Consider the following 107223-nt stretch of genomic DNA (forward strand, 5'->3'; position numbering starts at 1 on the left):
CGGATCAACGGTGTACCAGTTGTCACGCCAGTGGCACGGCTGGAAAGCCGCATCCGGAAGGGATAAACGCTGAAAGCATCTAAGCGTGAAGCCCACCCCGAGATGAGACTTCTCATCAGAAATGAGTAAGACTCCTTATAGACTATGAGGTTGATAGGCCGCAAGTGGAAGCGCAGCGATGTGCGGAGCGATGCGGTACTAATAAGTCGAGGTCTTAACTTAAGATTTCACAACGCGACCGAAGCCAAGAGCTTCAGTGATACTTCTATATAGTTTTGAAGGAACAACCTTCAGATATGGTGGCAATAGCTGTGAGGATACACCCGTTCCCATGCCGAACACGGAAGTTAAGCTCACAAACGCCGAAAGTACTTGGCTGGAAGCGGCCTGGGAGGATAGGAAGCTGCCAAATAAAAGAGACACCTGAAACGGTGTCTTTTTTATTTGGCCATCTTGTTGAGTCCCAGGCCAGGTGGCAATACTCATTAAAAAAGTTAAAGGATTCCGAGGGAAAAAGCGAAGGCCTGGTGAGGCGCGAAGACAAAGTATTGTCTTCGCGAGCCGCAAACCCTAAAGGAAAGAAATCCGGAGGATTTCCATAAGAATATTGCGGCTGGCAGTTGAATTGCTGAATAAAGAAACTCATCACAGAGATGTGATGAGTTTTTTTTTATTAAATCCCGGCCCGCCATTCATAGAAAATTCTTCGAATTTCCTCTTATATAGACTTGCGGGCAGCGACGACAATCCCTTGTCGTCGCTCCTACCAGGCCGCTAGGAGTTACATTGAGATGAATGGGTTAGGTTAGTCATATTTATGAGCCAAGTACTTTCTATGTACGGGAGTACATCAGCTGGCATGGATATAGGTGTCGCAAGAATGCCTATGACGACACTTTAGAAAAGGCCGGGCTACCATTTATAGGAAATCCATTCGGATTTCGATCCAGTTGAATGGTAGCCAGCAACGACAAGATGTTGTCGTTGCTCCCATGCCAACACGGAAGTTAAGCTTGTAAACAAATACATAGCGATCTTAACGCATCTTCTGCGTCACTGGAGTAAAATCCAAATCCAGGCGTAGTCATCTACAGCCTGAATCCGGATTTTCCTTCGGTCCTTGAATCTGCATTAACCTCGTATGTATTTGCATCTCTGTTCTTACGTCATAGAATTATGTTGGGCTGGCAGTTAAGTTGCTAACCATAATTTATTCTCCAGACTACGGGTTTCCAGAGATGTTAGATCGCTGATGAGCTTAACTTCAACCGTGTGTTGTTTATTTAAACGTTAAACGTCCTTGTCGATAAATTCTGTACATGATAATGTGTAATTTATTGTTGTTATTGATAATACATCAAATTAAATTTATAATAATTACATAATGATGAATTGCATTACTTTTTGCAATTTACCAGACAAATAGGATAAAGCAAGAATTAATTTAATTATGAGCTTGTTAACGTAGAATAAAACAAATGATGAAGGTAATTTAAATGGCCAAAAAAACAAAAGCAAACATTGGATTTGAAAAACAGATTTGGGATGCGGCTTGTGTTCTTTGGGGACATATTCCAGCTGCAGAATATAGAAAGGTAATTATTGGATTAATCTTCCTTCGATATATTTCGGCTGCTTTTGAAGCTAGGTACAAAGAACTGGTGAATGAAAAGGAAGGGTTTGAAAACGATCCTGATGCTTATACGGAATATAATATTTTCTTTGTCCCAAAGGAAGCTCGGTGGGAAACTATTTCCGCTGCAGCCCATACACCGGAGATTGGAAAAGTGATTGATGATGCCATGCGGGCTATCGAAAGCAACAATCACAAACTGAAAAATGTGTTGCCCAAAAATTATGCGTCCCCCGATTTAGATAAGAAAGTTCTGGGAGAGGTAGTGGATATTTTTACTAACGATATTGATATGTCAGATGCAGAAGCCAGTGAAGATTTACTGGGGCGTACATATGAATACTGCATTGCAAAATTTGCAGAAGAAGAAGGTGTTGGTGGAGGTGAATTCTATACCCCTTCCAGTATTGTAAAGACCCTTGTGTCTATTCTGAAACCTTTTGCCAATTCCCGCGTTTATGATCCTTGCTGTGGAAGTGGCGGAATGTTTGTGCAGAGTGAAAAGTTTATCGAAGCACACAGCCATATGCGGGGAGCTATTTCTGTCTATGGTCAGGAAGCTAACCCAGACACATGGAAGATGGCTCAAATGAATATGGCTATTAGAGGAATTGATGCTAATTTAGGTGCTTATAATGCAGATACTTTTACTAATGACCTCCATCCAACGCTGAAAGCAGACTATATTCTGGCCAATCCGCCATTTAACTATCATCCCTGGGGGCAGGAACAATTAAAGGAAGATAAACGGTGGCAATATGGGCTCCCCCCAAAAGGTAATGCAAACTATGCCTGGATTCAGCATATGATTTCACATTTAGCACCCAATGGCAAAATTGGGCTAGTACTGGCAAACGGGGCGCTCTCTACCCAAAGCAAAGGAGAAGGGGAAATCCGTAAAAATATCATCAATGCTGATTTAATTGAGGGAATCATTGCCATGCCTACTCAACTTTTCTATAGTGTGACCATTCCGGTTACTCTGTGGTTCATTACAAAAAACAAAAAGCAAAAGGGCAAGACATTGTTCATTGATGCCCGAAAAATGGGACATATGGTCGACCGCAAACACCGGGATTTTACCGATGAAGATATCCAAAAACTGGCTGCTACATTCTCTGCTTTCCAGAATGGGACACTTGAGGATGTGAAAGGTTTCTGTGCTGTTGCAACGACAGAGGATATTGCAAAGCAGGATTATATCCTGACTCCTGGTCGCTATGTGGGGATTGAAGAAAAGGCAGATGATGGAGAACCTTTCGATGATAAAATGAAACGGCTTACCAGTGAACTTTCAGAGATGTTTAAGAAATCCCATGAACTGGAAGAAGAAATCAGAAGGAAACTGGAGGCAATTGGATATGAAATTTAAACTTTCAGATATTTGTTCTTATCGGAAAGAAAAGATTGCAGTTTCAGAATTATCTAGGAAAAACTATATTTCTACGGAAAATATGCTTCCAGACAAAAATGGAATAACTGTTGCTACAGCACTTCCTAAAACAGTTCAAACTCAAAAATATAAAAAAGGAGATATTTTAGTATCCAATATCAGGCCATATTTCAAAAAAATATGGTTTGCCAAGGGGAATGGTGGATGTTCTAATGATGTGCTTGTCTTTAGTGCCAAAAATGGTATAGATTCACACTTTCTCTATTATCTTCTTGCCGATGATTCGTTTTTTGAGTACTCAATGGCAACAGCTAAAGGGACGAAAATGCCCAGAGGAGATAAAAAGGCATTGATGAAATATGAAGTGCCTGATTTTGATTTAAATGAACAGCATAAGATTGTTGGTGTGTTATCAGCTATTGATGGCAAAATTCAGCTAAATAATCAGATAAACAAGAATTTAGAGCAGCAAGCTCAGGCTATTTTCCAAGAAAGATTTCAGCATCACGATAAACTGCCTGAAAGATGGAAAACGATGACACTTGCCGATGTCTCAATCATGAGTGCAGGTGGCGATAAGCCAAACACAATCTCCTCCCAGAAAACAAGCGAATATCAATATCCTATCTATTCCAATGGCATTAGCAATGATGGGCTTTATGGTTACTCGTCAGACTATAAATTTGATACTGAAAGTGTAACTGTTTCCGCAAGAGGAACTATTGGCTTTGTATGTCTTCGACACATTCCATATACGCCAATTGTACGTCTTGTGACATTGATTCCTCATACAAACCTCGTATCTGCAAAGTACCTGTATCTATGGCTTAAAAGCATACCGATTCATGGGACGGGTACTACGCAACAACAACTAACTGTTCCTGATTTTCGAAAGACAGAAATAATAGTTCCATCAGAATCGGAAATGCGTAGTTTTACAGATACTGTAACGCCCTTTTATCAACAAATATGGGCCAATCAAGACGAGAGTACCAAACTTGCTGATATTAGAGATTCTCTACTGCCAAAGCTTATGTCCGGCGAGATTGACGTCTCTGATATCGACCTTTAAGCCACATATAAATTCTTGTTTATGTTATAACTCCTACCAACGGCGGGAGTAACAATCTACAGAACTGCCGTTGAAGTCGTTCTCTGGAATAATTATGGAAGGAGAATTGACACAATGAAAGATATTATCAAGCAAGAAGTTGTGAAACGGTTGTTGCCACTTTTTAATAATGCACAGATAAAGGCGTTGGACCGTACTCTGGAAATTGTTCTTGGAAAATATATGGAGAGCAAGCCTGATAATGATGAAATTAGCAGTAAGGAGCTGTTGCATAAGTTTCTGGAAGCAAAGAGAATCGAAGGTTGTTCCGAGAAAACGCTGGTCTACTATCAGAATACGATAAATAGGATGTTTTCGAATATCGGTAAGGATGTGATGCACATTATGACCGAAGATTTAAGATCGTATTTGACGGATTACCAAAGGCATAATAATCTCAGCCGGGTAACTATTGATAATGTGCGCCGAATTCTTTCCAGCTTTTTCTCATGGCTTGAGGATGAGGAATACCTCATAAAAAGCCCAATTCGTAGAATTCATAAAATCAAGACAGTTGTCAGCATCAAGGACACGTATTCTGATGAAGAATTGGAAAGGATGCGCGACAGCTGCCGGGAAAAACGGGACCTTGCTTTGATTGATATACTTGCATCGACAGGGATGCGTGTTGGAGAATTGGTCTTGTTGAATCGGACAGATATAGATTTTAATGGTCGGGAGTGCAAGGTGTTTGGTAAAGGCAACAAAGAAAGGATAGTCTATTTTGATGCCCGGACAAAGATTCATTTACAGGAGTATCTTGAAAACCGAACTGATGATAACGAGGCACTTTTTGTTAGTTTGAAGGCGCCATATTCCCGTCTGACAATCAGCGGAGTGGAATCAAGGGTTAGAAAAATTGGTAAACGGCTGCATATCGATAAGGTACACCCTCACAAGTTCCGGAGAACCCTTGCTACAAAGGCAATTGATAAAGGTATGCCGATTGAGCAGTTACAGCAACTTCTGGGGCATAAACGGATTGATACAACGCTACAATATGCGATGGTGAAACAGAGTAATGTGAAGTTGGCTCATAAAAAATTTATAGGATAGAAGGTTATAATATTGGGAAAATGGAAGATATGTGAATTAGGAAATCTTATTAAATTTCAGAGAGGGCATGATTTGCCTAAAAGCAAAATGGTGGCTGGAAAATATCCAGTAGTTGGATCTAATGGAATTATAGGTTGGCATAATGAATATACAACGGAAGCTCCATCTATCACTGTAGGCAGAAGTGGGAATGTAGGTAATCCTTTTATTTATTATGGTAGATCTTGGTCACATAACACTACTTTATATATCAAAGAATACAAAAATACAGATCCAGTATTTATTTATTATTTTCTGAAGACCCTAAATTTAAGCAATTATGCTGGTGGTAGTGCTGTTCCTACATTAAATCGTAACCATATTCATACTTTAAAAGTTTCAGTGCCAGAAACAATTGAAGAACAACATAATATTGGAATGTTCCTTAAACTATTTGATGATAAAATTCAGCAAAATATACGCATAAACAAGAATTTATATGCGGATTAGAAGTCGATGCTAGAGACATCGATCTCGCCGGACATGAGTTTCGGAAGTAAAGCATCGCGAATACCAGAAAGTCTTCTGTTTTCTGCTTCAAGCATAGCTTGCTGTTCAAAAAGCGGTTTACAGAATTCGCTAAACATACGCAGAGTTTCATTATCAGGGATTACGGCAGGAACAGATTTCATGCCTGAGCCAGAAATCTCCTTGAATGTAGATCCTGAAGCCATCCCCTCAATGGTTGGCAAGGCTTGCTTAAGGAAGAAATACATAAAAGCAGTACCGACATTAGTATTGGGAATGACTGATTTGAAACCCTGATTAGTCGTTACGACGTTTGATGCAATGGCTATGTATCCAATTGGTGCTCTTGAGCTGAACAGCACAGTTCCTTCCGGCATTTTCGTCGCACTGCTATTTGAAAAGCCAATGTCAGAAATATCATTCTCACCATGCGAGATGAACTTTGACTTATCAACAGATAGATCCTTTGGTGTAATCCACGGAATTCCATGCTCAGAATAGTATTCTGGATGTTTCTTGGAGGGAGTTCCTCCACCAACCACAGTACCGAGATCAGAAAGAGTTCCCTGCGGCCAAGCGGGATCGGCATTTGCAATAAATCGGTCAAGGAAATAGGCCTGCGCTTGGTCCTCTAAATTCTTGTTTATCTTCCGTAAAACAATAAATTCCAATATATAAAGGAGTTGAAATATATGTCAGATTCCTACAAGGAAGCGGACTATGAAAATACTATTATAGAACTGTTTCAAAATATGGGATACCAATATGTATATGGACCAGATGTGGAGCGGAATTATAAGGACCCTTTTTATGAAATAGATTTGGAGGATTCTATACGCCGAATTAATCCCCGTATGCCGGCAAGTGCCATTCATGAAGCACTTTTCAAACTGAAAAACTTTGAGAATGCTCATCTGGTGCAGAAAAATGCCCTCTTTATGAGCTATATCCAGAATGGGATAGAAGTTCGGTACTTACAGAATGGTGAAGAACGTTCTGGTTTGGTCTATCTGGTAGATTATAAAAATCCTGACAACAACTCCTTTGTTATTGCAAACCAATGGACCTTTATTGAAAACAGTGAAAAACGGCCGGATGTATTGCTGTTTTTAAACGGGATGCCCATTGTGCTAATGGAATTAAAATCCCCATCTCGGGAAGAAACGGACGCATCGGAAGCTTATCGACAGATTCGGAATTACATGCATGAAATTCCTTCTATGTTTATTTATAACTGTATCTGTGTCATGAGCGATCATCTGACTTCAAAGGCTGGGACGATTACATCCGGAGAAGACCGGTTCATGGAATGGAAAACCAAAGATGGCAGTTATGAAAATACCCAGTATGCCCAGTTTGACACGTTCTTTGAAGGAATTTTTGATAAGAAGAGATTACTCGATATTATTAAGAACTTTATCTGTTTCTCCAATGAAGGGGTAAAACAATTTAAAATTCTGGTGGGATACCATCAGTATTTTGCTGTTCGTAAAGCCATTGAGTCAACGAAAAAAGGGGTGGCTACCGATGGTAAAGGGGGCGTTTTCTGGCATACTCAAGGCAGCGGTAAATCCCTTTCCATGGTATTTTATGCGCACTTACTGCAGGAAGCTCTGAATTCGCCTACCATCGTTGTGATTACGGATAGAAATGACTTGGATGATCAACTATATGGACAATTTGTAAAATGTAAAGAGTTCCTCAGGCAGAACCCGATCCATGCAGAAAGTCGAAAAAATTTAAGGGAATTACTGGAAGGTAGAAAAGCTAATGGTATTATTTTCACGACCATGCAAAAGTTTGAGGAATCTAATGAACCTCTCTCAGAACGGCATAATATCATTGTTATGGCAGATGAGGCGCATCGGAGTCAGTATGGTCTGAAAGAGAAAATTAATTCCAAAACAGGTGAAATTAAAATAGGCTCCGCCAGAGTTATACGTAATAGCCTGCCCCATGCAACTTATATTGGGTTTACGGGGACACCTATTGCGTTAAAAGATCGGAATACACGGGAAGTTTTTGGGGATTATATTGATATTTATGATATGACCCAGGCAGTAGAAGATGGAGCAACAAGGCCTGTTTATTATGAAAGCCGGGTTATCAAATTAAAGCTGGACAAGAAAACTCTTGCTTTGATTGATAAAGAATATGACCTGATGGCTTCCAATGCCGATCCGTTTGTTATTGAACAGAGTAAAAAAGAATTAGGGCAAATGGAAGCTATCCTGGGGAATGACAAAACTATTGATTCTCTGGTTAAAGATATTCTGGATCATTACGAACATAATCGAGAACATTTATTAACCGGAAAAGCTATGATTGTAGCCTATTCCCGGCCTATTGCCATGAAGATCTATCATAGGATTCTGGAATTACGTCCTGATTGGAATGAAAAAGTGAAAGTTGTTATGACAGGCTCCAACAAAGATCCGGAAGAATGGGCTAAAATTATCGGGAATAAATATCATAAAGACGAATTGGCGAAAGAATTCAAAGACAATGACAGCCCATTTAAAATTGCTATTGTAGTTGATATGTGGCTCACTGGCTTTGACGTTCCATCTCTGGCAACTATGTATATTTATAAACCCATGAGAGGATACAATTTAATGCAGGCTATCGCCCGGGTAAATCGGGTGTTCCGGGATAAAGAGGGCGGCCTTATTGTTGATTATGTAGGGATTGCTTCAGCTTTGAAAGAAGCCATGAACGATTATACCGCCAGGGATAAAAAGAACTATGGGAATATGGATATTGCCAAGGCTGCATATCCTAAATTCCAGGAAAAATTGTCTATTTGCCAGGATCTTTTCTACGGTTATGATTACTCTGATTTTCTGCATGGAAGTAATCTGGAACGCTCCAAAGCCATTAGCGGTGCGGTGAACTTTATTGTTGGTGTTAGTAAAAAAGATGAGAGAGAAAACTTCCTGAAAGAAGCCCTTTTGCTGAAGCAGTCGTTATCTCTGTGTTCTTCTCTTGCAACAGAAGATGAACGGATTGAAGCGGCTTTCTTTGAATCTGTACGCGTATTGGTTGGGCGATTGATGAACCAAGGTAGAGGAAAGAAAATTTCACTGCCTGAAATGAATGCTCGGATTAATGAGCTTTTGAAAGCCAGTATTAAGAGTGAAGGGGTACTGAATCTTTTCCAGGGAGCAGGGGAAGACTTTTCGTTGTTCGATCCAAAATTTCTGGCCGAAATTGCCAAGATGAAAGAAAAAAACCTGGCGGTAGAACTACTGAAGAAACTTATTGCCGATCAGGTAAGCGTTTATAGAAGAACTAATGTGGTTAGGTCAAAAAAATTCAGTGAGATGATGCAGCAGGCGATGAATCGGTATTTGAATGGCATGTTGACCAATGAGCAGGTAATTGAAGAACTGTTGCAAATGGCCAAACAAATTCAAACCGCACGAAAAGAAGGGGAAAAACTCGGATTAACATCAGATGAATCAGCCTTTTATGATGCTTTGACAAAACCAAGAGCGATTAAAGATTTTTATCAAAACAATGAACTGATTGCTATGACAAAAGAGTTAACAGATGCATTACGTAGAAATCGCACGGTTGATTGGCAGAAAAGAGACAGTGCCAGAGCCAAAATGCGTATGATGATTAAGAGACTCCTAAAAAAGCATAAGTACCCACCGGAAGGAATGGGGGATGCTGTACAGACAGTTATGACTCAGTGCGAGTTATGGGCAGATAACAATGATATGGAAGATAGATCTTCTAATGCTTCTTATTGGAGAAAAGCTTATGCAGATGAATACTGTGAGGTAAACAAAGCAGCAGAACCCGGTATTGAATATAATACATAAAGAGTAGAGATAAAAAATGAGTAAAGGCTGAATACAGCAAAAATTAAATAAGGGAAGGTAAATGATGAGAATTTTGGATATATTGATGGTCATATTGATACTAATAAGCATGTATTTTTGGACTTTCAAAAAATTGCCGTCGAAGGACTGATATCAGGGATTATACTGGGCTTTTATTTTGGCTGGCGATTAAATAATGGAAACCATCATTAAAATCATGATAGTGACTGAGAAGTAGCTCTACATGGTATATAGGGATAGTTTTTTACTACATATATAGGCGTTCAGGAAAGAAGCACAAAGAAAAGCTGAAAGCCTATGCATGCAATCCCTCAGGATAGGTGGTAAGGTTATGGATAAGAATAATCAGGCGGTTCAGATAGCTTTGGATAATATGTATGGCAAAGTGCGCCCTTTTGGGTATTTATTCTATGGAGATGAGCAGAAGGGACTTACCTGCCAGCCGGTACCACAGTTTGCCGGGATTCATACGCTGGAAGAATTGTTTGCCGTACTGGAACAATGCTGGGACCAGGAGACGGCATATCCTTCCTGTCAGGAAGAATGGGTTCCGGAGGATCCGTCTTTTGGGCAGTGTGCGATTACCGCTATGCTGGTGCATGATATGTTTGGTGGCACTATTCATAAGATTCGTGGAGATGGTGGAGGAACACACTATTTTAACCGGCTGAACGGAAAGTATGTGGATTTAACGAGGGAACAGTTTGATCTCTATAATTTGCCGGTGGCCTATGAACCAAACCAGGAGATACCGAGAGAGTTCTGTGGCAGAAACAAAAATACGTTGATGCGTTATCATCGGTTGCAGTGGAATATCATGCTGTATCTGGGGACGGCTATTTTGCAAAAATGAAATATTGAGAGGGAAAGCCTGTATCTTTTGATGAGTCTGGCAGATAGGCTTATCTTTATATTTCAGCTTTTCTGTCCCCAGAATAGGATATTTCCTAAAAGTTTAATTTTACTAATTTTGTAATAAAGTGTGGTATAAAGAGTTATTTATTTTACCATATTGCTATTAATTCGCCTACACCGTATAATAAGAAGTGAATTATAAACGTAAATTTATTTTTACGTATATACTATTATAGGTTTATATGATTATATTGTGTATTTCTTATGAATACAGAAGGGGTTTAACATGGCATTAACAGATACCAAAGAAATGTTCAGAAAAGCATATGAAGGTCATTATGCGATTGGGGCATTTAATGTAAATAACATGGAAATCATTCAGGGGATTATGGAAGCAGCTCATGAAGAACAGTCTGCGGTTATTCTTCAGGCTTCCGAAGGTGCCAGAAAGTATGCAGGCTCTCCATACATTGTTGATTTGGTAAAGACAGCGGTACGTCAGTATCCTGAAATTCCGGTAGCTCTCCATCTGGATCATGGTTCCTGCTTTGAAGTGTGCAAGGACTGTATTGATGGTGGATTTACTTCTGTCATGTTTGATGGCTCCAAGCACCCATTTGAAGAAAATGTGCGCATTACTAAACAGGTTGTTGAATATGCACATGCCCATGGGGTAGTGGTAGAAGCGGAACTGGGACGTCTTGCCGGTGTAGAAGATATGGTCAGCGTAGATGCCAAGGATGCTATTTTTACGGATCCGGAAGAAGCGGCTGAATTTGTAGCGCTTACCGGTTGCGATTCTCTGGCTATCGCTATTGGTACCAGCCATGGTGCATATAAGTACAGCGGGGAACCTTATCTGGATTATGAACGTCTGGAAAAGGTAGGTAAGCTGCTTCCGAATTATCCAATTGTTCTCCATGGTGCATCCACGGTTATTCCGGAATATGTAGCTAAGTGCAATGAATTTGGTGGCAAGGTACTGGGAGCTAAAGGGGTTCCGGAAGATATGCTCCGCAAGGCAGCAACCATGGCCGTATGCAAGATTAATATCGATACAGATATCCGCCTGGCCATGACTGCAGCTATCAGAGAAAGTCTGGTTAAGCATCCGGAAAATTTTGACCCGCGTTCTTACCTCAAGGCTGGACGTCAGGCAGTAAAGGATATGGTAAGCCATAAGATTCAGGCAGTAGTAGGTTCTTCTCACTCTATTTAATGGGGAAGGGGAAAATCTCAGCTATGGCAATACAAAACGGTAGAAGCAAAATGTGCTTCTACCGTTTTTCGATGGGAGACAGGGAGTTGGCCATTCAGACTTCCTCAAAGTACAGAATATGTGGATTATCCCTGAGCTGGCTTTTAAATCTAATTTTCTGGCTGCGTCTGGGAAGCTGCATGCTGACTACGGCTACGATGAGCTGCTGACCAGACTGGTCTTTGCTGAAATCGAAATCATATAATTTTACATGCAGCTCTTTAAGGAATCTAAGGAAATAACGGACATCCTCATTGGTTTTAAATTCAATGTACAGATTCAGGCTGCGGGAGTTCCTTCTGAATTTTTTATCCAATGGCCCGAGAACACGATAGACAAAGAGAATAAGGATGAATGCAGGAATTACGCATTCAATGAATCCGAAACCGACTGCCAGTCCCACACCTGCACTGGCCCAGAGCCCGGCAGCGGTAGTAAGTCCCACTACTCGGCTTCTCATGGTGACGATAATTGTACCAACCCCCAGAAAACCGATGCCGCTGATTACCTGAGCGCCCATACGGGTGATATCGATATTGGAGCCGGGAAACTGATAAAAAGCAAATTCATTGACAATGATGGCCAGTGCGGCGCCCATGCAGACCAGGGCATGGGTCTTAACCCCTGCCTCCTTATTTTTTGCTTCCCTGTCAAGGCCTATGATTGTGCCTGCCAGCGTGGCAATAATGAGACGAGCGATAACGGAGGGGATGCTCCATAAATGGAAAAACGTTATGATTGCTGTCATGTGCATACCTCCTGTTCTATGAACTGCCATGATGTATTGTAAAAACATTGTAAAATATATAATGATATGGTAGCAAAACGGAACAGGGGATGCAATGGATGAAAGTTCGCTCCTGGAGAGGATTCTTAGTGTATAATGAGTGAGGCTGTATATAGGATGGCCAGGTTATGCAAATTTTATTGCATGGTTTGGAAAAATACTGATTCGTATAGCTTCTTATATGGTAAAATAAAGAATGTCACATTGTGCATATGCACAGGAAATGAGTTAGAAAAATTTCAGACACCTGGTCTGAAATATAAGGTATATTAGGAGAAGGCAAAGGGAATGAAGTCATTTTCCAGATCGGCAAATCATATAGGCATTGATATGGGTTCTTCACAGACCCGTATTTTTTCAGAGAATCGCTTGCTTTTGGATGAACGAACTGTTGTTGCAGTAGATAGCAAGACGAATGAGATGGTCGGGTTCGGTACAGATGCGATTATCCGTTATCATAGCAATCCACAGCGGATACGGCTGGAATGGCCAATCAGAAATGGAGCTATGGTGGATTATTATTACACCAAGGGAATTCTGACCTATTTTCTGAAAAAGGTTTTAAAGCAGGCACTGGCACGTCCGGAAATCGTTCTGTCCATTTCCAGCGGACTTAGTTCTGTAGCCAGACATGCGCTGATTGATGCGGTTATGCATGCCGGGGCACAGAAGGCATTCCTGCTTCCTGTAGCGGCTGCGGCTGCGTTGGGACAGGGAATCCGCCTGGATACCCCGGATGTGGTTCTGTCCATGAATATCGGGCAGGATGTGACTGACTGCGGTATGTTTTCCTGCGGCGGTGTGATCGCGCAGGAACAGGTGGTCTTTGGCGGACGTACGATTAATGAAGGAATTCAGGCCTACATGCGGGAGAGCCTGCAGATTATCATCGGAATGGATGAGGCTGAATCCATTAAGCAGGACATGGTCTCTGTGGTGGAAGATGGACTGGATATGACATTCGCGGTGCATGGCCGGCGTGTAGTGGATGGAGTCTCTGTGGTTATGCAGATGACTTCCTCCCGAATGTATCCGATAATTCAGATGTATCTGGAACCGGTGGCTGAACTGGCAGAACGCATTATCCGTCAGGCATCTCCGGATATGGCGGAAGACCTGCTTAAGCATGGATTGCTGTTAACCGGGGGTACGGCCAGACTTTCCGGACTGGATAAATGGCTTGCCAACCGTCTGGGTATTCCGGTAAGAGTACCGGAACATGCGGAAATTTCCGCAGTTATGGGATGTAGTCGTACACTGGATGAATATAAAAAGATTCCGGACCTTATTGAGAGTGGCGAGAAATATTACGGGAGGAATTAGCCTTGTTCTTTTTTGGAAAACGTAAAATTATTACTGCCGTTTGCTTTTTTGTATTTATGGCTGTATGTGGCTGGTTCTGGAGAAACAGAGAGACAGTAAGTTTTGTTTCTCAGCCGCTGTCTACAGCAGAGGCTCCTTTCCAATATGGAACCAGTCAGATATCCTTACTGGCCCGGTACGGCGGGGCAACGATTGGGCAGATTATTAATCACTGGAAAGAAGTGGATACCCTTCGCCATGAAAATGCCAATCTTAAGGCTGAACAGGCAGCGTACAGTGAAATTCTGGCAGAAAATATCCGTCTGAAGGGAATGCTTAATTTTAAACAGACCTATACCCAGTACAGCATGCTGGGCGCTAAGGTCATTGCCAAGGATTATAACAGCTGGACAAATACCATTACCATCGACAGAGGATCCAGTGATGGTGTAAATAAATATATGCCTGTTATTGTGCCACAGGGGGTAGTTGGTTTTGTAAGCTCAGTCAGCCGGTACACGTCTCAGGTACAGCTTCTGGTGGATCCGCGTACGGCCATTGGGGGGATTGTACAGAGACCGGAATCCCGTGTAGCCTCTATTCTCAAGGGCGATGGGAACAATTCCGATTTCCTTGTGTTCGGAAACATTCCTAAGGAAGCGGACGTTATTAAGGGAGACACCATTGTAACCTCCGGATATGGCGGAGTATATCCTAAGGGATTGCTTATTGGGACGGTAAGCCAGGTCTCTGCCGATGGTTCTGGGGTATCTCTGGCAGCTTTGGTCAAGCCGGCAGTTGATTTTACAAAGGTTGAAGAAGTATTTATTATTACCAATTCTGTTCAAAAGGTAAATCCAGGCGATATCAATAACCAGATTCCAATCAAGGAACCGGCTATGAATCCGAATGAACAGCAGGCATCGGATGGAGATACACCGGTTGTACCGGCTAAAGGGGAATAGACATGAGCAGTTTTAGTATGATAGTTACAGGTTTTCTGCTGTTTCTGATTCAGTGGTCTGTATTTCCTTTTCTGTTCAGCGCGCAGTGGCAACCTGATTTATGGCTTACTGTCATGGTCATGAGCACACTTATTTATGACAAGAAGACCGTTTTTATCTGGGCGGTGGCAGGAGGAATTATTCAGGATCTTACATCAGGAAGTTCTGTGGGATTCCATCTGTTTAGCTACCTTGTGATAGCGTCACTGTTTTACTGGGGAGGCAGAAGGCGTTTTAACAGGCATTGGTATGTTTCCTGCATTGCTGTGATGGCAGGGACGCTTCTTGGTCAGATAATTTTTGCTATCGTGGCAGCGATTTCTGGCGAATGGGTATCTGTTCCAGCATATATTGCTTTTAAATGTGCGCCCCTGATGCTGGTGAATGGGCTAGCGGCCATATGCCTGCATCGTATACTCTGGAGCATTAGAATTGAGGGGGATCCGCAGTGGTAAATAAAGATAAGATTCCTGCATTTCTGGAAAGGTTTAAAAAGAAAAAGGAAGAATCCCGGTATACTAATATTATGTATGCCATAGTCTGCGTTCTCTGTGTACTGGGAGCCCGCCTGTTCTGGATGCAGATTATAGAAGGCTCTTATTACAAGAGTGAAGCGGATGGAAACCGCATACGCCATCTTCCGGTACAGGCAGCCCGAGGGGTAATGTTTGACCGCAATGGGCAGATTATGGCGGGATCCCGCAGCGCATACAGTGTGGTTCTGCCTGATGATTTCAAGAAAAATAAGATAAGTGACGCAGAACTGAACCGGCTCTCACAGCTGATTCAGATGCCTGTGGCGGACATAAAGCAGAAAATTGAAGATAACAAGAAGGCCTTTGGCGGCCTGGTTATTGCCAATGATGTAGGTATTGATGTAGCCACACAGATTGAAGAACGCAGGGATGATTATCCGAATTTCATTATCGAAGTCCGTCCGCTCCGTGTATATCCGCTTAATGATGCAGGCGGTCAGATTCTCGGTTATGTCGGAGAAGCAGGGCCAAATGATAAGGATGCAGAAGGTAATCCATATCAGCTGGGTACTATTATCGGCCGTGCCGGTCTGGAGGCGGAATTCAATCCGTACCTGGAAGGGAAGAATGGGAACAAGCTGGTGGAAGTTGATGCTTCCGGGCGTCCAGTAAAGACATTTGACGGGATACCGGTTTCCCAGGGGCATAATATCCGGCTCACTCTGGATAGCCGTATTCAGCGTGCGGCAGAAGATGCTATCAAAGAACAGATGGCTAAACTGGGAAGTACCAGCTCCTTTGCAACCGGCGCTTCGGCTGTAGCCATGGATCCACAGACTGGTGCTATTCTGGCCATGGTCAGCTGGCCGAGTTATGACTCCAATCATTTTAGTCAGGGAATTACTGCGGCGGAATGGAAAGACCTGATTAATAATCCGAATCATCCAATGCAGAACCGTACGATTTCCTCTGTATATCCACCAGGATCTACGTTTAAGGTTATTACGGCTTCGGCAGCACTGGAATCCCATGTCACTACGCCGGGCGAGAGAATATTTGATAGCGGCAAGCACTGGCTGATTCCTAAGAGAAACGCTCAGGGGGAAGCTTTTGGCTGGATTAACTTCTATGATGCTATGGCTAAGTCCGATAATGTATATTTCTATGAAATGGGACGTCGTCTGGGTATTGATCGTCTGTCCGCCATGGCCCGTGCCTACGGTATTGGCCGAAAGACAGGAATTGATCTGCCAGGGGAAGCGGCAGGCAACATGGCCAGCGCAGAATACAAGAAGAAGGTTTTCCATGAATCCTGGTATCTGGGCGAAACATTTGATGCGGCTATTGGTCAGAGCTATACTCTGGTCACTCCGTTGCAGATGGCTGTGGTATATTCGGCTATTGCCAATGGAGGGTATCTGTACCGTCCTTACATGGTGAGCCGTATTGATAACTTTGATGGTACCCCGCTTAAGATTTATTCACCTCAGGTAGTGGGGACCGTACCGGTTTCCAAGACAAATCTGGAAATCATCCGCCGGTCACTACGCGGAGTTATGCAGCCTGGCGGTACAGGTGGATTCATGTTCTCGAATTATCCAATTCCGATTGCCGGTAAGTCAGGGACAGCGCAGACACATGGCGTGGATAATGGCTGGTTCATTGCCTTTGCTCCATATGACAAACCGCAGATTGTTGTGGTAGTTATGTTTGAACACAGTGGTTTCGGTTCTCAGTCAGCAGCTCCTGTAGTTAAAAAGATGATGGATGCTTATTTCCGCGTGGGAAGCTATCAGAATGCAACGGCTGACACCTCAGCTACGCTTGACACGGATACATCCGGAAAGGAAGGAGGACAGATATGAGTCGTTTAACGGCCATTATGTCCGGTAAGGGTGGGGTTGGTAAAACAACACTGACGGCAGCCCTGGGTATTACACTGGCTCGGATGGGGAAGAAGGTTCTTCTTCTGGATGGTGACCTGGGATTGTGTAATCTGGATCTGATACTCGGTGTCAGCGACAGAGTTCGCTTCAATATGTATGATATGGCACTGGGAAAATGTTTCTCTGATGAAGTGATTGTACCCGTAGAGACCAACCTGGACTTTATGGCCGGTTCGTCTGAATATACATGGGATACGGTATTTGAGGGAGCTGTTGATACGGTTCTCGAAGATATGGATGGTCAGTATGATTACATCCTCCTGGACTGTCCGGCCGGGTTAGGCCGTGGGATTACGTATGCAGAGACGCATGCCAATGACGCCATTATTGTTCAGGTGCCTACCCGTTCCAGTGAACGGGATGCACACCGTCTGAAAAAGGAACTGTCAGGGAAAATACCTATATGGATTATAGGAAATGAATTCGTTTGGAATGATGAACAGTTTCTTAGCCCGTCCGATTTTGTAAGGTCTGTTGATGTACGGGATCTTCTTGGCATTGTGCCCCGTACAGTAAAGGCCGGGACATTATCCAATCAGGGAAAGTTTGGCACGAATTCGGATTGGGGAATTTTTGGAGAGGCCATGCGTATTGTGGCTAAAAATTATGTGCATTTCCGTTTTTATCCACAGTCTACATGGAATAAGCTTATTCAGCAGGCTAGAACAGAAGGAATTCCGGCTGATAGTAGTGTTAACAAAAAGAAACAGCAGGAAAAAGAGAGTCTTCTGGCGAGGATGGTATATAAATGGGGAAGAAGAAGGTGGTAACTGATGCATGAATTTCTGAAATTTGTTAAGAGGCTGGACTGGACACTTCTCCTGGCTATTCTGGCTATCAGCATTCTGAGTCTGATGATTATTGCCAGTGCCACCCATGCCAATAATGGACAGTATTCTTTTGTTATCAAGCAGAGTGTATTCCTGCTGGTAGGACTCTGTGCGGCTGGTGTACTGACTTATTTTGATTTTCATCTGCTTGATAAATATGCAAAAATCATTTATGTGGTCAACCTGGTGTTATTGGTCATTGTAAAGTTTGCTGGTACCAGTGCACTGGGGGCACAGCGCTGGATTCAGATTGGGCCGTTTACTTTGCAGCCGTCTGAATTTGCCAAGTTGTTTATGATCATATGTCTGGCCCGTCTGCTTTCTCAGCACCCGGAAGGTTTCCATACCTGGAAGAGTCTTCTTCCGGTTATAGCGCTTATGGGCCCTCCATTTGTGCTGGTGCTTATTCAGCCGGATCTGGGGACCAGTCTGGTATTTGCGGCTATTACATTTGGTATGCTGTACGTCAGCGGATTTTCCATGAAGATTGTAAAGCAGATTATGGCTGTATTTGTTGTTTCACTGCCGGCCATATGGTTCTTTCTTCTTCATGACTATCAGAAAATGCGAATCCGCGTACTGTTTGATCCTAATGTAGATCCCTATGGTTCGGGCTACCATGTCATTCAGTCGAAGATTGCCATTGGCAGCGGTGGATTTTTTGGAAAAGGTCTGTTTGCCGGCACGCAGAGTCAGCTGAACTTCCTTCCGGAAAATCACACGGACTTTATCTTTTCCGTAGTAGGAGAAGAACTCGGATTTGTAGGGGCCATGTTCCTTTTGTTCCTGTTCTTCATTGTGCTGTATCGTACATTGCTGATTGCCAGAAATACCACTGACCGGTTTGGCTCCCTTATGGCTGTAGGGATTATGTCCATGTGGCTGTTCCAGGTACTTATCAATGCAGGCATGACGCTGGGGATTATGCCGGTAACTGGTATTCCATTCCCATTTATGAGTTATGGCGGCAGTGCACTGGTTATGAATTTTATGTGTGTAGGCCTTCTTATGAATATATTTATGAGAAGACAGAAACTTCTTTTTGAATAGTCGGTAATATAATCATTGCAGGGTGAAAGTGGATGCAGGAAATATATATTTCCGCATCCATCTTTTTAAAAGTACAAAAGGAGCAGAAGGAAATGAAGCAGATTTTACTGGAATGTCTTCCTGATGAAACTGCCATGGCGGTTCTGAATGATGGAGTCCTTACGGAGTTTGAAGTAGAGCGTCCGCATGAAACCAGTCTGGTAGGGCGTATATATGCAGGAACCGTGAAAAATTCTGTTCCTTCGCTGAAGGGGCTTTTTATTGACATAGGGGAAAAGAAGAATGCGTTTCTGCGTTTGAATAACTGGCCTCAGCACAGAAAAAAGCCGACGGTAGGCATGTCGGTTCTGGTACAGGTGATAAAAGACAGCACCGATACCAAGGGACCTCTGGTCAGCGGGGAAGTGAGTCTGCCTGGGCGATATGCCGTACTGGTAGCCGATACGGATTATATCGGAGTGTCCAGAAAGATTGAGGAGGAAGCAGAGCGCATGCGGCTGAAGCAGCTGGGGGAAGCATGCTGTCCTGAAGGATGCGGGCTCATCATACGTACAGCCGCCAGAGAGGGAAATGAGGAGGCCGTAAAGAGAGAGTTTATGCATCTGGCATCTACTTGGAAAATTATTGAGAGACGTCTCAGAATAGAAAAGGCGCCGGTACTGCTGTACCGTGGAAGCGACCTGGTGGTTCGCTGCCTCAGGGATTATGCAGATATGGAGACTGAAATCATTGTGGACGATGCAGAGACGGAAAAACGTCTCCTGTCAGTGAACCAGTCAGAACAGGTCGTAAAATCGGAAAATATACATCTCTATGAAGGAGCTGTGCCGATTATGAAACGCTATGGAGCGGCCGATTCCATTCAGCAGCTCTTTGAACGGCAGGTGAATCTTCCATCCGGCGGCTCTATTGTGATTGACTATACGGAAGCGCTGACAGCGATAGATGTCAATTCCGGATCTTTTCATGCCAAAGGCATGCCCCATGGGGAGGTGGCTTATCTCATCAATAAGGAAGCGGTTCCTGAGATTGCCCGGCAGATCCGTATACGGGGAATCGGGGGAATTATTATGATTGACTTTATTGATATGGATCATGACTGGCAGAAGGAAAACATAGTTAAGAGGCTCAGAGAAGCTGTTTCATCCGATAAAGTAAAAACCGTGGTATGCGGAATGACTTCTCTTGGACTTGTGGAAATGACACGTAAGCGTACAGCCTACCGGTTGGAGCATGTGTATTATGACACCTGTCCCTGCTGCAAGGGCAGCGGGCTGTCTGTATCTGCTGAGTCCGTAGTCATCCGGATTCACCGGGAGCTTAAGATGAGAAGGAAAATGGGGAATTTTCAGTCATCCCTGAGGATTGAATGTCATCCGGCTGTGGCACGCCGGCTTCAGACGGAGGAAGAACAGCACCGGCTCCATACCTGTTTCCATGTAAAACCGATTATCAAAGCCAGAGAAGATATGGCTATCGAAGTATTCAGTATTCTGTCAGAATAAGTATATAGATATTGTTGTAGCGGAAAGGCTGACCTGAAAAGGGCAGCCTTTTCTTATTGTGATTTGCCATAAAATAACTAAAAATAGTTATATTGGAAATAAAAAGTAATAAAAAATGGTAATAAACGACTATTGTTATGAATGTCATGTTTACTTATAATGTAAGCATAAGAACTAAGAAAGTGGCCGAGCGAAGGCCATAACCCCGGGATTAACGGGAGGATGGAGGGACATATGAGAAAAGTAACAGTAGCCGCTACTCAGATGGCTGTAACCTGGAATAGAGAGGAATCTATAAAAAATGCAGATAAACTGGTTCGTCAGGCAGCGGCTAAGGGAGCTCAGGTTATTCTGATTCAGGAATTATTCGAAACTCCGTATTTTTGTCAGACGCAGGATTTTAAGTATCTGGATCTGGCTACTTACCCTGATGAAAATCCGGCGATCCGCCATTTCCGCTCCGTGGCCAGAGAGCTGCATGTAGTGCTTCCCATCAGTTTCTTCGAACGGCATGGAAATACGCAGTTCAATTCCGTGGCAATGATTGATGCAGATGGAGAAGTGCTGGGAATCTATCGCAAGACACATATTCCGGATGGACTTCCTTATGCAGAAAAGTTTTATTTCACCCCGGGAGATACTGGATTCAAAGTGTGGAATACGGCGTATGGCAAGATTGGTGTAGGTATCTGCTGGGATCAGTGGTTCCCGGAAGCGGCTCGTGCTATGGCCCTTATGGGGGCAGAAATGCTTCTTTATCCTACGGCCATTGGAAACGAACCATATCTGGAAAAGGATTCCCGCAAACACTGGTGCAACGTAATGAGGGGGCATGCCGCTGCTAATATGATGCCGGTCATCGCTTCCAACCGCATTGGCAGAGAAGTACCTGAAGGAAACCCGGATAGCCAGGGCATGGTTTTCTATGGAACATCCTTTATTGCGGATCAGCACGGGGAGCTGATGGTACAGGCAGATGACCATAGCGAATGTGTGCTTACTGCAACATTTGATCTGGATGAGCTGGCTGATGAACGACGACAGTGGGGGATTTTCCGTGACCGAAGACCGGAAATGTATAAGATTATCACAACCCATGGCGTGAATCGCTGAGTAGTACCCCACCTGATTTTTCAGGCAGGGAAAAGGAGGGGCAATCGATGTCTCAGATTATTAAAGGCTCAACACCTGCAGAAGATGGATTTTATATGCCTGCGGAATTTTCTCCTCAGGATGAAGTGTTTATGGTATGGCCGGAACGGACGGATAACTGGAGAAATGGTGCAAAACCTGCTCAGGCAGCCTATGCAAGGGTAGCAAAGGCTATTTCGGAATTTACACCGGTAACCATGATGGTGAGCACAAAGCAATTTGCTCATGCGCGGGAAATTCTGCCACCGGAAATCCGGGTAGTGGAAGTATCAACCGATGATGCCTGGTGCCGTGATACCGGTCCTACCTTTGTAATAGACGGAAAGGGACACAGAAGGGCAATTGACTGGACATTTAATGCCTGGGGCGGCTTGGTAGATGGCCTGTACTTCCCGTGGAATCAGGATGATATGGTGGCCGGCAAAGTCTGCGAGATGACCCGTACGGACCGGTATAGAACGGATGATTTCGTTCTGGAAGGCGGTTCCATTCACGTGGATGGAGAAGGCACAGTGCTGACTACGGAAATGTGTCTTTTGAGCCCCGGCAGAAATCCGGACATGACCAGAGAAGAAATCGAGGAAAAGCTTTGCGAATACCTGAATTGTGAAAAGGTTATCTGGTTAAAAGATGGTATTGATCCGTATGAAACCAATGGGCATATTGATGATGTGGCCTGCTTTATTGCCCCCGGAGAAGTGGCATGTATCTGGACAGATGATTCGTCTCATCCGTTCTATAAGGAAGCGCAGGCGGCTTATCAGGCTCTGTCGCAGGCTGTGGATGCCAAAGGCAGAAAACTGAAGGTGCATAAACTGACACTTACGGCCAAGCCGGTTTTGCTGGAAGGTGCTGATACCATTGACCGGGTACCCGGAACCGCACCGCGCCAGGATGGGGATTTGTGTATTGCCTCTTATATGAATTTCCTGATTACCAACTCTGGTGTCATCGTTCCTCAGTATGAGGATGAAAATGACCAGCTGGCACTTGACCAGATTCAGGCCATGTTCCCGCATCATAAGGTGGTTGGGGTGGACACCCGTGAAATTGTCTATGGCGGCGGTAACATCCACTGCATTACCCAGCAAATGCCATCGGATGAAAAATGAATTTTCATACTGCTGAAAACCTGCACAGGGCGTGCAGGTTCTTTGGCGTATCAAAGTTTTGGACACATCGGTGATATTTTAATTATGAGAGAGGTGACTCTATGCTGACCAACAGCGACTGGATGATAATCAATGCCATTACCTATAAGATTCAGTCTATTGAAAATTTTGATGATATGCGGATGGAAGTAATGAGACAGCTGGGACATCTGATTCCCTATGACAGCAGTTCTTTTTATCTCAGTTGTCCTGGACGGCCGGAGCAGCTTATGCGTCCACTGGGAATTAATTATCCTCGGGATGATATGGAAAGCTACATACAGAAATTCTGTCATATCGACTATTCTGAGGGGCTTATGATGACCGGAAAGAATATAGCCTACAGAGAAAGCGATATTATTGAAGAGGCTGTTCGAGTAAATTCAGAGTATTATCGAGCAGTATACGTTCCTCATGGCTGGCATTATTCTATTCATCTTAATCTGTGCTATAAAGAAGAATTTCTGGGAATCCTGTCTTTTTTTCGCCAAAAGGGAAAGGAAAATTTCTCTTATGATCATGTGCAGGTTCTGGATATGATTAAAGATCATCTGGCCTATCGTATGGACAGAGAACGGGTACGAAAGCCTTCTATTGAGCATGTGCCTGGTTATACCACGCTGAGCAAGAGGGAGCGGGAAATTGTTCATGCATTGCTTACCAGAAAGACACCGGAAGAACTGGCAGATGATCTGTCCATATCTATTAACACGCTGAATAAGCATATAAGCCATATATACCATAAACTGGGGATACGGGGGCGCATGCAGTTGTTCGATTATGCAGAATGAAAATATGAAAAGTTAACATACAATACCCGCATCATAATCAGCAATTCTGGAATGGATTATGAAATATGAGTCGAGAATTCTGTGGTAAAAAGCAGGTTTTGCGAAACGTCGCAAAACCTGCTTTTTTGATGGGTAAGCACAAGTATCTACATAGTTAAACAAATTTATGAAATGTTTGACATCGGGGGGGGTAGATATATAATCTATCTAACGAAATTCTAAACTTTTTTATTACGAAAAGGGGCTTACTGAGCATGTTAGTAAATAAAAGAACAAAGTGTAGGGCTATCCTGGCAGCGGCTGTGTTGACAGGATTTTCTTATGCTTCCGTTTATGGTGCGGATATTACTTCTCCGTTGAGTATTACCGACAAGGATGCTGTGGTTAATGAAAATATAAATGTTGGGATAACTCCGGGGAATTCGGCATTTCATGTAGTGAATATCGATAAATCGGCATCTGGAGGAACTGTTCGGATTAACAGCCAGAAGATAAATGCGGATATTCATAATGCAACAGGCCCACAGCTTCGGATTGATGGGATTATTACCAATACCGGTTCTGTTGATAAGAACAGTTACAGATTAACAAATGCCAGTATAGGCTATGAGGGAACCGTCGATTTAGCAGATGGTCTTACAATTACGGTAGATGGGACAGGAACCTGCCCTAAGATAGCTGGCATTTATGAAAATGGATTTGAGTCATTATACAGATCTTTTGGGAGAGGCAGTCTTAATACAGGAAAACCGGCTAATCTGACTTATAATCTTGGGGATAATACTACCATTATGATGCATGGTCAGGATATAGTTACACAAGAACCGGATCCCTTTTCACAATCTGTGTATTATAGTCAGACGGGGATTATAAATGATGGCGGCATTATGAATGCAGGGGACAACCTGAATATTACCAGCGACGTTCAGGGGATATATACGCTGAATGCTTCAGGGATAAATAATACTAAATATGGACAAATGCATATAGGGGATAATGCGGTGATTAAGGCCAGTGGCACGTTAGCTAAATTAAGTTCAGGCTATGGGGCGGAAGTGTATGGGATTATCAGTCGTCATAATCATGCATGGGAAGACGAATCTACCAATAAAGGACGCCAGCTGATTACCCTTGGGAAAAATGCAGAGATAACGGTAGATTTCAATAGCCAGGGGACAGCTGCAGGATCACCTGCTTCTATCATGGAGGCAGCTATATACTTGTCTACTACCGATTTTACAGCGGATAACCATCTTCATCTGATTACCACACAGGAAAACAGCGGCATTGGTACCTATGGACTGGTTGCCTGGAATCAGTGCAAGGCAAACATAGGAGATGATTTCCAGGTGGATGTAACGACAAAAGGGAAATGATATGGCGTGTATGGTGTGTATGCAGGTCATTACACCAATACAGGAAGTTCGGTAGATGGCACAGACATTACGTTTAAAGGGAATGTGCAGGAAAATCTCGTTGCATCAGACAGTTATCAGATTTTTGGCAATTATTTTAATGCCTCTTCACTGCATCTGGGAGGAAATGAAGATATCTCCATAGAAGCCAACGGAAAATTTAATCATATTTCCGGGGTGTATATGCTTAACTCGGGAGCGGATCTGTATGGTCAGGACAGCCATGTGAGTGTCACCATGAATATTCATGGCGAATCCAGGCCGGGGCTTTATTATGAGCAACAAAATAATTCTTATATTGACGGAATTGACTTAGAAAATCAGGCTTCGGCAACATTAAACGATGTATCCGTTCGTATGGGATATGAAGGAAATCTTGCGGATACGACGAAAATCAAAGGCATTTCTGCCGTATCTTCCCAGGTACAGATAAATGGGAACACGGAAGTAGACCTGAAGGCGGAAAATACGGGGGAAGCCGGAGAAAATAAACTGTTTGGGATATATAACCATGAAGGGACTCTTACAGCGGGGGATGTGCATGTTAAAGCAGAGGGAAAAAATATAGGCATCATATCTGGTATTAAGACGACGGAAAATGGATCTACGGATATTGAAGGAAATACAGAAGTTTCTGTGTCAGGAAATACAGATGACTGTACAGGTATTATGAGCACACAGGGGGGTCAGGCTGTATTTCATAAAGGGGTGACTGTACAAGGGGCTAAAACAGCAATAGAAAGTGATAATGAAAACAGTCTGATTGACATAACCAGCGATGGAACCAAAGTCATCGAAGGGAATCTCCTTTCTACGGACAGCGGGATAATCCGTCTGTCCCTTCATGACAGTACGTCCTCTCTTACCGGGGTATCCACCGTCCAGAATGGGGAAACGGATCTTACGGTATCGGATCGCAGTATGTGGAATATGACCGGGGACAGTGAAGTGACCAGCCTTGAACACAGCCGTGGCGGGGTCATTAACATGAATGCTTCGCCGGCGTATGAAACCCTTCATGCGGGCAGTTACACCGGAAATGGCGGGATTTTCCTCATGAAGACCGATCTGGATTCGGAGAAGGATGGAGATAAAGTCACTATCGATTCCGCTGCGGATGATTCTTCCGGACTGATTATGGTAAAAGACAGCAGTCTGTATACAGGGAAGGAAGTTAAAGGAATCAGAAATCTGTTGCTTGTGACGGATGCCAGTGGAAAGGCCCGGTTTGAAGGGAAGGACCTTGACCAGGGAGGACTCTGGGATATGACGCCGGTTATTAAACGAGGGGATGAAGCTCTTGATGCAGAAGGTAATGCGGTAGGGGACCATACGGAATGGTATCTGACCAAGGTGGAGAAGAAAGTAAATAAGGATACCATTCCACTTATAAAAGCACCAGATAACAGCTACGCCCTCTATCGGTTGGATATTGACAGTCTCCGGAAGCGTATGGGGGATTTCCGCTTCCGCAACCTGAAGGATACGTCAGGTATCTGGGGCCGGGATTTCCATGGTTCTTATGACGGACAGGGAATAAACAGTAAGTACAACGGATTCCAGCTGGGCTATGACTACGCGGCCAATGAAAAGAGTGTATATGGCTTCTTCGCGGAACGTAATATTTCCAGTCCGAAGTACAGCTATGGTTCCTCTGAAAATCATGGCCTGTCCGCTGGAGTTTACGGCACATGGTTTGGCGACAGTGGTGTATATACCGATGTAGTGGCTAAATGGGGACGGGATGATACAGAGCTGAAGAGCTGGGGCAATTATCCTGACCAGGCTGACTACCGGACTCATAATGAAAGCCTTTCCGTGGAATTTGGAAAAACATTCACGAAAGATAACGGACTTTTCCTGGAACCGGAAGCGCAGATGGTATTCGGTCATCTGGGAAGCAAGGATTATACCACCCGACGTGGAAAGACCGTCCATATGGGTGGCTATGACAGCGCCATCGGCCGCCTGGGCATCCTGTTTGGCAAACGGGTGACAGAAGGAGAACATCCTTATGATTACTATCTGAAGTTCTCTGTACTCCATGAATTTGGTGGCAGCCGCAGCTTCCATCTGGCAGCGCTGGATGGGGAAACCATGGATTACAGCGAAGATTATCAGGATACCTGGGAAGAAGCAGGATTTGGCGGCAGCTGGCATGTTGGCGGAAATACCAATCTTTATGCTGACGTGGAAAGAAGCTTCGGAGGTAACTGGAATAAGAAATGGCAGTGGAACATAGGTGTTAACTGGCAGTTCTAACTGATTGCCCTGGTTACTGTGCAGAGGTCCTTTCAGTATGCATCCTCTGTCTTATGGCAATCTGGAAAAATGGAATTTCATTAAAGTATGGGCATTTCGTCATAAAAATTTCTGCAGAATGGGTAATTTATGGTATAATAACCTTTATCTGATTGGCAACTCTAGAAATTGCATGATGATGGGATTTATTTCTTGCAAATAAGGAAACCATTTGTTATACTAGTCTAGAATTATGTTTGATGTGAAATGAGGTGCAAACACAGTGAAGAAGGGAATTCATCCGGATTATCATCCAGTCGTATTCCGCGACATCGGTGCAAACTATTCTTTCCTGACTCGTTCTACGGCTACTTCTGACCAGACCGTAAAATGGGAAGATGGTAACGAATATCCGCTGATCAATATCGATATCAGCAGCAAGTCCCATCCATTCTATACAGGACAGCAGCGTTTCGGTAAGGCTCGCGGCCGTATCGAAAAGTTCAACAAGCGTTACGGAATCAAGTAATAAGCAAAAGAACAGGGCGATGGCCCTGTTTTTTTATTGGTGATGGACTGTTCAGAATTGGCAGAACTTAGTTTTCACCCCTGTGGTTACATGGGATGAATTTCGTATTTAATCTGTTTTTCTGTTAAAATAAAATGAGTATAAAATAGCATAATAAGGAGATATAGATGAAGACTGAGAAACTGGAAGCTATGGAAGCCCGCTATCTGAGCATTGAAGATCAGCTGAGCGACCCTTCGGTGATTGCAAATCAGAATAAATGGCGCGAACTGTCCAAAGAACACGCAGAACTGTCGGAGATTGTATCCAAGTTCAGAGAATATAAGAAAGTAATGCAGCAGTGTCAGGATGCCAGGGATATTCTTGGCGATAATACTATGAAAGACCTTCATGATCTGGCCAAGGAAGATCTGAAGACCGGGGAAGAAGAAGCGGAACGACTGGAAAAGGAAATTCATATTCTGCTGATTCCTAAAGATCCCAACGATAACCGCAATGTCATCCTTGAAATCCGGGCAGGAACCGGTGGAGAGGAAGCGGCTCTGTTTGCAGCTGACCTGCTTAAAATGTATCTCAAGTTTGCAGAACGCCGGGGCTGGAAGGCTTCCATTGCAGATGCCAGTGAAACCGATCTGGGGGGATTTAAGGAAGTCACCTGTCTGATTGATGGGCAGAATGCCTATTCACTGCTTAAGTTTGAAAGCGGGGTTCACAGAGTGCAGCGTGTTCCGGTTACAGAAAGTTCCGGTCGTGTGCATACATCGGCTGTTACTGTAGCCGTATTGCCGGAAGCGCAGGATGTGGATGTAAAGATTGATATGAAAGATCTGCGTATCGATGTGTATCGTTCATCCGGAGCCGGTGGACAGCACATTAATAAGACATCTTCCGCTATTCGTATTACCCACCTGCCTACCGGAACTGTAGTTACCTGCCAGAACGAACGTGATCAGCGGCAGAATAAGGAAAAGGCGATGCAGATTCTGCGTTCCCGTCTGTATGCTGAAGCGCTTCGCAGGGAAGAGGAAAAGACGGCAGCGGACAGAAAGGGACAGGTTGGCTCCGGGGATCGTTCTGAACGTATCCGGACTTATAATTTCCCACAGGGACGTGTAACCGATCATCGGGTTCATGTGACCCTGTATCAGCTGGATGATTTCCTCAATGGACATATTGAACCTATCATTGACCGGCTCATTGAAGCGGATCTGGCAGAAAGAATGCAGAAAGAAGAATAATTATGGCATCAACGGATATTTGGACTATACAGCGAATCCTCCAGTGGACAACCCGTTATTTTAAAAATCATGGGGTGGAAGAGGCACGGCTGGATGCGGAACTTCTTCTGGCCCACGTGCTGAAGAAAACAAGGATTTACCTGTATACAAATTTTGATCAGATGCTTAACCGGGATGAACTGGCAGCGTATCATACGCTGGTGGAACGCCGTGCAAAAGGGATATGCGTGGCGGCCCTTACAGGACATAAGGATTTCATGGGACTTGATTTCTTTGTGAATGAACATGTGCTGATTCCCAGGCCAGATACAGAAGAATGGCTGGAAAAGATTATTCAGCGCTATCGTGCCAAGGGAAACCTTCACGTACTGGACCTGGGAACGGGGAGCGGAGCCATTCTGCTGAGTTTTCTTACCTACTGTGCAGAGGCAGATGGCATCGCTGTGGATATATCTCCGGAAGCTCTGGAGGTAGCTAAAAAGAATGCGGAATATATGAAGCTGGAAAACCGCGTGGAATTCCGGCAGGGGGACTTTATCGATGCAGTGAACGAAGGGGAGCTGTTCGATGGAATCTTCAGCAATCCCCCCTATATCCCGTCAAAAGATATAGAGAATCTTTCTGAAGATGTGAAACATGAACCACATATGGCACTGGACGGGGGAGAAGATGGACTTGTTTTCTATCGTCGACTGGCAGCTAAGGCTGGAAATCATCTGAAATCAGGAGGATTTTTGGCTATGGAAGTGGGCATCCACCAGGCTGAAATTGTCCATAAGATGATGGAAGAAACCGGTGAATTTGATTCCTTTGAAATCATCAGCGATTTAGGTGGCATAGAAAGAGCTGTATGCTGTAGGAAAAAATAAAAATATTCATACAATATAAAACAGATAAAACCCTTATGGAGCGAATCCTTATATTGGCTTCATAAGGGCTTTTGTCTGTGTATATTTTGATTTTTGTGTAGTTGATATTTATCGGCCTGTAATATATTATAAGTATAAAGTAAATTACATAAATATAAAATATGCAGCAGAATCAGACTGTTGTGTATCCTGTGAGAGCCTAATTCGCCTGCATGGGAGGCATGTATGAAGAAAATATACTTGGCTTTGGGACTTACGGCGATTCTTCTTCTTAACGCTGGGTGTGGTGGAAGTGAAGGAACTGGAGGCATTGGTGGGGATGCACGGCCAGAAACCATGCAGGAACAGGCGCTTCATGACGATTCGGTATCAGTGGAATACATCAATGCGCTGATTAATGGGATTGAGTATGCAGAAAATATGCATATGAGTAAACATGATGTTTACGAACAGCTCTGTTCTCCCTATGGAGAAAATTTCTCCGAGGATGCAGCGGCCTGGGCGGTGGCCCATATGTCAGATATTGACTGGAAGGCTAATGCGTTGGCCACAGCAAAGACTTATCGAAATGATATGCATATGAGCAGAAACGAAGTATATGAACAGCTTACCAGTGACTCAGGTGAAAATTTTACTAAAGAAGAGGCTGATTATGCCGTAGCTCATATGGATGATCCTGATAACGCAGAAAACTCAGAAGGAACCAACTAAGCAGTAAAGGTCGTATTTTCAGAAAAATGAAATGCGGCCTTTTACTGTATCTGGAAGATTGAATCAGGTTGGGATGGTAGTATACAATATATAGGATAATAAAATAATAAGATAAGGAACCGGTGGTAAGGTTACCGATTTTCATAGAAAGAAGAGATATACCGATGAAAACGGAAATTATTAAAACGACAGATGTGCATTGGAAAGAAAAGGTAAAACATCTGGGAGAGATTATAAGAAATGGCGGACTAGTGGCCTTCCCTACAGAAACCGTATACGGTCTTGGGGGGAACGGGCTGAATCCGGAAGCCTCTAAAAAGATATACGCGGCCAAAGGCCGCCCTTCGGATAACCCGCTTATTCTTCATGTGTCTTCACAGGAAGAGGTAAGCCGACTGGTGGAAGATATCACGCCACTGGAGAAGAAGCTGATGGATGCGTTCTGGCCGGGACCGCTGACGATTGTATTTCCAAAGAAGGACATTGTCCCTGATGAAACATCCGGCGGGCTTAAGACGGTAGCTATTCGCTGTCCGGCATTGAAAGCGACCCGGGAATGGATTAAGGAGTGCGGTGTTCCGATTGCTGGTCCAAGTGCCAATATATCCGGGCGTCCCAGTCCGACTACGGCGGAAAGTGTGCTTCATGACATGAATGGTCGAATTAATGCCATTATTGACGGTGGGGCAACAGACATCGGTCTGGAATCCACCATTGTATCCGCCAGAAGCGGTAAGATTGTTATTTACCGCCCAGGCGGTATAACCAGGGAAATGCTCTCAGCATATGGTGAAGTGGAAGTGGATAAGGGGCTGGCTTCCCCGAATATGCATCCGCTGGCACCGGGGATGAAATATCGCCATTATGCTCCTACAGCACCGCTTACCGTATATGTGGGGGATACGGAGAAAGTGGAGCAGACCATTCTTTCTTTTGCTGAAAAAAAGGATAAGACGTATGGATACTTTGTCAGTGAGGAAATGGCAGCCCTTCTCCCAAAGGATGCGGTTGTATTTTCATGGGGTAAAAGAAGCAGCCAGAAAGAAATGGCGCACAGGCTGTTTTCCGGACTGTTGTATTTTAATGCCCATCCGGTAGATGCCATTATCGGGGAAGGTACATCTATGGATGGACTGGGGCTGGCAATTATGAATCGCTTGACTAAGGCTTCTGGATATCATATTATTGTTGAAAGTACACAAGACAGGTAATATCTGCATTATAGTGTACACTAATAAATTAAATACTGTTACAGGAGGGATATGGATGAAAATCGCGATTGCCAGTGATCATGGCGGGATTGAGCTGAAATCAGTGTTGATTAATCATCTTCAGGAAAGAAATATAGAGGTGATTGATTGTGGTACACACACAAAGGAATCCTGTGACTATCCGGATTATGCAGAAAAGGCATGCCGGAAAATACAGCAGGGAGATGCTGATTTAGCTGTTCTTGTCTGTGGTACCGGACTGGGGATGAGTATTGCGGCGAATAAGATGAAAGGCATCCGCGCTGCCGTTTGCGGCGAAGATTTTTCCGCACACTATGCAAGAGCACACAACAATGCCAATGTGCTCTGCCTGGGAGCCAGAGTGACCGGGCCAGGACTTGCTGTCCTTATTCTCGATACATTCCTTGACTCTTCCTTTGAAGGAGGACGTCATGAACGCAGAGTCAATAAGATTATGGCACTGGAAGCGGAAGCAGCAGAAGAAGCATAGGATTTATAATTCATCTACGGGTGCGTAACTAAAGCAGGTTGTAGTTTTTCAGCAGGATTTGTAAATCATCCTGCATGCACAGGGATAAATTCAATATTGGATTTTCAGGAGTTTAGCAGAATAAAAGAAGCAGAGAGGGAAAAACTATGATGAAACATCTTAAGGAAGATAAGGCAGTTTTCAACAGCATTCAGGAAGAATTAAATCGCCAGAGAAATAAGCTGGAAATGATTGCATCAGAAAATTTTACCAGCTATGCGGTTATGGAAGCGCAGGGCAGTGTATTGACCAATAAATACGCAGAAGGATATCCGGGCAAGCGGTATTATGGTGGTTGTGAGTTCGTCGACAAGGTTGAACAGCTGGCCATTGACAGGGCAAAGGAACTGTTTGGCGCTGATCATGTCAATGTACAGCCACATTCCGGCTCCCAGGCAAACCTCTGTGTTTATTATGCAGTGCTGAAACCGGGAGATACGGTTCTTGGTATGAATCTGAATGATGGCGGGCATCTTTCTCATGGCAGCCCGGTAAACATTTCTGGTAACTATTTCCATGTTCTTCCTTATGGTGTAAGCAGAGAAGATGAACGCATTGATTATGATGCACTGGAAAAACAGGCTAAGGAAGTAAGGCCTAAGCTTATTATTGGCGGATCCAGCGCATATTCCCGTATCATTGACTTTGAACGTATGGCAGCTATTGCTCATGAAGTAGGCGCATTGTTTATGGTGGATATGGCGCATTTTGCAGGTCTGGTTGCCGGCGGTGAATATCCAAATCCGGTAAAGTGGGCGGATATTGTAACCACTACTACACATAAGACGCTCCGTGGTCCTCGTGGCGGTATCATCATGTGCAGAGAAGAACTGGCAAAGACTATTAACAAGGCGGTATTCCCTGGCGTACAGGGAGGACCTCTTATGCATGTCATTGCCGGCAAGGCGGTAGCACTTGGCGAAGCGCTTACTGATGATTTTAAGGCCTATGCTCATCAGATTGTGCTCAATGAAAAGGCATTGTCTGATCGGCTCATTGCCAATGGCATCCGCGTTGTTTCCGGTGGCACGGATACCCATGTTCTTCTTGCGGATATGAAAGAACTGGGAATTAACGGTAAGATTGCACAGTTTGCACTGGATGATGTAGGTATTACCTGCAATAGAAATACAATTCCGTTTGAAACACTCAGTCCGTTCACTACCAGCGGTATCCGTCTGGGATCTCCGGCTTTAACCACCAGAGGGCTGAAAGAATCGGATTTTGTTGAACTTGCAGATATCATTGCTGAAGTAGTCAAGGCACCGGAAGATGAAAATGTGAAGAAAGATGCAGCGGCACGGGTACACACACTGTGTGCAAAGTATCCGCTGTATCCTGAATTATAATCGATGGATAAAGAGCAGGTATATGTATTAGCGGCTGGCAGCTCCTTGTCTTTATCTGAAGGAGAATATGGTGATTAATAAGTTACTGCAAAAAATACCAGGTGGAGAACAGTTTTGGGAAGTCATGCGATTTCTCGTGGTAGGCGGCGGCTGTTTCGTTCTGGAATATGTGCTGCTGTATACGTTAACTGAGTATGGTCATGTCCCTTATCTTACGTCATCGGCGGTTGCATTTACCGTATCGCTGCTGGTGAATTATTTCCTATGTGTTACTTTCGTTTTCCATGCCAGAAATCAGAGCAGGAAGGAAATGATACTTTTCGCCGCTACGTCTTTTGCAGGACTTGGAATCAATCAGATAACCATGTGGTTCTTCGTGGAAATTGCCGGTTTGTGGTATATGTTTGCCAAAGTCATTGCCAGCGCGGTAGTGATGATCTGGAATTATTTCACTAAGCGCTATATCCTGAAAAAATAAAATACAGGAGAGAAACGTGCATTCCTTAAATAAGGGATGCACGTTTTTTGTGCAGCAAGCTGGGGTGGGACAGGCAGATGATCCAACCTGATGATATATAGAATGCGATAGATATCTAAAAGGAGATATGTTAAAATATTTCAAATACTTTTTAATAAGAAACACGTTGCAATGAGGAAGGTATGTTTATGAAGATAAACCGAAAATGGACAGGCGCTGCGTTGGCAGCGTTGATTATTATTGGCGGCGGATGGTATGGATACAGCCGTATGCATACCGAGACCAAGCAGGAATATACATTAGGCAAGGTTGAGAAAGGCAATATCAGCCTTAGCATCGATGCTACCGGTACCATTGAACCAGTGAACAGTGTAGACTTGTCTGCTACGGCTTCCGGCACTTTGGAACAGGTTCTTGTGAAGCAGAATGAACAGGTCACGAAAGGTCAGAAGCTGGCTGTTATCGAATCCAAAGCACTGACAAGTACACAGCAGGAAGCGCTGAATACATTAAACAATAAGCAGTCGTATTATCAGCGTTTGCATTCTCTGTATAAGCAGGGGGCGGTATCATTCCAGACTATGGATGATGCCAAGCTGGATTACCTTAATGCCAAAGCCGCTTATGAAAAGGCACAGGCTGATGTTAATGATACGATTGTATTTGCCCCAATGGATGGTACAGTTATTGGCGAACCTATGAAGACAGGTGAAACGGTTTCTCAGGGGCTGTCCAGCCAGATGGTTATCATGACTATTGCGGATTTGTCCAGTATGCAGATTGAACTGCTGGTAGATGAAACCGATATCGGGGGTGTGGCTATAGGGCAGAATGTTGAATTTACGGTAGATGCCTATCCGGATCGCACATTCCATGGCGTGGTAAGCAATATCTCCAAAAAGGAATATTCTTCCAGTTCATCCAGCTCCTCCAGTTCATCCAGCTCCTCATCTTCCGTTGTATATTACACCGTGTATGTAAACATTAACTCGAATGAACTGCAGGGACTGTATCCTTCTATGACGGCACGCGCAACTATCAAAGGAAAGGAAGACACGGATGCGCTGATTATTCCGGTTACTGCAGTCCGATCTGATACAGAAGGTTCTTATGTCTACAAGATGGAATCTGGTAAGCTGAAGAAAGTGTATATTAAGACAGGTATTACTACAGATACTAAGGTAGAAGTAACCAGCGGCCTTTCTGCAGGAGATCAGGTGGTAACCAGTGGAACAATTTCTCAGGAAACCGCAGCAACCAAGGACACGGATAAGCAGAAGCGTGGAGGAATGAGGCTCTGATTATGATGGGGGCGGATAATATGGAGGCTAAAGAAGTTATCAGGCTGGAACATATAGGGAAAAGTTATTATATAGGAAAACAGGAAGTTCCGGTACTGACGGATATTAACCTGGTTATTGCTAAAGGTGATTTTGTTTCTATCATGGGGCCTTCCGGGGCCGGAAAGTCTACACTCATGAATATTCTGGGGTGTCTGGACAGACCTACCCGGGGTTCCTATATATTGAATGGCAAGGAAGTGGCTAATCAGACAGATGATGAGCTGGCCTATACAAGAAACAGAGAAATAGGTTTTGTCTTTCAGAGCTTTAATCTGCTGCCAAAGCTGAGTGCGCTGGATAATGTCATCCTACCCATGATTTATGGCAATGTTTTCAGAAATGAGCGTGTAGAAAGAGCGACAAAAATGCTGGAGATGGTAGGGCTTGGAAACCGTATCAACCATATGCCTGCAGAAATGTCAGGCGGCCAGCGGCAGCGTGTGGCCATAGCCAGAGCGCTGGTAAATGATCCCTCCATTATCATGGCAGATGAACCGACAGGGAATCTGGACAGTAAATCCACGCGGGAAGTTATGGAAATATTTTCTCATCTCTATTCCATGGGGAAGACTATCATTCTGGTTACCCATGAAGATGATGTGGCCTCCTATGCATCCCGCCATGTTATTCTTTCTGATGGACATATCAGTCAGGATTTTAGAGGAGCCTTATCATGACCAATATTTATATAGAAAGCGTGCGTATGGCCTGGAGCTCCATTGTAAGTAATAAATTGCGCTCACTGCTTACCATGCTGGGAATTATTATCGGGGTGTCGGCTGTTATTGCGCTGGTCTCCTTTGGTTATGGGGTTCGGTCGGATGTGGAAAGTAATATTTCCAGCCTTGGTTCTAATCAGATAACCATTATTCCGGGGAGCGATAATGGCCCGGGAGCCCGTGGCGCTGCAGGTTCTATGCAGAGCCTTACCTATAAGGATTATGAGGCAATAAAGCTTCTGCCAAATATCGACCTGGTGGCTCCTCTGGTAAGCAAGAGCTATACAGTTGTCAATGGCAACAAAAACTGGCAGACTACCGTATACGGAGCTACTGATGAATATATGGAAATATCAGATCTGACACTGCAGTCTGGCCGTTATTGGACAGATGAGGAGTATAATAAACGTTCCCGTGTCGCCATTATCGGGCAGACGGTGGCAACCAATCTGTTTGGTGATGAGTCGCCGGTAGGGCAGAAAATCCGTATTAATAACCAGCCTTTTACAGTCATTGGATTATTAACTGCAAAGGGATACAGCTTCATGGACCAGGATGATCGTATATTCTGTCCATTTACTACCGTGCAGGAACGATTGCTGGGAATAACCTATGTTAATTCCATTGTAGTTTCTTCTGAAAATGATGATGCATTAAGTCAGATTCAGACGGATGTTACTAACCTCCTGAGAACTCGTCATCGTATTTCCGCAAAGGATGATGATGACTTTACGGTCAGAAATTCTCAGGAACTTCTGGAAACTATGGAAAGCACAACCCAGACACTGACAATATTTCTTGGATGTATTGCTGCCATTTCCCTTCTGGTTGGGGGGATTGGAATTATGAATATCATGCTGGTATCTGTTACGGAACGAACCCGGGAAATCGGCGTAAGAAAAGCGCTGGGGGCTACATATCACATGATTATCGTGCAGTTTCTTATTGAATCAGTTACAGTCAGCGTAGCCGGAGGTCTCATCGGGATTCTGGTTGGCTGCGGTATAGCCAAGTTGATACCTCTGGTCACCTCAATGACTACGGTTATCAGCCCGCTTCCGGTTATAGGTTCATTTCTGTTTTCTGTGATTATAGGTCTGGTGTTTGGTATTTATCCGGCTAGAAAGGCAGCCCGGCTGAATCCTATTGATGCATTGCACTACGAATAATCAGAGCAAGAATGGGCTGTGAGATAATAGCTGGTGGACCAGATTATTGGGTTTTAAGTTCAGGGCTATGCAGAAAAGACAGGTCGGAGGTGGCGGCAAGCGATAGGCTGATTCGCTTATCTGCAATTGGAAAGTTTTTATGAATAGGGCTATTTTCTCCATCCTTTTGCTTTCCTATGCTCCGACATTGAGAACACAAAGATGAGCGGAGCTCATGAGCTGTAAACTTTTGGCTCAGGGCCGTGAAAAAATAATTGTTGATTTTTTCACAGCCCTTTTTCTATGTGCGGTATAATAAAATAAACATATTAAAATACTCTGACAGAGGAGAAGGATATGCTTATTAATACAATGGAAGAAGAAAACCTCAGTGAGGGAATGGTTTCACAGATTACTGTGGAATATAAAATGTTCGGGTCTGACAAAATGGAACTAATGGAAGGCATTGGCCGGGCTATCCGACGTATTTATTATGGAGTTTGCGGAATGCTGATGAAAAATCCATATTTTCTTACCAAGGAGAATTATTCCCCGGTAGATATGGCAGGAATACATCAGCTGGCAGGGATCATTGTGGATTTGACATTATCCGGACATGACGGACGTATTGTGTGCCGGGATGGCTCATCGGGATTTGGGTCGTATCAGGGATGTGGACGCATTCATCTGAAAATGAAAAGGGATAAACAGCTTGTGGGAACATCCATTGAAGTGATTGTGAAATAGGAAGCTCGATTATAATATCGGTATGTTCATTCTTTTTAATAAAAAATCAGATATGATATAATGCAGTAAATTGATTAGCATAAGTAAATGGAGGCTTACCATGGATTTTTCTATTACCCCGAAGCAGAAAGAAATAATTGATCTGGCACGCACTATTGCGCAGGAAGAAATCAAGCCGGCTTCTCTGGCTATAGATAAGAGCGGAGTCATTCCGGAAGGACTGATGCAGATTCTGAAACAGTCCGGCATGACAGCCCTGGCTGTTCCAAAGGAATACGGCGGTGCCGGACTGGATATTCTCACCGTAGCTATGGTGGCAGAACAACTGGCTATGGGATGTGCCGGTGTAGCTACGGTATGTGCGGCTAACGCACTGGCTTCTTTCCCAGTTCTTATCGGGGGTAATGAAGAACAGAAGCAGGCCTGGTGTGATACGCTGAATAACGGGGGCATGGCGGCCTTTGCACTTACTGAACCAGGTGCCGGATCCGATGCAGGTGCTGTATCCTGTCATGCGGAAAAGACAGAAGGTGGATATATCCTGAACGGGACCAAGTGCTTCATTACCAATGGTCCGATTGCGGATAAGGTCACTTTGTTTGCCAATACAAGAAAGGAAGGCGGCATGCGCGGCCTCACTGTATTTGTGGTAGATACCCATTCTAAGGGCTTTTCCATCGGTAAGGAAGAAGATAAGATGGGTATCCGCGCGTCCGCGACCTCTGAACTGATTCTGGAAGACTGCTTCGTTCCGGAGGCCAACCGTATTAACCGGGAAGGCCGTGGATTCCGTCTGGCTATGCAGACATTGCAGACTTCCCGCCCTGTAGTAGGGGCGCTCTCTGTTGGTATTGCTCAGGCAGCGGTGGATGCAGCCATCGCTTATTCACAGCAGAGAAAGCAGTTTGGCGTTAAGATTTCTTCTTTCCAGATGGTTCAGGAAATGATTGCCAACATGGTTATGAAGACCGAGGCAGCCAGAGGCCTTGTATACCGTGCCTGCAGCATGCAGATGACCGGAGATCCTAAGGCGGCTATGTTCTCCGCTATGGCTAAATGCTATGCGTCGGATGTGGCTATGGAAGTAACTACCGATGCAGTCCAGGTTATGGGGGGCATTGGATATACCAGGGAAGCATATGGCGAGAAGTATATGCGTGATGCAAAGATTATGCAGCTGTATGAAGGAACTAATCAGATTCAGCGTCTGGTTATTGCAAATGAAGCCATTCATTGATACAATAGATATACATTAGCGATGAGGAAGACAGAACAGTTAGCTCCAATCAGCAGGGATCCGGAGACAGTGCGACACCGGAATTGTGACGACCGTTTAATTCACTTCTGAGCTTTTATCTGAACAAAGTAGGATAAACGTAAAACTGCGTTAAAGTTCCCGAGTTAAAATCAGGGTGGTACCGCGAATAGACTTCGCCCCTTACAGGGGGCGGAGTTTTTTATTTTCATTGTTACAGCTCTGCGGGGTAAACAGTTTATAGGAGGGTTAAGTAATGGAAGATAAGAATCTTCAGGAATGGAAGGCAAAAGCTTCTGCCGTACTTGATGACATTAAAAATCAGGTCGAAGGCAGTGATGTGGCAACAGAAGTGCGTAGCCAGATGGCCAAAATTCTTGGCGAAGTAAAAAAGATGGAAAAAGAACAGCAGGAAGCGCTGTCTGAAGTTACAGATCAGCTTCATCAGAAGGTTATGGAATTTATGACTTCTGATCTTGCGCTTATGGAAAAGGAAGCCAGAGCCAGAATTGCTGCGGCTATGGATGAACAGCAGCTTCACGAAGCCAGAGTGGCTTTTCTTGGGAAGAAAGGCCGCCTTACTGCGGTTCTGCGTTCCATGAAGGATCTGAGCGCGGAAGAAAGACCGAAGATGGGCGCACTGGCTAACAAGATTAGAAATGAAATTGAAGAACTGGAAGGCCAGAAGAAGGAAGAAATCAAGGCAAGAATGCTTAACGCACGCATTGAAAGCGAAAGGATTGATATTACACTTCCTTCCCGTCAGATGAGAAAGGGACACATTCATCCACTGAATAAGGCACTTCGTGAAATTGTGAAGTCCTTTACCCGGATGGGATACTCAGTAGAAGAAGGTCCAGAAATTGAAAGCGATTATTATAATTTCTCCTGCCTGAACCTGCCAAAGGATCATCCGGCAAGAGATATGCAGGATTCCTTCTATATTACTCCGGATATCCTTCTCCGTACCCAGACATCTCCGATTCAGGCGCGGACCATGCAGAAACATGAACCCAATTCTCCAATCCGCATGATTGCTCCTGGCAAGGTATTCAGATGGGATAACGATGCAACCCATTCACCGGTATTCCATCAGGTCGAAGGTCTGGTCGTAGATCGTGGGATTAAGTTCTCTGACCTGAAGGGGACACTGGAAATATTCCTGAAGGATCTGTTTGGTTCAGACACCAGAATCAGATTCCGTGCCAGCTATTTCCCATTCACAGAACCAAGTGCAGAAGTGGATATTTCCTTCTCTTCCCGTGTTCATGATGACAGTGATGATCCGGACTGGCTGGAAATTCTCGGCTGCGGCATGGTCAACCCCAATGTATTCACATTGAACGGTTATGATCCGAAAGTAGTCAGCGGTTTTGCTTTTGGTATGGGTATTGAACGAATTGCCATGCTTCTGTACGGAATTGACGACCTTCGTCTGTTCTATCAGAACGATATGCGATTCCTGAAGCAGTTTTAATAGAGGGGAGATACTATAATGAATGTTTCATTAAAGTGGCTCGGTACACTTGTAGATATTAAAGGTCTCAAACCGGAAGACATGGCAGAGGTTCTGACATGCGACGGAATTCCGGTAGAACATGTTATTCACCCGGCACCTGGCATTAAAGGCGTAGTAACCGGTAAGATTCTCAAAGTGGAAAAGCATCCGGATGCAGCGCATCTTTTGGTATGCCAGCTGGACGTGGGGCAGGATGAACCAGTACAGATTATCACCAGTGCAGATAATGTAAAGGCTGGACAGATTGTTCCGGCCGCTTTACCGGGGGCTCATCTTCCGGCTAAACATGATCATAATGCACCAGGCGGAATCAAGGTTGGCGATGTAAAGATTAAGAAGGGCAAACTGAGAGGCCTGCCGTCTGCAGGTATGATGTGCTCTGCCTCTGAAATGCTTCTTGACTATAATCTGTATCCAGGTACTGAACCGGAAGGGATTATGATTCTTCCGGCCAATACACCGGTAGGGGTGGATTTCCACCATGTATTCGACCTGGATGATGTAATCTTTGAAATGGAACTTACTCCAAATCGTGCAGATTGCTTCAGCATGGTCGGCATGGCACTGGAAACAGGAGCTATTTTCAATCGTAAGGTCACTCTCCCTAAGGTAAAAGTAAAGGAAGAAGGCCCATCGATTAATGGGCGCGCTTCTATTCACATTGCAGAACCGGAATATTGCAGCCGTTTCTGCAGCCGCCTGCTGGAAAATGTTAAGATTGGACGTTCTCCGGAATGGATTGAAAGCCGTCTGAGAAGCAATAATATCCGACCAATCAACAATATTGTGGATGCCGCTAACTATGTAATGCTGGAAATGGGACAGCCAATGCATACTTATGATTATGATAAGATTGCCGGTCACTCCCTTACCCTTCGCCATGCAAAGGATGGAGAAGTACTTGTAACTCTGGATGGAGAAAAGCGTACGCTGACTTCTGCTGATCTGGTTATTGCTGATGAAAAGGGTGCAGTAGGACTGGCAGGGGTAATGGGTGGCCTGAATTCTGAAATCACAGAATCTACCACCAGCGTACTGCTGGAATCCGCTGTATTTGACAGTGCTTCCATCCGCCGTACATCCCGCCGCCTTGGTCTGCGCAGTGAAGCTTCCGGCCGTTATGAAAAGGGGATTAACGCTAAGCGCTCAGCAGAAGCCCTCAATCGTATCTGCCAGATCCTGGAAGAACAGGGCGCATGCACAGTGGCCGCTGATATGCTGGATGAATATCCGAATCCGAAGCCGGAACAGGTAATTCATACCTCTTTCGATGCCATCAATGATTACATCGGAATTCATCTTCCGGATGAACAGATTACTGATATCCTGACCAGACTGCACTTCAAGGTAGAAAATAACAATCGTGAAATTGCAGTAACGGTTCCGGAATTCCGTCTGGATGTAGAAGGTCGTCATGATCTGGCAGAAGAAGTAGCCCGTGTTTACGGCTATGCCAACATTCCGATTACCACTCCATGGAGTGCTATCGCGGAAGGCGAAATGAGCCAGGAACAGGAAGCATCTATACTTATCGAAGATACGCTGATCAACAGCGGCCTGTCCCAGGTACTCAATTACAGCTTTATGCATAAGGATGATCTGAAGAGACTGAATTATCCGGAAACACATAAGGTGTTTAATGCGATTCCGATTATGAATCCTATCTCTGAAGAATACCCGGATCTGCGCACCACACTGATGCCAGGCCTGATCCATACACTGAAATATAATCTGGCACAGAAGAACAGTGAAGTTTCCATTTTTGAAATCGGACGGGTATATTATCCAAAGGCTCTGCCGCTGACTGAACTTCCTGTGGAAGATAACCGTGTAAGCGCGCTTCTCTCCGGTACTGTCAGTGAAGAAGGCTATCCGAACGATCACCGTCCGTATGATTTCTTTGATATCAAGGGCATTGTTGAAAATGTTCTGGCTAAGCTGGGTATTACCGATTACGACATTCAGAGAAGTGTTTGCCCGGTATTCCATCCTGGCGTTTCTGCTGATTTTGTTAAGGACGGCAAGGTACTGGTTTCCTTTGGCGAACTGCATCCGGCGGTACTTGATAACTTTGATATTAAGCAGAAAGTCTATGGATTCAGCATGTCTCTTTCTGAATTGAATGACTATATTTCCGGTGAAGTGGCATTCCAGCCTATTCCGAAGTTCCCGGCATCTGCCCGCGATCTGGCTATTCTGGTTCCTGAAGAACTGTCTGATGCCGACGTAGAAGCTATCATTACCAAGCGCGGCGGTAAGCATCTGGAATCCCTCACACTGTTTGACCTCTATCAGGGCAAGCAGGTTCCGGAAGGATACAAGAGCATGGCTTATTCCCTCGCATTCCGCGCTCCGGACCGCACATTGACTGACTCCGATGTGGATACATGGATTAAGAAGATTGTGGATGATCTGGAAAAGAACGGCTGCAAACTGAGAGAATGATTACAGATTCTGTGATCTAATACTATATATTCATCTACAGGTTTAAAGGGAATGTGAAATAATGAGAAATCATTTTTCACATTCCTTTTTTACGTGTCAATCAGCCGGTTTATGGAAATGGAGATTGCTGTACTATGAGACAGAAAGGTCTTATGTTATGTAGTGAATTTTGGAATGTTTATAAGGTAGTTGGGAATGGACAGAACAAGGAAGAATGTTATGGAGATGGGCATTGAAAAGAATCGTTCAGCCTGTCTGAAATAAATACAAAAGGGCAGGAAGCAAAGAATCAATTTTGTCTGATTCTTTGCTTCCTGCCCTTTTGGGTGAATGATACTGAGGAAATGCGTACGCAGTATCATTCGAGGTGATGTTCGTTTTGCCTTATATATTCTGTTTTCGAATGGTGGAAACAAATTTCTTTCTTGCCTGGTTAATCTGTCTGCCCATATTTTTGACTTTACGGATGGTTGTAGTTTTGGATTTGGTCGTAGGCTTCATATCCGGGTGGGCGTCTATGTTGCCCCGGCGGACAGAGGTGGCTCTTATTTTTTCAGCCTTCAGGGTTTTACGGGTAATACGTATAGCCTGATTAGGATTGATTCCGGAAGTGAAGGTATAAACGTCAGCGGCTACATAATTAAGCCCTGGATAGGCATCGATGCAGATATGGGCATGATCACCAAAACCGGTGATAATAATTTCATCATCGTTGCTAAATTCCTGGATATGATTCATTGGGGTATGAATGGTTTTAGCCACTTCATGGATGATAGAAATTAATGCGTCTCTGGAGTTTACCTGATTTTTGTTGCAGCCATAACAATCCAGTAAAATGTGTCTACCTACATAATTACTCATAAAGTCAGTCCTTCATATGCCTTTGTATAATTCACGGAAACATCTGATTTTAACAGATATAAAAATAATATTCACACAATGTATATTATATCAAAAAGTGGTTAGAAAATAAAAGTAATGCATGGTTCGCATAAAGGGCAGGGAAAAAACGCCGCTATCTTAATTTATTCCGGTATTATCGAAGAATTTCTGATTTTTTCATTGACAGAACAGGGGTTAGTAGATATAATAATAAAGTCATCGTACAGAAGTGCTGTGACGCAACCGCACAAGAAAGGCCCGTAAACTCTTTAAAGAGTGCCCGAATTGGCGAGTATAGTATAAGGAGGTGCACATATGTACGCTATTATCAAAACTGGCGGAAAGCAGTATTGTGTAGAAGAAGGCAAGAAGATTTCCGTAGAAAAGATTGACGCTCAGGTAGGAGAAGAAGTTTGCTTCGACGAAGTTCTTCTGGTTTCCGGAGACGAAACAAAGGTAGGCCAGCCAACTGTTGCAGGAGCTAAGGTTACCGCTAAGGTAGTTGAACACGGCAAGGGCAGCAAGATCCGTATTTTCAAGTACAAGGCTAAGTCCAACTATCGTCGTCGTCAGGGTCATCGTCAGCCATACACCATGGTTGAAATCGAAAAGATTGAAGGCTAATGATTACAGTAGAGACTTGGCGTAAGCAGGGAGGACATATATGCAGGTTCCGTATATCGGGACACGCAGATGCGGAGGATTCCCAGCTTGGCTATGATATTGTCTGTGCGTCTGTGTCAGCTATCAGCCTGACATGCGCCTTCGGACTGCAGGATGTATTACATGTAAAAGGCAGATATGACAGCCGAAGCGGATATCTGCTGGTGGACATTGGAGACAATGCCGACAGGTATACAGAAGCGGTTATACAGACAATGCTTGCAGGTCTTAGTAAAGTTCAACAACAATTTCCAGAACGGATTAAAATGAAAAACCTTAGGAGGTGAATTTCATGTTACAGTTTGATCTCCAGTTATTCGCCCATAAGAAGGGGGTTTCCAGCACTAAGAACGGCCGTGATTCCCGTTCCCAGCGTCTCGGAACCAAGATGCATGATGGTCAGATTGCTAAGTGTGGCAATATTCTCGTTCGTCAGAGAGGCACACACATTCATCCAGGCCTGAATGTAGGTATCGGCAAGGATGACACTCTGTTCGCTCTCGCAGACGGCAAAGTTCACTATGAACGTCTGGGAAGAGACAAGAAACAGGTAAGCGTTTACCCAGTAGCTGAATAAGCAGAAGATGAGGATTGTGGAATTCCACAATCCTTTTTTTTGTTGCCTGGAAAAGGGGATACAGGTCTGGGATGTATTTCATGAGTCTATAGACAGAGGAATGGGACATTCTTCACAGTGAACGCCTGCCTGGAATATAAGAAATAAAAATATCCCCCATTCAGACAAATGGGGGATATTTTCTATCGATGGTTATAACTTACTTCTTAGCCTTCTTAGCTTCTGCTTCTACTTTCTTAGAGGCAGCTTCTTTTTCCGCCTTTTCCTTAGCCTGTAATTCCTTAATCTTATATTCCAGTTTGATTCTTTCAATTACACGCTTGCCTTCTTCGCTGGAGAAATAGGTGAGGGTTGTCTTTGGAACCATGCGGCGGATGGTTTCCATATCGTTGTCTGCCAGTGCTTTACGTACAGCGGAAGCGCTGATGACCTGATCGCCCTTCTGTACACGCGGTACGACCTTGAAGTCAATGCCGTTGTTGCTGAAAACACGACGCATAGCTTCGTTGTAAGCCAGTGTGGTCTTGTCAGACGGTTCTTCACCAACAAAGCGGACAGAAATATTAAGAGCCGGTGCAATTCTGGTTGCGAAAATGGTGGCATCCAGTGTAGTCTGCGCGCTTAATTCTTCCGTACCCTTGATAAAGTAGGTTGGGAAAGTAGCGTTGGAAATAATATAATCACCGCCGCTTACTACCTGTACTCCGCGCATATCCTTAACGCCCTGCTTAATCAGGGTAAAACGGTCAGCAAACGGGAATACGGAACGGTCTTCCTGTACCGCAAAAATGATGACTTCATCGCAGTTATTGAGCGCATATTCCACCAGGGAACGATGTCCCAGGGTGAACGGATTGCAGTTCATAACGATGGCGCCGCGGTTCTTGCCTTCGCCGGAGCCAAGGAGGGAACGGATACGTGTCAGATAATCTTCCAGCGTATCCTGACCGCTTTCCAGAAGTGCCGCATACGGTTCAGCTACCGCTACGCATTTGAAGCCCATATGTTCGAATACCGGAACATTCTGAGGCTTGGTAAAAATCTGATTGCCTACAATACCACGTCTCATGGATTCGGATTTCAGATTGCGGATGATACGGTGGGTGAGTCCCTTGTGCTGGAAGGATTCCTTAATAGCGATATCACGCATAACCCGTCCGCCAAGGGAACCAGTACCTACCAGTTCACCATCGGAAAAAAGACCCATAGTGTATTCGATATTTCCTGTAAAGGTAAGGCCAAAGCCGTTCAGAAATTCAACCACTTTTGCTTTTTCAGCTGGATCTGTTAAATAAATTTCGCGTTCGTAAATCATGTGTTTTCTCCTGATATGAAAAATGAAATTAAAACACCTGATGAAAAAAACTGATGCCTTTCCATTATATCACAAATGAACGGCAGGCCAAAGAAGGGGTCGGGTTCAGCCATGAGAAAAAAGACAGTTCCTGAGAAGGCTGGCATCTGCCAGACATGGTTTAGAACAGTCATGTTCCCGGTTTTCCGCAGATGGGATAATACGGTCTTGTTGTATATGTGGATCAGGGATTTCCATGGGGAAGGATTCATCTCAGATTCTGCAGGAGAGAAAAAAAGAAAACGGGCTATGAGAAATGAATGCTCATTTCTCATAGCCCGTTTATGGTTGTCCGTGGGCGATTTTATTAAATTTATAAGTTATAAGCGAGAAACCATTTCATCAAATTTATTCTGAATATCCATATCCGGAGCCTTGTCCAGGAGACTGACCACGATGATGGAAAGGGCAGAAAGCAGGAATCCTGGAACCAGTTCATACAGGCCGAGCCACTGGAACTGTCTCCAGATTAACACGGTGATTCCACCAACAAGAACGCCGGCATAGGCACCGTGGAGGGTCATCCGTTTCCAGTACAGGGATAACAAGATGGCCGGGCCGAAGCAGGCACCGAATCCTGCCCAGGCATAGGATACAATCTGGAAAATATAGCTGTTAGGATCAGAGGCAAGGAAAATAGCAATGAGGGCTACCATCAGCACAGTGATACGGCTTACCAGAAGGAGTTCTTTCTGAGAGGCTCCTTTATGGATGAACGGCTGATACAGATCCTTGGCTACTGCGGACGCGGTAACCAGAAGCTGAGAGGACGCGGTACTCATGATGGCTGCGAGAATGGCTGACCAGATAATACCGGTAAAGAATGGTGTGGACAGCTGCTGTGACATGATGATAAATACACGTTCTGCATTTGCATTTTCCAGTGGTGTTGTAAGGAAAGCCTTTCCTATAATGCCCATAGCAATGGCAGCCATAAGGGAAATGATTACCCATACCATGGCAATTCGAGTTGATTTCTTAAGATCATCTGGATTGCCAATGGCCATGAAACGAACCAGAATGTGCGGCTGGCCAAAATATCCAAGGCCCCAGCCGGCACAGGAAAGGAACAGGATCAGATTGGCCATTCCGGAGGAAGAGGGGGGAAGAAGGGAGAAGAAATCAGAGCCTTCTTTTGCCAGTGCATGCCATGTAGGAGTGGGGCCACCCAGAGCAAAGGTGGCAGCAACCGGTACATAAAGCACAGTGAAGAACATCATCGTTCCCTGCACAAAGTCGGTAAGAGCTACTGCACCAAATCCGCCAAGGAATGTATAAAATACCACAACAAATGTACCGATAAGCAATGCGGTAGTATATGGAATATTAAATATGGTATTGAAGAGTTTACCTGCGGCAACAAATCCGGACGATGTATAGATAATGAAGAATATCATAATGAATATGGCGCAGATAAAGCGCAGGATATTTTTCTTATCTTTAAAACGGTTGGACAGGTAATCCGGAATGGTCAGGCTGTTATCTGCAATTTCCGTATATGTACGAAGACGTTTAGCGGTCAGTACCCAGTTGGCCCAGGTCCCCAGAATTAATCCGGACGCTGTCCAGAAAGCGGACAGACCGTGAAGATAAGCATACCCTGGAAGTCCCATCAGCATCCATCCGCTCATGTCGGAAGCTTCTGCGCTTAACGAGGTGAGCCACGGTCCAAGACTGCGGTCCCCGAGAATATACTGCGATAAACTTTTCTGTTTGCGGGAATAGTAGAGGCCAATTCCAATCATGACGGCCAGATAGAGCACAAAGGCCCATAGAATCCCTGGTTCTCCATTAAAATTCATATCTTTTCACCTTTTTTTAAAACTTGAGCCTGAAAGGCACTATTTATTAATAATACGTGTATTTTTCCACATTGTAAAGCGCAGATATAGAAAAAGCTGACATTGGCTTATAAAATGACCGGTGAATGGTAGTAATTCATTCCGGCCTGGCGGAATCCTTCCTCCTCCTGACAGAAAGAAAAGATATCTTCTGCCAGGCACTCCTGAAGGAGCGCGGTTCGTATATCGGGAGAAAGGGTCCGCTCGGCTCTGGCTTCACTGACAATAATGGGAATCCGAGGATCCTTTAATAAACAGCCTGCCCCTTTTTTCATGGCCAGCAGGCGGAGAAAGGCCGGCTGATGCATAGATGCGTAGGGGGACGGACCCTGACCCTGGGACAGCAGCAGTGCCGCGCCGATGCGTTTAAGCCGGCGGTAAGGATATCTTCTGTTTTTTATCTTCAGAAGGGCATTTTCATAATTTCCGGATTTCATGCATGAGAACCAGCGGTGTTCCAGACCTTCGGAAAACAGACCGCTGTCACTGAGAGCTTTCAGGGGAAGGAAGCGGCTGCGGAGAAGGCAGGCTTCTTCATATCGCTTATAGTCTGTGTAATGCCTGGAAGCCAGCAGGCATTTCACATCCTGCTGAACAAAATCAGGAAGATACTCCATGAAATGACCGGAAAGCAGCTGCTCCCTTATGGCGGTAGCGGAGACCGTCCCTTCCGTCTTTCTGGGAATGGCAATAATCTGAATGGGAAGCTTGTGCCGGATAATGGCTGAGGCATAGCGGAAGCCCAGCAGGTTATTGGGGAGCATTAGCTTTTCAGCCAGCTTTGGAAAACGGGAACGCATAGTGGCGGTCATAGCCTGTCCGTAAGGCAGTCTCTGTTTCAGAAAGGAGTGAAGTACTGACAGGTATTCATCACTGGCAGCCCATCGGGCCGCTTCCTGCAGTTCCTGGACCGTTGCGGATTCTGTGCCAAAGGCAATATGCGTGCAGTGCAGGGTATGAAGATGGAGCACTGCCGATTCGGCAAAACGATCCGCGCTCTGAAGGGCAGCGGTGCCCGGCAGTTCGAGTACGGCATCGACTCCGGCCTGTACAGCCCAGGAAGCGCGTGCCCACTTATCAAAAAGTGCAGGCTCACCGCGCTGTACAAAAGGGCCGCTCATTACGGCCAGCAGACGGGCATCCGGATATTCCCTCTTTAAATGTTCTACCATGTAAGCGTGACCCAGATGAAAAGGGTTCCACTCTGCGGTTATTCCTATAATCATATGATTCTCCCTGTGAATTACTGTATATTTCTTTATATTATCATACCCGGCGTAAGATTCTCATGAAAAGACATGGCGGCAGCGGGAAACAGACGATAGGAGTGGTGGTTCTGTGATAAAATAGAGACGAAGGTGAATCGTACACGGGATGAGGTGGTAACTATGGATTTCTATAAACAGGAAATATATGGAAATATACTGTATACTGCCTATCGTACCAGGTCCCTTGTGGTATCAGTTTCTCTTCTGTATTCACTCTTTGGTGTGGCAGCTATTCTTTATTTTGCAGATAAAGGGTATGCAGCCATTATTGCCGGGGTGATTATTGTGGGGTTTTCTCTTTGGCGCATTAATGCTGTCCATCAGCCGGTTATGTTGGTTACGGAAAAGGCACTGCTGGTTGCCGTTCCCTTCTGGGAGATGCCGCTGGAAAAAGGAGCATGGGCGTATTGGATTCATCCATCCTATCTGCCGGTTTCCTATAAGAAGATAATAGGATTTTCTGATGACTGGAAAATCCTGTATATAGGCACACAGCAGGAAGGAGGGATGGCTCAGATTTCTATTGAAGGGACGTATATTCCTGTATCGGATAAGAAGAAAATCATAGCATATATTGAAAGGAAACAAAAAGAATAGTGGTTAAGTGTAGAAAGGATGAACTGTATGGATTTTTAAAAGGTATTGTCTCTTCGTCAGGCGGTACGCGCCTATACGGATGAACCGGTAAGTGAAGAACAGCTGAAGGCAATTCTCAACGCAGCCTATCGTGCGCCGGTGGGGATGCACAATTTTGCGGGATATCATCTGACGGTAATAACCCGTCCGGAGCTGCTTGCTCTTATGGTGGATACAGCCAGAAAGGTCACAGGAAAAGATAATAATCCGCTGTATGGGGCACCTGCTTTTATCCTTGTGAGCGCCACAAAGGATGCCATTCAGAAGATTGTCGGTCAGGATGCAGGTTGCATTATGGAAAATATGCATCTGAAGGCGGCGGATCTGCACCTTGGTGCTGTGTATATCTTCGGTATGGTTAATGCCATTAAGGGAGAAAAGGAATGGCAGAAGATGGCGGAATTACCGGAAGGGGCTGTGCCAATCTGCGGACTGGCTGTTGGTCATGCGGCAGAACCTCTGGAAGAACGTCAGATTCAGCCGGTGTTTGCGACTAACTTTGTGAAATAATCCCTGGGATGGGAACTGAGAACCTGTTTTACTGATGGAAAACCTGAGGTTAAACAGGTTTTCACTTTTTAAGTTGGTTAAAAAGATACCGGTCACAGCCTTTTTCTGCAGAATAGCTGCAATGAAATTTGCTTTTGATAATATGGTTGTGCTACCATGAGCGTGATTAACCGGGAGCATTTACAGGCTCTCTGTAACAGAGGGGTGAATACAATGGCACAGATTCAAGTAGAAATTCATGAAGAAATCGGGAACCTGTCCGAAAGCAAGGGCTGGAAGAAGCAGCTGACCTATACCAGCTGGAATAACCATGCACCGAAATTTGACATTCGTTCCTGGAATGAAGATCACAGCTCTATGACTAAGGGGATTACCTTAAATAAGGAAGAGCTGATGAAGCTTAAGGAAATCCTGAACACTGTTGATTTCGATAAGTACGAATAACAGAAAAACAGAAAAACAGAAAAACAGAAAAACAGAATAACCTATTGCAGATTGCTGGGGGAGCCGCAAGGCTGAGAGGTGTAAACCGACCCTTCGAACTTGAAGCAGTTCATACTGACGTAAGGAAGCAAAGCTATGGGATGGCCATATAGGATGGCTGTCAGCCTGCTTTGTGCAGGCTTTTTTATTTGTCTGATTGTCAGACGGAGAAGGAGATATTATGACACAGCTCGAAGCGGCCAAACAGGGCATTATTACAGAAGAAATGCACCAGGTGGCAGAAGATGAGCATATAGATGCGGAAAAGATAAGAGAAGGTGTGGAAGCAGGCCATATCGTCATTCCGGCCAATAAAAATCACCGGTCCCTGCATGCTTATGGCATAGGGGAAGGACTTCGTACTAAAATGAATGTCAATCTTGGCGTGTCCAAAGATTGTCATGATTATTCTGTAGAACAGGAAAAGGCCAGACTGGCCTGGCGTATGAAGGCGGAAGCCATTATGGATTTATCCTGCTATGGAAAAACCGCGGGGTTCAGGCACTGGCTTATTGAAAACAGCCCGGCGGCTATTGGGACCGTCCCCATGTATGATGTGGATGGCGCACTTGGGAAGGCGCTGAAAGATATGACAGCGGATGACCTGTTCCAGGTAGTGGAACAGCACGCAAAAGACGGTGTTGATTTTATGACCATTCATGCGGGGATCAACCGGGAAGTGGCCGGTCATGTTATGCGGAATAAACGTATTACCAACCTGGTATCCCGTGGCGGCTCCATTCTGTTTGCCTGGATGATGATTAAAGGGAAGGAAAATCCTTTCTATGAACAGTACGACAGACTCCTCGATATCTGTCGCACCTATGATGTAACCATATCCTTAGGGGATGCCTGCCGAAGCGGATGCGGTCATGATTCAACCGATGCCATTCAGATTGCTGAACTGATTACGCTGGGGGAACTGGTTGTGCGCGCGCGTAAGGCCGGAGTTCAGGTTATGGTGGAAGGCCCGGGACATATGCCGCTCAATGATATACGGATGAATGTGGAAGTAGCGAAAAAGCTGTGTCATGGTGCTCCGCTGTATGTACTGGGACCGATTGTCACTGATGTGGCGCCTGGCTATGATCATATTACGGCAGCTATCGGGGGTACACTTTCCGCAGCCTGCGGAGCGGATTTCCTGTGCTATGTTACCCCGGCAGAACATCTGAGGCTTCCTGATATTCAGGATGTTCATGAAGGTATCGTAGCTTCCAAAATAGCCTGCCATGCGGCGGATATCGTTAAAAAGGTTCCGGGAGCCGCACAGTGGGATGAGGAGATGAGCTGGGCCAGAAGAAGAGTGGATTTCAAGCGGATGATACCTCTGGCCATTGACCCGGAAAAGGCAAAGGCTTACCGGGAAAGCAGCCAGCCGCAAGAGGAGCAGACCTGTACTATGTGCGGACCAAAGTGCCCGATGAAGACACTGGACTCTATTTTAAATAATCGGAATACGGATGAAGATCCTTACTTGAAATAATTTATCAGAGATATATTTCCAGAGGATTGGGATGCAAAACAAAGCATCACAGTCCTCTTTTTGATGTACAAATTTGTATGAGCATATTTGAGCCCGGAATAAATAAAACCGTTGCGACTAATTGTGTCAGCTGTTGTTTACACTGGTAATACATTCTGACAACACCTATAATATAGATATAAGTATAAATATAGTAAGACATGACACTCTGAAAGGAGTACCTATGTATATATCCTTTATGAAAATAGAGAATTATCGTACATTCCATATGATAACTCTTACATTTGATGACAGCATGAACTTTATTGTAGGAGACAATAATATCGGGAAGACCAATTTTCTGGCTTTGCTAAAGACGGTTACTCAGGGATTGGGATTTGTGGAAAGCGATTTTAAGGACCCGGATTTGCCAATCCGCGTGGCTATTGAATTGTCTATGGCGGATATGTCATCGGGAGAAAAACTTAAAATTTCTCTGGAACAGAAGGTAACGGAAGTAGTTCCCCGGTTATATGATCTGAAGACGGGCAATCAGCTTCCGTTGGAATATGTGCGAAGCATGTTTTACATTAATCTTTCTCTGGAAGCGGTTCCTCGTAACATTGTGTCGGATCAGGAATTTAAGCGCCTTCATGATGCGTTTTCCCTGATATTGTCTGGAAATAAAGATAATTATGCAAGAGCCGAAGATTATTTTCATAAAAAGGGAATAGATCTGAAATTGCCGGAAGACCCGCGTGCAGCCGCATTGCTGATTATCAATACCATCTATTTTACACCGCAGGAAGAGGAGAGCTCTGTTACTCAGCTGATGATGGCGGTTGGCGGGCATTTGCTCAGTGAGATGATCAGGAAGAAAGAAAGCCGGTCTATTCCTTTTCAGGATTTGATAATTACCGGACGGGATGGCAAGAAATATTTGCCTATTGCAGTGAGCATAGATGATCCGGAAATACAGCTGCATCCTTATCTGCAAAGGGCGATGATCAGTTTCCTTCATTCTATTTTATCTAATCGGGAATCTCTGTTCTGCGAACTGATAAAGGCAGTGCTTGACGTGGATGGAATTGATGGTCAGCTTTTCATTGTTACCCATTCTACGGATGCGCTGGTGGATGATTATCGCTGCATTATCCGTCTGTATCGAAATAAAGCCTCCGGAGTCAGCGCTGCCTGTGGAGCGTCCTTTAAATTCGATAAGGAAATTGAAAAACATCTGATTATGCATTTCCCTGAAGTGAAGGAGGCCATGTATGCTCGGTGTGCTCTCATTGTGGAAGGGGAAACAGAATATGGTTCATTCCCATATTTTGCCATTACCATGGGGATACATTTTGACTACCATGGAATCTGCCTGATTAATGCCCGCGGAGAAAGTTCCATATCCAAAATAAGCCGCCTGCTCCGCGAGTTCCATATTCCTACGGTATGCCTGTACGACAGGGATGTTATGGCAGAACATGGACAGTCTCATGTGTTTTACACCGATAATATCTGCTATGAAATGGATGTTGTGAAATCCTGTGTAACACAGAGAAAGTCGCACCTTCTTCTGAATGTAGTAAAAACGGTTGCGCCGGATTCCACCTATGTGCCGCAGGCTCTTATTAAGAAAGCCTGCCAGAAGCTTCAGATTCCCAAATCGGAATTTGCCCCGAGAAAACTGGAAAATATATCTGTAAGATCGGAGAAGGCACTTACTTTTTATTATTTTGCCTGGCTTTATGGGAATAAAGGTGTTATCATAGGTCGGGCACTCGGACTTCAGCTGGGAATCAATGAAATTCCGGAGTCGTTTAAACGCGCTATTACGGAAGCGGTTAACCGCGCGGACAGACATGAGGTATCCGCGAAAGACCGGGTGGAAATCCAGAAGTAAAAAGATTATATCTTTGCCTGATTCTAACTTGAAAAAAGCGAAGGTATGTTTTACAATGGTTGAAATCTCTATTTATATCAATATTTAGATATCTATATCAATATTCAGGTATCCTATGGTGTAATGTGGCAGGGAGGGACCATAACGTGTCATTGAAAGGCAGATCTATAGTATCCTTGGAAGGACTCAGTTCCGCAGAGATTGAACGAATTCTTCAAGTGGCGGCACAGATGAAGAACATTGTTATTTCTCAAAACAAGAAACTTGATGTTTTGAGAGGTAAATCTATTGCTACATTATTTTTTGAAGCATCCACCAGAACAAGAAGTTCTTTTGAATTGGCAGCTAAGTATCTAGGTGCTGATGTTGTTAATATTTCCAAATCAGGCAGCTCTATGACGAAGGGTGAGAGCGTAAGAGACACAGCGTTGACTTTATCCGCTATGGGAGTTGACGCGTTAGTCATTCGCGATTCGTCAGAAGGGGCTGCTGTTTTTGTATCCAGGGCAGGGAGTCCACGGGTGGCAATCCCTCCGGTAATCAATGCGGGCGATGGCGCGCACGCGCATCCATCTCAGGGACTGCTGGATATGTTTACCGTAAGGGAAGCAGGAATTTCACTGAAAGGAATGAAATATGTCATCTTAGGTGATATTCTGCACTCCCGGGTAGCCCGGAGCGATATTATCGGCTTTGCCAAAATGGGGGCGGATGTCCACCTGTACGGGCCGAGGACGCTCGTGCCAAAGGAACTGGAAGCTCTGGGATGCACTGTGGATGATTCTATGGAAGAAGCGCTGGATGGCGCAGATGCCATTAATGTACTCCGTATACAGCTGGAAAGGGCAGCTGGCGGATTTATCCCGTCCCTTTCAGAATATTCCAGCCTGTTTGGATTGAACCGCAGACGCCTGGCCCTGGCAAAACCGGGAGCTATTGTCATGCATCCGGGGCCGATGAACCGCGGCGTAGAAATTTCAGAAGATTTAGCCTATGATGAACGCTCCTGGATTCAGGAAGAAGTCAGAAACGGGGTAGCAATTCGTATGGCGATGCTGTATTTGATTCTTACGGAGGGAAAAGACATTGAAGTTCATAATTAAAAACGGAACCATCGTAAATCCGGCAAGAGGACAGCATGAACAGGGGGATGTGGTAGTCGAAAACGGGAAGATTGTTTCCCTGGGCGGCCATGCGGATGAGCAGGGAGCTGAAGTGTATGATGCCACCGGATGTTTTGTCACTCCGGGGCTGATTGATATGCACGTACATCTCCGCGAACCGGGACAGACAGGAAAAGAAGATATTCACACAGGGACCCAGGCCGCTGCCGCTGGCGGGGTAACCCGTGTAGCCACTATGGCCAATACCAGCCCGGTAATTGATTCCGCTACCGTACTGAGATCCGTTCAGAAACGGGTGGAAGAATCCGGGGTAGTCAAGGTAAGCATTATCGGCGCGATTTCCAAAGGACTGGAAGGGAAACAGCTTTCCGGCATGGGTGGCATGGCTAAAGCAGGCGCTGTAGCATTCTCGGATGATGGACGGTATGTGGAGAGTGCAGACTTTATGCGTCGCGCTATGGAATATGCCGATATGCTCGATAAGATGATTATTGACCATGCAGAAGATATGACCATGTGCCGTCAGGGATTTATGAATGAAGGTACCAATTCGTACTGCATGGGTGTTACCGGCCGGCCGGCGGCAGGGGAAGATATCGCGGTAGCCAGGGATATTATTCTCTCCGAACTTACCGGATGCCATCTTCATGTAGCCCATGTAAGCTCTGCCCGTGCGGTGGAACTTATCCGTCAGGCTAAAAAGAGAGGAAGTCGTGTGACTACAGAAGTAACTGCGCAGCACCTCTATTTCACGGATGACTATCTGAAGGGCTACGAACCGGTTTATAAAATGGCACCGCCTATCCGCGCGGAAAAAGACAGACAGGCACTGCTTGAAGGCGTGCTGGACGGAACAATTGATGCGATTATTACAGACCACGCGCCGCATGCCAATGAGGAAAAGGATGTGCCTTTCTGCTGCGCGCCGAATGGCATCGCAGGGCTGGAAACGTCTCTGGGTTCTGTCCTCACCATGTTTTATCACACCCACCGTCTGTCCATTGACCGGATTGTGGAACTGATGAGTACAAATCCGGCCAGACTTCTGAGAGTGGAAGGTGGCATACTGAACGCTGGAAAACCGGCGGATATTACGGTTATTAATCCGGACTATGAATGGACAGTTCATGGAAAGGATTTATATACAAAGACACTGTTTACTCCTTATGAAGGTATTACGCTGAAAGGAAAGGCAGTACTTACTTTAGTTGATGGACAAGTGGTTATGAAGGAAGGGAAGGTATTGAAATGAACGGCTTATTAGTACTCGCCAACGGAGCCCGTTTCAAAGGTACTCTTTTAGGAAATGTAGAAGGCTTTGGTGAACTGGTTTTCAATACAGGGATGACAGGTTATCAGGAATGTTTTACAGATCCTTCGTATGAAGGGCAGATTCTGACACTGACCTATCCACTGATTGGCAACTATGGTGCTAATGATGAATTTATGCAGACAGCCAAACCGGCAGCTGCTGGATATGTAGTGGACCAGATTGCCGCACACCCGAGCAACTGGGAGTGCAAGGGAACCATTACTGAATTCATTGAAAGATATCATGTACCCTGCCTCTATAATGTGGATACCCGTGCGGTAACCCGCGAACTGAGAAAACACGGGGTTATGAAGGGGATTATCGTAAGAGCTGACAGAACGGAAGATGAAATCAGGGAACTGCTTGGTCAGTCCATGCATCACAATCAGATTTCCAGAGTAACTACTCCTTATCCTTATGTATATGGTGACGGCAAGTATAAGGTGGCGCTGGTGGACTGCGGACTGAAAAAGAATATTCTGAAGAGTCTGGCAGCTAATGACTGCACTGTACATGTATTTCCCGCTTTCACACCGGCAGAAGAACTCCTGTCCATCAATCCAGATGGCATTTTCATGAGCCCTGGACCAGGGAATCCGCAGGATGTGCCGGAAATCGTGGAAACAGTCAGAAAACTTATCGGCAAGAAGCCGATTTTCGGTATCTGCATGGGTCTGCAGCTGATTTCCATAGCTCTGGGAGCTAAGACCTTTAAGCTTCCTTTTGGACATCGAGGAGCCAACCATCCGGTCAAAGATTTGCGTACAGGCCGCGTATACATCACCAGCCAGAACCATGGCTATGCCGTATCTGATGAGGACTTGCCGGAATGTATGGAAGTTATACTGCGCAGCGTAAATGATGGAACCATTGAAGGTATCCGTCATAAGACCCTGCCAATTCAGGCTGTACAGTATCATCCGGAAGCCGCACCGGGACCGACAGATAATTTCTATTTGTTTAAGGAATTTGCACAGATGATGGAGGAGAACAGGAAATGAAAAGAACGGATGTAAAAAAGGTACTGGTCATTGGATCTGGCCCAATCGTAATCGGCCAGGCTGCTGAATTCGACTATGCTGGTACTCAGGCATGCCGTTCCCTCCGGGAAGAAGGCATGCAGGTTGTTCTGGTAAACAGCAATCCATCCACGATTATGACCGATTCAGATATTGCCGACGCTGTGTATATCGAACCAATCACTCTGCAGTTCGTAACCGAAGTTATTAAGAAGGAAAGACCGGATGCACTGCTGGCCACCCTGGGCGGTCAGGTAGGTCTTAACATGGCGGTTCAGCTGGCAGAAGCCGGTGTACTGGAAAAGTACGGCGTAAAGCTGCTGGGTTCCTCTCTTCACGCAATCAAGCATGCAGAAGACAGAGAACTGTTCAAGGAAGCCATGGAAAAAATCCATCAGCCGGTTCCGGAAAGTGAAATTTTTGAAGAGCTGGAACCAGCTGTCAGGTTTGCCGACAGCATTGGCTATCCGGTAATTATCCGCCCGGCCTTCACCCTTGGGGGAACCGGCGGCGGCATTGCCCATGACCGTTATGAAATGGAAGAAATCGCCAACCGCGGGTTGAAACTGTCTCCGATTAACCAGATTCTGGTTGAACGAAGCGTAGCCGGCTGGAAGGAAGTTGAATATGAAGTTATGCGCGACAGCGCAGATAACTGCATCATCGTCTGCAGCATGGAAAATATCGACCCAGTAGGCGTTCATACCGGCGATTCCATCGTAGTGGCACCGACTCAGACGCTGACCGATGGACAGTTCCAGATGCTTCGTACCGCATCTATCAACATTATCCGCTACCTGGGCATTGAAGGTGGATGTAACGTACAGTACGCGCTGGACACCCGTTCCAATCAGTACTATGTCATTGAAGTAAATCCGCGTGTAAGCCGTTCTTCTGCACTGGCATCCAAGGCTACCGGCTATCCGATTGCCAAGGTAGCGGCCAAGGTGGCTCTGGGAATGACCCTGGATGAAATCACAAATGCAGTAACCGGAGATACCAAGGCCTGCTTTGAACCATCTATCGACTATGTAGTATGCAAATTCCCAAGATGGCCATTTGAAAAGTTCACTCTGGCAGATCGCCAGATTGGTACCCAGATGAAGGCTACTGGTGAAGTCATGGCACTTGACCGTACATTGGAAGGATCTCTTCTCAAAGCTATACGTTCTCTGGAAGTAGGAGAAGGCTATCTGCATCTGGCTAAACTGGACAGCCAGTCGCTGTATGATATCCGCTGCCTCCTGCATAGAACAGATAATGAACGTATATTTGTGGTTGCAGAAGCGCTTCGCCGTGGAATTGAACCGGAAGAAATTAATCGCATTACCCGAATCGATCTGTTCTTCCTGTATAAGATTCAGAATATCATCCATATGGAAAAGCGTCTGATTAAAGAAGGTCTGACGGAAGAAACTCTGGTGGCAGCAAAGAAAATTCAAATTCCGGACAAAGTTATTGCCAAGCTGAGCGATACTACCATCAAAGCGGTCAGAGCCATGAAAAAGAAGCTGAACTTTCATCCGGACTTTAAGATGGTGGATACCTGCGCCGCTGAATTTGAAGCGAAGACACCATACTACTATTCCACCTATGGCAGTGAAGATGAAGTACAGCCGCAGGGCAATAAGTCCGTTGTCGTATTTGGTTCCGGCCCAATCCGTATCGGCCAGGGGATTGAATTCGATTACTGCTCAGTACACGCATCCTGGGCACTCCGCAAGGCTGGTCATAAGGCTATTGTCATCAACAATAACCCGGAAACGGTATCCACTGATTTTGATACATCGGATGCTCTGTACTTCGAACCACTTACCGTGGATGATGTCATGGAAGTCATTGAAAAGGAAAAGCCGGAAGGGGTTATCTGTCAGTTTGGCGGTCAGACAGCTATCAATCTGGCTACTCCTATGGCCAAGAGAGGAATACGCATTATCGGATCTTCTAATGAAAGTATCGATATGGCAGAAGACAGAGAACGTTTTGATACGCTCATGGGACAGCTGGGCATTGCCAGACCTAAAGGCTGTCTGGTGGAAAGTGAAGCCGAAGCCATTGAAAAGACACAGGATCTGGATTATCCGCTTATCGTTCGTCCAAGCTATGTACTTGGCGGTCGTGCAATGCAGATTGTATATGATGAACACGAACTCAGAACCTACCTGAAGGAAGCCGTTGTTGCTTCTCATGAACATCCGGTACTGATTGACCAGTACATGGTTGGCCGTGAAGTGGAAATTGATGCTATTTCCGATGGTATTGATGTATGCATTCCGGGAATTATGGAACAGATTGAACGTTCCGGCGTTCATTCCGGGGACTCCTTCGCCGTATATCCTCCGCAGCATCTGAGCCAGGAGATTATCGATACTCTGGCTGATTACACGAAGAAGATTGCGATTGCCATGTCCGTAAAGGGGCTGGTCAACATTCAGTTCATTGTTGTGAATGACCGTGTGTATGTAATTGAAGTCAACCCAAGAGCCAGTCGTACAGTTCCATTCATGAGTAAGATTACCGGTATCAATATGGTGGAATATGCAACAAGAATAGCACTGGGTGAATCGCTGAAAGATACCGGACTTCCACTTGGACTGGTTCCACCAAAGGATTATGTAGCTATTAAGGCACCTGTTTTCTCTTTCTCCAAGCTGGGGCTGGTAGAAATCAAGCTGGGACCGGAAATGAAGTCCACTGGCGAAGTTATGGGTATTGGACATACCTATGAGGAAGCCCTCTATAAGGCAGTCATTGCGGCTAACCTTATGATTCCTGCAGGCGGCAGCATCCTCATCACGGTAAGCGACAGAGATAAGAAGGAAACCGCTAACCTGGCTCGCGGATTTGTAAAACTGGGATACAAGCTGGTCTGCACTTCCGGTACAGGAAGCTATTTCAAGAGCCTGGGCATTCCGGTTGAAATTATTAAGAAGATTCATGAAAAGGGCGAAAACTGTGAAAAGTATCTGAAGTCCGGGAAGGTAGACATGGTACTCAATACCATTTCCTACGGCAGCCAGATTGAACAGGAAGGCTATGATCTCAGAAGAATCGCAGTAGAACTGGCTATCCCGTGCCTTACTTCACTGGATACAGCTAAGGAAGTTCTCCGTGTCATGGCTGAAGACGATACCGAAGCAAGCCATCATGTGGAATCTATTCAGGAATATGTAAAGGAGTAACAGGTTATGACAGGAATGGTTGAAAAAGGAATCATCATCCGCCATGAAAAGATGGGTCCGGATATCTGGCGCATGGTGATTTCTCTTCCACTGACCGCCAAAAAGGCAAAACCAGGTCAGTTTATACATGTAAAGATTAATGACAACAGCAGACTGCTTCGTCGTCCGATTTCCATTGCCGGTACGGCACCGGGCAAGGGACTGGTAGAAATCCTTTACCGCGTAGTAGGGAGTGGTACACAGCTTATGTCCGAAATGAAGGAAGGCGATACCATTGACTGCCTCGGACCACTGGGAACTTCCTTTACCATTCCGGAAGAAGGAGAAATTCTCGGCGTAGGCGGTGGTGTAGGTATTGCACCGATTCTGTTTACTGCAAGACGGGCAAAACCAGGTCAGATGACGGTAGTCATCGGCGGACGCAACAAGGACGAAGTCTTCTGGAAAGATTTATTCCCGAAAACACTGAAGCAGCTCATTGTTACAACTGATGATGGCTCCTATGGCATCAAAGGGTTCACCGTATCCGTCCTTCCGGATGTGATGAAACAGGGCACTGTCCGTCAGGTAGCTGTATGTGGACCGGGAATCATGATGAAGAAGACCGCAGAAATTGCCGGTGAATACGGGGTTCCGTGTGAAGTATCCCTGGAACGCCGGATGGGTTGCGGCACAGGTACCTGTATGGCCTGTGTATGTGACAGAAAGGCAGGCGGCCATTATAAGGTATGCAGCGATGGCCCGGTATTTGATGCAGCGGAGGTGGTTTTATGAATATGACCGTTGAGTTCTGCGGAATTAAGATGAAATCTCCAGTTATTGCCGCATCAGGTACTTTTGGCTATGGCATAGAATACAAGGATTATATGGACCTGAATCAGGTAGGGGCTATTTCTGTAAAAGGACTTGGTCTTACTCCCTGGACAGGGAACAAAGGGGTCCGTATTGCGGAAACCGCATCCGGTGTTTTGAACTGCATCGGACTGGAAAACCCTGGGGTAGAAAAGTTCTTATCCTACTATTTACCGAGGCTGAAGTCGTATGATGTACCGATTATTGCCAACATGGTCGGCAGAAATGTGGAAGAATACGGAAAGACTGCGAAGGCTCTTACCGTTCCGGGCGTCAGCGCACTGGAAGTCAACATTTCCTGTCCAAACGTTACCAATGGCGGCATGGCCTTTGGTACTGACCCCAAAGTGGCAGCTCAGGTTACAGCAGAAGTAAAACGCAACACCACTCTGCCGGTCATCGTTAAGCTTTCTCCGAATGTCACTGACATTACGGCAGTGGCCAGAGCGGTGGAAGAAGCGGGAGCGGATGCCATCTCCCTGATTAACACACTTATGGGTATGGCCATTGACGCGAGAACCCGACGCCCGGTACTGGGCAATGTCACTGGCGGACTGTCCGGCCCGGCTATTAAACCGGTAGCTCTTCGCATGGTATGGCAGGTAAGAAAAGCCGTTCACATCCCGATTTGCGGAATGGGAGGCATTATGACAGGTACCGATGCCGCTGAATTCATGATTGCTGGTGCGGATACCGTTCAGGTCGGGACAGCCACCCTGGCTTCTCCCAACGCTATTCCCCGCATTACCGGTGAATTACGTAAGTGGTGCGAAGCCAATCAGGTGGAAGATGTCAATTCCATCGTCAACACATTGAAAATCTGATGAGGTCAGGGTAGTTTAGTTTCCCCGCTTCTACAAAAAGAACCATCTGAGATGACAGAGTTCCTCTTTACTGAAATTAGAAAAGAGGCCAGCCTCTCAGGTGGTTTTTATTGTGGGATAATCCCTGTATATACAGCATATCCAGAGTGTGAATTAATGGATTAACTAATAGGTTCCCTTTATGTTTTGTGTTAAACTATAAGATAGTAGCAGTGTAAATGGAGGTGTAAGTGTGAATTCTATCTTTCCGCATGTCTTTGGGCAGGAACGAGTGAAACAGTCCTGGGCCAAAGCCATTGAAAACCACCGGATGGCCAGTACGAGCATCTTTTACGGGGAAGAAGGATTGGGGAAGACCACAGCAGCCCTGGATCTGGCGGCTGCGCTTACCCACATCAGTCCGGATAAGGTCTGGAATGAAAACAATGCGCCGGCCTGGCTGGATGATGAGAAAAAATCACTTCTATACATGCTGGATGCACATGTTTTTTATATGAAACCATTTACCGATGTTCTGCAAATTGGTCAATTCGTGGAGCTGGGTGATTATATACAGCATTTTGATGACAGTCCTCATGTATGCATTATTGATGAAGCGCAGACCATGGGGGCGCCTATTGCTAACGCGTGGTTGAAAACGCTGGAGGAACCGAAGGAAAATCTTTTCTTTATTCTGATTTCTCATAATCTGGAACGTATGCTGCCTACGGTGGTTTCCCGGGCGGAGCTGTTCCGGTTTATGCCGTTGGACAGAGACGGTTTTCAGAATTTTGTAATCGCGCGGAGAGAAGAGTTTTCTGGTCTGAAGATTCCGGAGGACATTGAAAAAGCATATAGGCTGTGTGCCGGAAATCCAGGAGCCGCTCTGAACTTTTATGGGGCCGGCGGAAAGAGCGCTTATGACTGGGCGAAGCATTTCTGGAAAATTGTGACTTTTGATTCCATGCCGCTTACCAGGCTGGCTGGAATCAGTCCGAAAACGAACCGGAAGGAACTGCTCAGAAATCTCAGCTGGTGCATCGCTATAGGAAGGAACCTTATGTTGCTCAATGAAGTAGCAGATGAAGCGGATATGTTTTCCCTGATTACTCAGGAAGAACGAGAATTCGCGCCCAGCTGGGCGGATGGAAAGGCACAAGCCGCCGTGAAGATACTGGAGAAGGCAGAAAAGGCGCTCAGGCACAGTATTTCTGTGAGAGATGTCATCAATATGCTGGCAGTTAATATGGTATGGATAAGGAAAGGGGTGCACCTGTGAATAAGATAGCTGGAGTCCGTTTTAAGAAGGCGGGCAAGATATATTATTTCTCTTCCGAAAATATGGAAGTTAATATAGATGATGGCGTCATTGTGGAAACCTCAAGAGGGATGGAATATGGACGGGTTGTTATTTTCCCGAAGCATCCGGAAATCCCCGGGGATCCCGGCGAACTGCGTCCTATCCTCAGAAAGGCTACGGCTCGGGATCTGGTACAGGTAGAAAGGAACCGGGAAAGAGAAAAGGAAGCATTTCAGATTTGTCTGGACAAGATAAAAAAATTAAAATGCAAAATGAAGCTTCTCCGTGTGGAATACACGTTTGACCGCAATAAGATTGTGTTCTTTTTCACGGCGGAAGGGCGCGTGGACTTCAGGGAACTGGTAAAGGAACTGGCCGCTGTGTTCCATACCCGTATTGAAATGCGGCAGGTTGGCGTAAGAGATGAAGCTAAGCAGGTCTCCGGCATCGGTCCCTGTGGGCGAACCTTATGCTGCGCCTCATTCCTGGGAGAATTTGCGCCGGTATCCATTAAAATGGCCAAGACGCAGGGATTGTCTCTCAATCCATCCAAAATATCCGGGGTATGCGGACGGCTGATGTGCTGTCTCCGGTATGAAGATGGTATGTATAAATGCGGAGAAATAAAGGGCAACGGCTGCGGATGCCATAAAAAGATTGTGGTACCAGAACCTTCTGTAGGCATGAAAGTCATGACAGATAAAGGCGAAGGACAGGTCGTTTATGTTAATCACCAGAAACATACGGTGAAGGTACAGTATCCGGACCAGCCGGAACAGATTCTGTCCTGGAAAGAGATAGACAAGAGCGATGACTGATATATGGCAATTGAGAGAAGGGGAAAGGCTGGACGACCTGGTACGCGACGGAATGAAGATTATCCAGCGGACAGATCAGTTCTGCTTTTCCATGGACTCGGTGCTTTTGGCACATTATGTGAATATACGGGCTAAAGACCGGATTGTGGATCTGGGAACGGGTACCGGAGTGATAGCCCTGCTTTTGTCTGCTCTGGGGGCCAGGCATATTACAGCGCTGGAAATCAATCCGGTTATGGCGGAACTGGCTAAGAGAAATGTGGAAGGGAATCACAGGGAAGATTATATTCAGGTAATTCACTGTGATTACACAAAGGCAAATGTCCTGTTTCCGTCAGGCTATTTCCAGTCCGTGGTGGTCAATCCGCCATATCGGGAAGTAGGTACCGGAAATACGAACAGTGAACCTGGGAAGGCACTGGCCTGTCATGAACTGGGAGCATCCCTGCGGGATGTATTCCAGGCAGCCCAGTATCTGCTGGCGTATGGGGGACGGCTTACGATGGTACACCGGGCTGACCGGCTTGGGGATCTGATTGCGATTGGTCGCGAGTATCATATGGAAGTCAAACGGCTGCGTCTGGTACACGCCAGACCCGGACATACAGCTTCCCGGGCCCTGCTGGAATGGCGCTATGGCGGGCATCCGGAAGTAACCGTGGATCCACCACTGTTTCTGCATAATCCGGATGGCTCTTATACAGAGGAAGTCCTGGCTATCTACGGAAAGGGGAAACAAAATGAATGAAGTAGAAAAGGGAACGTTATATCTGGTTCCCACACCGATTGGCAATCTTTCCGATATGACGGAACGGGCAATATCCGTATTAAAGGAAGTGGATTGCATTGCAGCAGAAGATACAAGACATACTCGGATTCTGCTCAATCATCTGGATATTCATACGCCTATGGTGGCATATCATGAACACAATAAACATGAAGCGGGGCCAAAGCTTATTGAAAAGATGAAAGAAGGTATGTCCCTGGCTCAACTTTCTGATGCAGGTATGCCGGTTATTTCCGATCCAGGGGCTGATTTAGTAAAACTGGCTCTGGAAGAAGATGTTCCGGTAGTTCCGCTGCCGGGGCCGAATGCGGCGCTTACGGCACTTGTGGCTTCCGGACTGGATGCACGTCAGTTCACATTTATCGGGTTTCTGCCTAAGACCACAGCTAAGGCAGATAAGCTGATTGACCAGGTAGAGCCTCTGTTTATGCCCCTGATTTTTTACGAGGCGCCTCATCGTCTGAAGGCTACACTGAAATACCTTCGTAAACATCTGGGAAATCGCAAAGCCGTACTGGCAAGGGAACTGACAAAGAAGTTCGAGACATTTACCCGGGGAACACTGGATGAATTATTACAGGAACTGGAGACTGAACCGGCCAGAGGAGAATATGTCGTTCTGGTGGCAGGGAAATCAGACGAGGAAGCTCAGCAGGAACGGTCAGAGGAATCAGACTGGAGAAAGCGTGCACAGGAACTGGCAGAAGACATGCCTCTGAAAGAAGCGGCCAGACAGACTTCCAGAGAATATAACCTTTCACGCCGGGAAATTTATCAGTATCTTTTAACATTAAAAGATTAAATTCATAATATGTTAAACCATGAACAGATTAAAGCGCGATCTGTTCATGGTTTTCTTTCTCTGTAAATAAGCAGATATTCACCGTTTATGGGAAGGGATGTGCGATGAAAGAAGCAAGGCAAGGACCGGCAGAGTATGTGTTTTGGAATGGAAGGATATCAGACAGATGGTATTGTCAGATATCCCCCGGATTTTTAAGGAAATTCTATCATAAAGAGAGTTTTATGAATATATTTTGTCTGTATATGCGTGGTATAATAATGACAATATGTAATTAAGCAGGAGGAATTTTCATGTCTCAAAAAGGAAAATATTATATTACTACCCCTATTTATTACCCGAGTGCCAAACTCCATATCGGTCATACTTATTGCACCACTATCGCGGACAGCGAAGCCCGTTTTCACAGACTGGATGGAGATGAAGTGTTCTTTCTGACTGGTTCGGATGAACATGGCCAGAAGATTGAGCAGAAGGCAGAAGCAGAAGGAGTTACTCCTCTTGAATACACAACCCGTATTGTCTCCATGTTCAAGGAACTGTGGAAGGAACTGAATATATCCAACGATGACTTTATCCGTACCACCGAAGAACGTCATAAGAAGGTCGTTCAGGCGTTGTTCCAGCGTGCTTATGATAAAGGAGACATTTATCTTGGCAAGTATGAAGGCTGGTACTGTATTCCTGATGAAACGTTCTGGCCGGAAAATAAACTGACGGAAGAACATGTTTGCCCGGATTGCGGACGTCCGCTGCAGAGAGTCAGTGAAGAAGCCTATTTCTTCAAGATGTCTAAATATGCGGATCGCTGGCTTAAGTTTATAGAAGAAAATCCAGGATTTATTCAGCCGGAAAGTCGCCGTAATGAAATGATTCAGTTTGTAAAGAGCGGACTGGACGATCTGTGTGTATCCAGAACCAGCTTCACCTGGGGGATTCCTGTGCCATTTGATCCCAAGCATGTAGTCTATGTATGGTTCGATGCACTGGTTAATTACCTTACGGCAGCCGGTATTATGGATGATAAGGAAAAATTTGAAAAATTCTGGCCGGCAGATGTACATCTGGTAGGGAAGGAAATTGTCCGTTTCCATACCATCATCTGGCCGATTATGCTTATGAGCCTTGGTATTGAACTGCCAAAAATGGTATATGGCCATGGCTGGCTGATTGTGGATGGGGAAAAGATGTCCAAGTCCAGAGGTAATGTCATCGATCCAATTCCGCTTCTCCGCGAATTCGGATCGGATGCTATTCGTTATTATCTGCTTAATGATATCCAGTTGGGACAGGATGGTAATTTCAGCAGAGAAAGACTTATCAACCGCATTAATTCCGATTTGTCCAACGATCTTGGCAATCTGCTCTACCGTACCCTTTCCATGGTTGAAAAGTATGAAGATGGAGTACTAAACAAGGGAGATGCTTCTGTAGATGACAAGGTGGATGCCGCATGCCGTGAAGTGGAAAAGGGAGCAGAAGATACCCTTAAGGCATTCAAGGAAGGAATGACCAACTGGAAAATCAACGATGCTCTCCGCGCAGTCTGGGCTTATATCCGCTCCCTCAATAAGTTCATCGATGTGACAGAACCATGGATTCTTGCTAAGGATGAAGCTAAGGCCCCGGCACTTCAGGCTGTACTTTATCATATCTGTGAAGGTCTGCGTTTTGTTGCCCTCATGGCAGAACCTGTAATTCCGATTGGTGCTGAAAAAATCTGGAACCAGCTGGGCCTCACCGGATTTGCTGATGCCGGCTATGCTGACCTTACCTGGGGAGGAATTCCAGACGGTACCATAGTTCATAAGGAAGCGCCGATTTATCCGCGCATTGACCTGGAAGAAGAAGCGAAGAAGGCAGCAGCTATTGAAGCTAAGATAAAGGAAGAAGAAGCAGCTAAGGCACCTGAAGTTAATCCAGCCATTGAACCGGTTAAGCCGGAAATTACCTTTGATGATTTTGGTAAGATTGACCTTCGTGTGGCTAAGATTCTCACGGCAGAAAAGGTAAAGAAGTCCAGAAAGCTGATTAAGATGACGGTTTCTCTTGGAAATGAGGAAAGAACAGTGGTCAGCGGTATCGCAGAACATTATAAACCGGAAGAACTGATTGGCAAACAGGTGATTTTTGTGGCCAACCTTAAACCGGCCAAACTGATGGGTATTGAATCCCAGGGGATGATTCTCGCTGCTTCACTGGATGGCAAACTGGTTGTACCAACCGTAGATATGCCGGCAGGAAGCCGGGTTAAGTAATGCTTCCCGTTGATTCTCATGCTCATCTGTATGATGCGATGTATGCGGGACAGACAGAGAATGTGATTTCTTCAGCTCTTGGCCGGGTAGGATTTATTATCTGCCCGTCAGAAGACAGAAAAACATCAGAACAGTCGGTGCAAATTGCATCAGGGGAAAGCCGTATTTTCGCAGCGGTGGGGATTCATCCCCTTCATACGGAACATGTTTCCGGGGAAGACTGGAAACAGATTCTCTCTCTGGCACACCATTCACCTAAAGTGGTGGCGCTGGGAGAGACCGGACTGGATTTTTTCAGTAAGAACTGTGATCGGGAATTGCAGAAGTACTGGTTTTCCAGGCATATACAGGCGGCAGGGGAATTACATCTGCCATTGATTATTCATGACAGAAAAGCCCATGGGGAAATACTTTCTCTTTTACAAAAGCAGGCACATGGAGTTGTTTCCGGAGTTATACATGGTTACAGTGGAAGTCTGGAAACAGCGAAAGCACTGATAAATACAGGCTTTTATATCTCTTTTGGCGGGTCGATTACGTATCCTGGAAGCCGTCGGATCCGGCAGGTAGCATCCACTCTCCCGCTGGACAGGATACTTATTGAAACAGACAGCCCTTATCAGGCACCTTTTGAAAAACATGGGGAACTCAATGTTCCGGAAAATGTGTGGTATGTGGCTCAGGCTCTGGCAAAGCTGAAACAGATGCCGGTAAGCGAGGTCATAGAGACTACTGGACATAATGCTGCAAAGCTTTTTGGAATCAGTAGAAACTAAAATGGGTAACAACAACCCATTCATTGAAAAGCTCTTTCAATTCACTGGATTGAAAGAGCTTTTTTGTATTGATATCTAGATTAATATATATATTCTCTCTGAGTTTGGTAATGCATGAAAAAAGAGCGTAAGAATCCCGTGCTCAGCAATGGATATACTATAGGCGATGTGGTTAATCAGGACGCTCTGAACCATCTGGCGCATTCGGCTGCTGTTGCTGCAGGGCTGGATAAAGGCCTGAATACGCACATTAAACGTGACAGCACAGGAGCTGTGCAATCGGTTTCTTATAATCAGGTTATGAATGATGGACTGACTGCACATAGAGATGATTATTCGCTGGATAAGACACCAAACTATGTAATTTCCGGAGGTACTCTGACTTATAGGGTAACACCGGCAACGGCCACCTATACTGCTGATTCCAGGACCAAGATTTATGGAAATGCAGTATTGGAACCGGATGTACATTATACAGGAACATGGTCATTCCATGGTATGGGAAATCTGGCGTCGGTTTATGAAGACTCTTCAGCCAGAGCCAATGTGATGACGCCGACATCCTTTATAAATGATGCGGCAGTTATGGATACCCATGCGAATGTTCGTTATGATAACGGGCATGTGGCAGCCTACAAGGGCGCGGTGTCCATGTCTCATGACTTGTATCTGAATGACTATAACGTGGAATATGTGAACGGAGATATCACTGTCAATCCGGCAGTACTGACGGTAACCGCCGGGGCAGGTACGCGGATTTATGGTGAGTCCAATTCGACCATTCACTATGATCCGGTTACTCTCACCGGATTCAAGAATCAGGATGCAGGCAATATCCAGATTAACAATCAGGGCAATTTCAGCTCTATGCTGAGGGAACCTCTCCTGTTACCACTGGCACAACTATTGGTACGGTGACCCCGGCAAGTGTAATAGAAGGGCCTGAAAATATGACAAAGGCCACAGACATGGGAATCCCATTCTATTATGTGAATAAAAACAGGGAAGACCAGTTGTATGGAATCTATGCGATAACTTCAGAGAATCATGGAGTTGACCTGGTTCCTTCCCAATCTGTGAAGAACGCCAGAATGGAAAGTGAAAATCATAGGAAGACGGTGGACGTATTTCTGACATTGCATTACCAGATGGGCAAATTTCATCTGGAATATAACGGATCCAGTCTGATTGTCAGTCCGATGGATGAACGTGCGGCTCGATGGATTAAACAGAACACCAGTGTTTCGTCAGCAAGAGAATTGCTCGCTCTTTCTGTAAACAGTGCGATAAATGAACTAAAAGTTACTCCGGAAAATCTGGATGCGGTATATCTGAACATGCAGCAGAAATAATCAGACCCAGAGAAACATTAAAAAGGGATATAAGTCCTTGTGGTATAATTAACAGTGTATTGTCTGTTATCAGGAGGATACAGAATGACTGAAAAAACTGTATTAGTGACAGGTGGTGCCGGCTTTATCGGGTATCATCTTACTAAAAAATTATTGAATGATGGATACCGGATCGTATCGGTAGATAATATGAATGACTATTATGATCCTCATCTTAAGGAGGACAGAATCAGGGATATTGGGAATCATGGGAGCTCTTACGTCTTTATCCCTGTGGATATTGCGGACAAAGAGGCATTGAATCAGGTTTTTGACCAGTATCAGCCAGATGTAGTTGTCAACTTGGCAGCACAGGCCGGGGTTCGTTACAGCATTGATCATCCGGATTCATATATCCAGTCCAACATTATCGGCTTTTATAACATTCTGGAAGCCTGCCGCCATCATCCGGTAGAACACCTGCTGTTTGCTTCCAGTTCTTCTGTTTATGGAACCCGTAAGACCGCTCCGTTCCGCACTACGGATTTTGTAGATCATCCTATAAGCCTGTATGCGGCTACTAAGAAGTCGGATGAACTGATGGCCTACACCTATTCCCATCTGTATGGGATTCCGGCGACCGGCCTTCGTTTCTTTACCGTGTATGGACCGTTTGGACGGCCGGATATGGCTTACTTTAAATTTGCGAATAAGATGGTAAAGGGAGAAACCATTCAGGTATATAACCATGGTGAAATGCTTCGTGATTTCACCTATGTGGATGATATTGTGGAAGGCATTTCCCGTATGATTGTCTGCCCGCCTGATGAGAATGAGGATGGAGACAGATACAAGATTTATAATATCGGGAACAGCCATCCGGTTAAACTGATGGACTTCATCTCCATTCTGGAAAAGGCTATAGGCACAGAGGCAAAGAAAGAATTCCTTCCTATGCAGCCAGGGGATGTATATCAGACCTATGCGGATGTATCGGAACTTGAAAAGGACTTTGACTTTAAGCCGAAGACAACACTGGAAGAAGGGCTGACCCGTTTTGCTGCATGGTTTAAGGCTTATTATCATCTGTCCTGATGGGGAGATACGATTATGAATATATTGCTGGCCAATTTACATAAGTTCATAGGATACAGCGGCGGGATTGAGCATGTTCTGTCGGATATGGCCCAGGCCTTTACGGTAAGAGGTCATAAGGTCACTGTGGTTATGATGGATGAAAAGGACGGGACTCCTTTTTTCCCGCTTCCTGACAATGTGGAGTTTTATAATCTCTGTCATCTTCCTGGAGAAAAGGCGGTGGCCCTCAGCCGGGGATTGAAACTGGTCAGGGAAATCATTCGCCCCTTCAGCCGCGAGCAGGCAAGGAATGTCAACTATAAGCTTATGGAACCGCTCTGGCCCGGATTCCGAAAAATTCTGGATAAGACGAAGCCAGATGTCATCATTTCATCCAGAGAACCGACTGGGAGACTGCTGCTGAGCCATCCGGAGATTTCTGTTCCGGTTATTTCCATGCTTCATAACGATCCAGATGAGATTTTTATGCATTCGCCGGAAGAAGAGAAAAAGATGCTTTGCCGGAGCGCCTCTATTCAGGTCCTCCTTCCATCTTTTATCCCAAAGGCAGAAAAGTATCTTTCCTATAAGCATTTTACGGCAATTCCCAATGCGGTTCCGGAAGCCGGAGTGCAGGCACATCCTGGAGAAAAGAAAGAAGAATATGTGATTACTTCCGTAGGCCGTCTTACCGGCAGAACGAAGAGACAGCATCTGCTGATTGAAGCCTTTGCCCTGCTGGCGGAAGATTTTCCTCAGTGGAAAGTTAATTTCTGGGGCGCGGACTATGACAGAGCCTATGTTATGAAGTTGAAGAAACTGATTGAAGGAAAGCATCTGGAAAATCAGGTCTTCCTGAAAGGAACGACCAGGGATATGCAGTCTGTATGGAAAGAAACGGATATTTTTGCTTTCCCAAGCCATCACGAAGGATTCCCGCTAGCATTGACAGAAGCGATGGCCGCCGGGATTCCGGTAGTGGGGTATGCGTCCTGCCCCGCGGTGAATGAACTGATTGTGTCCGGCGAAAATGGATACCTGGCAGAGGATGGTGTGGAAGCGCTGGCGGAATCGCTGAAAGCACTCATGCTGGATCCGGCGAAAAGGGAATCTTTTGGCCGGAAGGCAAGACAGGGCATGGAGGCCTATCGTCCGGAATGCATATGGAATTCCTGGGAGATGTTGATTAAAGACACTGTGGAAAGAACAAAGAACACTAAGGGTTAAGAGGAGCAAGTATGAGACAAGAGGGAGAACGATTCTTAAAAGAACAGATTACCCGGATGCATGTGGCCGTGATTGGGGATATCATGCTGGATAAGTATATTTCCGGGCAGGTTTCCCGTATTTCCCCAGAGGCACCGGTTCCGGTAAATCTGGTGAGGACAGAACGTTCAGTGTTAGGCGGTGCGGCTAATACAGCTCATAATCTGGCTGCGTTAGGCTGTCATGTATATATTGCCGGAGTTACGGGTGCGGATGACAGTGGCAGCGAAGTGTCTGCTCTGCTTTCCGATGCCCAAGTGGATAAATCCGGAGTCTTTACGCTGGCAGAATACAAGACCACTACCAAAGTCCGTATTCTGGGAGCACGGCAGCAGATGATGCGTCTTGATTTTGAGGAACCATGCAGGGCAGGGAGCGTCATAGAACAGAAAATTTTCAGCTGGGTACAGAACCTGGCCGGGCAGCATATGGACAGTATAGTCATATCTGACTACGGTAAAGGGCTGATTACCCCTTCTCTGGCACAGCAGATTATAACGTATGCCAGAGAAAAAGGGATTCCGGTTCTTGTAGATCCTAAAGGCAGCAACTGGGATAAATATGATTCAGCCTATGCCATCACTCCGAATCTGAAGGAGCTGTCTGACTGCGTCGGCTATGCGGTACCTAATGAAGATGGGGCGGTAGAAGAAGCCGGCCGGGCGGTGCTGGAAAAATATCATCTGGATAATCTTCTGGTCACCCGTTCCGAAAAGGGAATATCTTCCGTCCAGAACGACAGGGTAACCCATTGCCCGGCCAAGGCGCAGGATGTTTTTGATGTATCCGGAGCCGGGGATACGGTTATGGCCGTATTAGCGGCAGCGGTTGGTTCAGGCCTGGATACGGAAACCATTCTGAATCTGGCTAACACAGCAGCAGGGATTTCTGTTTCCCGGGTAGGAACATATTCGGTAAAGAGAGAGGAAGTACTGGCCCGCTGGAAAGAGGAAGAAGGCGGGGTCAGACATACTGAGGGCGCTGTTTCATGGGAAGAAGCGGAAGCGATGATCTCTTACTGGAAATCCAGGGGCGAAAAGGTGGTATTTACTAATGGATGCTTTGATATCCTTCACAGGGGGCATTTGACATACCTGGCTGAAGCAGCAGAACTGGGGGATCATCTGATTATAGGGCTGAACTCTGATGACTCTGTCCGGAGATTGAAGGGAAGCCATCGTCCTGTCAATGGAGAAGCTGATCGGGCCTTCATGCTTTCTGCTCTACGGTTTGTGGATGCGGTGGTTTTGTTTAGTGAAGATACCCCGGAAAAGCTGTTGTCCTGTCTGAAGCCGGATATCCTGGTTAAGGGCGGAGATTATCAGCCCGAAGAGGTGGCGGGACGTCAGTATGCCGGTGAAGTAAGGATTTTGCCTTTTGTGGATGGATATTCCACTACGGATATTATTGCAAAGATAAAAAAGGAAAAATGAATTGGAAGGAAAGAAAATTGATATAAACAATAAAACCATAGTTGTCATGTACATGTTGTACTTTGGCGATATGGTTTCGATTACTCCATTTCTGGAGGTCCTCCGCCGGGAAGCAAAAGGGTCGAAAATTGTTCTTGTCATTGATTCCCGGTTTAAAGAGTCAGTACAGTACAACCCCAATGTGGATGAACTGATAGAAGTAGACAGACATGGTAAGGACAGAAGTCTCAGTGCCTGCTGGAAGATAGGAAAGAAAATAAGACAGATGCATCCGGATCTCCTGATAACCCTTCATGGGACCAGTCGTACTTCGCTGATGGCTCTGGCTATGAAGCCAGGGTTCTGGACCGGCGAACCAGGGACACGGATGGACTCACTCTTTATGGATTATCCTGTGACTATAGAGACTTATAACAGTCATGCAGTAGATAAATATCTTCGGGTTCTTTCGCTTCTGGGCGTAGAGAATCTTACTCATCATGGCATGCGTACATACACATGTGAGGAGTGGGATCGCAGGGCCGATGAATTTTTTGCTGGAGAAGGCATTAAAGAAGGCGCCAAACTGGTTGGACTGTCCGTAGGGAGCTCTACACCGGAAAAGAACTGGCCGGCAGAAAACTTTGGCAAGGTGGCGGAACATTTTGCCAGACGCGGCATGATTCCGGTATTCTTCGGGGTGAAATCAGAACTGCCCCTTATAAAGAAAGCGGTACAGGAAGTAAAGCATCCTTATGTGATCGCCGCCGGAAAACTGTCCATGGGAGAGTTCATGGCCGCGGCGTCTCACTGCAGCCTGTTCTTTACTAATGACAGTGGTCCTATGTACGTGGCGGACAGCCGGGGCGTACCGACCATTGCCATGTTTGGGCCAAGCAATGCGAAGTTTCATCACCCGCTGGGAAAATATTCCAGGGCTATTTCGTCCTGGGATATGCCTATGGGGCCAGAACACGTAAATAAGAATATAAAATCCGGCAATTATGTACCCCTGGATAAGATTACTGTGGAAGAAGTAATTGCGGCCGGGGAGGAAGCCCTCCGGAACGCAGGATGTTAAATAAAAAACGGATGTTTCCCAATGGAAATATCCGTTTTTTATGCAGAATTTTAATCAGAACAGAAGCGCTGTCGCAACCGCCATTATGTGCCGGTATGAGTTTTACCGGCCCACAGGGTCTTAATGGTTAACAGAATGAGCAGTACGGTGAGGGCACCAATGAGAAACAGACCATTGGAGGTCCCTGCATATTCAATCACGGCACTGGTAAAAAGGGTACCAAAAGGTGTACATCCGAGAAATACAAATGTGTAAAGGCTCATAATACGACCCAGGTATTCTTTTGGGGACGCCATCTGAATGGCTGTGTTGCAGTTTACCATGAACAGAATGACCATAAATCCCAGAAATGTAAAAAGAGCCATGGCCAGAGCGTATATGGTTATATAACTTACCATCATGAGCAGAATACCGGAAAGTATTGCAAAATTAAATATACTTTTCTGGCTGACCTTACGGGAAGAAGAGGCAGCAAGCAATCCTCCAGTCATGGACCCCAAACCGATAAAGAACAGTAGCGAACCGAATCCGCCCAGACCCCGATGAAGAACCCGGTCAGAGAAGAGTGGACCATAGGTGCTGAAGTTTAACAGGAAGCTGCTGATAATGCCGACACATACAATATTAGTGATAATAGCGGGAATGTGGGCAGCCATTTTAAAGCCGCTCTTCATCTCGCGGAACGGGTTTCTGTTTACGACGGGGGCAGGAACAGAATTGACATCCATATTCCGGTAAACAAACAGTATAGGAAGAAGGGATGCGGCATTCATAAAGAATAAAGCACTGTAGGACAGGTGATTTAACAGAAATGCAGCGAGCACAGGTCCAATCATACGGGTAAGATTAAAATTGGTTGAATTCAATCCCATGGCACTGTGCAGTGCTTCCGGACCTACCAGTTCCTGCATGAAGGCGAGACGGGTTGGCATATCAAAGGCATCGATACTGCCGGTAAAGAATGCAAAGAACAACATCCAGCAGTAAGTTTCATGACCGGACAGAAGAAGAAGGCCGAGAGAAGAGGCTTGAATGATATACATACATTGCGTCCACATCAGAATTTTGCGCTTATTATGGCGGTCAATCCAAACACCGGCAGGGATGGTAAACAGGAAACTTGGAAGAAACTGAAAGGCAGAAAGAAGGCCCAGCATAAGAGCGGAGTCAGTCATTCGGTATACCAGCCATTGCTGTGTTGTCAGCTGAAGCCAGAATCCCACCAGGGCAATCCGAAATTACGATAATTGCGATATCCCAGAGCAGGGAAAAGTTTTGAGATTTTTTGCATAAAATAAAAAGCCTGTCTATGGTAAAATACATGGTACGGTCATATATGACTATATGGCAAACGTACGAAGTTAAATTCTGAATATAAATATAGATGAAAAATATGGGAGGTTATTATGAAGAAAAAATCCTGGTATGCTGTCAGAAAGGGAAGAAGGGAAGGGTTGTACAGAACCTGGGATGAGTGCAGAAAACAGGTTATCGGGTATCCTGGAGCCTCCTACAAAGGATTTTACACCCAGGAGGAAGCAGAAGCTTTTCTCGGAGACGGTGCCCGAGAACCTGAGACAGCGGTCTATGCTGGAGGAGAAAATCCGGATAGCTTTATAGCTTATGTGGATGGATCCTTTATGCCGTTTATGCCGGGAGTGTTTTCTTTTGGCTGCGTGATTCTCTACAAAGGTAAAACGGAAACCTATGGGGAAAAGATTGAAGATAAGGAAGAGGCAACCATGCGGAATGTGGCTGGCGAGATACATGGAGCAGCTTTTGCCATGAAAAACTGCCTGGAACGGGGAGTATCTGTAATGGAGCTCTACTATGACTATGCTGGCATTGAAAAATGGTGTACTGGAGAATGGAAAGCTAATAAGAAAGGAACTAAAGCACTGAAAGCATATTATGATTCTATCAAAAATCGGCTGACAGTGCACTTTCACAAGGTTCCCAGTCATACCGGAGTCAAATATAATGAAATGGCAGATCAGCTGGCCAAGGGGGCATTACTGGCCCGCCGATAACAGTTGATGTGACACAGAAAAACAGCCATCATACTCAGATATTTTCTGAGTATGATGGCTGTTTGCAGTAACTGGATTATCTCTTATCTGCTTTTCTGGACAGATAATTACCGATAAACTGAATCAGCTGGACAACAATTACCAGAACGATGATGGTGGCAATCATCACGTCAGCCTGGAAACGCTGATATCCGTAACGGATGGCCAGGTCACCAAGTCCGCCGCCGCCGATGGTACCAGCCATAGCGGAAGCGCCGACCAGGGACACAATAACCACGGTTAAGGATTCCAGAATGGAAGGAAGTGCTTCCGGCAGCAGTACCTTGCGGATAATCTGCATTGGGGTGGCACCCATGGATTCCGCTGCTTCAATCAGACCAGATGGAATTTCACGGATAGAAGTTTCTACCATTCTGGCGATATAAGGAATTGCGGCAATGGTAAGAGGAACGATAGCCGCTGTAGTTCCGATGGATGTATGTACCAGAAATCGGGTAAATGGGATAATAGCTACCATCAGGATGATAAACGGAATAGAGCGAATCATGTTGATGATAAAGGCTAACGGTTTATTGATAGCCGGACAGGCGAGAATTTCACCCTTTTCGGTTACTACCAGAAGGATGCCCAGCGGGATGCCCAGGATGGAAGCGCAGATCATGGAGACGGCGACCATGTAGAGGGTTTCACCGAGGGATTCAAAAAGAAGACTAAATATTTCCGGAGACATAGCCGAGAACCTCACTTTCTATCGGTAAAGAATGCAGATGGTTAAATGCTGCGGTGATATTGGAATCACTGCCTGAAACATCGATGATAAGCTTACCAAAAGATACGCCCTGGATAAAGTCTACAGTGCCGTAAAGGATACTGACTTCCAGATTATAATCTCTGGCGAGCTTGGCGATGATAGGTTCATTAGCTACATCGCCGCGGAAGGAAAGGCGCATCATAATGTGGTCATCGGCATTCTCCCGTTCGTCATGGATATGATAATTCTTAAGACCTTCCGGAAGGGTATTGGAGCTGACGCTTCCGATAAAGTTGCGGGCGGTCTCTGTCTTTGGAGAGGTAAAGAGATCGAGAACGCTGCTCTGTTCAATAATATGGCCGTGTTCAATAATAGCCACGCGGTCGGCAATGCTCTTAATAACTTCCATCTGATGAGTAATCATGATGATGGTAATATGCAGTTTTCTGTTAATGTCCTTAAGCAGGTTAAGGATGGATTTTACTGTTTCCGGATCCAGAGCGCTGGTTGCTTCATCGGAAAGAAGAATATCCGGATCGGATACGATGGCGCGGGCTATACCAACGCGCTGCTTCTGACCGCCGGAGAGCTGAGATGGATATTTATCCTTATATTCTGTCAGGCCGACAAGTTCCAGAATATCGGTAATCTTCTTTTTCTGTTCTTCCTTCGGTGTGCCGTAAAGTTCCAGAGGGAAAGCGATATTTTCATATACGGTACGGCTGGAAAGAAGATTGAAATGCTGGAAAATCATCCCGATATGTCTTCGTTCAGCCCGGAGTTCCGAGGTGGAAAGTTTGGTCATATCCTTTCCATTGATGATTACCTCCCCGGAGGTAGGTCTTTCCAGCATGTTTATGCATCGGATAAGTGTAGACTTTCCGGCGCCGGATTGCCCGATGATGCCGAAGATTTCCCCATCGTTAATGGTGAGGTTGATATCCTTAAGGGCATCGACACCGGCTGTATAGGATTTAGATACATGTTTTAATTCAATCATATGACAGCTCCTGTTTTAAATCTGAATAGCCGCAGGTAACAGTGAATTATCTGTTGATAAACTATTTCAAAAGTGAATTGTGAACTTGGTTAAATACTAACATACACATTTTGAGAGGGCAATGAAGAAATAAGATAGCGATTGCTATTCATTAAAACTATATCAGATATAATATGCATAAAACTGCAGGAATGACAGATAGGGAAAGGCTGGTCGTATGTCTTAATGAGTGCTGTATGGCCAGGGAAATTTACAATCTGCATTAGGTAATGTTATAATGAATTAAAGTATGAAAGTTTACGTATCTATATATAGTTCATGCAATATAGATAATTTGCCATACAGGAGGTTTACATGAGTGTCAATTCCAGATTAGTCAATCCACTGACAACGCAGTTATTTGAAGCGATTCTTCTTCTTGAAAATGTGGATGAATGCTATGAATTCTTTGAAGATCTCTGCACAGTTAATGAACTGCATGATATGTCCCAGCGTCTGCAGGTAGCTAAAATGCTGCAGGAAAAGGAAAAATATGAACAGATAGAGGATGTTACAGGGGCCAGCACAGCCACTATTTCCAGAGTCAAAAGATGTCTTACCTTTGGCGCCGATGGATATGCTACAATATTGCAGAGAATGAAAGAAAGAAAAGAAAAAAAGGAGTAATTGAAAAATGAACGAACTGCATATGGCGCATACAGGTTTTAAGGCGTATGATATCCGCGGCGTGATTCCGGATGAAATTAACGAAGAGCTGGCCTACCGGGTTGGACGGGCTTATGCTGAACTTTATCATCCGAAGACCATGTGTGTAGGATACGATGTAAGAAAGAGTTCTCCTGCTTTCTGCAAGGCTGTCTGCGATGGACTTACCGATGGAGGGGTTCATGTTTACAATATCGGCCTCTGCGGAACGGAAATGGTATATTTCACCACGTTCTACTATAAGCTGGATGGCGGGATTATGATTACTGCCAGTCACAATCCATCCAACTGCAACGGGCTTAAGATTGTAAGGGAAGAAGGTAAGCCGGTCAGCTCGGATACCGGGCTTAAAGAAGTGGAAAAGCTTGCCTTTTCCGGCGACTTTGGTGAGATTGTCCATAAGGGAACTGTGGAAAAGAAGGATATACTGGATGATTATGTCCAGCATCTCCTTTCCTATGTGGATGTTTCACGTATGAAACCGCTTCATATTGTGGTTAACGCCGGCAATGGCTGCGCCAATGTAGTTTTCAGCCGTCTGAAGGAACATCTGCCGATCCATTTCACGGAAATGCTGATGCAGCCGGATGGAGATTTTCCGAATGGGGTACCGAATCCTATGCTTCCGGAAAACAGACAGGAAGTCATTAAGAAGGTACTGGAAGTTAAGGCGGACATGGGAATTGCCTGGGATGGGGATTTCGACCGCTGCTTCTTCTTTGACGAAAACGGAAAATTTATAGAAGGTTATTATATGGTAGGGCTCCTGGCCACTTACTTCCTGAAGAAGCATCCGGGAGAAACCATTATCCATGATCCGCGCCTGTACTGGAACACACAGAAGATTGTGGCAGAATGCGGAGGAAAGGCTGTAGAATCTAAGGGCGGACATGCTTTTATGAAGGAAACCATGCGCAGAGTCCATGGTATTTACGGTGCGGAAATGAGTGCTCATCATTTCTTCCGTGACTTCTCCTATTGCGATAGCGGAATGATTCCGTGGCTGATTGTGGCTCAGCTTGTGAGCGAAACAGGTATCAGTCTGGCGGATATGGTATCTCATATGGAAGAAGAATTCCCATGCAGCGGCGAAATCAACCTGCCTGCTTCTGACACAAAGAAGGTGCTGGCAGCGGTTCGCGATAAGTACGCAAAGGATGCGGTATCCGTAGATACGATTGATGGCATTGGCATTAATTTCGAAAACTGGAGATTCAATCTCCGCCCATCCAATACGGAACCATTGATTCGGTTCAACCTGGAAACCAGAGGCGACCGGAAGTTAATGGAAGAAAAGCGGGATGAAATCGTAGCTTTTGTAAAAACCTTATTGTAATAATAAGGCGATAAGCCGATAATCGCGTTGGAAATGACAGATACCGGGCAGGTATGGCCTTTTCCATACACCAATCGGCATAAGTGCAACTTGCAGGGCAGGCGTGTATATGCCTGAAATCCTGAGTTCACAGAAAAAGATTGAGCGGATGGATGTTTTCCTGTATCTTACAGGAAGCATCCATTTTGTTTTGCCTGATTATCTCATCTGGAGAAGACGCCTGGGAGTACTCCCTTATGGCGGGGGTGAATCTTCCTGGTGTCCACAGAGCCGGCTCAGGTTTTAAAATAATATTAAACTTATGAAAAACAGAGCCATATGAAAAACAGAATGTGATAAAATTAAGGAAATCAGACAATGAAATGTTTTCCGTTACCGCCGGATTTATGTATCTGGTGTGGGTAAGGGAGAAAGGATATACAAATGAAAGTATTGGTTACCGGGGGAGCTGGATTTATTGGCTCTCATCTGGTGCGCCGGCTGCAGGCAGAACAGGTGGATGTCACGGTTCTGGATAATCTTTCTACCGGTACACTGGAGCACTTACCAAAAGGTACAAAATTCATAAAGATGGACATTAATGCGCCAGAACTGGATAAGGTTTTTGAAGAAGGACAGTTTGACGCCGTAGTGCATCTGGCGGGACAGATTGCGGTCGGTGTATCTATGGAGGACCCGGTTTTTGACTGCCAGCAGAATATCCTGGGGTCTGTCCACGTTATGGAAGCGGCAAGAAGAAACAAGGTAAAACGGATAATCTTTTCTTCCACCGCGGCGGCATATGGAGATGTAGCCGATAGTCAGCTGCCGGTGAGGGAAGATGAACCACTGCAGGTGTTGTCCTTTTATGGATTGTCCAAAATAGGGGTAGAGAAGTATCTGGAACTGTATTCCCGTTCCTTTGGACTGGAATATGTGATTCTCCGCTTTGCCAATGTATACGGTGAACGGCAGGGAGACAGTGGTGAAGGGGGAGTAATCAGCATTTTCACCAGGCGAATTGCCGAAGGTAAGGATATTACCATTTTCGGGGATGGACATCAGACGAGGGATTTTGTCTATGCGGGAGATATAGCCAATGGTATTTACAGGGCACTGAAAACGCCTTATGCGAATACCATATACAATCTGTCAACACAGACGGAAACCTCACTGAATACCCTGGTAGAGGTGTTGTCCAAGGTGGCCGGAAGAAAAGTTCATCCTTTATATGGCCCGGCACGGCCTGGGGATATTTACCGGTCAAGTCTGTCAAACCGGAAGGCGGAGGCAGGGCTGCTCTGGCGACCTGAAACCTCATTGGAGGAAGGCCTTAAAGAGACCTACCGTTATTTCAAAGATATGTACGGTAAATGAATCTGTATATAGAAAGTTTTTCTTGACAACTGTTTCTAAAGGTGTATTATAGTTATAAATGTTGAGATAGAGACAAGAAATTCACATATGGCATAGGAAGAGAGTCCGTGGCTGGTGAAAACGGATTATGCGTTTTGAATTTTACCACTCTTGAACAGAATGTCTGAATCAAGTAGGATATTCCGGCCGGCGCCGTTATCGTCTCAGAGTGAATCGTAAGATTTAATTTGGGTGGAACCACGGAACTTAACTTTCGTCCCTTTCGGGATGAAAGTTTTTTTATTTACAGAAAGGATTTGAATAATATGGTATCTATTATTCTGAAAGATGGGAAAAAAGTAGATTTTGAAAAAGCTGTTCCTCTGTTTGAAGCCGCTAAGGCTATTTCCAACAGCCTTGGAAGAGACGCAGTAGTTGCCAAAGTAAACGGTGAATATGCTGATCTTCGTGACAATATTGAAGATGGCACACAGGTAGAATTTTTCACAAAGGATTCTCCGGAAGCACTCCATACTCTGAGACACACAGCGGCTCATGTTATGGCACAGGCTATTCAGCACCTGTTCCCAGGCACCAAGTTTGCCATTGGTCCGGCTATTGATACAGGTTTTTACTATGACCTGGAATCTGAACATAAGTTCACCAACGAAGATTTCCCGGCCATTGAAAAGGAAATGGCTAAGATTGTAAAGGAAAATCTGGCTATTCAGAAATCCAGCAAGAGTAGAGAAGAAGCTCTGGCTTACTTCAGGGAAAGAAATCAGGATTACAAGGTGGAATTAATTGAAGATCTTCCGGAAGATGCACAGATTACATTCTACACACAGGGGGATTTCACTGACCTCTGCAGAGGCCCTCATGTACGTTCCACAGGCAAGGTTAAGGCATTCAAGCTCATGTCTGTAGCCGGCGCTTACTGGAGAGGCGATGAAAACCGTCAGATGCTTCAGAGAATCTACGGCACAGCTTTCTATAAGAAGGAAGAACTTGAACACTTCCTCTATGTTCGCGAAGAAGCAGCTAAGAGAGACCACAGAAAACTGGGAAGAGAACTGGATCTGTTCAGCTTCCATGATGAAGGCCCGGGCTTCCCGTTCTTCCATCCGAAAGGAATGGTTATCCGCAATGCGCTGATTGATTTTGAACGTGAACTCTTCAAGAAGTATCACTATGAAGAAATCATGACCCCGGTTATTCTGTCCAAGAAACTGTGGCTCCAGTCCGGTCACTGGGATCACTATCGTGAAAACATGTATTTCACAAAGATTGATGGAGAAGATTATGCGGTTAAGCCGATGAACTGCCCTGGCGGAATTCTTTATTTCAAGACTCAGCAGAGAAGCTACAGAGACCTGCCAAAGCGTGTTGCAGAATTCGGCCTGGTACATCGTCATGAACTCCATGGTGCACTGCATGGACTTTTCCGCGTACGTAACTTTACTCAGGATGATGCGCACATTTTCATGACCCGTGAACAGATGAAGCCGGAAGTTATTGAAACCCTTCAGATGTTCAAGGACCTGTATGCACCATTCGGCATCAAGTACCATGTAGAATTGTCCACACGTCCGGAAAATTCCATGGGTTCTGACGAACTCTGGGAACTGGCTACAGATGCTCTTCGTGAAGCCATTGAACAGGCAGGAATCCCATACAAGGTGAATGAAGGGGACGGCGCATTCTATGGTCCGAAGCTGGACTTCCATATTCAGGACTCCCTCGGCCGTACATGGCAGTGCGGTACCATTCAGATGGATATGCAGCTGCCGGAACGTTTCGATGTAACCTATGTAGGTGAAGATGGTGAAAGACACAGAGCCGTAATGATTCACCGCGCAGGCTACGGCAGCCTTGAACGTTTCATCGGTATCCTGACAGAACACTTTGCTGGCAAGTTCCCGGTATGGATGGCTCCGGTTCAGGCAAAGGTTATTCCGGTATCCAACAACCAGATGGCTTATGCTAAGGAAATCGCTGACAAGCTGTCCGCAGCTGACATCCGCGTAGAACTGGATGAAAACAACGATACTCTGGGATACAAGATCCGTAAGGCACAGATGGAAAAGGTTCCTTACATGATCATCATTGGGGATAAGGAAGTCGGAGCAGGTAACATTTCCGTACGTACTCGCAAGGGAGCCGATGAAGGCAGTGTAAATCTGGAATCCTTCATTAACCGTGTTCATGATGAAGTTAAGAACAGAACGGTAGACTGATATGCTTCAGAGCAGTGATATCGGACGCGCCGCCCTGCGAATGGCGCTGACAGAAACAAGAACAGAAGAATATAATCTCCGGGACCGCCTGGAAAAGCAGGGGATACATGCAGTGGCAGTAAATTTTGGCGGGAAATTTCTGGATATTCTTCCCAAGATTTATGAATCGGCCATTGTAGCTGCTCAAAGACAGCATGTCATTACCGATACCCATGTAGGGGATGGCTCAGTACTTGGTGCCATGGAATCCTGCATAGAACAGCTGAAACTTAAACTGATAGGCATGAATGTAGGTGGAAAAATCGGGATAGCCCGGTGGAATGAACATTTATGTGTTGCTGTGTATGTAGGGGTAGGCGTTCTTCATTTTAATGAAGTGGCCGTAAGTGTGGCTCATCGCGTTATCCGTGACACAGAAGAAGTACATGCCTGAATACAGGAAAAACCGCTTGACAAGACGGCAAATAAAGGGTATTATATTCACGTATTTGATTGCAAGAAGAAGTCATCCGCTTCTCACCTTACAAGGCTAAGTGCTACTAAGGTCTACGTGTGAACTTGAAGCGGACGGTGTCTACCGTCCGCTTTTGCTTGCAATGATATAAGGGAAGTCCGGTGCTGAGAAGAGGCTCTGGTTCCTGTATTTTCGGAGGTGAAAGAAGATAGCTAAGGAACTTCGTATCAATGAACAGATTCGTGCTCGTGAAGTACGTGTTGTCAGCGATACAAACGAACAGTTAGGCGTTATGAATGTTCGCGATGCCATTCGCGAAGCAGAAGAACGCGGTTTGGACTTGGTGGAAGTAGCTCCTAATGGTAAGCCGCCAGTATGCCGTATCATGAACTATGGTAAGTATAGATATGAACAGCAGAAGCGCGAAAAGGAAGCCAAGAAAAAACAGAAGGTTTTCCAGGTTAAGGAAGTCAAGCTTCGTCCTAACATTGAAGATCATGATTTTTATGTTAAGCTCAAGCATGCACAGCGTTTCCTGGGAGATGGGAATAAGGTAAAGGTTACCATTATGTTCAGAGGTCGTGAAATGACACATCCGGAACTGGGACGTGTGGTTTTAGATCGAGTACTGAAGGAATTGGGCGATACCATTGTTCGTGAAAAGCCTCCGAAACTTGAAGGCCGTAATATGACCATGGTTATTGGCCCGAAAGCATAGGTAACCAGAGGAAAACGGATCTGTATCCGCACTTCTAAAACATTATTGAAGGAGAGTATTTAAATGCCGAAAATGAAGACACGCCGTTCTGCGGCAAAACGTTTTAGCGTTACCGGTAGCGGTAAGATTAAGAGAAATAAAGCATTCCGCAGCCACATTCTTGAAAAGAAGTCCCCGAAGAGAAAGAGAAACTTCAGAAAAGCTGCACTGGTATCCAAGGCAGATTTCAAGCGTGAAGCTAAGCTGCTTCCAAACGGTTAATTAAGGAGGACATGTAACAATGGCAAGAGTAAAAAGCGGATTGACAAATCACGCAAGACATAAAAAGATTCTGAAGCTCGCAAAGGGCTACAGAGGTGCTCGTCACGCACAGTTCCGTAAGGCAAATGAACTGGTTATGAAGGCTCTCTACTATGCTAGAAGAGACCGCAGACAGGTTAAGAGAGAATTCCGTAAGCTCTGGATCGTTCGTATCAACGCAGCAGCTCGTCTCAACGGACTTACCTACAGCCGTCTGATTGCCGGCCTGAACAAAGCTGGCGTTGCTGTAAACCGCAAGATGCTGAGCGAACTCGCTATCAGCGATCCGGCTGCATTCGCTAAGCTGGCTGAAATCGCTAAGAACGCGTAAGCAATAAAGAAAAGAGATTGTGAATATGCAGATATTCACAATCTTTTTTTATGCACTGACTGCGGAATGTCCGGTAGAACGATTTTCTGAAATATATTACAATGACAGAAGGAAAGGAATGAGACTGATGACTAAGGATATAAAAATGCTGGCTATCGATCTGGATGGGACACTCCTTCATGATGATATGTCCATTTCGCCGTTTACGGCGGATATACTGAAAAAAGCCTGGACTAAAGGCATTCGTATTGTTTTTGCCACCGGGCGCATGTTCTGTTCTGCCAGGGCCAAACTTCTGCCATTGCAGCTGGGAGACATCCCGGTGGTGTGTTATACAGGAGCATGGACTGCCCGGCTTGAATCGCAGCAGGTTATCTCTCAGGATGGTATATCTCCGGAACTGGCTGGTGAGATACTGGCTTTTGCCAGGGACAGGGAATGGAAGGTGCAGACCTTTATAAATGATTATGCCTATATGGCACAGCCGGATCCACTGGAACAGGAATACAGCCAGTACCGAATCCGGAAGACCATCTACACAGGGGAAGACTTCTATCATCCTGCGGAAACAGTTACCCGGATGATTATCGTGGAAAAGAATTTACAGAAGCGGGATAACATACGAAAATTCCTGGAAGATAGATTCCAGGATAGGATTTCCATAGTTTATCCGGAACGGATTTTCATTGATATACATAAAGCCGGTGTCAGCAAAGCCAATGCCATTGGTGTACTGGCAGCCCGGTGGGGAATCCGGCCGGAACAGATTGCAGCTTTTGGCAACACGGAAAACGATATTTCCATGCTCCGGTACGCGGGACATTCTTTTGCTGTGGCCAATGCGGAACCTGTGGCAAAGGAAGCCGCGGATAAAACTATCGGAAGCAATAATGAGGATGGTGTGGCACATGCCATTGCCACTATACTGAAGCTTTAATAAGGAACGAGATGCAATTTAAAAGGTGGTAAATTTTTATGATTTACCACCTTTTTATGTTGCTTCATATATTAAGTCAGCATGCAATCAGTCTACATGGAAACGATAGCCAGCGCCCCATACGGTTTCAATCCGTTCAAACGGGCGTCCAGTAGCAGCCTTCATCTTATCACGGAGACGGTTGATGTGAACGGTAACGGTCGCCGGTTCGCATACCGGATCCAGGCTCCAGATTTTTTCAAAAAGCTTTTCCTTGGAGAACACTTCATTCGGATGTTCTGCCAGGAAATAAAGCAGGTCAAATTCCTTACCGGTTAAAGCCACATTCTTACCGGATAAGATAACCTGACGGGCTTTCGGACGGATAATCAGATTACCGATGATCAGTTCATTGCCATCAGATGCTTTAGCAGTCTGCTTCCGGCTGAGACGGTTATACCGTTCCAGATGTGCATGTAGCCGGGCAATCAGTTCGGTTGGAGAAAATGGTTTGGCAATAAAGTCATCTGCACCCAGTCCCAGACCGCGGATGGTATCTACTTCATCATTCTTGGCGGTAACAAAAATAATCGGTACATCGGTCATTGCGCGCATTTTTCTGCAGAGAGAATAACCGTCTTCACCTGGAAGCATAATGTCAAGGAGAATGGCATTGATGTCTACTTTATCCATGGTGGCTAATGCGTCCTTACCGTTATTCACAAGGTAAACAGTATAATTGTTGGCTTCAAGAAAATCCCTTTCCAACTCGGCAATTAACTGGTCATCTTCAACTACAAGTACGTTTGTCATTTGATTATCTCCTTACTTTTTAAAATTGGTAAATAAATTTTAATTAATAATCCATTGTCATTCAGTGCCTGAATTCTGCCTTTATGTATAGATACGATTTCAGCTACTACAGCCAGGCCCAAACCGCTGCCGTTGCTGGTTTTGGTGCGCGCTTCGCTGGTTCGGTAAAATGGTTCAAAAATCTTTTCCAGCTTGCTTTCTTCTACACCAGGTCCATCATCGTGATAGGAGAGGATAGCTTCCTCTTCATCATCGGGGTTTCTGCAAAGGGAAATCACTACATTGGATTCCGGCAGTTTCCTGTACTTAATACTGTTGGTAAAGAAATTGGTAAGGATTCGCTGGAATTCGTCGGTATTGGCCATGACATAGATATTGCTCTTCAGCTTTGTCTTTACATGAACATGCTTGGTAAGCAGCGAATCTCCTTCAATATCCAGATAACTGCGTATCAGTGATTCCAGATTGACCTTGTAAAGAGGGAACGTAGCTTTTCTGGCAGAAAGTTTGTTATAAATAGACAGCTGATCTACTAGATGGAGCAGAACGTCGGCCTGTGTGGAAATCGCCTGTATATACCTTCGTTTCTTTTCCGGCGTATTGGCGATACCTGCGCTTAATGCTTCGGAATATCCAATGATTGAAGTGAGCGGTGTCCGCAGGTCATGAGCGATGCCTGCATAAAGGATCTGCTTTCGCTTTTCAACGTTTTCGTGCTGCTTAATGGAATTATTAAGGTTGTATTGCATAGATTGAAAAGCGCGGGTAATCGAATCAAGTCCCTGTGGAGCATCACTGTCGATTATATGATTTATCGATCCATTGTTGATGGCCCGTGCAGTAAAAATAATTTCATGTAACGGGGAAAGCAGCTGCTGATCCAGTTCCTCATACAGGGAAATAGAAATCATAGCCATAAGGAAAAAACAGGTTAATGTGGTTAGTACAACATAGGTGACAAAGTCATTCTCTATGGTGAAACGCCCATAATAATAAAGAATCAGAGCAATAACCATGCTGCCCAGCATGACAAGCACCGGAGTGAAGAGAAGAACAACATGCTTCAATACGAATTGATTCTTTACGATCCGGTCAAGATTCTGAGGAATAGTACTGGTAGAAGTTTTTTGATTTGCTGACGCATTTCCCGAAACCGATCTCAACAAAGAGTCTTCCATGAAAGCCTCCTGATTCAGATTAACAACAGGTTGAAATATACAATCATTATATCTTAATATCAAGCTCTATCGGGCAATGGTCACTTCCCATGATTTCCGGATGAATGGAAGCGCCGGTAATCCTATCCTTTAAGGATTCACTGGTTATAAAATAATCGATTCTCCATCCTACATTCCGCTCTCTTGATTTTGCGAAATAGCTCCACCAGGAATAGGCGTCTCTGGTATCCGGGTGCTGATAACGGAACGTATCAATAAATCCGGAGGAGAGGAGTGCGGTCATCTTGCCGCGTTCTTCGTCGGTAAAGCCTGCATTATGGTGGTTGGTTTTGGGATTGGCAATATCGATTTCCTCATGAGCTACATTGAGGTCGCCGCAATAAATCACAGGTTTTTTCTCATTAAGTGAGAGTAGATATTTTCTGATTTCATCTTCCCAGACCATGCGGTAGTCTAATCGAAGCAGCTCACGTTTGCTGTTTGGTGTATAACATACTACCAGGTAATGGGAATCAAATTCCGCAGTAATGATACGGCCTTCCTGATCGTGTTCCGGTATGCCGAGTCCATAGGTTACAGAAACCGGTTTTATCCGTGTAAATAATGCGGTTCCGCTGTATCCTTTTTTTACAGCGCTGTTCCAGTACTGATAATATCCTGGAAGTTCCAGGCTTATCTGTTCGGGCTGGAGTTTTGTCTCCTGAAGACAGAAACAGTCAGCACTCAGATTCTGGAATGCATCCATAAAGCCTTTCTTCATGCATGCTCGCAGACCATTCACATTCCAGGAAATATATTTAAGTTCTTTCAACATTAACTCCTTCTGTATACATTATTAACGAGATGATAACTATGTGAGCACACTTTTGGTAATTAAAGAAACAAAAATTACTCATATTTAAATTATACCGCCTTTTACAAAATATATATAGTAATAGCTTTATAATTTTTACATATTATATAATTATTAATTTCCGCATCGGGTTCTGACAGAGGATAAACATCCGATAGGGCATATGGTATTATAGATTAGAGTTTATCTGGTTCCAGATAATCCACAGAATGGATAGTTTAGCTGATAAGGGGAGTATACTCATGAAAAAAATCGTAGTAACTGTTATTGGTGCAGACCGGGTAGGCATTGTGGCTCAGGTGGCCAGAGATCTGGCAGATACAAATATCAACATCCTTGATATATCTCAGACCATTCAGGACGGCATTTTCAGCATGGTCCTGATCTGTGATATGGAAAAGGCTTCCGTTTCCTTAAAGGAATTCCAGGATAAGATGGCCCAGGAAGGTAAAAAGATGGGGGTAGATGCACGGGTACAGCTGGCAGACTTATTCTATGCCATGCATCGTATATGAACAGGAGGACTGACTCATGATTGATATTGAAGAAATTCTTTCTACGCAGCGCATGTTTGATCAGAACAAGCTGGATGTAAGAACCATTACCATGGGAATTTCCCTTCTGGGCTGTGTATCATCGGATATGAAGCGTCTCTGCGATAATATATATGACACCATTTGCACTAAAGCTGAACACCTGGTGGAAACAGGAAATGATATTGCCAGAGAATATGGGGTGCCTATTGTCAACAAACGTATTTCGGTTACCCCGATTGCGTTGATTACCGGTGGATTGTCTGAATCCAGTTTTGTTCCGGTGGCCAGAACCCTTCAGAAGGCAGCGGATACCACAGGCATTGATATTATGGGGGGATTTTCTGCGCTGGTAGACCGTGGAATGACTGAATCCGACAGAAAACTGATTGATTCCATTCCGGAGGCACTGGCAGAAACTCAGAGTATCTGCAGCTCCGTTGCGGTAGGGTCTACCAAGGGTGGAATCAATATGAACGCGGTACGCCTTATGGGACAGATTGTAAAGAAAACAGCAGAACTTACAAAGGACCATGAAGCGTATGGGTGCACCAAGCTGGTGGAATTCTGTAACGCGGTGGAGGATAACCCGTTTATGGCCGGTGCTTTCCATGGGATTACTCAGGGAGATACAGCCATTCATGTGGGAGTATCAGGACCAGGGGTAGTGAAAAGGGCACTGGAAGATGTAAAGGGAGCTCCTTTTGAAGTGGTGGCCGAAACCATCAAGAATACGGCGTTTATGATTACCCGCCTTGGCCAGCTGGTGGCTAAGACGGCAGCGGACCGGCTGGGAGCGCCTTTTGGAATTGTTGACTTATCACTGGCTCCTACGGCGGCTGTAGGCGACAGCGTGGGGCAGGTACTGGAAGAAATGGGTTTGGAAAGTGTAGGCGGACCAGGTACAACGGCGGCACTGGCACTGCTTAACGACGCGGTGAAGAAGGGCGGCCTTATGGCGTCTTCCAGCGTAGGCGGACTTTCCGGTGCATTTATTCCGGTCAGTGAAGATTTGGGAATGATTCAGGCGGTTCAGCGCGGCAGTCTGTGCCTTGAAAAACTGGAAGCTATGACCTGCGTATGTTCTGTAGGACTGGATATGATTGCCGTACCGGGAGATACGACAGCGGCTACTATTTCCGCTATCCTCGCCGATGAAGCGGCTATCGGAATGATTAACAATAAGACCACGGCTACCCGTCTTATTCCTGTACCTGGAGCCAAGCCGGGGGACATGGTTCATTTTGGCGGACTGATGGGATATGCTCCGGTAATGGATATCAGCCGGTTCAGCGCACAGGAATTTATCGACCGCGGAGGAAAGATTCCTGCACCAATCCGCTCACTCACGAACTGATATAAGATACAGGGAAGATAAGTCAGGGCTTATCTTGTATCCATACATATGATTGAAAATCTGTAACCTGGATTATTTGCCGGTTACAGATTTTTTTGTTCCATATCCGGCGATGGAAAGCACTGAATTTTGGGAGTGGATGAGGGAAACAGGGCTCCTTCCTTTCTGTTATACGACACCGCCTGCTCTGTCTGATAAGTATGGCCATTGTTTTCGTGTGCTAAATCATGTAAAATTGGGGAGTATTTGTAATGAAACAGTAAAATGTGTAAAGCATGATAAAAACTTTTCGAAAGGAGTCACACAACACATGTTTAGCTTTATCACTGACCGGGGATGGAAAGCGGTGTGGACAGCTGTTACCCTGGCATCCTTTGCCGTTATGTTTGCTCTGAATTTTCTGTTTGGCTCACCGGGTGGTCTGGTCTGGTGGTCTATGATAAAGATTTTTATTCTGGCATTACAGTTTGGCGGGATTACGGCCTATCTGTTCAGGAAAAATCTGAAGAAAGCACTGGTGAGTTTCTGGATTACCGTGTTGTGTCTGGGACTGTTGTCTCTGATTGCTCCGGTTCTTGCTCCTTTTGCCAAGGTGGTAATGAATACAGAGGATACATCCTTTGAAATGGCGACTCCGCTATTCCTTCTGTTTACTGGAGTTACCGCTTCCTGGCTTATTCCGGGACCGAAAGGGCGTATGGCCGTCCGTATATTGTGGGCTGTATTTGTTTTGCTGTACTGTCTGATTCAGTTTACCTATATCGGCTATTTTGGACTTACTCATGCACTGATTTCCGTCAATATGATGCTTGCCCTGGCACAGACGAATCTGCATGAAGCTCTGGAATACATCAGTGTTAATATTCCGCTGCTTAATCTTGTCCTGGCAGTAGCAGCGCTGTTTGCTCTTTCTTATGTTATTTTCCGTGTTTCCGGGTATTTCTTTGTTGGTCCCAGAGACGTATCTGGCCGCACGAAAAAAGGGGTTGTCCTTATTCTGATTTTTGAAGTGGCTGCCCTGATTTTCTGCTTTTCCCAAACCCGGATTGCACAGACAGTGGCACAGACACAGGACACTGTGAAAAGTTTTATTGAATATCAGCACATGGTGGAAGAGCGTCGGCATAATGTTATTAACAACAAGCATCTGTCCAACAAACTAAAACATGCACCAGATGGGGTATATGTACTTATTATCGGGGAAAGTGAGACTAGAGACCATATGGGTGTCTATGGCTATCCGAGAGATAATACTCCTTTTGAGACGGAAGCGGCTGAAAATAAGGACTATACTTTCTTTACTCATGCTTACTCCAGCTACACACAGACGGTACAGTCATTGACCTATGCCCTCACTCAGAAAAATCAGTATAACAAGATTCCTCTGGTAGACGCCTATTCCATTATCGATATGGCCAGAGCGGCCGGATTCCGTACCACATGGATTTCAAATCAGTCCCGCTTTGGCATCTGGGATACCCCTATTGGCGCCATCGGCTCGGCCTGTGATGATCAGCACTGGATGAATGATTATATTGGTACTGGCGTACAGACAAAGGATTATGACTCTATTCTGGTACCGCAGCTGCAGAAAGTGGATCCCAACAACCGCCGTCAGCTTATCGTTATTCATCTGATGGGAAGCCATGTAAGTTACTGGGACAGATACCCGCATGATGGATTCTATAAGTACCCGCTGGACCAGTCGAAGACCCGGTCTAAGGATCAGATTATGATTGATGAATATGATAACAGTGTCCTGTACACGGATCATGTCCTCAGTGAAATCATGAATGTGGCTATTAACCATCTTCATGCAGATGAAGTTATGTATTTCTCCGATCATGGGGAACTGGTAACTCAGAATCCGGGACACAATGCAGATCAGTTTGAATTCCAGATGGTTCATATCCCGTTCTGGATTTATACTTCTCCTGAATATCAGAAGAAACATCCGGCTGAATTCGCAGCGATGAAACGGCGTAAGAACTGGCTGTTCACCAATGATATGGCATATGATACTCTGATGGGAAGCATGGGCCTCACCTCAGTTAAGTATGACCCGACCTGTGATTTCTTTAGCAGAAAATATGATAAGGATATTACCAACATGATGACTATGTACGGAAATATCTGGCTCCGGAAGGATGTAAAGGCACTGGGGACGAATTATAAGAACCAGTAAGAGATTATAAAAAGCGGTAAGGCATCTGGCTGTCTTACCGCTTTTCTGCTGGTATATAGTGAGGGGACGTGAGCTTATGAGGAGGGAATTACCGGTTGTGCAGGGCAGAAATATAAAAGCATGAATATCCGGCTTGTGACTTGATTATGCGATTATTTTGGCATATCATGATACATGACTGTGTATGAACGGAAGAGTTTCATGCACGCAGAGTAGTATAATATATAATCAGAAAAAGAAGAATTTTAGGAGGGTGTTATGAGGCTTCGCAGAAAACCATGGATTGATGAGGCGATTAAGGAATACAGTGATTTTCTGTACCTGGAATTACCAGTGGAAAATAAAGGAAAGTGGAAAGAACAGTTTGCAGAACCGGAACATCCGCTCTGTGTAGAACTGGGAACAGGTAAAGGCCGCTTTATCAGTCAGATGGCCGCAGCACATCCTGAATGGAACTTCGTTGGGTTTGAACGCCAGATCGGGGTTATTTATTACGCGGGGAAAAAGGTAGCTGAACTGGATCCTCCAGTTAATAATGTAAGACTTGTTCTTGGCGATATCAGCCATATTGAAGAACTGTTCACCCCAGGGGAAGTAGATCGTTTCTTTATCAATTTCTGCGATCCATGGCCAAAAGCAAGACATGAAAAACGTAGACTTACGCATCGCAATTATTTAAAACGTTATGCCGCACTTCTTGCTCCGGAAGGAGAAATCTGCTTTAAGACGGATAATCGTGATTTATTCGACTTCTCCGTAGAAGAATTTAAAGCGATGGGCTGGGAACTTTCTGATGTTAATTATGATTTGCATGCCAACCCGATAGAAGGCGATGTGATGACGGAATATGAAGAGAAGTTCAGCAGGAAGGGGAACAAGATATGCCGTCTCATAGCCAGACGCCCCGTGAAGACAGAATTGAACAGCAGCGAACAGGACTGAGGATTCTTTACCTCATTGTATTCGGGCTGATTACCGTAGGGGTATTTAATGTGTATTCTTCTACGGTATACCGCAATATAGAAGGCGGACTGAATCCTTACAGTTATGTATTTAAACAGCTGGTCTTTCTGATTCCGGGCATGCTTTTATTTTATGTGGTTAAAAAAATAAAACCGGAAACCCTGGCAAGATACTCCGGGGCCATATCCCTGTTTGCCTGTGCCCTGCTCGTGCTGGTATTTGCGGCAGGGAAGACAGTCAACGGGGCAACCCGATGGATTGGGATAGGACCTGTGTCCATTCAGCCGTCTGAAGTGGCGAAAATACCAGCCATTATGTGGGCTGCATGGTATCTTTCCCGGTTGATTGACGGAGGGAAACGGATAACCGTTTTTGGTGAAATAAAAAATATCCTCAGAAGAGGGAACGGATTTACTCTGCGTTCACTGAAACGGATTGCCGCTTATTTTAAGCCCATGTGGATGCCGTTCTGTATGGCCTTCCTGGTCATCCTGCAGCCGGATATGGGGACGGCCGGAATGATTCTGATATTTCCTGCACTCATGTATGTTATTGCAGGGATGCCGGTTGTTGAAATTATTCTGGGACTTATCGGCGCTGTCAGTTTATTCCTTGTTCTTGCGTTGAGCTCCACTTATCGAAGGGCCCGTCTGGTCGTCCTGTGGGATCCTTTCTCCCGGGCCAGCGATCTGGGGTATCAGACAGTACAGAGCCTTATAGCGGTCGGGACCGGCGGCATATTCGGGCAGGGACCAGGGCAGGGATTTTCAAAATTCTTTTATCTGCCTGAATCTCATACAGACTTTGCGTTTGCCGTATGGTGTCAGGAATGCGGGCTTTTTGGTGCACTTCTGATTGTGGCCGCCTTTATGCTGTTTATTTACACAGGGCTCAGGCTGGCAGCCAGAGTCAACACCACGTACCGTATGCTTCTGGTGAGCGGGCTGACGCTGCTTATCGGAACACAGGCATGTATTAATATAGCCATGGTTATCGGATGCTTTCCGGTTACCGGTATTCCGCTTCCTTTTATAAGTTACGGTGGTACATCACTGGTCATCAATCTTACTGCGGTAGGCATGATTGCCGGAGCGGTGGAACACAGTATGAAGGAAGAAGAAATGCAGCAGCGCCGGGCTCTGGCAGAATATGGGCCATCTTCTGGCATGTGAAACTATTTCCGATAACATCCACAGAGAACCGATGATAACCGATTAAGCTATGGTTGATGGATAAATTCCGCCTGCATCAGCAGAGGCGGAATTTATTTTTATATATTACGATTACGATGATTGCACAGGGGAGATACCGGAAAATGAAAAAAATATATATCGGATATTCTGATTTTCCGGGGTTTCCGGTCCGGGAGATAGAATGGGCCGTCTCGCAGGCACGACGGGTCGGGGCAGACTGTGATCTGGTTTCGGAACCCTGGGATGGATTGAGAAAGGAAGAATGGTTCTGGAATAAAAAGCCTTTTCTTCTTTTCTTTACCCCGTCTACGGAAATGGCGGGCCTGATGGCACTGCAAATGAAAAAGTCGGGAGCTCAGGGAATGGCGATAGCCTGGAATGAGGATACGGAAAAACTGAGTGATGATGGGTTTGCCCTGGCATCCATATGTGAGGGAGCCCGTCTTCAGACGCTAATTCTAAAGCCCTGCCTCTTTTCTCTTGAACATATCCCCGGCTGGCATGGTGATGACAAAACGAAAGAAACGGACTCATGGCAGAAAATGAGTCATCGCAACGGAAACCGAATCAGGAAACTGTTCTTTACAGCGTGTATTCTGTTTGTCAAGGAGGGAAATATCTCCTTTCTTGAAGCGACCGACTGTGCCAGAAAACTGATGCATCATTCGTCCGGTCAGGCGCCGGATGCATAATTGCAGGGAGGGTTATCTCTTCCGTTGTGATATAATTTAAAAAGTATATATCCGTTTGTTAATGAAGGTGGCAGGCATGGTTAAGATAAAGATATGTGGATTACTGAAACCTCAGGATGCCATTTATTTGAATGAGGCGAAGCCTGACTATGCAGGGTTGGTTTTTGATCAGGGGCGCCATTTTCTTACGGATGAAAAGGCGGCTGCCATCCGTGAAGTCCTGGATGATGGGATACCGGCGGTGGGAATATTTGTTAATGAACCGCAGGATCATATTGTATCTCTGGTAAACCACGGGGTTATACAGATTATTCAGCTTCATGGGCAGGAATCGGAAGCCTATATTACTTCGTTACGGGAAAAGACAGGTTGTCCGGTTATCCGGGTAGTGTCTGTCCGCTCAACCGAGGATATCATCCAGGCCGAACGTACTTCGGCAGAATTTCTTCTTTTGGACAATGGACGGGGAGGCACAGGGAAGTCTTTTAACTGGAAGTACATTCCTGCATTAAAAAAGCCCTGGTTCCTGGCAGGAGGAATAGGGCTTGATAATCTGAAGGAGGCACTGGCCTTACATCCCTATGGAGTGGATATTTCTTCCGGTGCAGAGACTAATGGATATAAGGACAGAGAAAAAATCAGAAAACTTGTGGATAGTATCCGTCAGTATAATCGGGAAAACACATTATAAACCCAGCTGCCGAATCATAGTCAGGCTGAGTTTTAATGATTTTCTCAAAAGAAATAAACAGATGGCCTTTCTAGGATGAAGGACAATGTACCATCCATGCAGTTCCGGAAGATTGGCAAGAGTTATAATCTGCGACTGGATGGACGGTGTTTTTCCTTTTCTGGAAAGAAAATGTTTTATAATAAAAGGGAATATACAGGAGATAATAAGCAGTAACTTTCGCATGAGGCACCTCGTTTCTGATAATATATGCTGTTTTTTATCATTATAAAACCTGAAGCATGGTAAAACAATCGAAATTTGGAGGAAAAACCACCGATGGCGGAGGAGCGCCATGAGAGCCGGTGCGTCATGGAACAGAGATCTTACTGGATAAAGGAGGATTGCATATGGGAGGAAAGGATTTAGCGCTTTTACTTCCCGCATGTTTTATAGGCTTATATCTGCTACTGGAAGCTGTGGACTGGGGACTTTGTCTGGCAGCGCCTGTTATCGGACGCGATGAGAAGGAATGGGGATATATCATTAATCTGATGCGTCCGGCGGTAGATGGCAATGAACTGTGGTTTATCATAGCCTCTTTTATGCTCTCAGTGATGGTAAAGGCACCGGCAGGGACTCCGGCATCATATTCCAACTGGATGGCTTTTACAGGAACGCTGATTGTCGGGGGCGCATGCCTCAGAATGTTGGGCATCTGGTTTTTCCAACGGGTCAATAAAAGACTTACCGCGAATATGCTGTGCCTGTATTCTATGGCCAGTCTGTTTGTCATAGGGGCTACGGGACCGCTGGTCATTACGACCAACAGTTCTATTTTTATAGGGGCCGCCATCCTGTCAGGTATATGGTCAGTCATTGGATCTTTTCAGCTGGGGGCCTTATATGGGGCGGTAAAGGCCAGGGGAAGTCTGCAGGAGCGGTTCAGGAGAGCCTGTCTGTATTCTTATCTGCTGTCAGCGGTTATCTATATGATCTTTATATTTCTGCTGTGGAAACCGGTTAATACATACTGGCACACCGGAGCTTATCTCTGGCTGAGCTGGGCCGCGTCATGTATGCTTTTTATAGGATCGTTTGCGGCCACCCGGAAAAGACTGACCGGATGGGGGCTGGGGCTCGCTTACGCGGCGTTCATCTTTGCGCTCAGTGTATTTCTGTCCCTCTGCATTACGGTTATTCCGCTGCAGTTTGACATAGATATGGGCGCATTAAAATGTGCCCTGCATCAGTGGCCGGCTACGATTATACTGGTTGTGACAGTTATCTGGACATTTTCAGTTTTTATATATCGGTTAAGGCGTAAATCAGAATAAGGAAGGTAAGAAGACTATGGGCGAATTATTTAAGACAAATCACACCATTGATGAATGGCTGGATAAGGTGGGAGTGCAGATTGTCCTTGATGGAGAGCATATGACGGAAGAAGATAAGGAGGCAGCACGCAAAAACGGAGATCTGGTGAAGATAAAGAATCAGAGGGATAAAGAGAAAAAATAACCGACCAGGCCTGTTTCTAATCCAGTAGAATGAAATCTGTTCTACTGGTTATTTTTTATTTGCCTGCGGAAAAAAGCGGTAAGGGACAGCGACGGGCTATGCTACAATGTGATTACAATATGTTAGGAGGATTACTCTCTATGGATCCATTCGTTCATCTTCATACACATACGGAATACAGTCTGTTTGATGGTATAAGCCGCATACCGGATTTAGTGGCTCATGTAAAGGAAATGGGGCAGACCGCCATAGCGATTACCGACCATGGCTCAATGTATGGCGCTGTGTATCTGTACAATGAATGCAAAAAGCAGGGAATCAAACCCATTATTGGATGTGAAATATATATTACTCAGAACAGCCGTTTCCAGGTGCCGCCGGGAAGAGAAAAACTGTATCATCTGATTTTGCTGGCAGAAAATAATGAGGGATATCACAATCTGGTAAAAATCTGTTCCAGGGCATGGACGGAAGGATTTCATAATAAACCCAGGGCTGATCATGACCTGCTCCGGAAGTGTCATAAGGGGCTGATTGCGTTGTCTGCCTGCGTGGGTGGAGAGCTTCCACAGGCCATTCTGTCCGGCGATATGGATAAGGCCCACGAAGTTATAAAGTTTTATATTGATACATTTGGCAGGGATAATTATTTTATTGAACTGCAGAATCACAGACTGCCTGAAGAAGCCAGAGTAAGGCCTGTACTGGCAGACCTGGCAAAAGAATATGGACTTGGACTGGTGGCGACCAATGACTTTCATTATGTGAGAAAAGAGGATGCGGCCAGCCAGGAAATCAAGCTGTGTATTTCTACAGGGAAAACACTGGATGATCCGGAACATTTTCATTTCGCTAATGATGAATTTTACTGTAAGAGCGGGGAGGAAATGAGAAGTATTCTTGGCGGCTATGAAGGAGCCATTGAGAATACTGCCAGAATTGCGGAACGGTGCAATGTTACGTTCACCTTCGGAGAACATAAATTGCCGGCCTTTGATGTTCCTGAGGGGGAAACAGCGAAGACCTATCTGCGCAAACTGTGTGAAAAGGCTATTCCTGAACGATATGGCCAAAAGACACCTGAAGTAATGAACCGGTTAAATTACGAACTGGGAATCATAGATAGAATGGGTTTCTCTGATTATTTCCTTATCGTTATGGATTTCATTCATTTTGCCAAAACGCATGGCATACCCATTGGCCCGGGCAGAGGCAGTGCGGCAGGAAGTATTGTTTCCTATCTTCTTCACATCACGGAACTGGATCCCCTGGAATTTGATCTCCTGTTTGAACGATTCCTGAATCCGGAACGTGTGTCCATGCCGGATATTGATACCGATCTGTGTTACCGGGGACGCGGCCGGGTTATTGATTACCTGGCGCATAAATACGGGGAAGATTATGTAGCGCAGATTATTACCTTTTCTACTCTGGCAGCCCGCGCGGTTATCCGGGATGTTGGACGGGTTATGAATCTGCCGCTGCGGGATGTGGATAAAATTGCCAAGATGATTCCGCAGGGACCCGGAGTTACTCTGGAAAAGACACTGGAATCATCCCATGAGTTTAAATCGGCATATGAAACCAATCCCACGGTGCATACGCTGATTGATCACTGCCTGAAGCTGGAAGGTCTTTCCCGCCAGGCAGGAACGCATGCGGCCGGCGTAGTGATCTGCTCAGCTCCTGTTGATGATTTCGTTCCGATTCAGCTGACCCAGGAAAATTTCATACAGACACAGTATGAAAAAGATCAGGTGGAAAAACTGGGACTGCTGAAGATGGACCTCCTGGGGTTGCGAAATCTCACTGTCATTCAGGATACGGTGGACATGATTAAGGAAAACAGGAATATAGATCTGGATGTACGTAAGATTCCGTATAAGGATAAAGCAACCAGTGAAATGCTCTGCCAGGGGGATACCATTGGCGTATTCCAGTCAGAATCGTCCGGATACACCAACCTGCTGATGCAGCTGGCACCAGATGCCTTTCAAGATCTGATTCCTATGGTGGCACTGTATCGCCCGGGACCGCTTGGCAGCGGCATGGCTGAAGATTTTATAAAAAGAAAACATGGGAAGATTCCTGTAGAATATCCTCATCCTATGCTGGAGCCTGTACTGAAGGAAACCTATGGGGTTATCCTTTATCAGGAACAGGTTATGAGAATCGCGTCTGTTATGGGCGGGTTCAGTCTTGGACAGGCGGACCTTCTTCGCCGTGCCATGGGGCATAAAGAGTCGGATGTGCTGCTGGCACAGCGGCAGGCATTCCTGGAAGGCGCGGAAAAACAGGGAGTAAGCAGCGAAGTGGCCAACCATGTGTTTGACCTGATGGTTCATTTTGCAGGATATGGATTTAATAAGTCTCATTCTGTATGTTACGCATGGATAGCCTGGCAGACCGCCTATCTGAAAGCCCATTTCCGTCCGGAATTTATGGCGGCGATGATGACGTGCTATAACGGAGACCGGGGCAAGGTGAGCCGCTATATCGCTAACAGCAGAAAACATGGGGTTAAGCTGGTGGCGCCCAATGTTAATCGAAGCCGGGCAAGTTTTGCCGCCAGTGGAAATACCATACTATTTGGACTTTCCGGTATTCAGCATCTGGGGGATGCTGCGGTAGAGTCGATTATCGAAGCGAGAGAAAAAGATGGGCCGTTCACCTCACTGTCCGATTTTCTTGAACGTGTGGATGGGCGTACAGTCAATGCCAGAGCCTGTGAAAGTTTGATTAAATGCGGTGCGCTGGATGACCTGGGAGCCAACCGGCCACAGATGCTGGAGGCACTTCCTCAGGCTATGAGCAATGCGGCTATGGTAAGGGAAGATCGACAGTCAGGGCAGATCAGCCTCTTTGGTCAGAGCGAACCAGTGCATGAAGTGGCTTATAAACCGCTGCCGGATGCTTCAGCCAGAGAGAAAATCGACTGGGAGCGACAGCTGCTGGGATTCTACGTATCCGGGCATCCGCTGGATCGATTCAAAAATGAAATGAAGCAGTGCGTACCTCTGTCTGAACTGGAGGGGGAAGGACGGGTTACACTGGATGGAAAACTAATTACGGTAGGCGGAATCATCAACCATGTTAAAGGAATGGTGACAAAGAAAGGCGCGCCTATGGGCTATATCACACTGGAAGACTTTACCGGGGAAATCGAAGTGGTTGTTTTTCCGTCAGCTTGGGAAAAGTACAGGGAATTGCTGAGAAATGATGCGGCCATACTCCTTTCCGGACGTGTGCAGGCTAATGAACGAACAGTGCATATTCTGGCAGAACGGATTGCGCTGCTTGACGATGTGAAACAAAGGAAGGAAGATCAGATAGCCCAGAGGGGGCATATCCGGGCATTGCATCTGTACCTGGATGAATGGCACGAATCCGCTGAGGTAAGCCGTCAGCTGGCAGTTATTCTTAAACGTCATCATGGACAGATTCCGGTTTTCCTCCATATGGAGAGAACACGTAAAAAGATAACCATGAATGAGCAGTTTGCCAATGATGGATCCGTTGCGTCAGAAAATGCGCTTAAACTTCTGCTTGGCAATGGGGCTGTGGAATATGATAAGGAAAATGACTGAAGTTTTTCCCTGTATGTGAAATTGCACATACACATGGTGTGTAGTAAAATAATATGGATATTAACAGGACGAAGGGGTATCCTCCGTCTTGTTAGTTTTACAGTGTGTAAGGAGTAGTCGCATTGTTAGTAAAAAGAGCAGGATACAAAAGGAAATGGCTGCTTGGCATGGCAGGGACATTCATGACCCTGTCGCTGCTGTGTGCCGGATGTGGTTTTCAGGGCCTGACGGGCACTGAAAAGGATACTGTCAGTTCACAGCAGGAGGAGTCAGGACTTCCTCCGGGAGAGGCTCAGGTTGTCAGGGATGACAGCGTGAAGTATTCCGTGCCGGAAGGGGTTTCCGTCCTTATGTATCACAAGGTAGGCGATGAAAAGCATAATGGGGCGGTAATATCTGCCAGGAACTTTGAAAGGCAGATGAAATATCTCAAAGATCATCAGTATCATCCCATAACCATGCAGGAACTGCATGACTTTGTAACCGAAGGGAAAGCGCTTCCTTCGAAACCGGTATGTATAACCTTTGATGATGGATATGAAGATAGTTATACTGTGGTATACCCGATTATGAAGAAGTATAGATTTCCATGGACACTGTTTCTGATAACCGGCATGGTAGATCAGCCAGGGCGAATGACCTGGGGACAGCTTAAGGAAATGGCGGACAGTCATACGGTGACAATAGCGAATCACACCGTATCCCATCCTCATCTCAGTCAGCTGAAGAGCCGGGGAGAGAAAGAAAAAGAAATTCTGAATGCAGAAAATACACTGGTAGAAAAGCTGGGAGTCCGGTCTCCCTGGATAGCTTATCCATATGGGGACTATGATAAGGAAGTTTTACAGATCTGTAAAAAGGCTGGGTTTGAACTGGGCATGTCTATGAGTGATGGGAGAGCGCATAATGGCAGTGATCCTTTCACCATCCGGAGGATCTGGATAGGAAATCCGGTAGATGATAAGCATTTTGAAGACCGGCTTATACACGACAATTTTGTAAAGCTTTAAATCCATTCACAAACCAGACAGGGAGAAAGCATGAAAAGGTTTTTAAAAAGTACTTTTGTGAAATTTATACTGCTTACTATGATATTTTTTGTAGTAACCTCTCCGTTTGTTGTGTTGTTCGGACCATTCGACAACACAAAGAGGGCAGTAGTTGGTGCGATTATGCGGTCTCGTCATCCGCAGTACATTACATGGTTGTTTAATCAGAACGAATTGAACAGTATCTTAGGGGTAGTCAATAATACGGAACAGCAAAAACTTTTTGATTTTACTATCCGTAAGGATTCCTCCCTTAAGATTCAGAAAATCGAATCCAACCGTTTTGTCGGGTATCTTCTGGAAATTCCGGATCCCAGCCGCATCCAGGTGGCTACCGCTCCGGATATTCAGGAACGTGGGGATACGACCAGTAATATCGCTAAAGCCAATGACGCGGTGGCAGCCATCAATGGCGGCGGCTTCTACGACCCGCAGGGAACCGGTACAGGACGTCTTCCTTACGGCTTTATCCTTCATAACGGTAAATATCTGCTCGGAGAAAATGTGGGACCGAATGAAAAGGTGGATTTTATCGGCTTTACGGATAAGGGACAGCTGATTGCAGGAAAATACTCCAAAAAGAAACTGGCTGAACTGGGAGCTAAGGAAGGGCTTACCTTTGGACCTCCGCTCATTATCAACGGGGAAAAGGTGATCAAGCATGGCGACGGCGGCTGGGGAATCAGTCCCCGTTCCGCTATCGGTCAGAGAAAAGATGGTACAGTGCTTTTCCTCGTTGTCGATGGACGACAGCCTGGTTACAGTATCGGAGCCACACTGGCGGATATGCAGAATATTATGTATAAGCAGGGCGCATATATTGCAGCAAATCTGGACGGAGGATCCAGTACCACTCTGTATTATAACGGTAAGGTAGTTAATAAGCCGGCAGACCTGCTGGGCGAACGTATGATTCCTACCTCATTTATCGTTAAGTAAGGAGGGCACAATTGAAAAAAGGATTACGTACGGTAGTAGGGTACTTTGTTCTTGGAATTGCCCTTCAGGCGGGAATTTATTACTATCTGGAAAATGATCTGTTCGCCCCATCAGCGGATTATGATATTGTTTCCAATACAGGATCCTCCTCTTCATCGGGAACGCAGGGAAATGAAAGCGCATTTGCCGATGTCCAGGTTAAAGGCCGGGCATATTATTCCCATGATTATCAGTATATGGCCGATGTTTCTGCGGATTCTGTGACCATCTATCATGCAGGGAATCTGGATAATCCACAGGAAGTAGAACTTAAGGGACAGGGAGTATCTTTCTTTGAATGGCTCCCAGACAGAGATCTCGGCCTGATTGCTCTGTATCCGAAAGACTGGCATGGCGGTCGCTGGAATATTACGCTGGCTCGTTATAATCCGGAAGCGACCACGCATGAATCCGATGCTCCGATTAAAGACCTGCCCAAGGGCAGTAAGATTGTGGATGTGGCATTCTCCACAGCAACGAATGAAGTTTATCTGAAGGTGGAAGTCGGTGACGGACTGTATCGTATTTACAGAACGGATGCCAATTACGCGACACGGAGAATATTTACTCCGGCGACCTCCATTGGTAAGATTGCCGTATTCTTTGATGAGGATAAATTCTTCTATGATGATGCGGATAAAGGGATTATTTATCTCTTTAACAGTAAGAACAGCAGCTGGAGAATCATTTCACCACCTGGCCGCTATCGTCTCGTCGGTATTGGCCCGGATAAGGTTATTTATGCGGCCCGTGTCAACAATGATGGTGAAGCGGTTGGATATTATACCGGCAAACTGGGCGTAGGTTTCGAACAGGTTAAGCAACTGGACACACCGGTTAATTTCAATACCGTAACCATGCATCTTATTGAAGAGGCAGCAAAAAAACATGCGGCCGATAAGGCGGCAGGTAAGGATGATGGAACCAATCAGAAGGAGATTTCCTCTGAACAGGAATAAGGTATTTTGTGTTTCCTGAGAGAAAATAAAAATATTTGACGGCAGAAAGAAAAAGCACAGCCTGGCTGTGCTTTTTGGGTTATAGGACATTTTGTGTGTTTTTTAATGCCAATGGAGCTAGTGTTTATCGAGCTTCATTGGCATTTATTTTTTCTGAGATGATTTTTGAGGGTGGACAAAAAGTGTTGTAAAAAAGTCTCAAATCCCTTGCAAATACTGGTGAAATGGGCTTTTATTTTTCTGTTGAAACTTTATGTTTGTTTGGAGGGAGTTTATGAGAAAAATAAGATGCCCTTACTGTGGCTTTTCTTGCCGTAGGCATGGAAAAACCAGTGCCGGAACTCAGCGTTGGTATTGCAGTAATTGTAAGATTGC

97 protein-coding genes, 2 rRNA genes, 1 riboswitch and 1 other annotated feature are annotated in these 107223 nt (G+C 45.3%); of the genes, 87 read left to right on the forward strand and 12 right to left on the reverse strand.

All coding sequences use genetic code 11. The annotated features are described in order from the left end of the window. The 6 genes from BLQ79_RS02540 to BLQ79_RS02565 form a co-directional block, all read left to right on the forward strand. A 23S ribosomal RNA gene (locus BLQ79_RS02540) occupies positions 1-222 on the forward strand; the annotation flags it as partial. A gap of 73 nt (positions 223-295) precedes the next feature. Then, positions 296-412: ribosomal RNA gene (gene rrf, locus BLQ79_RS02545) — 5S ribosomal RNA — on the forward strand. 1084 nt (positions 413-1496) lie between these two features. Next, positions 1497-3005, forward strand: coding sequence for a type I restriction-modification system subunit M (locus BLQ79_RS02550; protein ID WP_091363526.1), 1509 nt, complete (start codon positions 1497-1499; stop codon positions 3003-3005). Next, complete coding sequence (locus tag BLQ79_RS02555) at positions 2995-4098, forward strand: restriction endonuclease subunit S (protein ID WP_091363529.1); 1104 nt, start codon at positions 2995-2997, stop codon at positions 4096-4098. Before BLQ79_RS02550 ends, BLQ79_RS02555 begins: the two co-directional genes overlap by 11 nt. Positions 4099-4212: 114 nt before the next feature. After that, positions 4213-5193, forward strand: a complete 981-nt coding sequence (gene xerA, locus BLQ79_RS02560; RefSeq protein WP_091363532.1) for a site-specific tyrosine recombinase/integron integrase — start codon at positions 4213-4215, stop codon at positions 5191-5193. Between the two features lie 12 nt (positions 5194-5205). Then, on the forward strand, positions 5206-5682 hold the full coding sequence (locus tag BLQ79_RS02565; RefSeq protein ID WP_159427820.1) for a restriction endonuclease subunit S: 477 nt from the start codon (positions 5206-5208) through the stop codon (positions 5680-5682). Here the strand turns inward: BLQ79_RS02565 and BLQ79_RS02570 are convergent. After that, complete coding sequence (locus BLQ79_RS02570) at positions 5679-6371, reverse strand: restriction endonuclease subunit S (RefSeq protein ID WP_234944898.1); 693 nt, start codon at positions 6369-6371, stop codon at positions 5679-5681. The genes BLQ79_RS02565 and BLQ79_RS02570 overlap by 4 nt on opposite strands. 21 nt (positions 6372-6392) lie before the next feature. Here BLQ79_RS02570 and BLQ79_RS02575 point away from each other — a divergent pair, with 21 nt between their 5' ends. From BLQ79_RS02575 to fba, 3 genes are all read left to right on the forward strand, one after another. After that, on the forward strand, positions 6393-9530 hold the full coding sequence (locus BLQ79_RS02575; RefSeq protein ID WP_091363538.1) for a type I restriction endonuclease subunit R: 3138 nt from the start codon (positions 6393-6395) through the stop codon (positions 9528-9530). A gap of 352 nt (positions 9531-9882) precedes the next feature. Continuing rightward, a complete protein-coding gene (locus BLQ79_RS02580; RefSeq protein ID WP_091363541.1) occupies positions 9883-10404 on the forward strand; it encodes a YunG family protein in 522 nt (173 codons plus the stop codon). A gap of 288 nt (positions 10405-10692) precedes the next feature. Next, positions 10693-11625, forward strand: a complete 933-nt coding sequence (fba, locus tag BLQ79_RS02585) for a class II fructose-1,6-bisphosphate aldolase (protein WP_091363543.1) — start codon at positions 10693-10695, stop codon at positions 11623-11625. A gap of 94 nt (positions 11626-11719) precedes the next feature. On the opposite strand, the gene BLQ79_RS02590 is transcribed toward fba, so the two are convergent. Beyond that, on the reverse strand, positions 11720-12412 hold the full coding sequence (locus BLQ79_RS02590) for an MgtC/SapB family protein (protein ID WP_091363545.1): 693 nt from the start codon (positions 12410-12412) through the stop codon (positions 11720-11722). Between the two features lie 327 nt (positions 12413-12739). Between BLQ79_RS02590 and BLQ79_RS02595 the strand changes: the two genes are divergently transcribed. From BLQ79_RS02595 to pheT, 27 genes are all read left to right on the forward strand, one after another. Next, positions 12740-13774 (forward strand): rod shape-determining protein, encoded by a 1035-nt coding sequence (locus tag BLQ79_RS02595; RefSeq protein WP_091363547.1) that lies wholly within the window; start codon positions 12740-12742, stop codon positions 13772-13774. Positions 13775-13776: 2 nt separating this feature from the next. Then, positions 13777-14718 (forward strand): rod shape-determining protein MreC, encoded by a 942-nt coding sequence (gene mreC, locus BLQ79_RS02600; protein WP_091363549.1) that lies wholly within the window; start codon positions 13777-13779, stop codon positions 14716-14718. A 2-nt stretch (positions 14719-14720) separates the two neighbouring features. Beyond that, the gene (gene mreD / locus BLQ79_RS02605) at positions 14721-15212 is read left to right on the forward strand and encodes a rod shape-determining protein MreD (RefSeq protein ID WP_091363551.1); all 492 of its coding nucleotides are present in this window, start codon (positions 14721-14723) and stop codon (positions 15210-15212) included. Beyond that, positions 15206-17098: a penicillin-binding protein 2 gene (gene mrdA, locus BLQ79_RS02610; RefSeq protein ID WP_234944899.1), complete on the forward strand. Its 1893-nt coding sequence runs from the start codon at positions 15206-15208 to the stop codon at positions 17096-17098. Before mreD ends, mrdA begins: the two co-directional genes overlap by 7 nt. After that, a complete protein-coding gene (locus tag BLQ79_RS02615; RefSeq protein WP_091363553.1) occupies positions 17095-17949 on the forward strand; it encodes an AAA family ATPase in 855 nt (284 codons plus the stop codon). The genes mrdA and BLQ79_RS02615 overlap by 4 nt, the downstream gene beginning before the upstream one ends. A 3-nt stretch (positions 17950-17952) precedes the next feature. Continuing rightward, positions 17953-19059, forward strand: coding sequence for a rod shape-determining protein RodA (gene rodA, locus BLQ79_RS02620; RefSeq protein ID WP_091363555.1), 1107 nt, complete (start codon positions 17953-17955; stop codon positions 19057-19059). A 92-nt stretch (positions 19060-19151) separates the two neighbouring features. Beyond that, positions 19152-20564 carry an Rne/Rng family ribonuclease gene (locus BLQ79_RS02625; protein ID WP_159427821.1) on the forward strand — a complete coding sequence of 471 codons (1413 nt, stop codon included), beginning with the start codon at positions 19152-19154 and terminating at the stop codon, positions 20562-20564. Between the two features lie 234 nt (positions 20565-20798). Further along, positions 20799-21677, forward strand: a complete 879-nt coding sequence (gene aguB / locus BLQ79_RS02630; protein ID WP_091363559.1) for an N-carbamoylputrescine amidase — start codon at positions 20799-20801, stop codon at positions 21675-21677. A gap of 47 nt (positions 21678-21724) precedes the next feature. Then, positions 21725-22828 (forward strand): agmatine deiminase, encoded by a 1104-nt coding sequence (gene aguA / locus BLQ79_RS02635; protein WP_091363561.1) that lies wholly within the window; start codon positions 21725-21727, stop codon positions 22826-22828. Positions 22829-22929: 101 nt separating this feature from the next. After that, complete coding sequence (locus BLQ79_RS02640) at positions 22930-23658, forward strand: helix-turn-helix transcriptional regulator (protein ID WP_091363563.1); 729 nt, start codon at positions 22930-22932, stop codon at positions 23656-23658. 254 nt (positions 23659-23912) lie between these two features. Further along, positions 23913-25034, forward strand: a complete 1122-nt coding sequence (locus tag BLQ79_RS02645; protein WP_091363566.1) for a hypothetical protein — start codon at positions 23913-23915, stop codon at positions 25032-25034. A 6-nt stretch (positions 25035-25040) separates the two neighbouring features. Further along, entirely contained in the window at positions 25041-27335 is a 2295-nt protein-coding gene (locus BLQ79_RS02650; RefSeq protein ID WP_091363568.1) for an autotransporter outer membrane beta-barrel domain-containing protein, read from the forward strand. A gap of 262 nt (positions 27336-27597) precedes the next feature. Continuing rightward, entirely contained in the window at positions 27598-27843 is a 246-nt protein-coding gene (locus tag BLQ79_RS02655; RefSeq protein ID WP_091363570.1) for a type B 50S ribosomal protein L31, read from the forward strand. A gap of 167 nt (positions 27844-28010) precedes the next feature. After that, positions 28011-29081: a peptide chain release factor 1 gene (gene prfA, locus BLQ79_RS02660; protein ID WP_091363571.1), complete on the forward strand. Its 1071-nt coding sequence runs from the start codon at positions 28011-28013 to the stop codon at positions 29079-29081. A gap of 2 nt (positions 29082-29083) precedes the next feature. Continuing rightward, complete coding sequence (gene prmC, locus BLQ79_RS02665) at positions 29084-29950, forward strand: peptide chain release factor N(5)-glutamine methyltransferase (RefSeq protein ID WP_091363573.1); 867 nt, start codon at positions 29084-29086, stop codon at positions 29948-29950. A gap of 225 nt (positions 29951-30175) precedes the next feature. Beyond that, entirely contained in the window at positions 30176-30661 is a 486-nt protein-coding gene (locus BLQ79_RS02670) for an Ltp family lipoprotein (protein ID WP_091363575.1), read from the forward strand. Between the two features lie 164 nt (positions 30662-30825). Continuing rightward, on the forward strand, positions 30826-31872 hold the full coding sequence (locus BLQ79_RS02675; RefSeq protein WP_091363577.1) for an L-threonylcarbamoyladenylate synthase: 1047 nt from the start codon (positions 30826-30828) through the stop codon (positions 31870-31872). A gap of 55 nt (positions 31873-31927) precedes the next feature. Continuing rightward, positions 31928-32383, forward strand: coding sequence for a ribose 5-phosphate isomerase B (gene rpiB, locus BLQ79_RS02680; RefSeq protein ID WP_091363578.1), 456 nt, complete (start codon positions 31928-31930; stop codon positions 32381-32383). 149 nt (positions 32384-32532) lie between these two features. Continuing rightward, on the forward strand, positions 32533-33771 hold the full coding sequence (locus BLQ79_RS02685) for a serine hydroxymethyltransferase (protein WP_091363718.1): 1239 nt from the start codon (positions 32533-32535) through the stop codon (positions 33769-33771). A gap of 67 nt (positions 33772-33838) precedes the next feature. Beyond that, positions 33839-34249 carry a GtrA family protein gene (locus BLQ79_RS02690; RefSeq protein ID WP_091363580.1) on the forward strand — a complete coding sequence of 137 codons (411 nt, stop codon included), beginning with the start codon at positions 33839-33841 and terminating at the stop codon, positions 34247-34249. Between the two features lie 182 nt (positions 34250-34431). Beyond that, positions 34432-35550: an efflux RND transporter periplasmic adaptor subunit gene (locus BLQ79_RS02695; RefSeq protein WP_234944900.1), complete on the forward strand. Its 1119-nt coding sequence runs from the start codon at positions 34432-34434 to the stop codon at positions 35548-35550. Positions 35551-35552: 2 nt separating this feature from the next. After that, entirely contained in the window at positions 35553-36269 is a 717-nt protein-coding gene (locus BLQ79_RS02700; protein ID WP_270455896.1) for an ABC transporter ATP-binding protein, read from the forward strand. Continuing rightward, the gene (locus BLQ79_RS02705) at positions 36266-37480 is read left to right on the forward strand and encodes an ABC transporter permease (RefSeq protein ID WP_091363581.1); all 1215 of its coding nucleotides are present in this window, start codon (positions 36266-36268) and stop codon (positions 37478-37480) included. Before BLQ79_RS02700 ends, BLQ79_RS02705 begins: the two co-directional genes overlap by 4 nt. A 336-nt stretch (positions 37481-37816) precedes the next feature. Then, positions 37817-38206, forward strand: a complete 390-nt coding sequence (locus BLQ79_RS02710) for a hypothetical protein (protein ID WP_091363583.1) — start codon at positions 37817-37819, stop codon at positions 38204-38206. Between the two features lie 100 nt (positions 38207-38306). Then, positions 38307-39443 carry an acyl-CoA dehydrogenase family protein gene (locus BLQ79_RS02715; RefSeq protein ID WP_091363585.1) on the forward strand — a complete coding sequence of 379 codons (1137 nt, stop codon included), beginning with the start codon at positions 38307-38309 and terminating at the stop codon, positions 39441-39443. A gap of 481 nt (positions 39444-39924) precedes the next feature. Beyond that, complete coding sequence (gene pheS / locus BLQ79_RS02720) at positions 39925-40938, forward strand: phenylalanine--tRNA ligase subunit alpha (protein WP_200779816.1); 1014 nt, start codon at positions 39925-39927, stop codon at positions 40936-40938. A gap of 18 nt (positions 40939-40956) precedes the next feature. After that, positions 40957-43425 (forward strand): phenylalanine--tRNA ligase subunit beta, encoded by a 2469-nt coding sequence (gene pheT, locus BLQ79_RS02725; protein WP_091363591.1) that lies wholly within the window; start codon positions 40957-40959, stop codon positions 43423-43425. A gap of 384 nt (positions 43426-43809) precedes the next feature. Here the strand turns inward: pheT and BLQ79_RS02730 are convergent, their stop codons facing one another. Next, the gene (locus BLQ79_RS02730) at positions 43810-44286 is read right to left on the reverse strand and encodes an S-adenosylmethionine decarboxylase family protein (protein WP_091363593.1); all 477 of its coding nucleotides are present in this window, start codon (positions 44284-44286) and stop codon (positions 43810-43812) included. A gap of 336 nt (positions 44287-44622) precedes the next feature. On the opposite strand from BLQ79_RS02730, the gene rplU reads away from it, so the two are divergent. From rplU to rpmA, 3 genes are read left to right on the forward strand one after another with little or no spacing between them, the layout of a single operon-like run. Next, positions 44623-44931 (forward strand): 50S ribosomal protein L21, encoded by a 309-nt coding sequence (gene rplU / locus BLQ79_RS02735; RefSeq protein WP_091363596.1) that lies wholly within the window; start codon positions 44623-44625, stop codon positions 44929-44931. Further along, the gene (locus BLQ79_RS02740) at positions 44931-45257 is read left to right on the forward strand and encodes a ribosomal-processing cysteine protease Prp (protein ID WP_091363599.1); all 327 of its coding nucleotides are present in this window, start codon (positions 44931-44933) and stop codon (positions 45255-45257) included. Before rplU ends, BLQ79_RS02740 begins: the two co-directional genes overlap by 1 nt. 5 nt (positions 45258-45262) lie before the next feature. Continuing rightward, entirely contained in the window at positions 45263-45547 is a 285-nt protein-coding gene (rpmA, locus tag BLQ79_RS02745) for a 50S ribosomal protein L27 (RefSeq protein WP_091363602.1), read from the forward strand. 199 nt (positions 45548-45746) lie between these two features. On the opposite strand, the gene citC is transcribed toward rpmA, so the two are convergent. The 3 genes from citC to BLQ79_RS02765 all read right to left on the reverse strand — a co-directional run bounded on the left by citC (position 45747) and on the right by BLQ79_RS02765 (position 49968). Then, positions 45747-46862, reverse strand: coding sequence for a [citrate (pro-3S)-lyase] ligase (gene citC, locus BLQ79_RS02750; protein ID WP_091363604.1), 1116 nt, complete (start codon positions 46860-46862; stop codon positions 45747-45749). A gap of 359 nt (positions 46863-47221) precedes the next feature. Next, positions 47222-48703 carry a sodium/proline symporter PutP gene (gene putP, locus BLQ79_RS02760; protein ID WP_091363609.1) on the reverse strand — a complete coding sequence of 494 codons (1482 nt, stop codon included), beginning with the start codon at positions 48701-48703 and terminating at the stop codon, positions 47222-47224. 107 nt (positions 48704-48810) lie between these two features. Further along, complete coding sequence (locus tag BLQ79_RS02765; protein WP_091363611.1) at positions 48811-49968, reverse strand: nucleotidyltransferase family protein; 1158 nt, start codon at positions 49966-49968, stop codon at positions 48811-48813. Positions 49969-50130: 162 nt separating this feature from the next. On the opposite strand from BLQ79_RS02765, the gene BLQ79_RS02770 reads away from it, so the two are divergent. The 23 genes from BLQ79_RS02770 to BLQ79_RS02880 all read left to right on the forward strand — a co-directional run bounded on the left by BLQ79_RS02770 (position 50131) and on the right by BLQ79_RS02880 (position 76204). Then, positions 50131-50607 (forward strand): hypothetical protein, encoded by a 477-nt coding sequence (locus BLQ79_RS02770; protein WP_091363613.1) that lies wholly within the window; start codon positions 50131-50133, stop codon positions 50605-50607. 45 nt (positions 50608-50652) lie between these two features. After that, entirely contained in the window at positions 50653-51156 is a 504-nt protein-coding gene (locus BLQ79_RS02775; protein WP_091363615.1) for a nitroreductase family protein, read from the forward strand. Between the two features lie 213 nt (positions 51157-51369). Further along, entirely contained in the window at positions 51370-51600 is a 231-nt protein-coding gene (locus BLQ79_RS02780; RefSeq protein WP_091363617.1) for a YdbC family protein, read from the forward strand. A gap of 46 nt (positions 51601-51646) precedes the next feature. Next, positions 51647-51743, forward strand: a riboswitch (TPP riboswitch). Positions 51744-51820: 77 nt separating this feature from the next. Next, entirely contained in the window at positions 51821-53125 is a 1305-nt protein-coding gene (gene thiC / locus BLQ79_RS02785; RefSeq protein WP_091363619.1) for a phosphomethylpyrimidine synthase ThiC, read from the forward strand. A gap of 223 nt (positions 53126-53348) precedes the next feature. Beyond that, positions 53349-55004: an ATP-dependent nuclease gene (locus BLQ79_RS02790; RefSeq protein WP_091363621.1), complete on the forward strand. Its 1656-nt coding sequence runs from the start codon at positions 53349-53351 to the stop codon at positions 55002-55004. Between the two features lie 146 nt (positions 55005-55150). Beyond that, a complete protein-coding gene (locus BLQ79_RS02795) occupies positions 55151-56107 on the forward strand; it encodes an aspartate carbamoyltransferase catalytic subunit (RefSeq protein ID WP_200779812.1) in 957 nt (318 codons plus the stop codon). Next, positions 56091-57380: a dihydroorotase gene (locus BLQ79_RS02800; protein WP_091363625.1), complete on the forward strand. Its 1290-nt coding sequence runs from the start codon at positions 56091-56093 to the stop codon at positions 57378-57380. The genes BLQ79_RS02795 and BLQ79_RS02800 overlap by 17 nt, the downstream gene beginning before the upstream one ends. Then, entirely contained in the window at positions 57377-58441 is a 1065-nt protein-coding gene (carA, locus tag BLQ79_RS02805; protein WP_091363628.1) for a glutamine-hydrolyzing carbamoyl-phosphate synthase small subunit, read from the forward strand. The genes BLQ79_RS02800 and carA overlap by 4 nt, the downstream gene beginning before the upstream one ends. After that, the gene (gene carB / locus BLQ79_RS02810) at positions 58438-61641 is read left to right on the forward strand and encodes a carbamoyl-phosphate synthase large subunit (protein WP_091363631.1); all 3204 of its coding nucleotides are present in this window, start codon (positions 58438-58440) and stop codon (positions 61639-61641) included. Before carA ends, carB begins: the two co-directional genes overlap by 4 nt. A gap of 6 nt (positions 61642-61647) precedes the next feature. Continuing rightward, positions 61648-62415 (forward strand): dihydroorotate dehydrogenase electron transfer subunit, encoded by a 768-nt coding sequence (locus tag BLQ79_RS02815; RefSeq protein WP_091363633.1) that lies wholly within the window; start codon positions 61648-61650, stop codon positions 62413-62415. After that, positions 62412-63317, forward strand: coding sequence for a dihydroorotate dehydrogenase (locus BLQ79_RS02820; protein WP_091363636.1), 906 nt, complete (start codon positions 62412-62414; stop codon positions 63315-63317). The genes BLQ79_RS02815 and BLQ79_RS02820 overlap by 4 nt, the downstream gene beginning before the upstream one ends. 232 nt (positions 63318-63549) lie before the next feature. Further along, a complete protein-coding gene (locus BLQ79_RS02825) occupies positions 63550-64575 on the forward strand; it encodes a hypothetical protein (RefSeq protein ID WP_091363639.1) in 1026 nt (341 codons plus the stop codon). Beyond that, positions 64572-65414, forward strand: a complete 843-nt coding sequence (locus BLQ79_RS02830) for a PSP1 domain-containing protein (RefSeq protein ID WP_091363641.1) — start codon at positions 64572-64574, stop codon at positions 65412-65414. The genes BLQ79_RS02825 and BLQ79_RS02830 overlap by 4 nt, the downstream gene beginning before the upstream one ends. Further along, positions 65407-66162, forward strand: coding sequence for a tRNA1(Val) (adenine(37)-N6)-methyltransferase (locus tag BLQ79_RS02835; protein WP_091363644.1), 756 nt, complete (start codon positions 65407-65409; stop codon positions 66160-66162). The genes BLQ79_RS02830 and BLQ79_RS02835 overlap by 8 nt, the downstream gene beginning before the upstream one ends. Then, complete coding sequence (gene rsmI, locus BLQ79_RS02840) at positions 66155-67003, forward strand: 16S rRNA (cytidine(1402)-2'-O)-methyltransferase (protein WP_091363646.1); 849 nt, start codon at positions 66155-66157, stop codon at positions 67001-67003. The genes BLQ79_RS02835 and rsmI overlap by 8 nt, the downstream gene beginning before the upstream one ends. Before the next feature lie 293 nt (positions 67004-67296). Then, on the forward strand, positions 67297-69261 hold the full coding sequence (metG, locus tag BLQ79_RS02845; protein ID WP_091363648.1) for a methionine--tRNA ligase: 1965 nt from the start codon (positions 67297-67299) through the stop codon (positions 69259-69261). Continuing rightward, positions 69261-70037, forward strand: coding sequence for a TatD family hydrolase (locus tag BLQ79_RS02850; protein ID WP_091363651.1), 777 nt, complete (start codon positions 69261-69263; stop codon positions 70035-70037). The genes metG and BLQ79_RS02850 overlap by 1 nt, the downstream gene beginning before the upstream one ends. Before the next feature lie 114 nt (positions 70038-70151). After that, positions 70152-70955, forward strand: coding sequence for a hypothetical protein (locus tag BLQ79_RS02855; RefSeq protein ID WP_091363654.1), 804 nt, complete (start codon positions 70152-70154; stop codon positions 70953-70955). Positions 70956-70987: 32 nt separating this feature from the next. After that, on the forward strand, positions 70988-71389 hold the full coding sequence (locus tag BLQ79_RS02860) for a hypothetical protein (RefSeq protein WP_091363657.1): 402 nt from the start codon (positions 70988-70990) through the stop codon (positions 71387-71389). A gap of 63 nt (positions 71390-71452) precedes the next feature. Further along, complete coding sequence (locus BLQ79_RS02865) at positions 71453-72463, forward strand: SDR family NAD(P)-dependent oxidoreductase (protein WP_407639616.1); 1011 nt, start codon at positions 71453-71455, stop codon at positions 72461-72463. A 15-nt stretch (positions 72464-72478) separates the two neighbouring features. Next, a complete protein-coding gene (locus BLQ79_RS02870) occupies positions 72479-73672 on the forward strand; it encodes a glycosyltransferase (RefSeq protein ID WP_091363663.1) in 1194 nt (397 codons plus the stop codon). Positions 73673-73683: 11 nt separating this feature from the next. Next, positions 73684-75144, forward strand: coding sequence for a D-glycero-beta-D-manno-heptose-7-phosphate kinase (gene rfaE1 / locus BLQ79_RS02875; RefSeq protein ID WP_091363665.1), 1461 nt, complete (start codon positions 73684-73686; stop codon positions 75142-75144). Position 75145: 1 nt separating this feature from the next. Continuing rightward, positions 75146-76204, forward strand: coding sequence for a glycosyltransferase family 9 protein (locus BLQ79_RS02880; protein ID WP_091363668.1), 1059 nt, complete (start codon positions 75146-75148; stop codon positions 76202-76204). Positions 76205-76287: 83 nt separating this feature from the next. Here BLQ79_RS02880 and BLQ79_RS02885 read toward each other — a convergent pair whose 3' ends face one another. Then, on the reverse strand, positions 76288-77379 hold the full coding sequence (locus tag BLQ79_RS02885; RefSeq protein ID WP_234944901.1) for an MFS transporter: 1092 nt from the start codon (positions 77377-77379) through the stop codon (positions 76288-76290). 231 nt (positions 77380-77610) lie between these two features. Between BLQ79_RS02885 and BLQ79_RS02890 the strand changes: the two genes are divergently transcribed. After that, positions 77611-78234: a ribonuclease H1 domain-containing protein gene (locus tag BLQ79_RS02890; protein WP_091363671.1), complete on the forward strand. Its 624-nt coding sequence runs from the start codon at positions 77611-77613 to the stop codon at positions 78232-78234. Positions 78235-78310: 76 nt separating this feature from the next. On the opposite strand, the gene BLQ79_RS02895 is transcribed toward BLQ79_RS02890, so the two are convergent. Next, the gene (locus tag BLQ79_RS02895) at positions 78311-78964 is read right to left on the reverse strand and encodes a methionine ABC transporter permease (protein ID WP_091363672.1); all 654 of its coding nucleotides are present in this window, start codon (positions 78962-78964) and stop codon (positions 78311-78313) included. Next, a complete protein-coding gene (locus BLQ79_RS02900; protein WP_091363675.1) occupies positions 78945-79985 on the reverse strand; it encodes a methionine ABC transporter ATP-binding protein in 1041 nt (346 codons plus the stop codon). Before BLQ79_RS02900 ends, BLQ79_RS02895 begins: the two co-directional genes overlap by 20 nt. A gap of 354 nt (positions 79986-80339) precedes the next feature. Between BLQ79_RS02900 and BLQ79_RS02905 the strand changes: the two genes are divergently transcribed. The 10 genes from BLQ79_RS02905 to BLQ79_RS02945 all read left to right on the forward strand — a co-directional run bounded on the left by BLQ79_RS02905 (position 80340) and on the right by BLQ79_RS02945 (position 88338). Further along, positions 80340-80651, forward strand: a complete 312-nt coding sequence (locus tag BLQ79_RS02905; protein ID WP_091363678.1) for a YerC/YecD family TrpR-related protein — start codon at positions 80340-80342, stop codon at positions 80649-80651. 7 nt (positions 80652-80658) lie between these two features. Continuing rightward, positions 80659-82026 carry a phosphohexomutase domain-containing protein gene (locus BLQ79_RS02910; RefSeq protein ID WP_200779813.1) on the forward strand — a complete coding sequence of 456 codons (1368 nt, stop codon included), beginning with the start codon at positions 80659-80661 and terminating at the stop codon, positions 82024-82026. Positions 82027-82135: 109 nt separating this feature from the next. Next, positions 82136-82312, forward strand: coding sequence for a hypothetical protein (locus BLQ79_RS08235; protein WP_159427822.1), 177 nt, complete (start codon positions 82136-82138; stop codon positions 82310-82312). A 137-nt stretch (positions 82313-82449) separates the two neighbouring features. After that, positions 82450-83382, forward strand: a complete 933-nt coding sequence (locus BLQ79_RS02915) for an NAD-dependent epimerase/dehydratase family protein (protein ID WP_091363681.1) — start codon at positions 82450-82452, stop codon at positions 83380-83382. Positions 83383-83436: 54 nt separating this feature from the next. Continuing rightward, positions 83437-83646 (forward strand) — a binding site (T-box leader). 41 nt (positions 83647-83687) lie between these two features. Then, positions 83688-85598, forward strand: coding sequence for a threonine--tRNA ligase (gene thrS, locus BLQ79_RS02920; protein WP_091363725.1), 1911 nt, complete (start codon positions 83688-83690; stop codon positions 85596-85598). 1 nt (position 85599) lies between these two features. Next, entirely contained in the window at positions 85600-86031 is a 432-nt protein-coding gene (locus BLQ79_RS02925; RefSeq protein WP_091363683.1) for a HutP family protein, read from the forward strand. A 229-nt stretch (positions 86032-86260) separates the two neighbouring features. Further along, a complete protein-coding gene (gene infC / locus BLQ79_RS02930) occupies positions 86261-86770 on the forward strand; it encodes a translation initiation factor IF-3 (protein ID WP_091363685.1) in 510 nt (169 codons plus the stop codon). 63 nt (positions 86771-86833) lie between these two features. After that, positions 86834-87031 carry a 50S ribosomal protein L35 gene (gene rpmI / locus BLQ79_RS02935; protein WP_091363687.1) on the forward strand — a complete coding sequence of 66 codons (198 nt, stop codon included), beginning with the start codon at positions 86834-86836 and terminating at the stop codon, positions 87029-87031. A 19-nt stretch (positions 87032-87050) separates the two neighbouring features. Further along, the gene (gene rplT / locus BLQ79_RS02940; protein ID WP_091363689.1) at positions 87051-87401 is read left to right on the forward strand and encodes a 50S ribosomal protein L20; all 351 of its coding nucleotides are present in this window, start codon (positions 87051-87053) and stop codon (positions 87399-87401) included. A 25-nt stretch (positions 87402-87426) separates the two neighbouring features. After that, positions 87427-88338, forward strand: coding sequence for an HAD family hydrolase (locus tag BLQ79_RS02945; protein ID WP_091363690.1), 912 nt, complete (start codon positions 87427-87429; stop codon positions 88336-88338). A gap of 87 nt (positions 88339-88425) precedes the next feature. Here the strand turns inward: BLQ79_RS02945 and BLQ79_RS02950 are convergent, their stop codons facing one another. From BLQ79_RS02950 to BLQ79_RS02960, 3 genes are read right to left on the reverse strand one after another with little or no spacing between them, the layout of a single operon-like run. Next, positions 88426-89130: a response regulator transcription factor gene (locus BLQ79_RS02950; protein WP_091363691.1), complete on the reverse strand. Its 705-nt coding sequence runs from the start codon at positions 89128-89130 to the stop codon at positions 88426-88428. Then, complete coding sequence (locus BLQ79_RS02955; protein ID WP_091363693.1) at positions 89127-90308, reverse strand: sensor histidine kinase; 1182 nt, start codon at positions 90306-90308, stop codon at positions 89127-89129. The genes BLQ79_RS02950 and BLQ79_RS02955 overlap by 4 nt, the downstream gene beginning before the upstream one ends. A 46-nt stretch (positions 90309-90354) precedes the next feature. Continuing rightward, positions 90355-91122 carry an exodeoxyribonuclease III gene (locus BLQ79_RS02960; protein ID WP_200779814.1) on the reverse strand — a complete coding sequence of 256 codons (768 nt, stop codon included), beginning with the start codon at positions 91120-91122 and terminating at the stop codon, positions 90355-90357. A 281-nt stretch (positions 91123-91403) separates the two neighbouring features. On the opposite strand from BLQ79_RS02960, the gene BLQ79_RS02965 reads away from it, so the two are divergent. From BLQ79_RS02965 to BLQ79_RS08515, 14 genes are all read left to right on the forward strand, one after another. Continuing rightward, positions 91404-91676 (forward strand): ACT domain-containing protein, encoded by a 273-nt coding sequence (locus BLQ79_RS02965; RefSeq protein WP_091363695.1) that lies wholly within the window; start codon positions 91404-91406, stop codon positions 91674-91676. Between the two features lie 16 nt (positions 91677-91692). Next, positions 91693-93051, forward strand: coding sequence for a PFL family protein (locus BLQ79_RS02970; protein ID WP_091363697.1), 1359 nt, complete (start codon positions 91693-91695; stop codon positions 93049-93051). Positions 93052-93361: 310 nt separating this feature from the next. Next, positions 93362-95236, forward strand: coding sequence for a phosphoethanolamine transferase (locus BLQ79_RS02975; protein ID WP_159427823.1), 1875 nt, complete (start codon positions 93362-93364; stop codon positions 95234-95236). Positions 95237-95494: 258 nt separating this feature from the next. Continuing rightward, positions 95495-96178: a tRNA (guanosine(46)-N7)-methyltransferase TrmB gene (gene trmB, locus BLQ79_RS02980; protein WP_091363700.1), complete on the forward strand. Its 684-nt coding sequence runs from the start codon at positions 95495-95497 to the stop codon at positions 96176-96178. Continuing rightward, entirely contained in the window at positions 96118-97371 is a 1254-nt protein-coding gene (locus BLQ79_RS02985) for an FtsW/RodA/SpoVE family cell cycle protein (protein WP_091363702.1), read from the forward strand. The genes trmB and BLQ79_RS02985 overlap by 61 nt, the downstream gene beginning before the upstream one ends. Positions 97372-97514: 143 nt before the next feature. Next, a complete protein-coding gene (locus BLQ79_RS02990; protein ID WP_091363704.1) occupies positions 97515-98084 on the forward strand; it encodes a hypothetical protein in 570 nt (189 codons plus the stop codon). A 76-nt stretch (positions 98085-98160) separates the two neighbouring features. Next, a complete protein-coding gene (locus BLQ79_RS02995) occupies positions 98161-98775 on the forward strand; it encodes a phosphoribosylanthranilate isomerase (RefSeq protein ID WP_091363705.1) in 615 nt (204 codons plus the stop codon). Between the two features lie 389 nt (positions 98776-99164). Beyond that, positions 99165-100091, forward strand: coding sequence for a cytochrome d ubiquinol oxidase subunit II (locus BLQ79_RS03005; RefSeq protein ID WP_091363709.1), 927 nt, complete (start codon positions 99165-99167; stop codon positions 100089-100091). 16 nt (positions 100092-100107) lie between these two features. Next, a complete protein-coding gene (locus tag BLQ79_RS03010; protein WP_091363710.1) occupies positions 100108-100275 on the forward strand; it encodes a tryptophanyl-tRNA synthetase in 168 nt (55 codons plus the stop codon). 140 nt (positions 100276-100415) lie between these two features. Next, positions 100416-103862, forward strand: a complete 3447-nt coding sequence (locus tag BLQ79_RS03015) for a DNA polymerase III subunit alpha (protein WP_091363712.1) — start codon at positions 100416-100418, stop codon at positions 103860-103862. 122 nt (positions 103863-103984) lie between these two features. Further along, positions 103985-104872 carry a polysaccharide deacetylase family protein gene (locus BLQ79_RS03020; RefSeq protein ID WP_234944902.1) on the forward strand — a complete coding sequence of 296 codons (888 nt, stop codon included), beginning with the start codon at positions 103985-103987 and terminating at the stop codon, positions 104870-104872. A gap of 30 nt (positions 104873-104902) precedes the next feature. Continuing rightward, entirely contained in the window at positions 104903-105850 is a 948-nt protein-coding gene (locus BLQ79_RS03025) for a phosphodiester glycosidase family protein (RefSeq protein WP_091363713.1), read from the forward strand. Positions 105851-105861: 11 nt separating this feature from the next. Then, positions 105862-106848, forward strand: a complete 987-nt coding sequence (locus tag BLQ79_RS03030) for a hypothetical protein (protein ID WP_091363715.1) — start codon at positions 105862-105864, stop codon at positions 106846-106848. 274 nt (positions 106849-107122) lie between these two features. Then, positions 107123-107223, forward strand: a 101-nt coding sequence (locus BLQ79_RS08515) for a transposase-like zinc-binding domain-containing protein (protein WP_456151359.1), incomplete at its 3' end; no start/stop codon positions are given.

Source organism: Dialister histaminiformans (assembly GCF_900103425.1).
Classification (GTDB): domain Bacteria; phylum Bacillota; class Negativicutes; order Veillonellales; family Dialisteraceae; genus Allisonella; species Allisonella histaminiformans.

Bases quoted from the DNA above. Each gene is read 5' to 3' on its own strand.
- prfA (WP_091363571.1), top strand. From the start codon at position 28,011: ATGAAGACTGAGAAACTGGAAGCTATGGAAGCCCGCTATCTGAGCATT.
- BLQ79_RS02555 (WP_091363529.1), top strand. From the start codon at position 2,995: ATGAAATTTAAACTTTCAGATATTTGTTCTTATCGGAAAGAAAAGATT.
- rplU (WP_091363596.1), top strand. From the start codon at position 44,623: ATGTACGCTATTATCAAAACTGGCGGAAAGCAGTATTGTGTAGAAGAA.
- BLQ79_RS02685 (WP_091363718.1), top strand. From the start codon at position 32,533: ATGAAACATCTTAAGGAAGATAAGGCAGTTTTCAACAGCATTCAGGAA.
- BLQ79_RS02710 (WP_091363583.1), top strand. From the start codon at position 37,817: ATGCTTATTAATACAATGGAAGAAGAAAACCTCAGTGAGGGAATGGTT.
- citC (WP_091363604.1), bottom strand. From the start codon at position 46,862: ATGATTTACGAACGCGAAATTTATTTAACAGATCCAGCTGAAAAAGCA.
- mreD (WP_091363551.1), top strand. From the start codon at position 14,721: ATGAGCAGTTTTAGTATGATAGTTACAGGTTTTCTGCTGTTTCTGATT.
- BLQ79_RS02700 (WP_270455896.1), top strand. From the start codon at position 35,553: ATGATGGGGGCGGATAATATGGAGGCTAAAGAAGTTATCAGGCTGGAA.
- BLQ79_RS08235 (WP_159427822.1), top strand. From the start codon at position 82,136: ATGCCTGAAATCCTGAGTTCACAGAAAAAGATTGAGCGGATGGATGTT.
- BLQ79_RS02575 (WP_091363538.1), top strand. From the start codon at position 6,393: ATGTCAGATTCCTACAAGGAAGCGGACTATGAAAATACTATTATAGAA.
- aguA (WP_091363561.1), top strand. From the start codon at position 21,725: ATGTCTCAGATTATTAAAGGCTCAACACCTGCAGAAGATGGATTTTAT.
- BLQ79_RS02925 (WP_091363683.1), top strand. From the start codon at position 85,600: ATGCTTCAGAGCAGTGATATCGGACGCGCCGCCCTGCGAATGGCGCTG.
- BLQ79_RS02640 (WP_091363563.1), top strand. From the start codon at position 22,930: ATGCTGACCAACAGCGACTGGATGATAATCAATGCCATTACCTATAAG.
- rpiB (WP_091363578.1), top strand. From the start codon at position 31,928: ATGAAAATCGCGATTGCCAGTGATCATGGCGGGATTGAGCTGAAATCA.
- metG (WP_091363648.1), top strand. From the start codon at position 67,297: ATGTCTCAAAAAGGAAAATATTATATTACTACCCCTATTTATTACCCG.
- BLQ79_RS02820 (WP_091363636.1), top strand. From the start codon at position 62,412: ATGAATATGACCGTTGAGTTCTGCGGAATTAAGATGAAATCTCCAGTT.
- BLQ79_RS02995 (WP_091363705.1), top strand. From the start codon at position 98,161: ATGGTTAAGATAAAGATATGTGGATTACTGAAACCTCAGGATGCCATT.
- BLQ79_RS02990 (WP_091363704.1), top strand. From the start codon at position 97,515: ATGAAAAAAATATATATCGGATATTCTGATTTTCCGGGGTTTCCGGTC.
- thrS (WP_091363725.1), top strand. From the start codon at position 83,688: ATGGTATCTATTATTCTGAAAGATGGGAAAAAAGTAGATTTTGAAAAA.
- BLQ79_RS03015 (WP_091363712.1), top strand. From the start codon at position 100,416: ATGGATCCATTCGTTCATCTTCATACACATACGGAATACAGTCTGTTT.
- BLQ79_RS02550 (WP_091363526.1), top strand. From the start codon at position 1,497: ATGGCCAAAAAAACAAAAGCAAACATTGGATTTGAAAAACAGATTTGG.
- BLQ79_RS02590 (WP_091363545.1), bottom strand. From the start codon at position 12,412: ATGACAGCAATCATAACGTTTTTCCATTTATGGAGCATCCCCTCCGTT.
- BLQ79_RS02950 (WP_091363691.1), bottom strand. From the start codon at position 89,130: ATGACAAACGTACTTGTAGTTGAAGATGACCAGTTAATTGCCGAGTTG.
- BLQ79_RS02645 (WP_091363566.1), top strand. From the start codon at position 23,913: ATGTTAGTAAATAAAAGAACAAAGTGTAGGGCTATCCTGGCAGCGGCT.
- BLQ79_RS02835 (WP_091363644.1), top strand. From the start codon at position 65,407: ATGACTGATATATGGCAATTGAGAGAAGGGGAAAGGCTGGACGACCTG.
- BLQ79_RS03010 (WP_091363710.1), top strand. From the start codon at position 100,108: ATGGGCGAATTATTTAAGACAAATCACACCATTGATGAATGGCTGGAT.
- BLQ79_RS02915 (WP_091363681.1), top strand. From the start codon at position 82,450: ATGAAAGTATTGGTTACCGGGGGAGCTGGATTTATTGGCTCTCATCTG.
- fba (WP_091363543.1), top strand. From the start codon at position 10,693: ATGGCATTAACAGATACCAAAGAAATGTTCAGAAAAGCATATGAAGGT.
- rpmA (WP_091363602.1), top strand. From the start codon at position 45,263: ATGTTACAGTTTGATCTCCAGTTATTCGCCCATAAGAAGGGGGTTTCC.
- BLQ79_RS03005 (WP_091363709.1), top strand. From the start codon at position 99,165: ATGGGAGGAAAGGATTTAGCGCTTTTACTTCCCGCATGTTTTATAGGC.
- rodA (WP_091363555.1), top strand. From the start codon at position 17,953: ATGCATGAATTTCTGAAATTTGTTAAGAGGCTGGACTGGACACTTCTC.
- aguB (WP_091363559.1), top strand. From the start codon at position 20,799: ATGAGAAAAGTAACAGTAGCCGCTACTCAGATGGCTGTAACCTGGAAT.
- BLQ79_RS02870 (WP_091363663.1), top strand. From the start codon at position 72,479: ATGAATATATTGCTGGCCAATTTACATAAGTTCATAGGATACAGCGGC.
- thiC (WP_091363619.1), top strand. From the start codon at position 51,821: ATGACACAGCTCGAAGCGGCCAAACAGGGCATTATTACAGAAGAAATG.
- carA (WP_091363628.1), top strand. From the start codon at position 57,377: ATGAACGGCTTATTAGTACTCGCCAACGGAGCCCGTTTCAAAGGTACT.
- trmB (WP_091363700.1), top strand. From the start codon at position 95,495: ATGAGGCTTCGCAGAAAACCATGGATTGATGAGGCGATTAAGGAATAC.
- BLQ79_RS02960 (WP_200779814.1), bottom strand. From the start codon at position 91,122: ATGTTGAAAGAACTTAAATATATTTCCTGGAATGTGAATGGTCTGCGA.
- putP (WP_091363609.1), bottom strand. From the start codon at position 48,703: ATGAATTTTAATGGAGAACCAGGGATTCTATGGGCCTTTGTGCTCTAT.
- prmC (WP_091363573.1), top strand. From the start codon at position 29,084: ATGGCATCAACGGATATTTGGACTATACAGCGAATCCTCCAGTGGACA.
- BLQ79_RS02715 (WP_091363585.1), top strand. From the start codon at position 38,307: ATGGATTTTTCTATTACCCCGAAGCAGAAAGAAATAATTGATCTGGCA.
- BLQ79_RS02910 (WP_200779813.1), top strand. From the start codon at position 80,659: ATGAACGAACTGCATATGGCGCATACAGGTTTTAAGGCGTATGATATC.
- carB (WP_091363631.1), top strand. From the start codon at position 58,438: ATGAAAAGAACGGATGTAAAAAAGGTACTGGTCATTGGATCTGGCCCA.
- BLQ79_RS02815 (WP_091363633.1), top strand. From the start codon at position 61,648: ATGACAGGAATGGTTGAAAAAGGAATCATCATCCGCCATGAAAAGATG.
- BLQ79_RS02770 (WP_091363613.1), top strand. From the start codon at position 50,131: ATGGATTTCTATAAACAGGAAATATATGGAAATATACTGTATACTGCC.
- BLQ79_RS02970 (WP_091363697.1), top strand. From the start codon at position 91,693: ATGATTGATATTGAAGAAATTCTTTCTACGCAGCGCATGTTTGATCAG.
- BLQ79_RS02670 (WP_091363575.1), top strand. From the start codon at position 30,176: ATGAAGAAAATATACTTGGCTTTGGGACTTACGGCGATTCTTCTTCTT.
- BLQ79_RS02730 (WP_091363593.1), bottom strand. From the start codon at position 44,286: ATGAGTAATTATGTAGGTAGACACATTTTACTGGATTGTTATGGCTGC.
- rsmI (WP_091363646.1), top strand. From the start codon at position 66,155: ATGAATGAAGTAGAAAAGGGAACGTTATATCTGGTTCCCACACCGATT.
- BLQ79_RS02595 (WP_091363547.1), top strand. From the start codon at position 12,740: ATGAAGTCATTTTCCAGATCGGCAAATCATATAGGCATTGATATGGGT.
- rplT (WP_091363689.1), top strand. From the start codon at position 87,051: ATGGCAAGAGTAAAAAGCGGATTGACAAATCACGCAAGACATAAAAAG.
- pheT (WP_091363591.1), top strand. From the start codon at position 40,957: ATGAATGTTTCATTAAAGTGGCTCGGTACACTTGTAGATATTAAAGGT.
- BLQ79_RS02740 (WP_091363599.1), top strand. From the start codon at position 44,931: ATGATTACAGTAGAGACTTGGCGTAAGCAGGGAGGACATATATGCAGG.
- BLQ79_RS02975 (WP_159427823.1), top strand. From the start codon at position 93,362: ATGTTTAGCTTTATCACTGACCGGGGATGGAAAGCGGTGTGGACAGCT.
- BLQ79_RS02905 (WP_091363678.1), top strand. From the start codon at position 80,340: ATGAGTGTCAATTCCAGATTAGTCAATCCACTGACAACGCAGTTATTT.
- BLQ79_RS02965 (WP_091363695.1), top strand. From the start codon at position 91,404: ATGAAAAAAATCGTAGTAACTGTTATTGGTGCAGACCGGGTAGGCATT.
- BLQ79_RS02705 (WP_091363581.1), top strand. From the start codon at position 36,266: ATGACCAATATTTATATAGAAAGCGTGCGTATGGCCTGGAGCTCCATT.
- BLQ79_RS02900 (WP_091363675.1), bottom strand. From the start codon at position 79,985: ATGATTGAATTAAAACATGTATCTAAATCCTATACAGCCGGTGTCGAT.
- BLQ79_RS02675 (WP_091363577.1), top strand. From the start codon at position 30,826: ATGAAAACGGAAATTATTAAAACGACAGATGTGCATTGGAAAGAAAAG.
- BLQ79_RS02945 (WP_091363690.1), top strand. From the start codon at position 87,427: ATGCAGATATTCACAATCTTTTTTTATGCACTGACTGCGGAATGTCCG.
- rpmI (WP_091363687.1), top strand. From the start codon at position 86,834: ATGCCGAAAATGAAGACACGCCGTTCTGCGGCAAAACGTTTTAGCGTT.
- BLQ79_RS02985 (WP_091363702.1), top strand. From the start codon at position 96,118: ATGCCGTCTCATAGCCAGACGCCCCGTGAAGACAGAATTGAACAGCAG.
- xerA (WP_091363532.1), top strand. From the start codon at position 4,213: ATGAAAGATATTATCAAGCAAGAAGTTGTGAAACGGTTGTTGCCACTT.
- BLQ79_RS02790 (WP_091363621.1), top strand. From the start codon at position 53,349: ATGTATATATCCTTTATGAAAATAGAGAATTATCGTACATTCCATATG.
- BLQ79_RS03025 (WP_091363713.1), top strand. From the start codon at position 104,903: ATGAAAAGGTTTTTAAAAAGTACTTTTGTGAAATTTATACTGCTTACT.
- BLQ79_RS02690 (WP_091363580.1), top strand. From the start codon at position 33,839: ATGGTGATTAATAAGTTACTGCAAAAAATACCAGGTGGAGAACAGTTT.
- BLQ79_RS02885 (WP_234944901.1), bottom strand. From the start codon at position 77,379: ATGACTGACTCCGCTCTTATGCTGGGCCTTCTTTCTGCCTTTCAGTTT.
- BLQ79_RS02895 (WP_091363672.1), bottom strand. From the start codon at position 78,964: ATGTCTCCGGAAATATTTAGTCTTCTTTTTGAATCCCTCGGTGAAACC.
- rfaE1 (WP_091363665.1), top strand. From the start codon at position 73,684: ATGAGACAAGAGGGAGAACGATTCTTAAAAGAACAGATTACCCGGATG.
- BLQ79_RS02580 (WP_091363541.1), top strand. From the start codon at position 9,883: ATGGATAAGAATAATCAGGCGGTTCAGATAGCTTTGGATAATATGTAT.
- BLQ79_RS02615 (WP_091363553.1), top strand. From the start codon at position 17,095: ATGAGTCGTTTAACGGCCATTATGTCCGGTAAGGGTGGGGTTGGTAAA.
- BLQ79_RS02860 (WP_091363657.1), top strand. From the start codon at position 70,988: ATGACAAAGGCCACAGACATGGGAATCCCATTCTATTATGTGAATAAA.
- BLQ79_RS02855 (WP_091363654.1), top strand. From the start codon at position 70,152: ATGAAAAAAGAGCGTAAGAATCCCGTGCTCAGCAATGGATATACTATA.
- BLQ79_RS02765 (WP_091363611.1), bottom strand. From the start codon at position 49,968: ATGATTATAGGAATAACCGCAGAGTGGAACCCTTTTCATCTGGGTCAC.
- BLQ79_RS02890 (WP_091363671.1), top strand. From the start codon at position 77,611: ATGAAGAAAAAATCCTGGTATGCTGTCAGAAAGGGAAGAAGGGAAGGG.
- BLQ79_RS02625 (WP_159427821.1), top strand. From the start codon at position 19,152: ATGAAGCAGATTTTACTGGAATGTCTTCCTGATGAAACTGCCATGGCG.
- pheS (WP_200779816.1), top strand. From the start codon at position 39,925: ATGACTTCTGATCTTGCGCTTATGGAAAAGGAAGCCAGAGCCAGAATT.
- BLQ79_RS02955 (WP_091363693.1), bottom strand. From the start codon at position 90,308: ATGGAAGACTCTTTGTTGAGATCGGTTTCGGGAAATGCGTCAGCAAAT.
- BLQ79_RS02780 (WP_091363617.1), top strand. From the start codon at position 51,370: ATGGCACAGATTCAAGTAGAAATTCATGAAGAAATCGGGAACCTGTCC.
- BLQ79_RS02850 (WP_091363651.1), top strand. From the start codon at position 69,261: ATGCTTCCCGTTGATTCTCATGCTCATCTGTATGATGCGATGTATGCG.
- BLQ79_RS02695 (WP_234944900.1), top strand. From the start codon at position 34,432: ATGTTTATGAAGATAAACCGAAAATGGACAGGCGCTGCGTTGGCAGCG.